Annotated in this window: 113 protein-coding genes and 2 pseudogenes (1 of these 115 cut by a window edge); 29 read left to right on the top strand and 86 right to left on the bottom strand. The window is 57.2% G+C overall.

Annotated features, from left to right (window positions below):
- The 5 genes from rplE to rpmC all read right to left on the bottom strand — a co-directional run.
- Positions 1–377, bottom strand: the 5' portion of a protein-coding gene (gene rplE, locus GKR98_00575) for a 50S ribosomal protein L5 (GenBank protein QMU56830.1). It extends 187 nt beyond the left edge of the window; only the first 377 of its 564 coding nucleotides appear in the window; it begins with the start codon at positions 375–377; its stop codon lies off the left edge, out of view.
- Positions 377–682, bottom strand: a complete 306-nt coding sequence (locus GKR98_00570) for a 50S ribosomal protein L24 (GenBank protein QMU56829.1) — start codon at positions 680–682, stop codon at positions 377–379. The genes rplE and GKR98_00570 overlap by 1 nt, the downstream gene beginning before the upstream one ends.
- Complete coding sequence (rplN, locus tag GKR98_00565) at positions 682–1,050, bottom strand: 50S ribosomal protein L14 (GenBank protein ID QMU56828.1); 369 nt, start codon at positions 1,048–1,050, stop codon at positions 682–684. Before rplN ends, GKR98_00570 begins: the two co-directional genes overlap by 1 nt.
- A gap of 77 nt (positions 1,051–1,127) precedes the next feature.
- Entirely contained in the window at positions 1,128–1,358 is a 231-nt protein-coding gene (gene rpsQ, locus GKR98_00560; GenBank protein QMU56827.1) for a 30S ribosomal protein S17, read from the bottom strand.
- Between the two features lie 3 nt (positions 1,359–1,361).
- On the bottom strand, positions 1,362–1,568 hold the full coding sequence (gene rpmC, locus GKR98_00555; protein QMU56826.1) for a 50S ribosomal protein L29: 207 nt from the start codon (positions 1,566–1,568) through the stop codon (positions 1,362–1,364).
- 234 nt (positions 1,569–1,802) lie between these two features.
- Between rpmC and GKR98_00550 the strand changes: the two genes are divergently transcribed.
- Both GKR98_00550 and GKR98_00545 read left to right on the top strand, forming a co-directional pair.
- Complete coding sequence (locus GKR98_00550) at positions 1,803–2,348, top strand: peptidoglycan-binding protein (GenBank protein ID QMU56825.1); 546 nt, start codon at positions 1,803–1,805, stop codon at positions 2,346–2,348.
- 155 nt (positions 2,349–2,503) lie between these two features.
- Positions 2,504–3,085 (top strand): MAPEG family protein, encoded by a 582-nt coding sequence (locus tag GKR98_00545; protein QMU56824.1) that lies wholly within the window; start codon positions 2,504–2,506, stop codon positions 3,083–3,085.
- A gap of 43 nt (positions 3,086–3,128) precedes the next feature.
- Here the strand turns inward: GKR98_00545 and GKR98_00540 are convergent, their stop codons facing one another.
- Positions 3,129–3,749: a hypothetical protein gene (locus tag GKR98_00540; GenBank protein ID QMU56823.1), complete on the bottom strand. Its 621-nt coding sequence runs from the start codon at positions 3,747–3,749 to the stop codon at positions 3,129–3,131.
- 50 nt (positions 3,750–3,799) lie between these two features.
- Positions 3,800–4,240 (bottom strand): universal stress protein, encoded by a 441-nt coding sequence (locus tag GKR98_00535; GenBank protein QMU56822.1) that lies wholly within the window; start codon positions 4,238–4,240, stop codon positions 3,800–3,802.
- A gap of 213 nt (positions 4,241–4,453) precedes the next feature.
- Between GKR98_00535 and GKR98_00530 the strand changes: the two genes are divergently transcribed.
- On the top strand, positions 4,454–5,050 hold the full coding sequence (locus GKR98_00530; protein QMU56821.1) for a hypothetical protein: 597 nt from the start codon (positions 4,454–4,456) through the stop codon (positions 5,048–5,050).
- Positions 5,051–5,998: 948 nt separating this feature from the next.
- Positions 5,999–6,085, top strand: a pseudogene (locus GKR98_00525) (nuclease).
- A gap of 371 nt (positions 6,086–6,456) precedes the next feature.
- On the opposite strand, the gene GKR98_00520 reads toward GKR98_00525, so the two are convergent.
- From GKR98_00520 to GKR98_00495, 6 genes are all read right to left on the bottom strand, one after another.
- On the bottom strand, positions 6,457–7,380 hold the full coding sequence (locus GKR98_00520) for an aminotransferase class IV (GenBank protein ID QMU56820.1): 924 nt from the start codon (positions 7,378–7,380) through the stop codon (positions 6,457–6,459).
- Between the two features lie 140 nt (positions 7,381–7,520).
- Positions 7,521–8,858 (bottom strand): FAD-dependent oxidoreductase, encoded by a 1,338-nt coding sequence (locus GKR98_00515; GenBank protein QMU56819.1) that lies wholly within the window; start codon positions 8,856–8,858, stop codon positions 7,521–7,523.
- Between the two features lie 2 nt (positions 8,859–8,860).
- Positions 8,861–10,411: a trimethylamine methyltransferase gene (locus GKR98_00510; GenBank protein ID QMU56818.1), complete on the bottom strand. Its 1,551-nt coding sequence runs from the start codon at positions 10,409–10,411 to the stop codon at positions 8,861–8,863.
- Positions 10,408–11,898, bottom strand: a complete 1,491-nt coding sequence (locus tag GKR98_00505; GenBank protein QMU56817.1) for an aldehyde dehydrogenase family protein — start codon at positions 11,896–11,898, stop codon at positions 10,408–10,410. The genes GKR98_00510 and GKR98_00505 overlap by 4 nt, the downstream gene beginning before the upstream one ends.
- Positions 11,895–12,803 (bottom strand): dihydrodipicolinate synthase family protein, encoded by a 909-nt coding sequence (locus GKR98_00500; protein QMU56816.1) that lies wholly within the window; start codon positions 12,801–12,803, stop codon positions 11,895–11,897. Before GKR98_00500 ends, GKR98_00505 begins: the two co-directional genes overlap by 4 nt.
- Positions 12,793–13,497, bottom strand: coding sequence for an FCD domain-containing protein (locus tag GKR98_00495; GenBank protein QMU56815.1), 705 nt, complete (start codon positions 13,495–13,497; stop codon positions 12,793–12,795). Before GKR98_00495 ends, GKR98_00500 begins: the two co-directional genes overlap by 11 nt.
- Positions 13,498–13,801: 304 nt before the next feature.
- On the opposite strand from GKR98_00495, the gene GKR98_00490 reads away from it, so the two are divergent.
- The 4 genes from GKR98_00490 (at position 13,802) to GKR98_00475 (ending at position 18,325) form a co-directional block, all read left to right on the top strand.
- Positions 13,802–14,260: a hypothetical protein gene (locus GKR98_00490; protein QMU56814.1), complete on the top strand. Its 459-nt coding sequence runs from the start codon at positions 13,802–13,804 to the stop codon at positions 14,258–14,260.
- Positions 14,261–14,571: 311 nt separating this feature from the next.
- A complete protein-coding gene (locus GKR98_00485; GenBank protein ID QMU59917.1) occupies positions 14,572–14,940 on the top strand; it encodes an EthD family reductase in 369 nt (122 codons plus the stop codon).
- A gap of 562 nt (positions 14,941–15,502) precedes the next feature.
- Positions 15,503–17,125 (top strand): hypothetical protein, encoded by a 1,623-nt coding sequence (locus tag GKR98_00480; GenBank protein QMU56813.1) that lies wholly within the window; start codon positions 15,503–15,505, stop codon positions 17,123–17,125.
- Positions 17,126–17,446: 321 nt separating this feature from the next.
- Positions 17,447–18,325: an EamA family transporter gene (locus GKR98_00475; GenBank protein QMU59916.1), complete on the top strand. Its 879-nt coding sequence runs from the start codon at positions 17,447–17,449 to the stop codon at positions 18,323–18,325.
- Between the two features lie 129 nt (positions 18,326–18,454).
- Here GKR98_00475 and rplP read toward each other — a convergent pair whose 3' ends face one another.
- The 10 genes from rplP to GKR98_00425 form a co-directional block, all read right to left on the bottom strand.
- A complete protein-coding gene (rplP, locus tag GKR98_00470) occupies positions 18,455–18,868 on the bottom strand; it encodes a 50S ribosomal protein L16 (protein ID QMU56812.1) in 414 nt (137 codons plus the stop codon).
- Positions 18,869–18,880: 12 nt separating this feature from the next.
- Positions 18,881–19,591 (bottom strand): 30S ribosomal protein S3, encoded by a 711-nt coding sequence (rpsC, locus tag GKR98_00465; GenBank protein QMU56811.1) that lies wholly within the window; start codon positions 19,589–19,591, stop codon positions 18,881–18,883.
- Positions 19,591–19,971, bottom strand: coding sequence for a 50S ribosomal protein L22 (gene rplV, locus GKR98_00460; GenBank protein ID QMU56810.1), 381 nt, complete (start codon positions 19,969–19,971; stop codon positions 19,591–19,593). The genes rpsC and rplV overlap by 1 nt, the downstream gene beginning before the upstream one ends.
- A 3-nt stretch (positions 19,972–19,974) precedes the next feature.
- Positions 19,975–20,253 (bottom strand): 30S ribosomal protein S19, encoded by a 279-nt coding sequence (gene rpsS, locus GKR98_00455; GenBank protein QMU56809.1) that lies wholly within the window; start codon positions 20,251–20,253, stop codon positions 19,975–19,977.
- Position 20,254: 1 nt separating this feature from the next.
- Positions 20,255–21,097, bottom strand: a complete 843-nt coding sequence (gene rplB, locus GKR98_00450) for a 50S ribosomal protein L2 (GenBank protein QMU56808.1) — start codon at positions 21,095–21,097, stop codon at positions 20,255–20,257.
- Positions 21,098–21,425: 328 nt separating this feature from the next.
- Positions 21,426–21,917 carry a hypothetical protein gene (locus GKR98_00445; GenBank protein QMU56807.1) on the bottom strand — a complete coding sequence of 164 codons (492 nt, stop codon included), beginning with the start codon at positions 21,915–21,917 and terminating at the stop codon, positions 21,426–21,428.
- A 58-nt stretch (positions 21,918–21,975) separates the two neighbouring features.
- The gene (locus GKR98_00440; GenBank protein QMU56806.1) at positions 21,976–23,193 is read right to left on the bottom strand and encodes an oxidoreductase; all 1,218 of its coding nucleotides are present in this window, start codon (positions 23,191–23,193) and stop codon (positions 21,976–21,978) included.
- A 78-nt stretch (positions 23,194–23,271) separates the two neighbouring features.
- The gene (locus tag GKR98_00435; GenBank protein ID QMU56805.1) at positions 23,272–23,580 is read right to left on the bottom strand and encodes a helix-turn-helix domain-containing protein; all 309 of its coding nucleotides are present in this window, start codon (positions 23,578–23,580) and stop codon (positions 23,272–23,274) included.
- Between the two features lie 460 nt (positions 23,581–24,040).
- Positions 24,041–24,391 (bottom strand): TonB-dependent receptor, encoded by a 351-nt coding sequence (locus GKR98_00430; protein ID QMU56804.1) that lies wholly within the window; start codon positions 24,389–24,391, stop codon positions 24,041–24,043.
- Positions 24,392–24,442: 51 nt separating this feature from the next.
- A complete protein-coding gene (locus tag GKR98_00425; protein ID QMU56803.1) occupies positions 24,443–24,955 on the bottom strand; it encodes a cupin domain-containing protein in 513 nt (170 codons plus the stop codon).
- Positions 24,956–24,984: 29 nt separating this feature from the next.
- Between GKR98_00425 and GKR98_00420 the strand changes: the two genes are divergently transcribed.
- The 4 genes from GKR98_00420 (at position 24,985) to GKR98_00405 (ending at position 27,645) form a co-directional block, all read left to right on the top strand.
- Positions 24,985–25,587 carry a TetR family transcriptional regulator gene (locus GKR98_00420; GenBank protein ID QMU56802.1) on the top strand — a complete coding sequence of 201 codons (603 nt, stop codon included), beginning with the start codon at positions 24,985–24,987 and terminating at the stop codon, positions 25,585–25,587.
- A 139-nt stretch (positions 25,588–25,726) separates the two neighbouring features.
- Positions 25,727–26,491, top strand: coding sequence for a cupin domain-containing protein (locus tag GKR98_00415; protein QMU56801.1), 765 nt, complete (start codon positions 25,727–25,729; stop codon positions 26,489–26,491).
- Between the two features lie 292 nt (positions 26,492–26,783).
- Positions 26,784–27,041, top strand: coding sequence for a hypothetical protein (locus GKR98_00410; protein QMU56800.1), 258 nt, complete (start codon positions 26,784–26,786; stop codon positions 27,039–27,041).
- Positions 27,042–27,189: 148 nt separating this feature from the next.
- Positions 27,190–27,645: a hypothetical protein gene (locus tag GKR98_00405; GenBank protein ID QMU56799.1), complete on the top strand. Its 456-nt coding sequence runs from the start codon at positions 27,190–27,192 to the stop codon at positions 27,643–27,645.
- Between the two features lie 994 nt (positions 27,646–28,639).
- Here the strand turns inward: GKR98_00405 and GKR98_00400 are convergent.
- On the bottom strand, positions 28,640–28,963 hold the full coding sequence (locus GKR98_00400) for a hypothetical protein (protein ID QMU56798.1): 324 nt from the start codon (positions 28,961–28,963) through the stop codon (positions 28,640–28,642).
- A 284-nt stretch (positions 28,964–29,247) separates the two neighbouring features.
- On the opposite strand from GKR98_00400, the gene GKR98_00395 reads away from it, so the two are divergent.
- Positions 29,248–29,730 (top strand): AsnC family transcriptional regulator, encoded by a 483-nt coding sequence (locus tag GKR98_00395; GenBank protein ID QMU56797.1) that lies wholly within the window; start codon positions 29,248–29,250, stop codon positions 29,728–29,730.
- 99 nt (positions 29,731–29,829) lie between these two features.
- Here the strand turns inward: GKR98_00395 and GKR98_00390 are convergent, their stop codons facing one another.
- The 8 genes from GKR98_00390 to GKR98_00355 form a co-directional block, all read right to left on the bottom strand.
- The gene (locus GKR98_00390; protein ID QMU56796.1) at positions 29,830–30,126 is read right to left on the bottom strand and encodes a 50S ribosomal protein L23; all 297 of its coding nucleotides are present in this window, start codon (positions 30,124–30,126) and stop codon (positions 29,830–29,832) included.
- A complete protein-coding gene (gene rplD, locus GKR98_00385; GenBank protein ID QMU56795.1) occupies positions 30,123–30,743 on the bottom strand; it encodes a 50S ribosomal protein L4 in 621 nt (206 codons plus the stop codon). Before rplD ends, GKR98_00390 begins: the two co-directional genes overlap by 4 nt.
- A complete protein-coding gene (gene rplC / locus GKR98_00380; GenBank protein QMU56794.1) occupies positions 30,740–31,600 on the bottom strand; it encodes a 50S ribosomal protein L3 in 861 nt (286 codons plus the stop codon). Before rplC ends, rplD begins: the two co-directional genes overlap by 4 nt.
- Positions 31,601–31,614: 14 nt before the next feature.
- On the bottom strand, positions 31,615–31,929 hold the full coding sequence (gene rpsJ, locus GKR98_00375; protein QMU56793.1) for a 30S ribosomal protein S10: 315 nt from the start codon (positions 31,927–31,929) through the stop codon (positions 31,615–31,617).
- A 60-nt stretch (positions 31,930–31,989) separates the two neighbouring features.
- Complete coding sequence (tuf, locus tag GKR98_00370; GenBank protein ID QMU56792.1) at positions 31,990–33,165, bottom strand: elongation factor Tu; 1,176 nt, start codon at positions 33,163–33,165, stop codon at positions 31,990–31,992.
- Positions 33,166–33,248: 83 nt separating this feature from the next.
- The gene (gene fusA / locus GKR98_00365; GenBank protein ID QMU56791.1) at positions 33,249–35,366 is read right to left on the bottom strand and encodes an elongation factor G; all 2,118 of its coding nucleotides are present in this window, start codon (positions 35,364–35,366) and stop codon (positions 33,249–33,251) included.
- A gap of 24 nt (positions 35,367–35,390) precedes the next feature.
- On the bottom strand, positions 35,391–35,861 hold the full coding sequence (rpsG, locus tag GKR98_00360) for a 30S ribosomal protein S7 (GenBank protein QMU56790.1): 471 nt from the start codon (positions 35,859–35,861) through the stop codon (positions 35,391–35,393).
- Positions 35,862–35,873: 12 nt separating this feature from the next.
- Positions 35,874–36,245, bottom strand: a complete 372-nt coding sequence (locus tag GKR98_00355) for a 30S ribosomal protein S12 (protein ID QMU56789.1) — start codon at positions 36,243–36,245, stop codon at positions 35,874–35,876.
- A gap of 30 nt (positions 36,246–36,275) precedes the next feature.
- Here GKR98_00355 and GKR98_00350 point away from each other — a divergent pair, with 30 nt between their 5' ends.
- Positions 36,276–36,467, top strand: a complete 192-nt coding sequence (locus GKR98_00350; protein ID QMU56788.1) for a hypothetical protein — start codon at positions 36,276–36,278, stop codon at positions 36,465–36,467.
- 88 nt (positions 36,468–36,555) lie between these two features.
- Here GKR98_00350 and GKR98_00345 read toward each other — a convergent pair whose 3' ends face one another.
- Complete coding sequence (locus GKR98_00345) at positions 36,556–37,452, bottom strand: EamA family transporter (protein QMU56787.1); 897 nt, start codon at positions 37,450–37,452, stop codon at positions 36,556–36,558.
- Between the two features lie 116 nt (positions 37,453–37,568).
- On the opposite strand from GKR98_00345, the gene GKR98_00340 reads away from it, so the two are divergent.
- Genes GKR98_00340 through GKR98_00325 form a run of 4 tightly spaced genes read left to right on the top strand, consistent with a single transcriptional unit; the run spans position 37,569 to position 39,229 of the window.
- Positions 37,569–38,147, top strand: coding sequence for a hypothetical protein (locus GKR98_00340; GenBank protein QMU56786.1), 579 nt, complete (start codon positions 37,569–37,571; stop codon positions 38,145–38,147).
- A gap of 28 nt (positions 38,148–38,175) precedes the next feature.
- The gene (locus GKR98_00335; protein QMU56785.1) at positions 38,176–38,439 is read left to right on the top strand and encodes a hypothetical protein; all 264 of its coding nucleotides are present in this window, start codon (positions 38,176–38,178) and stop codon (positions 38,437–38,439) included.
- Positions 38,412–38,816, top strand: coding sequence for a metalloregulator ArsR/SmtB family transcription factor (locus tag GKR98_00330; GenBank protein QMU56784.1), 405 nt, complete (start codon positions 38,412–38,414; stop codon positions 38,814–38,816). The genes GKR98_00335 and GKR98_00330 overlap by 28 nt, the downstream gene beginning before the upstream one ends.
- A complete protein-coding gene (locus GKR98_00325; GenBank protein QMU56783.1) occupies positions 38,813–39,229 on the top strand; it encodes a hypothetical protein in 417 nt (138 codons plus the stop codon). Before GKR98_00330 ends, GKR98_00325 begins: the two co-directional genes overlap by 4 nt.
- 43 nt (positions 39,230–39,272) lie before the next feature.
- On the opposite strand, the gene GKR98_00320 is transcribed toward GKR98_00325, so the two are convergent.
- Positions 39,273–40,265, bottom strand: coding sequence for a hypothetical protein (locus tag GKR98_00320; protein QMU56782.1), 993 nt, complete (start codon positions 40,263–40,265; stop codon positions 39,273–39,275).
- Positions 40,091–40,513 (bottom strand): NAD(P)-binding protein, encoded by a 423-nt coding sequence (locus tag GKR98_00315; GenBank protein ID QMU56781.1) that lies wholly within the window; start codon positions 40,511–40,513, stop codon positions 40,091–40,093. The genes GKR98_00320 and GKR98_00315 overlap by 175 nt, the downstream gene beginning before the upstream one ends.
- A gap of 62 nt (positions 40,514–40,575) precedes the next feature.
- Between GKR98_00315 and GKR98_00310 the strand changes: the two genes are divergently transcribed.
- A complete protein-coding gene (locus tag GKR98_00310; protein QMU56780.1) occupies positions 40,576–41,205 on the top strand; it encodes a TetR family transcriptional regulator in 630 nt (209 codons plus the stop codon).
- Positions 41,206–41,318: 113 nt separating this feature from the next.
- On the opposite strand, the gene GKR98_00305 is transcribed toward GKR98_00310, so the two are convergent.
- A complete protein-coding gene (locus tag GKR98_00305; protein ID QMU56779.1) occupies positions 41,319–42,221 on the bottom strand; it encodes a LysR family transcriptional regulator in 903 nt (300 codons plus the stop codon).
- 71 nt (positions 42,222–42,292) lie between these two features.
- On the opposite strand from GKR98_00305, the gene GKR98_00300 reads away from it, so the two are divergent.
- Positions 42,293–42,586 (top strand): DUF1330 domain-containing protein, encoded by a 294-nt coding sequence (locus tag GKR98_00300; protein QMU56778.1) that lies wholly within the window; start codon positions 42,293–42,295, stop codon positions 42,584–42,586.
- Positions 42,587–42,753: 167 nt separating this feature from the next.
- Here GKR98_00300 and rpoC read toward each other — a convergent pair whose 3' ends face one another.
- The 6 genes from rpoC to GKR98_00270 form a co-directional block, all read right to left on the bottom strand.
- Positions 42,754–46,995, bottom strand: coding sequence for a DNA-directed RNA polymerase subunit beta' (gene rpoC, locus GKR98_00295; protein QMU56777.1), 4,242 nt, complete (start codon positions 46,993–46,995; stop codon positions 42,754–42,756).
- Entirely contained in the window at positions 46,992–47,285 is a 294-nt protein-coding gene (locus tag GKR98_00290; GenBank protein ID QMU56776.1) for a hypothetical protein, read from the bottom strand. The genes rpoC and GKR98_00290 overlap by 4 nt, the downstream gene beginning before the upstream one ends.
- Complete coding sequence (rpoB, locus tag GKR98_00285; GenBank protein QMU56775.1) at positions 47,282–51,445, bottom strand: DNA-directed RNA polymerase subunit beta; 4,164 nt, start codon at positions 51,443–51,445, stop codon at positions 47,282–47,284. Before rpoB ends, GKR98_00290 begins: the two co-directional genes overlap by 4 nt.
- Positions 51,446–51,714: 269 nt before the next feature.
- Positions 51,715–52,092, bottom strand: a complete 378-nt coding sequence (gene rplL / locus GKR98_00280; protein QMU56774.1) for a 50S ribosomal protein L7/L12 — start codon at positions 52,090–52,092, stop codon at positions 51,715–51,717.
- Between the two features lie 66 nt (positions 52,093–52,158).
- A complete protein-coding gene (rplJ, locus tag GKR98_00275) occupies positions 52,159–52,677 on the bottom strand; it encodes a 50S ribosomal protein L10 (GenBank protein QMU56773.1) in 519 nt (172 codons plus the stop codon).
- A 523-nt stretch (positions 52,678–53,200) separates the two neighbouring features.
- Positions 53,201–54,814 carry a hypothetical protein gene (locus GKR98_00270; protein QMU56772.1) on the bottom strand — a complete coding sequence of 538 codons (1,614 nt, stop codon included), beginning with the start codon at positions 54,812–54,814 and terminating at the stop codon, positions 53,201–53,203.
- A gap of 360 nt (positions 54,815–55,174) precedes the next feature.
- Between GKR98_00270 and GKR98_00265 the strand changes: the two genes are divergently transcribed.
- Positions 55,175–56,983, top strand: a complete 1,809-nt coding sequence (locus GKR98_00265) for a DEAD/DEAH box helicase (GenBank protein QMU56771.1) — start codon at positions 55,175–55,177, stop codon at positions 56,981–56,983.
- Positions 56,984–57,432: 449 nt separating this feature from the next.
- On the opposite strand, the gene GKR98_00260 is transcribed toward GKR98_00265, so the two are convergent.
- The 6 genes from GKR98_00260 to GKR98_00235 form a co-directional block, all read right to left on the bottom strand.
- Positions 57,433–57,810, bottom strand: coding sequence for an antibiotic biosynthesis monooxygenase (locus GKR98_00260; protein QMU56770.1), 378 nt, complete (start codon positions 57,808–57,810; stop codon positions 57,433–57,435).
- Between the two features lie 167 nt (positions 57,811–57,977).
- Entirely contained in the window at positions 57,978–59,561 is a 1,584-nt protein-coding gene (locus GKR98_00255; protein ID QMU56769.1) for an HD domain-containing protein, read from the bottom strand.
- A 567-nt stretch (positions 59,562–60,128) separates the two neighbouring features.
- Positions 60,129–61,667: a BCCT family transporter gene (locus GKR98_00250; GenBank protein ID QMU59915.1), complete on the bottom strand. Its 1,539-nt coding sequence runs from the start codon at positions 61,665–61,667 to the stop codon at positions 60,129–60,131.
- Between the two features lie 93 nt (positions 61,668–61,760).
- Complete coding sequence (locus tag GKR98_00245) at positions 61,761–63,116, bottom strand: extracellular solute-binding protein (GenBank protein ID QMU56768.1); 1,356 nt, start codon at positions 63,114–63,116, stop codon at positions 61,761–61,763.
- A 285-nt stretch (positions 63,117–63,401) separates the two neighbouring features.
- Complete coding sequence (locus GKR98_00240) at positions 63,402–63,800, bottom strand: DUF1801 domain-containing protein (protein ID QMU56767.1); 399 nt, start codon at positions 63,798–63,800, stop codon at positions 63,402–63,404.
- Positions 63,801–63,817: 17 nt separating this feature from the next.
- Positions 63,818–64,702 (bottom strand): helix-turn-helix domain-containing protein, encoded by an 885-nt coding sequence (locus tag GKR98_00235; GenBank protein ID QMU56766.1) that lies wholly within the window; start codon positions 64,700–64,702, stop codon positions 63,818–63,820.
- 164 nt (positions 64,703–64,866) lie between these two features.
- On the opposite strand from GKR98_00235, the gene GKR98_00230 reads away from it, so the two are divergent.
- Both GKR98_00230 and GKR98_00225 read left to right on the top strand, forming a co-directional pair.
- Positions 64,867–65,775, top strand: coding sequence for an aldo/keto reductase (locus GKR98_00230; GenBank protein ID QMU56765.1), 909 nt, complete (start codon positions 64,867–64,869; stop codon positions 65,773–65,775).
- A gap of 118 nt (positions 65,776–65,893) precedes the next feature.
- Entirely contained in the window at positions 65,894–66,268 is a 375-nt protein-coding gene (locus tag GKR98_00225) for a rhodanese-like domain-containing protein (protein QMU56764.1), read from the top strand.
- Between the two features lie 91 nt (positions 66,269–66,359).
- Here GKR98_00225 and GKR98_00220 read toward each other — a convergent pair whose 3' ends face one another.
- The 5 genes from GKR98_00220 to GKR98_00200 are packed head-to-tail and all read right to left on the bottom strand — an operon-like array spanning position 66,360 to position 70,159.
- A complete protein-coding gene (locus GKR98_00220; GenBank protein QMU56763.1) occupies positions 66,360–67,622 on the bottom strand; it encodes a molybdopterin molybdenumtransferase MoeA in 1,263 nt (420 codons plus the stop codon).
- Positions 67,623–67,666: 44 nt separating this feature from the next.
- Positions 67,667–68,161: a molybdopterin-guanine dinucleotide biosynthesis protein B gene (gene mobB, locus GKR98_00215; protein ID QMU56762.1), complete on the bottom strand. Its 495-nt coding sequence runs from the start codon at positions 68,159–68,161 to the stop codon at positions 67,667–67,669.
- Entirely contained in the window at positions 68,158–68,763 is a 606-nt protein-coding gene (gene mobA / locus GKR98_00210) for a molybdenum cofactor guanylyltransferase MobA (GenBank protein ID QMU56761.1), read from the bottom strand. Before mobA ends, mobB begins: the two co-directional genes overlap by 4 nt.
- Entirely contained in the window at positions 68,760–69,281 is a 522-nt protein-coding gene (locus tag GKR98_00205) for a hypothetical protein (GenBank protein ID QMU56760.1), read from the bottom strand. Before GKR98_00205 ends, mobA begins: the two co-directional genes overlap by 4 nt.
- On the bottom strand, positions 69,278–70,159 hold the full coding sequence (locus tag GKR98_00200) for a sulfurtransferase FdhD (GenBank protein QMU56759.1): 882 nt from the start codon (positions 70,157–70,159) through the stop codon (positions 69,278–69,280). The genes GKR98_00205 and GKR98_00200 overlap by 4 nt, the downstream gene beginning before the upstream one ends.
- A gap of 56 nt (positions 70,160–70,215) precedes the next feature.
- Between GKR98_00200 and GKR98_00195 the strand changes: the two genes are divergently transcribed.
- Together GKR98_00195 and GKR98_00190 are read left to right on the top strand one after the other, a co-directional pair.
- Entirely contained in the window at positions 70,216–70,917 is a 702-nt protein-coding gene (locus GKR98_00195) for a branched-chain amino acid ABC transporter permease (GenBank protein QMU56758.1), read from the top strand.
- A complete protein-coding gene (locus GKR98_00190) occupies positions 70,914–71,240 on the top strand; it encodes an AzlD domain-containing protein (protein QMU56757.1) in 327 nt (108 codons plus the stop codon). Before GKR98_00195 ends, GKR98_00190 begins: the two co-directional genes overlap by 4 nt.
- Here GKR98_00190 and GKR98_00185 read toward each other — a convergent pair.
- The 5 genes and pseudogenes from GKR98_00185 to GKR98_00165 form a co-directional block, all read right to left on the bottom strand.
- Complete coding sequence (locus GKR98_00185) at positions 71,237–71,848, bottom strand: hypothetical protein (protein QMU59914.1); 612 nt, start codon at positions 71,846–71,848, stop codon at positions 71,237–71,239. The genes GKR98_00190 and GKR98_00185 overlap by 4 nt on opposite strands.
- A gap of 20 nt (positions 71,849–71,868) precedes the next feature.
- On the bottom strand, positions 71,869–72,003 hold the full coding sequence (locus GKR98_00180) for an aa3-type cytochrome c oxidase subunit IV (protein ID QMU56756.1): 135 nt from the start codon (positions 72,001–72,003) through the stop codon (positions 71,869–71,871).
- An 87-nt stretch (positions 72,004–72,090) separates the two neighbouring features.
- Positions 72,091–72,555: a hypothetical protein gene (locus GKR98_00175; protein ID QMU56755.1), complete on the bottom strand. Its 465-nt coding sequence runs from the start codon at positions 72,553–72,555 to the stop codon at positions 72,091–72,093.
- A 3-nt stretch (positions 72,556–72,558) separates the two neighbouring features.
- On the bottom strand, positions 72,559–73,593 hold the full coding sequence (locus GKR98_00170) for an MBL fold metallo-hydrolase (GenBank protein QMU56754.1): 1,035 nt from the start codon (positions 73,591–73,593) through the stop codon (positions 72,559–72,561).
- Positions 73,594–73,601: 8 nt separating this feature from the next.
- Positions 73,602–75,309, bottom strand: a pseudogene (locus GKR98_00165) (acyl-CoA dehydrogenase).
- Positions 75,310–75,498: 189 nt separating this feature from the next.
- Here GKR98_00165 and GKR98_00160 point away from each other — a divergent pair.
- Positions 75,499–76,383, top strand: coding sequence for a threonylcarbamoyl-AMP synthase (locus tag GKR98_00160; protein ID QMU59913.1), 885 nt, complete (start codon positions 75,499–75,501; stop codon positions 76,381–76,383).
- Between the two features lie 255 nt (positions 76,384–76,638).
- On the opposite strand, the gene GKR98_00155 is transcribed toward GKR98_00160, so the two are convergent.
- From GKR98_00155 to GKR98_00145, 3 genes are all read right to left on the bottom strand, one after another.
- Positions 76,639–77,427 (bottom strand): SDR family oxidoreductase, encoded by a 789-nt coding sequence (locus tag GKR98_00155; GenBank protein QMU56753.1) that lies wholly within the window; start codon positions 77,425–77,427, stop codon positions 76,639–76,641.
- A 4-nt stretch (positions 77,428–77,431) separates the two neighbouring features.
- Complete coding sequence (gene fabB, locus GKR98_00150; GenBank protein ID QMU56752.1) at positions 77,432–78,652, bottom strand: beta-ketoacyl-ACP synthase I; 1,221 nt, start codon at positions 78,650–78,652, stop codon at positions 77,432–77,434.
- Positions 78,653–78,834: 182 nt separating this feature from the next.
- Entirely contained in the window at positions 78,835–79,161 is a 327-nt protein-coding gene (locus tag GKR98_00145) for a DUF1330 domain-containing protein (GenBank protein QMU56751.1), read from the bottom strand.
- A gap of 173 nt (positions 79,162–79,334) precedes the next feature.
- Between GKR98_00145 and GKR98_00140 the strand changes: the two genes are divergently transcribed.
- On the top strand, positions 79,335–80,027 hold the full coding sequence (locus GKR98_00140) for a transcriptional regulator (GenBank protein QMU56750.1): 693 nt from the start codon (positions 79,335–79,337) through the stop codon (positions 80,025–80,027).
- 233 nt (positions 80,028–80,260) lie between these two features.
- Here GKR98_00140 and GKR98_00135 read toward each other — a convergent pair whose 3' ends face one another.
- Both GKR98_00135 and GKR98_00130 read right to left on the bottom strand, forming a co-directional pair.
- Positions 80,261–80,629: a hypothetical protein gene (locus tag GKR98_00135; protein ID QMU56749.1), complete on the bottom strand. Its 369-nt coding sequence runs from the start codon at positions 80,627–80,629 to the stop codon at positions 80,261–80,263.
- 37 nt (positions 80,630–80,666) lie between these two features.
- Positions 80,667–80,918 carry a hypothetical protein gene (locus tag GKR98_00130; protein ID QMU56748.1) on the bottom strand — a complete coding sequence of 84 codons (252 nt, stop codon included), beginning with the start codon at positions 80,916–80,918 and terminating at the stop codon, positions 80,667–80,669.
- Between the two features lie 202 nt (positions 80,919–81,120).
- Here GKR98_00130 and GKR98_00125 point away from each other — a divergent pair.
- A protein-coding gene (locus tag GKR98_00125; GenBank protein ID QMU56747.1) for an IS3 family transposase occupies positions 81,121–82,472 on the top strand; the annotation gives its coding sequence in 2 pieces (ribosomal slippage) (positions 81,121–81,456 and positions 81,459–82,472; 1,350 coding nt in all).
- 27 nt (positions 82,473–82,499) lie between these two features.
- Here the strand turns inward: GKR98_00125 and GKR98_00120 are convergent.
- The 16 genes from GKR98_00120 to GKR98_00045 all read right to left on the bottom strand — a co-directional run bounded on the left by GKR98_00120 (position 82,500) and on the right by GKR98_00045 (position 107,360).
- Positions 82,500–83,351 (bottom strand): hypothetical protein, encoded by an 852-nt coding sequence (locus tag GKR98_00120; protein ID QMU56746.1) that lies wholly within the window; start codon positions 83,349–83,351, stop codon positions 82,500–82,502.
- A 10-nt stretch (positions 83,352–83,361) separates the two neighbouring features.
- On the bottom strand, positions 83,362–85,371 hold the full coding sequence (locus tag GKR98_00115) for a hypothetical protein (protein QMU56745.1): 2,010 nt from the start codon (positions 85,369–85,371) through the stop codon (positions 83,362–83,364).
- A gap of 1,402 nt (positions 85,372–86,773) precedes the next feature.
- Entirely contained in the window at positions 86,774–92,848 is a 6,075-nt protein-coding gene (locus GKR98_00110; GenBank protein QMU56744.1) for a hypothetical protein, read from the bottom strand.
- A complete protein-coding gene (locus GKR98_00105; GenBank protein QMU56743.1) occupies positions 92,848–95,091 on the bottom strand; it encodes a PASTA domain-containing protein in 2,244 nt (747 codons plus the stop codon). Before GKR98_00105 ends, GKR98_00110 begins: the two co-directional genes overlap by 1 nt.
- 177 nt (positions 95,092–95,268) lie before the next feature.
- Entirely contained in the window at positions 95,269–95,511 is a 243-nt protein-coding gene (locus GKR98_00100; GenBank protein QMU56742.1) for a hypothetical protein, read from the bottom strand.
- Between the two features lie 72 nt (positions 95,512–95,583).
- The gene (locus tag GKR98_00095) at positions 95,584–95,874 is read right to left on the bottom strand and encodes a hypothetical protein (protein ID QMU56741.1); all 291 of its coding nucleotides are present in this window, start codon (positions 95,872–95,874) and stop codon (positions 95,584–95,586) included.
- A 19-nt stretch (positions 95,875–95,893) separates the two neighbouring features.
- Positions 95,894–96,970 carry a DUF2793 domain-containing protein gene (locus GKR98_00090; protein ID QMU56740.1) on the bottom strand — a complete coding sequence of 359 codons (1,077 nt, stop codon included), beginning with the start codon at positions 96,968–96,970 and terminating at the stop codon, positions 95,894–95,896.
- Between the two features lie 8 nt (positions 96,971–96,978).
- Complete coding sequence (locus tag GKR98_00085; protein QMU56739.1) at positions 96,979–100,947, bottom strand: hypothetical protein; 3,969 nt, start codon at positions 100,945–100,947, stop codon at positions 96,979–96,981.
- Positions 100,948–100,956: 9 nt separating this feature from the next.
- Positions 100,957–101,403 (bottom strand): peptidase, encoded by a 447-nt coding sequence (locus GKR98_00080; protein QMU56738.1) that lies wholly within the window; start codon positions 101,401–101,403, stop codon positions 100,957–100,959.
- A complete protein-coding gene (locus tag GKR98_00075) occupies positions 101,400–102,284 on the bottom strand; it encodes a DUF2163 domain-containing protein (GenBank protein ID QMU56737.1) in 885 nt (294 codons plus the stop codon). The genes GKR98_00080 and GKR98_00075 overlap by 4 nt, the downstream gene beginning before the upstream one ends.
- Complete coding sequence (locus tag GKR98_00070) at positions 102,281–102,907, bottom strand: TIGR02217 family protein (protein ID QMU56736.1); 627 nt, start codon at positions 102,905–102,907, stop codon at positions 102,281–102,283. The genes GKR98_00075 and GKR98_00070 overlap by 4 nt, the downstream gene beginning before the upstream one ends.
- Positions 102,907–105,324, bottom strand: coding sequence for a phage tail tape measure protein (locus GKR98_00065; GenBank protein QMU56735.1), 2,418 nt, complete (start codon positions 105,322–105,324; stop codon positions 102,907–102,909). The genes GKR98_00070 and GKR98_00065 overlap by 1 nt, the downstream gene beginning before the upstream one ends.
- The gene (locus GKR98_00060) at positions 105,317–105,505 is read right to left on the bottom strand and encodes a hypothetical protein (GenBank protein QMU56734.1); all 189 of its coding nucleotides are present in this window, start codon (positions 105,503–105,505) and stop codon (positions 105,317–105,319) included. The genes GKR98_00065 and GKR98_00060 overlap by 8 nt, the downstream gene beginning before the upstream one ends.
- 38 nt (positions 105,506–105,543) lie before the next feature.
- Positions 105,544–105,981, bottom strand: coding sequence for a hypothetical protein (locus GKR98_00055; GenBank protein QMU56733.1), 438 nt, complete (start codon positions 105,979–105,981; stop codon positions 105,544–105,546).
- Positions 105,981–106,919 carry a hypothetical protein gene (locus tag GKR98_00050; GenBank protein ID QMU56732.1) on the bottom strand — a complete coding sequence of 313 codons (939 nt, stop codon included), beginning with the start codon at positions 106,917–106,919 and terminating at the stop codon, positions 105,981–105,983. Before GKR98_00050 ends, GKR98_00055 begins: the two co-directional genes overlap by 1 nt.
- A 24-nt stretch (positions 106,920–106,943) precedes the next feature.
- Positions 106,944–107,360 carry an acyl-CoA transferase gene (locus GKR98_00045; GenBank protein ID QMU56731.1) on the bottom strand — a complete coding sequence of 139 codons (417 nt, stop codon included), beginning with the start codon at positions 107,358–107,360 and terminating at the stop codon, positions 106,944–106,946.
- A 135-nt stretch (positions 107,361–107,495) separates the two neighbouring features.
- Here GKR98_00045 and GKR98_00040 point away from each other — a divergent pair, with 135 nt between their 5' ends.
- On the top strand, positions 107,496–108,200 hold the full coding sequence (locus tag GKR98_00040) for a hypothetical protein (protein QMU56730.1): 705 nt from the start codon (positions 107,496–107,498) through the stop codon (positions 108,198–108,200).
- 39 nt (positions 108,201–108,239) lie between these two features.
- Here the strand turns inward: GKR98_00040 and GKR98_00035 are convergent, their stop codons facing one another.
- The 7 genes from GKR98_00035 to GKR98_00005 all read right to left on the bottom strand — a co-directional run.
- Entirely contained in the window at positions 108,240–108,866 is a 627-nt protein-coding gene (locus tag GKR98_00035) for a hypothetical protein (GenBank protein QMU56729.1), read from the bottom strand.
- A complete protein-coding gene (locus tag GKR98_00030; protein ID QMU56728.1) occupies positions 108,863–109,174 on the bottom strand; it encodes a hypothetical protein in 312 nt (103 codons plus the stop codon). The genes GKR98_00035 and GKR98_00030 overlap by 4 nt, the downstream gene beginning before the upstream one ends.
- Entirely contained in the window at positions 109,174–109,509 is a 336-nt protein-coding gene (locus GKR98_00025) for a DUF2190 family protein (protein ID QMU56727.1), read from the bottom strand. The genes GKR98_00030 and GKR98_00025 overlap by 1 nt, the downstream gene beginning before the upstream one ends.
- A gap of 78 nt (positions 109,510–109,587) precedes the next feature.
- Positions 109,588–111,642 (bottom strand): peptidase U37, encoded by a 2,055-nt coding sequence (locus GKR98_00020; GenBank protein QMU56726.1) that lies wholly within the window; start codon positions 111,640–111,642, stop codon positions 109,588–109,590.
- A gap of 5 nt (positions 111,643–111,647) precedes the next feature.
- Positions 111,648–113,204 carry a phage portal protein gene (locus GKR98_00015; protein QMU56725.1) on the bottom strand — a complete coding sequence of 519 codons (1,557 nt, stop codon included), beginning with the start codon at positions 113,202–113,204 and terminating at the stop codon, positions 111,648–111,650.
- On the bottom strand, positions 113,204–113,413 hold the full coding sequence (locus tag GKR98_00010; protein QMU56724.1) for a hypothetical protein: 210 nt from the start codon (positions 113,411–113,413) through the stop codon (positions 113,204–113,206). Before GKR98_00010 ends, GKR98_00015 begins: the two co-directional genes overlap by 1 nt.
- Positions 113,413–113,791, bottom strand: a 379-nt coding sequence (locus GKR98_00005; GenBank protein ID QMU56723.1) for a phage terminase large subunit family protein, incomplete at its 5' end; no start/stop codon positions are given. The genes GKR98_00010 and GKR98_00005, both read right to left, overlap by 1 nt.

Below are 113,791 nucleotides of genomic sequence, written 5' to 3'. Positions count from 1 at the left end.
TTCACACCGCGGAAGTCGCGAACGCGTGGCAGAGCGACCGTGATCAGACGATCAAGGAAGTCATACATGCGGTCGCCACGAAGTGTGACCTTGGCACCCAAAGGCATATCCTCACGAACCCGGAAACCCGCAATGGACTTCTTGGCGCGTGTGATCAAAGCTTGCTGACCGGCAATCGCCGTCAGGTCAGCCTGTGCCGATTTGGCTTTCTTCGAGTCTTTGACCGATTCCAGACCTGCGCCAATGTTCAGGACGATTTTGTCCAGACGCGGGATCTGCATGTCATTCTTGTAGCCGAACTCTTCTTTCAGAGCGGCGCGAATGCTATCGGCATAGTGCGTTTTTAGGCGCGGGGTATAGTTTGCTGTGTCCAACATCAGATCACGTCCCCCGTGGTTTTCGCAAAGCGCACTTTCTTGCCGTCTTCAACTTTGAAGCCGACGCGGGTTGCTTTGCCGTTACCGTCTAGAAGGGCCAGGTTCGAAAGATCGATTGGCATCGCCTTTGGCTGACGGCCACCTTGTTCGGTTTGCGACTGGCGCACGTGACGAACAGAGATGTTGACCCCATCAACCACAGCCTTACCAGCCGATGGATTCACAGATGAAATCTCGCCCTCTTTGCCCTTGTCCTTACCGGCAAGAACAACGACCTTGTCGCCTTTTTTGAGTTTCGCAGCCATCAGAGCACCTCCGGAGCCAGCGAGATAATCTTCATGAAGCTTTTCCCGCGCAGCTCACGAACAACTGGCCCGAAGATACGGGTGCCTACAGGCTCGTTGTTGTTGTTGAGGATCACGGCGGCGTTGCGATCAAAACGGATCGCGGTGCCATCTTCACGGCGAACTTCTTTAGCAGTGCGTACGACGACGGCCTTACGGACGTCACCTTTCTTTACGCGACCGCGTGGAATGGCTTCTTTAACCGAGACGACAATCACATCGCCTACGGAAGCGTATTTACGCTTCGAGCCACCCAGGACCTTAATGCACTGAACACGGCGTGCGCCGCTGTTGTCAGCAACATCCAGGTTGGTCTGCATCTGGATCATTTGGTTTCTCCCGACCTGTGGGACCGCCTTGCAGTCATTGGCCCCAGGGTTTCGCTAAAATTAAGAAAAGTGACCGCTTATTCGGCGATCACTTCCCAACGTTTCGTCTTCGACTTGGGCGCACATTCCTGAATGCGAACCTGGTCGCCTGTCTTGAATGTGTTAGCCTCATCGTGAGCCCGGTATTTCTTGGACTTACGAATTGTCTTTTTCATAACCGGATGCGTAAAGCGGCGTTCGACCGAGACGGTAACGGTTTGTGCGTTTGCGTCGCTGGTGACAGTGCCTGCCAGGATTCTCTTTGGCATATCTTACGCCTCCTGAGCGGCTTCAGCCGCTTTTTGGTTCAAAATTGTCTTTGCACGGGCTGCGTCACGGCGAACCGAGCGCATGCGAGCAGTGTTTTCAAACTGGCCTGTGGCCTGTTGAAAACGGAGGTTGAAGGCCTCTTTCTTAAGTGCGGTCAACTCATCACGGAGCTGATCGGGAGTTTTCTCCCGCAGTTCATTGGCGTCCATCGCCGGTCTTCCTTTTTCAACATCACCGGAGAGCCGTTAGAAAACGTCACTCTGATTCCAGTGGAGTGGACAATAGAGGGGGCTTTTAGGCGGCAAACCCCCACTTGGCAAGCCTTGTTTTTAACAATCTTCCGGGCCGATTTGGTTGGGGGGAAAGTTGGCGCAACCTTCCCATACCCGGTGCCCCACCACACCTGTTAAAATGGGCAGATAGCAAACAATGTGGGATACGATATGTCGATTTTGAAAAAGGGCTTAAAGGGAGCGCCAGTCAAGCGGTTGCAGGAACGTCTCGGCATCACCGCTGATGGTGATTTTGGCCCAGGCACCGAACGCGCGCTGCGCGAGTATCAGTCCGCCAACGGCCTTGCCGTCGATGGTATCGCAGGCCCAGACACATTCTCCGCCATGGGACTGCACGAACTGGTCCTCTTGCGCAAAGGGTCGCGCGGCGCAGCCGTAAAACGCCTTCAAGAAGGCCTGGGCACAGAAACCGACGGCATCTTCGGCGCTGGCACCGAAAAAGTCGTCCGGGAATTTCAGGCATCACGCGGTCTGGACAGCGACGGCATCGCAGGCCCGGAAACTCTGGCCATGCTGGACACCTTCGAGGAAATGACCCCCGAGGTCGCTCAAAAAGCAACGGTTCAACCTGATGAAGAACACTTCGAAAGCGAACCCCTGCCCGAACTGAAGGGCGTTGATGTGGTCGCCGGGGCAGTCGTCGAGGTGCCCGAGAAAAAATCTGTCTGGGGCAAAGTCAAAGGCTGGTTCGGCTAATCAGTCCATTTCCGCCAAAAAAATCAGCCGGAATCGCAACCGCGGTTCCGGCTTTTTTGCATAGGCCTCAAACGTATTTCCTCAGGTCCACATCCGCGCAATCCCAGCTACTATGCCGGCAACACACCAGAATCGCGCCTTCAGGAGACCTGCACATGGACGTCACTGCCAAAAGCCTTAGCCCAGATCGCAAAAAGCGGTTCACCCTGATCATTCTGGCCTATCCCTTTGCAATGCTTCTGATCGGCCTCGCCGCCAACCTCCTGTTTTTCGGGATCAGCCAAGTTACCATCACCCTGCCCGCACCCATGGTGGTAAACGCCTTGATCGCCGCCGCGATCTTGCTGGTGATCAACCACGCCTGGCTGATGACTTCGACCGAACTGACCCGCCTGAACCACAACCTCCACGCCACACCCGAAGAATGGGCCGCCAGCGGAACCACCAAGGACAGCGCCACCAAAGAGGCTTTGGCTGAACTTGAACGCCGCCACAACGCCCACCGCAACACCACCGAAAACACTATCTACTTCGTGCTGCTTGCCGCAATCTTCTGCATCGTGTCCCCACCAGCAGCAGCCGCCATCACTTGGCTCACCGGCTTCGCCGTCGCGCGTCTCGGCTATACTTACAGCTATCTGCGCGGCCACGACGACGCCCGCGGCATCTTCATGAGCGCCAGTCTAATCGCAATGTTCGGCATGGCCAGTTATCTCGCCATCGCTGCGATGATCTAAGTCAAACCGGTCCCGGGAACCTCGGTCGCGCGACCCAATTGGATTAGCCCCAGGCGTAGTTAAAACTGACACTGATCCGATCATCTTCCGACATGTTCATCGGCACCTCGTGGCGCAGCCAGCTTTCCCAAAACAGCACGTCACCCACTTTCGGCGACACATAGACAAAGTTCTGCAACCCTTCGCGTGCGCTTTTATTGCGCGGCGGCGCAGCCATCATCATCGCGTGGCGCGGGTCTTCGAACTTGATCGCACTGGCATCTTCCGGCATCGCCACATAGGTGGTTCCGCTGATCACGGAATGCGGGTGGATGTGCGCCGTGTGAATGCCACCTTCGGGCAGAATGTTGATCCACAGGTCTTCCAGCTTCAGCGCCTTGTCCCCCAGATCGAAACCCAGTTCTTTTGCGAAAACCGTGACATGTGCGTCCAAGGCTTTCGTTACCGCCTCAAAAACTGGAAACCGCCACGCCAGATCGGTCAACGAGGCATAACTGGTGTAGCCCGGAAAGTCGTTGGCTTCGCACCAGTTCTGCCCAGCCTCGTCGTCTTCGGCAATCGACAAACAAGAGGCTTCCAATTCGGCGGCATCGACGGGGTCACCGTGATCCACCAATCGGGCGTGATAAAGCGGCGTGACAAAGAGATCGCGAATGTTGCTCATGTCCGCGGTCTTACCCCATCAACCACAACACCGACAATGCGTGAATGTCGCTAAACCACGGTCAGACAGGCGCATTTTGACCTATGAGCAACGGCCTGACTGACTGACCCGAATGCCAGCGCACGTACCGACCCGATGCCGCGCCTCCCCATAACGATAAGGTCTGCCTCGATTTCGTCGGCGACGGCTAACGTATCGACAGCGGGACTTGTGTCGCCAATATGGATTGCCGCAAAGGACCCACCCGACGATTTCAAGTTGTCTTCGGCTTCCTGCGTCACCTTTTGGCCGGCTTCGGCGATTTGTTCGGGGGTTGGCGGAACCTCAACGTGGCTCACAAAAGGGCCGACAACAACCATAGGCGTATCAACCTGGGGCGTATGACTTAGATGCAGCACCGCCCCATATTTCCTGGCAACATTCGCAGCCGTCGCCAATGCATTCTTCGAATGATCCGAACCGTCATAAGAAACAAGTATTGTCCTGAACATCTCAACACCCTCTCTCTGCTCCAAGTTTCTTAATTATAATGAAGTTGCCAAATCACTGCCTTGATGCGGATCAAAGTTGCCCGCCTGTTTTGGGGCCGATCACGGATCGGTTTCCAAAGGAGAATGCCCTTATTTGCCACAACTTTGACAAATACACGCGCGATTGCGCTTGTAAGGTCGTCATGGGGGTCGAGCGATCAAACGTGAAGGGCCATGCGCAAAACGAGCCAGTTTTCACGCTTTCTGCCCGCCAGCTTCAAGTTGGCGTGCCTGTTGTTGTGCCTGACAGGGGCAAAATCCGCCCAATCACAGGCGCTCTTGGAAAATGTTGAATTGGTTGGGATCGGCGTTAGCAGCACGTCCTCGCTGGCCGACAGATTTAGAACCGGAACCGGAGGATTGTCCGACGGATCAAGATACTCTTTTCAACGATACTACAGCACCGACTTTCAGGATATGCGCATAACGCTACTGTCGCCAGTCAATGCAAACTTTGGCGTAATCTGGGGCTTGGGCACAGGCGAGGGCGGTGAGAAATACCACATTGAGCCTAGCCTAAAAATCGGGTTTCTGGCCACCGAACCCATGGGCGACAACGGATTGTTGTCGCTTGCGGTCACGACTGTCCTGGGCGGCTATTTTCGCGAGGGTTCTTGCACCGCTGACTATGGTCCCATTGGCGGCGTACAGTCTGTGAACTGCCGCATGGCAGATTCGACATTGCCGCCAGCCGAAACGTTGAATTACCTTTTAAACCAGCGACCCAGCGACCAATTGGGTGTTTCACTCAGGTATCAATTGCGGTTTTAACGAAAAACGGCCGGGAAAGCCCGGCCGTTTTTTTGGGATATCCAACGCAATCACTTCGGGATGGAAATCGCTGATAGCGCGCATGCCAGACAGGCTTCGCCCTGACCATGCACCGAAACATCATAGTTTCGGATGGTATCTTCGCGCGCAGTCGCCAAAAGCTGATCTACAACTTGGGTCGGCGAGGCCGCTTCGAACTTGTCGCCCAAAATGGCAGCGTAACCGGACACGATTGGCGCGGCAAAAGACGTGCCTTCCAGGCCGCCATTCTCGCCCGACTTCACACCGACAACGAGAAAATTCGCCTGAACCAACGGATCATCACCGGCGATCGTCGAATAGCGCGCCATTGACGCCTGCTTCTTGGTGCCGCCGTCTTTGCTAAGCGCTCCGACAAACAATGTGCTCGGTGTATCGATCAAGCCAAGATTAAGCTCGTCATAGACGGTCAGAATGCTGCCACCAATGATTGCGGCAAATGACTCATCCACGGCGCCGCCATTGGAATTGCCTGCCGCTTTGACGAACACGGCACTGCCAGCTTTGGCTTGGGTAATAATCGAGTTACCCAGCGCACCAAGGTTAACCGTGCCACCGACCGGTTCCGCCAGTGCAAAGCTTAAGTTTACCACGTTCAGATCCGTGCCTGTCGCGCTGTAGTAGCGGGTAACGTCGAAAAGCACGTTTTCATTATAGTCTACGCCCGCCATCAGAACGCCATCTGACGCCAGAGCCGCTCCCGGTGCCACAAGCGAAGCTTGAAGCGTGGTCCAGGCACCATGCGATTGACTTTGCGACGTCCCATCAAGGTTGCCCGACAATGGGGTGCCATAGAAACTGTCGATAACGATCAGGTGCGATCCAACACCGGTAAAACTGCCGCCAAGCTGGGTTTCATCGAATGCAAGCGCCACATCGGTGTGCATCCATGAGTAATACCCATCCACCGTGCTGCCGCCGCCGTTGCCGCCATTTCCGCCGCCGCCACCTGGGCCACCGCCGCCGCCGCCGCGTCCCTGCGCATCAGCCGCCCCCGGCGCCATCGCCACCAGCGCAATTGCGACTAGCGGGATGAAGGATTTCTTGAGCAATGTCATCTGTGCTTCCTTCCCGTAAAGCAGGCGAGAAAAGTAACACGGACGTGAAGACGTTCAAAAAAATCTCTTAAAAAACGTCGTTTCGGACATTTCTTGCCGGATTTTGTCTGGTTTCTGGAAACAATAGGCAAAATCGCTCGCGATTATACCGGCAACGGGATTCCAAACCATTCGCGAGTCATTTCTTGCTTGAATAGCCAACAACCCCGCAATTTCACAAGACCTAGGCGTCCGCCGAACATTCAGACCGGGGCCAGCTTTCGGAAAATCTTGCAGGTTTAGAACGCTCGTTGCCGTTCCTCGTCGTTTTTACCTCTCAGCCACATTCGCTTGAACCATACTTTTGTAGAGTTCACGAATCCTCTGTGTCACTGGTCTTGCTCCAGTTCCGATCGGTTTTCTGTCGATCTCGGCAACGGGTGTTTGCGCTCCGAACGTGCCGGTCAAAAACGCTTCGTCAGCACCATAGGCTTCGTAGAGCGAATAGTTTTTCTCCCGCACGACAATGTCATTGTCACGGCAAAGGTCGATGACCTTCTGACGGGTCACCCCGTTCATGCAATAATCCCCGGTCGAGGTCCAAACCTCGCCCTTGCGCACAATGAAGAAGTTGCAGGCGTTGGTGGTATTCACAAACCCATGCGGGTCCAGCATCAATGCCTCGTCCGCCCCGGCTTGCTCGGCCTGCAAACAGGCGATCACACAATTCAGCTTGGAATGGCTGTTGTATTTGGCATCCTGGCTCATGGGCAGACCGCGCACCTGCGGAACAGTGGCAAGACGAATACCCTTGGATTGCAAAGTCTCAACTGGCTTGGAATGCTCCATGATGATCACCAACGTCGGCCCCGACCGGCTGAGCGAGGGATGCTGAAACGGCTTCACCTTAACGCCGCGGGTTAACATCAATCGGCAATGCACATCCGAATGCATGTCATTCGCCGCCGCGGTGCGTGTAAGAGCATCCAGAATACCTGCGCGGTCCATGCCCACATCCAGCGACACCGATTTGCACGATGCAAAAAACCGATCCATGTGTTCGTCGAAGAAGGCCCATTTGCCGTCATACAGGCGCATTCCCTCCCACATGCCATCGCCCAGCATAAACCCGCTGTCGTAAACCGAGACTTTGGCTTCGTCGCGATGGACGATGTCGCCGTTCACATAGATCCTGATATCCCGGTTGCGCAGATCTTCATCAGCATCATGGGTGGTCGGCTTTGCTTCAATCATGTTCACATCAGCCTTGTCGGCAGGATTAAGTCACTGGGGGCAATGCTGCCCTCCGCATCAAGGATTTGCAATTCCTGTGTTCGACAATTACCGCGACCGGATCTGCAAGCGCCATGGCTCGCAATGCCGGAGCGCCAAAATCAAAGCTCTTTATCGGCGCGGTTTTCTCGCCATCGAAGCCGTAGGTTTGCACCGATTCTGGCAATGGGTTCTGGTGGAAGCCGCTTTGGAGCCTTTGACGCAATCACGCGATCAAGCGTTGGAGATTGCACATTCATCGCCATATCAGCAGCCAACATGCCTGCCAATGTGCCCTTAGTCGTACCCAACCCATTCTGGACACAGGCAGTGTAAAGCCGCTCATCAATTTCTCCAACGACTTGCACGTTATTCAGGCTCAGGCACAGCCTCCCGCCCCATCTGAACTCCATGCCAACGTTCCGCAGTTTCGGGAACCTTGCATTGAAGGCGCGGTCATGGTCGCGGGCAACATCGTCAATGCGGCCGGACGACACTTCCATTGATGGGTCGAATGTGAACCGGTTCCTGACCACAATCCGATCACCACCTTGACCCGAAATGCGACGAACGGTGGTACCCACTGGATCTGCTGGTGTTACACCCCAAATGAGTTCACCACCAAGCCGAGAAACTTCATCGGGCGAAAGTTGGCGCGTCATCGACGCATAAGTGAAGACGTGCATCAGACGTCCAGGCAAGAAGCCAAAGCTGTTCAAATGCCCGTTGACGGCTAGTATAACCCGTGACGCGGTGATCTGGCCTTTCGGAGTTTTCGCGATCCAATCGCCATCGCGTTCCAAACTCACAACGGGGCTTTGCTCGTGAATGACCACACCGCTTTGCCCAAGCCCTTCGGCCAAGCCTCTTACAAAAAGGGCGGGCTGGATTATTGCGGTGCCGGGCGTGAACAATCCACTTCGATAATAGTCCGTTCCGGTGATCTGGCGCATTTTACTGGCATCGTAGATTTCGAAGTCTTCACCAAGTGCACTCAGATGGTGCGCATAATTCTGGTTGTGATCCTCGCCCTTTGATGTTGCAGCCGCATTGATTTTGCCCGACCGCGAAAATGCCTCGTTCGAAAGATTGAAATCCGTCGCCATCTGACCGGCAAAATCTATACCCACCCGGTTGTCGACGATCTGCTCGAGGTCGGCCTTATGTGAGCCGCCGTAATCTTCTGACGACAAATCATGCGGCAGATCGATCATGAAGCCCGAGTTGCGCCCTGATGGACCATCGCCCACGCGCGTGGCATCAAGCACGACGATCCGGTCGCCCGGACAGTTTTGCGACAGCCTGCGCGCCGCGGCCAGCCCGGCAAACCCGGCTCCGATAATCAGCCAGTCAGCGGTTTGCGTGCCTTCCAGCGGGGTTGGCGCCGGGGGCTCGGGCAAAAGCCGGTTCCATCCTGCGGGCCCCGGATCTTTCGGAAGCCTTTTTACGTTGATCGTCATGTTCAGTGAACTTGATTGAGGGCTTCTGCCGCCGGAATCTCGCGTTCGCGACGGGCGATATAGTCCCGCAACGCTTCGTCCGTTGCCTGCTCAAGCTTTGGTTCCTGATATTCCGACAACAGATCGCGCGCCCGCTTCAAGGCGCGTTCGGTTATCTCGACCGAGCCATCGGCTTGCCACTGCTCAATGGAATTGTTGTCAAACATCTCGGGCATGAAGAACGCGCGCTGAAAGTTCTCCAATGTATGCGGATGGCCCAGATAGTGACCGCCCGGCCCGACATCCCCGACCGCCGCCAGGGCCTCGTCGAAGTCATCCCATCGGATGCCTTCTGCCATGCGATACCCCATGGCGCACATCTCGGCATCCACCACGAACTTGGCCATCGAACAATGCATTCCAGCTTCGTTCCAACCCGCCGAATGCCAGATGTAGTTGGCCCCAGCCATCAACACCGCATTCAAAGTCATTGCACTTTCGTATCCGGCCTGGGCGTCGAATGTCTTGGCACCGCCAAGCGTGTTGGACGTGCGCCAGGGCACACCATAATACCGCGCCATCTGACCGATCATGAAGTTCATCAGGCTGATTTCCGGCGTGCCGGCCATTGGCGCACCTGACTTCATCGATACCGTCGAAAGGTAATGCCCATAAATTGCCGGGCAGCCCTTTCTGATCACTTGCGTATACGCCAACGCCGAAAGCGCTTCGGCATTTAGCTGGGCAACAGTTGGTGCCACAGACGCGGGTGTATTTGCACCACCAAGCACAAACGGTGAGCATAATACGGGTTGGTTCTTGCGGCAAAAGGCCCGCATGGCCCCCAGCATGGTTTCGTCCCAGACTAGCGGCGAGTTTCCGTTGCAATTGCCGGTGACAACGGGGTGGGTTTCCATAAAATCTTCGCCGAACAGAATGGCGCACATGTCAATGACGTCTTCAGCGTTTTTGGGGCTGGTGATCATGCCCATGAACGTTTTGTCGGAATGCTTCATCGACGAATAGGTGATGCGCAAGTGGCGCTGGCTTATCGGGTGATCATAAGGTTCGACGATATGGTGCGCCGACGAATGGATCGCGGGCAACATGTGGCTAAGCTTGTGAAAGTTCGCCAGGTCGTCCAGCGTCGGATTTCGCCTCACATCGTCAAGGTCACGCAAATATGGCGCACCAGTCATCGGCACGAATATCGAGTGATCGGCACCGAACGGTAGGTTATTTACCGGGTTTCTGGCGTGATAGGTAAAGGTCTCCGGAATTGTTGCGATCAGCTCGCGCACCAGCCCGCGGTCCAGATAGACCATCTCACCATCGACTTTCGCGCCGGCTTTGCGCCAGTCCTCCAGGGCAATGGGGTCTCGGAACTGAACCCCGACGTTTTCAAGAATGTGCATCGAGGCTGCATCGATACGTTCGACTTGCCCCTGGTCCATTGGCTCGGTCAGCGGCAGGCGGCGCTTGAGCGCTGGCAGCATCGACACATCGCGGGTCTGGCGCTGTGCCTTTCGATTGCCGCGCCCCCGACGGGCTGTTCCCACAGCTGCAACACTCATCCCACATTATCCCCGTCACGTGGATCAGTCAGATTGATCCATATTGTTTTCAACTCGGTGTATTGGTCGTGGGCGTGGATGCCATTGTCGCGGCCACCAAACCCGGATTGCTTGTATCCACCAAAAGGCGTCGAAGCGTCGCCCTCTCCGTAGCAGTTCACAGTGACGGTTCCCGCCCTTATGTCGCGCGCAGCCCTCATCGCGGTTCGCACATTGGACGTAAAGACGCTGGCGGCCAGTCCATAGGCCGTATCGTTGGCAACCTGAATTGCCTGATCCGTCGATGCAACTTCGATAACGCTCAGGATCGGGCCAAAGATTTCATCCACGGCGCGATTATCGTCCTGCCTGACTTCATAAACTGTTGGCGGCACGAACGGACCATCGACCTTACCACCAGCAAGCGCGTCGCCTTTCAGGTAAGTGGAAACCTTCGTCACATGTTCTGCATCAATCAACGCGCCCAAGTGATTTGCCGGATCAAGCGGGTCTCCAGTTTTCCAGTCCCGCAAACGGGCCTGTATGCGTTCCAACAATGGTCCCTTAACCGACTTGTGGACAATCAGGCGAGACGCGGCAGAGCAATTCTCGCCCATGTTCCAAAAGGCAGCATTGACCACATGCTCGGCCACATGATCCAAATTTTCCGCATCTTCCAGAACGACCGCCGGGTTCTTGCCACCGCATTCCAGAACGACTTCCTTGAGGTTGGAATCCGCAGCATAGTGCAGGAACCGGCGTCCAGTGTCCGTTGACCCGGTGAACGTCACCATGTCGACATCCATGTGACGGCCAAGTGGTTCGCCGACTGATGGCCCATCCCCCGGAAGAACCTGCAAAACACCGCGAGGCACACCAGCCATATGCGCAAGTTCGGCCACCCGCAGAGCAGTCATCGACGTCTGCTCGGCTGGCTTCACAATCACCGAACACCCTGCCGCCAGGGCAGGAGCAATCTTCCACGCAAGCATGAGAAGCGGAAAGTTCCATGGCAATATTGCAGCCACAACCCCGATAGGTTCGCGGACTATTAAACTGATTGCGTCGTCCCCGGCCGGGCCGGTCTGATCATATATTTTGTCGATCATTTCGGCGTGCCATTTGATGCAATGCATCGCCTCTGGGATGTCAACAGTTACGCAATCGCGGATTGGCTTGCCGCTTTCCAGACTTTCCAGCACCGCCAATTCGCGTTGGCGACGGGTCATAAATTTTACGAGCTTGATCAACACGTCCTTGCGGTGTGACGGATGTGCTTTTGACCAGTGACCCTGATCAAACGCCTCGCGCGCTTTTTGAACAGCAACGTTAACATCATCGGCACTGGCAGTGGCAATTGTCGCCAACGTCACTCCGGTCGCCGGATTTACAGTCGGCATTTTGGTGCCGCTGCTGGGCCGAAACTTCCCGTCAATATATGGGCTTGCCGGGAAATCCATGTCAGCGGCAATTGCTGCGTATTCCGCGCGTGTGAGAAGTTCTGTCATGACGGCGCTCCCTCGATAGCCGCGATTGCGGTATTCATTGTTCGAATGACCTCTTCCAGTTCGCGCCGCTGATCCTTGTTCAATGGCTGCAGGGGCTTGCGAGGAGGTCCGGCATCAATACCACGCATGGTCAGCCCGTGCTTGATGCATTGAATAAAGGCACCGCCCTGTTCAAGAACCCGCATCAGCGGCAACATCGCTGACATGATCGCCCGCCCCTTCGTAAAGTCGCCTTCAACGGCACAGGCGCGATACAGCGCAATATGCGCCTCGGGCGCAAAATTCGAACCCGCACAAACCCACGAGCGTGCACCCCAGGCAAAGAACTCCAGCGCCTGGTCGTCCATGCCGCAGGACAAGGCGATATGTGGGTAATCTCGTGCCAGCATGTGCAGCCGATTAGGATCGCCCGAGCTTTCTTTGATGGCACAAAAATTTGGGGATCGGCCCAATCGATCCAGACATTCTTCATCCATGTTGACCGACATCCGGCCGGGGTAATTGTAAAACATCACAGGCAGGTTGGCCGCGCGGTCAACAGCAAGCGCGTGCAGCGCAATCTCGCGTCCGGTTGGATAAGCGTATGGGGGCGTCGCGATTAGCAACGCGTCGGCACCAGCCTCTTTCGCGGCTTGCGCAAACATCACGCTGTCTTCGGTACGCATAGCTCCAGTACCAACAATCATCGGCACGCGCCCATCGATCAGATCACGGGCGCGGCTCATCAACTCGATCCGTTCTTCGGTGGACTGCGCATAATATTCACCCGTTGTCCCGGCAACGATCAGGCCATGGACTCCCGCATCGATCAGATGATCAATGACCGCCGCCAGTGCCTCATCATTCAGCGAAAAGTCTGAATGATATGGCGTAACCAAAGGTGTGTAGATACCTTCAAACTGCATTTTGCAGCTCCTCCAGAGAAACAACATTTGCGGGCAGCGGATCCGGACGCACAAAACGCTCCATTCGGTCGCGGGAAAGATCCCAATGCTGCAAGGTCAACTCCATCGCCAGGGCAGACTCGCGCGCTTCAATCGCAGTGATCAAGGCATCGTGTTGCTCGACGGCTTTTCCTATCAAAGCCTCTTCGGCAGACTCAGCGGGACGATAAAACGTCTGGCTTAGACGTGTGTGGTCGATCAACAGCCGATCCATGCAGGCCATCAGATACGAATTATGGGCCATTTGGCCGATTAGTTCGTGAAACAGAAAGTTCGTGATCGCGGATTTATTCGGATCCAGGTGTTTTGTTGCCTGTGCAAACTTGACCTGAAGCTCTTTCAGCATGTCCAGCTGCTCTGATGTCCGGTTTTCCGCTGCCAGATAGGAAATATTGGAATAAACCAGCGGCGCTGTCTGAAAAAATACCCGCATGGTCGGCAGATCCATGGACGCCACTTTTGCCCCCCGGTTGGCTTGTAGTCGAATGTATCCCTCGCCCGATAAGCGTTGCAGGACTTCCCGAAAAGGCGTGCGCGAAATGCCGTATTGGGCCGACAGCTTTGCTTCATCCAGGTCAGACCCCGGCTGCAAATCCATTGAAAGAATGCGCCTTTTTAGGTCCTCAAGACATTTCGATTTTGCATCTTTGGACATGTGATTCCTTTCGTATACATTTTGTATACAAAATCACATGGAGTTCAAGAGAACTTTCAGGCAGCCAATTTCGACTTTCACCGGATGCAGCCGGATGTCGCCCTTTAGTAAAACGCTCGCGACAACGAGCCGAACACTGGCACCATCAGCCCTGAAAGGGATAGGTCCGAAACCGGCGGGCTTACTTTCAACGACCGGTTGACCGGCTTGCGTCCAAATCGAATGTTGCTTGCATCGGTGTTTCGGGTTTTGCCCTGAAAAGCTGGCCAGATTACCATCACCGACAACCAACGGGAAAAACGATATGCGCTTAGGTGTTATTGGATGTGGAACAATTGCACGGCCCGCGGTTGAAGGCATTGCCTGCGACGTGCACCAGATTACAGTCTCCGAACAAAGTTCAAGTCACTCCAAAGCGCTGGCAGCGGCCTATGACAATATCAGTGTCGCCGACAATCAAGGCGTCGTAGACGCAAGCGATTTGATATTCTTGGGGTTGATCGCCGAGGATGCTCCCAAAGTCCTCCGGGAGGCTAAATTTCGTGATGACCAGAAAATAGTTTCTTTCATAGCAGCGGCCACTTTGGAACAGGCTGGTGCAATGACTCGGCCTGCGCCTGCCGTGGCGATCATGATGCCGTTTCCCAGCATAACTAGGGGCGGAACTCCGATAATGGTACAGGGTGATACCGCTCTGGTCGGTGAGATAGTTGGAGATCACAACAGCGTTTTCTCCTTGAAAGACGCCAAAGAGATGGCCTGAACCCACTTCGACTCTCTGCCCCTAACGACGCAAGCCCGCCGCCAATTTCCTGGCGGGACCTTTCTCTCAATCTGGGTAATATCGCTTGGGCGACAAACCAAACCCGGCAACGTCGTCGCTGCCTGCCCCTGCACTCCGAAGTGAAACGACCATCAAAGCCGACCTCGCCGCGTTTCATCCGCCCAAATTAGGGGCAATCGATCACTCGCTGTGCAATATTAAGTTGCCGTTGGAGACTAAAAACTCAACCGCAGCTTTGCAGTGGCGGCAGCCGTTTTGAGTCTTTGACCTTGATCTCACCACTCAATTAGATTGGCCGAAACAAGACATCGCCAAGGACCGAACTGATAATCAAAATAAGCCTGCGATGTCCCTTCGACGACAACAGGCGGTTCGATATTGATTACTATGTGAACACTCACGCCCCCATGGCTCGGGATCTGATGGGCTCCGCACTGAAAGGGTTTGAAATTGAACACGGGATCAGCGGTCGAGAGCCAGACACAAAGCCAACATATGTCGCAATTGCCCACTTGTACTTTAACTCTGTAGATGCCTATAAATCATCCTATGGACCACACGCTGCCGAGATCCAAAACGACATACCCAACTACACAGACATCCAACCAATTATGCAAATCAGCCGTGTGGAATGCTCGGATGCGCCAAAGGTAAGTTAGCACCGCGCTTCACCCAGCGAGAATTACAGTTCTCGTCTTCAGGCTCTGCCCAGTCGTTCGCTGCAAATGTCACCAATGACTGCACCGCGGACTTAGTTGCCACACGGTGTGAATATTCCAACGTTTGCTTTGATCGAACAGCTGAAGACCAGACTTTGGCAAACTGAATGCTATGGGCTGTGAAAATTTTAAGACCCCAATGGGACGTACAAGCATTTGACCTCGATCACGTCTTGATTGCTCTGCAACTCAATTCCAGGCACTTCCAGACTGCACAGATGGTAATCCCCGTCGTGGGATTGAAATAGTCGCTTGTCATCAAATCGGATGACATCGCGGACACCTTGGACTTTAAATCCATCTGCGGTTGCTGTGATCAGGCGCGGTTCTGCTCTCTGGCAATTGATGTCTGGACAGCAAGCCGGGTGAATCCACGGCTTTGCTGAAACTTCCGTTGCCGAAAGGGTGGCGATACAGATTATCGCTATGGGCTTCACTATGCTAAACACTATTTGATGGCCTTGTTTCGCGTCAGCCTTTTAAGAGCTTGGGTTCGGTTGGAATGTCCCGAAATGACTCTGAAATTGTTCTGAAATCTTCCGAACACGCGCATCAGGCCCGTGTGTTCTCGGTTCACGAACTGACACTTCGGACAGGAGAAGGCGTAGTTGTTCCCCTTCGCCGACAGTCCGCACAAGTCCTGACCGCCTTGATCGCAGCTGACGGGAAGATACTTTCAAAAGACGCATTGATAGCTGAAGTTTGGGGAAAATCTGCGGTCACGGATGACAGCCTGACCCAGTGTATTTCAGACATCAGGAAAGCGCTGGATGACGATGATCATCTTCTCCTGCAGACACATGCACGAAAAGGCTATGCACTTATGCGCGCAGATGGTGCAGCGTCACGTAATATCTGGTTCAGCAAGCGGGGCCTGGCCTCGGTCTTTGGCGTGGCAGGGGTTGCTTTGTTGTTAGCCGTTTCGTTGTGGCCGGATCGCGACTCATCCGAAAAACCAGCGATCGCGGTCCTAGCTTTCGAAGATTTCAGTCCGGCGCCCGACCAGGGATATCTAAGCGACGCGGTCGCTGAGGGGATAATCACCGAGCTTGCCCGGTTTGCGCCCTTTTCAACCATTGCCCGAAATTCCAGCTTTTCCTTTCGGGGCAAGGCTTTGAGCATTGAAGAAATTGGTGAGGCGCTGAAAGCCGACTATGTGCTGGAAGGAAGTCAGCAGAAGCTAAACGAGAAACTGATCATAACCGTTCAGTTGATCGACGCCAGCAACGGCCGGCACATCTGGGCTGAATCCTATGATGGTTCAGTGAGCCAGTTGTTTGAATTTCAGGCTGAGATCATTCGCCGCGTGGCTTCGACGGTGGGAGGACAACTGGCAGTATATCCGAACCCAACAGGAACTCGGGAAACCATCACGGCGATGCATCTTGCTGCGAAAGGCCTACAACATCAGCGCAAGTCGGGACCGGAGAACAATAGGAAATCCCAGTCATATTTTGAAGCTGCAATAAAGGCGGACGCAAATTCCTCTAAGGGCTATCTAGGAATGGGCTTTTACTACAGAAACATGGCTTGGTATGCAGAAACTGAAACTGAGCGAAACGCCATGCGGGGGAACGCGGTGGCAATGCTTGAGAGAGCTCTGGAACTCGATCCCGAGAACTATCTGACTCACTACTTGATGGGTCATTTGCACGCGGATGCAGGTGATCTTGATCTGGCCCGTGCGCGCTATGACAAGACCAAGCTGCTCAACCCCAGTTTTTCCAACGCATTTGTCGGCAGCTCACCACCATTGATTTATCGTGGCGATCTGGATGCGGCGATCGCCGATATTCAGCATGGTATGGCGATTGACCCGCTCCATCCGGAATGGTTTCACCGCTATCTTGCTTGGGCATACTGGTCTGCCGGAGACTGCGGGGCCGCGAAATCTGCGCTCGATCAATTGTCGAGACCAAGTCCTAACGCTTTGAAAACCAAAGCGGCGGTTCAAGTCTGTTTAGGCGAAACAGCAGACTCGCGAGTGACGGCGCAAGCGCTTCTTGAGCGCGAACCCAACCTTACGATCTCGATGGAGCGTGACAACTTTGATGGCCTTTGGACCGATCCGGGCAAGCTGGAGGCGTGGTTGGACGCGTTGCGTCTAGCAGGTTTACCAGAATGATCTGAGCGGTCGAGAAGCTGCCATTCATGCGCGGTGCAGCATTTGGAACTTTGGGCTCGAAGTTGCCCCTCGCTGCGCCAACCACCAACGACAGCTGAGCGGACATTCCCGCTGTTGACTAAATTATTCCAAACAGGGATTTTCCGTCTGCTGCCTATCTAGTTTAGGTGAAGTTGAATGCTAGTTTACTCCAATCCTATCCGCACGAAACGGGTCGTTTCCCTTGGGTCGGACATGGTACCAGAGTAGGGCAACTGGAAACTGGATCTTTCAACAATGACCAAAGCCGCCGCCCTAACCTTGGATCTGAACTCCACTATTATGTTGGTGTTGCTTGCCGCGGTTTGGGGAGGGTCATTTTCCTTCGGTGAAATTGCGCTGCGCGAAGTTCCTCCACTCACCATTACACTGCATAGAGTAATCTGGGCCGTACCGTTTTTGGCGCTGATTGTGCTTTTCAAAGGCATTACGGTTCCTCGATCCCTCCGAGTTTGGGGTGCTTATTTGGTGATGGGCGCGCTGAATAATGCCGTTCCCTTTTCACTGATTTTCTGGGGGCAAACGCAGATTGAAAGTGGGCTTGCTTCCATTCTGAATGGAACGACCGCCATGTTCGCGGCCGTTGTTGCAGGTCTTTTGCTTCCGGATGAACCATTGACCCCAAAGAAAATCATCGGTGCTGCTTTGGGTATTGCGGGTGTGGCTTTCATTATGGGGCCGAGTGCATTGACCGAGTTTAATCCCAGCAATCTTGCTCAGCTCGCCATCCTTGGAGCTACGTTGTCTTATGCATTTGCGGGTGTCTGGGGTAAGACAGCTCTAGCAGGCCAGCCTCCGCTCATGAACGCACTCGGAATGTTGATCGGCAGTACAGTATTGATGATACCAATCGTGTTCATGTTCGATGGGCCACCAAACCTTTCTCTCTCTGCAAGCGTGTGGGGCGCTCTTGTCGGCATGGCAGTTCTGTCGACGGCACTGGCATATTTTCTCTATTTTGCCATTCTGGCACGCGCTGGAGCCGCCAACCTGTTGCTGGTCACTTTGCTCATTCCGCCATTCGCCATCGGGCTCGGAGTGATGTTCCTTGGGGAGCAAATGGGGCTGGAAGCGTGGATTGGGTTCGCCATTATCGCATTGGGGTTTGCAGTAACTGACGGACGCTTGTTTTCGTTCCTATCTCGAAAATTTTCGACCTGAAGCGGTCGTCCGTGGAAGTTACTGCATTGGCCGATATGATCTCAAACAAAACATACCCAAAATCAAAAACCCCCGCCAGTTTCCCGGCGGGGGCTTAATTCTCAATCACGGTAAAGTCGTTCGACCGACTTACCAGTCCTCGCGAACAATCGTCCGTGTCTTGACCGGCAGTTTCATCGCAGCAAGGCGCAGGGCCTCGCGGGCGATGGCGTCGTTGACGCCGTCGATCTCGAACATCACGCGGCCAGGCTTAACCTTGCAAGCCCAGAAATCGACCGAGCCTTTACCTTTACCCATACGAACTTCGACAGGCTTCGAGGTCACCGGGGTGTCTGGGAAGATACGGATCCAGACACGGCCCTGACGTTTCATGTGACGCGTCATAGCACGACGAGCCGCTTCGATCTGGCGCGCAGTCACACGCTCAGGTTCGACCGCTTTCAGACCATAGGTGCCAAAGTTCAGGTCCGAGCCGCCTTTGGCTTCGCCCTTGATCCGGCCTTTATGCATCTTGCGGAATTTGGTGCGCTTTGGTTGCAGCATCTTATCAGCTCCTTAGTTCCGACGTCCGCCGGCACCACGAGGGGCCGGGCCGTCCTGAAGCTCTTGCTGACGACGATCGCGTGCCGCAGGGTCGTGCTCCATGATCTCGCCTTTGAAGATCCAGACCTTGATGCCGATGATGCCGTAAGGCGTCATGGCTTCGGCCAGCGCATAGTCGATGTCAGCACACAGGGTGTGAAGCGGCACGCGACCTTCGCGATACCATTCCGTCCGTGCAATTTCCGCGCCGCCAAGACGGCCCGCAACGTTCACACGAATTCCCAGTGAGCCCATGCGCATTGCGTTCTGAACGCTGCGCTTCATGGCGCGGCGGAAAGACACACGGCGCTCAAGCTGCTGTGCAATCGATTCAGCGACAAGCGCCGCATCAAGTTCTGGTTTGCGAACTTCAACAATGTTCAGGTGCAAATCACTGTCAGTCATTGTCGCGATCTTGCGACGCAGACCTTCGATGTCAGCACCTTTTTTGCCGATGATCACACCCGGACGAGCCGTGTGGATTGTCACGCGGCATTTCTTGTGCGGACGTTCGATAATGACACGGCTGATGCCGGCCTGCTTGCACTCATCCTTGATGAATGCACGGATTTTGATGTCTTCCAGCAGAAGATCACCATAGTCTTTCGTGTCGGCATACCAACGGCTATCCCAGGTCCGGTTGACCTGAAGCCGCATACCAACGGGGTTTACTTTATGACCCATTATGCTTGCTCCTCAATCTGGCGGACCTTGATAGTCAGTTCCGAGAACGGCTTGATGATTTTGCCAAAACGACCACGCGCCCGTGGACGGCCACGCTTCATCGTCAGGTTCTTGCCAACATAGGCTTCCGCCACGATCAGCTCATCAACATCAAGGTTGTGATTGTTTTCCGCATTGGCGATGGCCGACTGAAGACATTTCTTCACATCGTCCGAAATGCGCCGCTTCGAGAAAGTCAGGTCCGAAAGGGCCTTTTCAACTTTCTTGCCACGGATCATGGCTGCCAACAGGTTCAACTTCTGCGGTGACGTGCGCAACATGCGCGTCTTTGCCATCGCTTCGTTGTCCGCCACGCGGCGAGGATTCTTTTCCTTGCTCATGGCTTACTTCCTTTTCGCTTTTTTGTCGGCAGCGTGACCGTAGTAGGTGCGTGTCGGCGAATACTCACCGAACTTCTGACCGATCATATCCTCGGAAACGTTTACCGGGATGTGCTTACGGCCGTTGTAGACACCAAAGGTCAAACCAACGAATTGCGGCAGGATTGTCGAACGACGCGACCAGATCTTGATGACCTCGTTGCGGCCCGACTCGCGGGATGCTTCGGCCTTTTTGAGGACATAAGAGTCAACAAAAGGACCTTTCCATACTGAACGGCTCATCTTAGCGGCCCTTCTTCTTGGCGTGACGCGAACGCAGGATCAGCTTCGACGACGCCTTGTTCTTGTTCCGGGTGCGTGCACCCTTTGTCGGCTTGCCCCATGGCGAAACCGGATGACGGCCACCAGAGGTCCGGCCTTCACCACCGCCGTGCGGGTGATCAACCGGGTTCATCACAACACCACGCACAGAGGGGCGGATGCCCTTGTGACGGTTGCGACCGGCTTTACCGAAGTTCTGGTTCGAGTTGTCGGGGTTCGAAACCGCACCAACCGTTGCCATGCATTTCTGACGCACCAGACGAAGCTCGCCCGACGACAACCTGATCTGCGCGTAACCACCGTCACGACCAACAAACTGAGCATATGTGCCAGCCGCACGCGCGATCTGCCCGCCCTTGCCTGGCTTCATCTCAATGTTGTGGACGATCGTGCCGATTGGCATGCCCGCGAAAGGCATCGCGTTGCCCGGCTTTACGTCGACTTTCTTGCCAGCAATGATCTTGTCGCCAACAGCCAAACGCTGTGGGGCAAGAACGTATGCCTGCTCGCCGTCTTCGTATTTAACCAGCGCGATAAACGCAGTCCGGTTAGGGTCATATTCGATCCGCTCGACCGTGGCCGAAACATCGAACTTATTCCGTTTAAAATCTACAATCCGGTAAAGGCGTTTTGCCCCACCACCACGACGACGCATCGTGATCCGTCCGGTATTGTTCCGGCCCGCCTTCTTGCTCAGTCCCTCAGTGAGGGCCTTAACAGGGCGACCTTTCCAAAGCTCCGAACGGTCAATCAGCACCAGCCCGCGCTGGCCCGGCGTCGTCGGCTTATACGACTTGAGTGCCATGCTTTCTGTCTTCCGTTTGCTTGGCCGACGGGAATTTGCCCGCCGGTTGGTTTATAGGCCCCCGTAGGTGCCCGAATTCTGTTGGGTTTACCCCAAAAGCACACCACCCCGGACGAATCCGAGGTGAGCGTTCGGGCGGCTTGTAGCGGGGTTGGGTGGGGGTGGCAAGAGTTGCTTCGCGAATTCTGTGGGCCGGCGTCAAACGCAGCCAATTGCCGGCGGGCAACTGCGGCGAACGGCTGACATGAGCCCATACTACCGAACGCTGTACTATGTTCGAACGGCATCATTTAAAAGCGACACTTTGGCCAGACGGGCTCGGATCAAATCAACTGCCGCTTGTCATAACGGCATCTTCAACGAATTTAACGAACTTCGGGTCGTAGATTTTCTTCCCGTATGGGCTCTTCTCCCAGCAATTCGACATAGGGGGTCCTGAGTAGAACGCAGCCACCAATCGCTTCAGGTCGTTTAGGTCTTCTGGAACGGTGATGGATTGAAACTGCCCCCAATGCAGCCTCATCCAAATCTGACAGATCGTATCGACTTGCAGTGTGGCATCGACGCTTAAGTCCAGCTCAGAGCCTAACTCTTCGTATATTGGTTCCAGATTGGATGACTTGACCCAGTTCTCGCGCAGCTGCTGATTGTTCACCATCGCAAGATCGATTTCTCTGGCGCCCTCACCTCTCGCCGTTCGAGAGGTATCTGCCGCTGAAAGCCGCGCGAACCTGATCTGAACGGCGATGTAGATCAGGGAAATGACCAGTGCACACGCACCGACGATCTGTGTGACTTCCGATATTGTTTCCCAAGGCATGTTTGGTTCTCCTCTTCCGACCTTTCTCGGTGTTCCTCTCTGACTCCGATTCCGGTTATCAAAGCGGCTTAGCTAAAGGCGAAAACCGTTCGCGCCAAACGACGCAACGCTTCGCATCTCGGTGTTCGTAAGCGTCCATTGCGGCCTTCGGGTCCATAGTGAACGCATTCTCGGCGTCTTCACCCAGTGCTGTCAGGCGCATCGAATACCACGCCGTGACACCTCCGCGCGGCGGCGCGACGAACATTGGAAATTCCGGATCGCCGCCTGCATCACTGAGCCAAGCATTTGCCAGCGACGGGTTCAAAACCATCGCGCGGGCAAGGCTGATGCCATCGGCAGAGCCATCCTGAATGGCTTTGGCTGCCTGCTCACGGGTTTCAAACCCGCCGGTCAGAATAATGGGGATAGATGTGATGGACTTGGCGCGTTTGGCAAAGTCGATGAAATAGGGCCCGGACGAGGAGACTCCATCAGAGCTTGATTCAGCTCCGGGAAAATACGTTCCGCCGCTCACGTCGATTAGGTCCGCCGATGTTGCATCAAGCAGTCGCACAACCTCCAGCGCTTCGTCCTGCGTCAAACCACCCTCGAGCATGTCGGTAGAGTTGATCTTGATGCCAATTGGGTAGGCTGGCCCGACAGCGTTCCGCACTGCGTCAATCACTTCGCCGATGATACGGAAACGCCCGTCGATCGCGCCGCCGTAGTAATCTGTCCTGCGGTTGAATAGCGGGGACAGAAACTGGCTGAAGAGAAACCCGTGTCCAGCATGGATTAGGACGCCACCGAAACCGGCCTCCTGTGCAAGTGCAGCAGCTTGAGCGTAAGATCGAGGCAGGTCTTGGATTTCATCCAAAGACATGCCGTCGCATTTCAAACCCTCTACATCCAGCGGTGACGGCCCTTTGGGAGTGCTAATTGGTCCATGCGCCAAGGCACCAGCATGACCAAGCTGCGGCCAGATTTGCGCACCTTTCGCTGAGCCGCGTTTCGCCAATTCATGCAAGGCTGCCAAGTCTGCGTCCGGCACCAAGACGAGGTTGCTTGGTTTCTCGGCGTAATGCGGGGTGGTCTGCACCTCACCAATCAGCGACAGCGCCGCACCTCCCTCCGCCCATCTTTCATACAGGCGTATCTGAGCTTTGGTCGAGTTTCCGGCACCATCGCCAAGGGAGTCAGACATCGCCGATTTGATAAGGCGGTTCTTCAAGCGAACGCCACAGGGCAGGTCCAGCGGTTGTGCCAGAAGGTCGATTGCGTCCTGGGTTTCCATGTCATCCCTCCATCGGAATATTTCGATTTGCCATTTTAATGGCGCACAATTCAGAGCAGGTGCGCTCATTCGTTTGTCTTACGGTTTTAGAAGTTCGTTTTGGACGGCGGTCAGAAACGCCTGAATGCTTTCTTCGTCTCGGCGATAAAACGTCCATTGTCCGTGGCGTTCAGCCTTCACAAAGCCTGCTTGTTTCAGCAATCCCATGTAGTTCGAGATCGTGGATTGCGATAGCTTCGCCTTTTCCTGAATGTAAGCGACACAGACACCTTCCAAGTCTTCGTGTCCCGGTAAGGCAGACGGAAAGTTCGAGCGGTCCTTCAGCCACTCAAGAATCTGGCGGCGCGTCGGGTTGTTCAGAGCTGATATTGATTGATCGATGTCCATAAATCGAAATATCTCGATATTTATCTTGTTGTCAAGCTAGCCTGCGTTGCCAAAGCAGCCTTTGGCGCAGTTGCAGCGAAATGGCGCTCCGTCCCGCGGAGCGGGCATTAATCTCTCCACCTTCACCCATTAACTACCCCTTAACCTTCCTTACCCTCAACCCCACATCTGGGGGCGTTGCCGATTTCGGACCCTACGTGCACCGACGCGATACCGACGTCATACCGACACGATACAGACACCTCGTTTCCACCCATATCCCTTAAAACAAAGGCGTTAACCATTTGGGATGTTGCCTGCGCACGCAGCCCCCACCGAACGTTGCGCAAAACGAAAAAGCCCCGCCATACCCGGCGGGGCTTTCAGCTTTCCAAGAGGTCCCGGATCGGGTCCGGGACGGGTCGGCTAATGGTCCGAATTCACGCCAATCAAGTTGTCGTTCTCGGACATCACACGCCGTTTAATGGGCGTGTTTCAGTACATTCCAGCCAAAGATCAGCACGCCGATCAGCACCAGCAGCTCGGATATCGGTGCCAGCGGCACCATCGCCGCCTCGCTGATACTGTCGCTCAACAGCAGGAACAGCATCACATTCAGCACCACGGCACCCGCCGCATGTGCCCAGAAATGAATGCTCGCCAACCGGCCTTCCGCCATTGCCGGGAAGCTCTTGTAAGTTAACGCAAAAACCACCGACAAAACAAACCCTAAAAGGTTGATATGCGCGTGCGACGCCGCCAGCGAATGATCCCCTGACCCGCCCATATACATGCCAATAAACAGGCCGATCACCAGAAACACGGTGCCCAACAACAAAAAATTTCGAGATACGTTCATGACTTTGCCCTTTTGATGTGTTCGTTATTTGCCTGCTTGCGTGACTATGCTTAATCCAACCTCGTTCGCTTTGGCCATAACCATCGCGATGTCCGGCTCCTTCGGCTCTGGAAGCTCGGTCTGATCATCCGGCAGCGGGCTGCCGATTCCGGTGAAAAAGGCGTCATGCATGTGCCCCGGCGCGTTCACGATCAACAGGCGCGCAGGCGTGTCGCCAACCGCCTCAAAGGCATGTACCGCCCCATCCGGTATCACAATGAAATCGCCCTGCCCTGCCAACAACTCCCTGCCATCAACCAAAAATCCGACCTGCCCTTCAAGGATGTAGTAGCTCTCGGTTTCCCCGGCGTGATAGTTCGGCGGCGCTCCTGCGCCCGGCGGCACCAAACATTCTACGAAACAATATTTTCCCATAGTCTCGGACGGAAACGCATGAAACCGCAGCAAGGAATTCAGAACATTGTAAGTGCGCGGTCTATCAGACATTTCAAACTCCTTGACGACTCGGTTCGGTGACCTATGATAACTATGTCTCATAACGAGACAAGTGTCTTATTAGGTGGCATATGTCCGGACCCCATGAACGCACCGCCCAGAAGCACCGAACCAGAGAAGCCATCCTGGAAGGCGCGCGCGAATTGCTTTCCGAGGGCACAGCCATCACGGTTTCTGAGGCGGCAAAGCGAAAAGGCATATCGCGGGCAACCGCTTACCGATACTTCAAGAAACCTGCCGCCCTGGCAGCAGAAGCTGGCCTCGCGGTCGAAGTGGCCAGTTACGAAGATATAACCGAAGGCGCGACCACCGTCCGGGAAAAGTTGCTGGCGATCAACCTATACATGTTTGACCTGACACTTGAAAACGAGGTGGGATTTCGCCAATTCCTCGCGCGCTCTTTGGACACACATGCAAGCGGCAACGAACCAAGCGCCGGACGCCGTGGGGCAAGACGCATCAATATGTACCACCAAGCATTGGAACCGATCCGCGACAAAATTGACAGCAGCGTCGTTCAAAAACTGACCAGCGCATTGGCGGCCATCACAGGGATTGAGGCAATGATCGGATTACTGGATGTTGCCGCATTGGACAAATCCACAGTTCGACCCATCGTTGCTGAAATGGCCGAGGCTATAATCGACAAGTATCTTGTCGACATAACCGAATGACGCGCCCCAAGCCGCACACATTAGTGATTAAATATGTCTTAATAAATTAGTAAGGAAATTTAGTTTGCCTTAACTACCTGTGCCGTGGTCGAGTGCGATTGCACGCCAAAGGCGAACGCCTCGGATCGTGCCGCCTAAAATGCTCTTAGGTATTTCGAACGTCGAAACAGCGAGGGAAACAATGAAAATATTTACAGCTATGATTGCCGCTGCCGCAATCTTCGGTGCCACCACTGCATCCGCGGAAGTGCTGGACCCCAAAGGTATCAAAACAACCGGTGAATATAATGAGCACGGCACAAAGTATCCGGTAACAGGATTTCGCGGCCTGCCGTGGTCCATGCACTGGGAAGACATGAAAGATCAGGGCACCACTCAGTCCAACCGTTACAAAAGACTTCTGACTTGGGCAGAAGATAACGGCGTTGAAATAGATGCCGTCCCAAACACCGAGTATTCCTACACGACTGTTGTCGGCCCCGGCGCACCGCTGGAAGCTAAGAATATGTGGGCGGGAACATTCAGCTTTGAACCGGGTGCGGTTTATGGCGTCGGCCAACATGCGTCGTGGGAAATTTACCTTGTCGTCAAGGGTCAGGCGGACTTTTACAACTACGACAAAGTCACACATGCCAAAGAAGGCACATGGATCATCACACGGCCTTTCGATCCCCATGGCATCAAGAACACCTCCGAAACAGAGGATCTGGAAATCGCGTGGTTCTGGTGGAACGAAGATCCAAATCGTCCGAATTGGGCAACCGGTGGCTTGCCATTCCAGCCTGCACAATTGTGGATCGGTCGCGGATTGGACCCAGAATTGAAACCGTCTGACTTGCCAGCAGAACCAACCGGCGATGATCGCTTCAAATATATGTATGCCAGCGAAGACGAAGTTCAGTAACGCTGCACTTTAGGTCCATAAAGGCCCTTAAATCTGGCAGAGCGCGGCGCATATATCACCGCGCTCTGTTGTCTGTTTTCAATTGATATTTCGCACCCTGCCGCTCCCCAAAAGCCATTCCAATCTCTTAAAAACTGCCTCAACTGAAGGCGCTAACCCAGCAGAGAAGCGCCCTTTTCGATATTTGAAAAAATGCCAAACCTCCGGCAAACTCCCACCACATTTTCGCTCTAACAGGGTAGTCAGTTTATTCGTTTAGGAGAATTTTATGCTCAGGGGATCCATTTGCTCCATGGCGGCCGCTCTTGCACTATCGGGATGCTTTGCTGCGGAAAACTACTACGTTGAAACTAGGAACGGCTCAGACATCTACACTTTCCAAGTCAATGCACCCGCTTCAACCGCCTACAACCATTTTCTAAAGATGCAGGCCGAAAGTATCTGCCCACATGGATATCGCGTCGTCGATTCTAAGCTGTTGCGCCAAGGCTTCAGCCGTATGAACCCAGGCAGCATCTATCAAGTCACCATCGCCTGCCCCGCGCGGTAGGGCAGACAATCACCACGGCCATAAATGCGGCACCGCCGCACCTGAGCTGGATGAAACTCCGGCTTGGGCTATTCTCCCGATGGATCGCCACAATTTCGTCCGACACAGAGCCTAAAAGCGCTACCAAGTAACGAGGGAGAACGCCGCGATGTCAGACACGGCTAATGATGACCGGGCAAAATTCGGCTTGGCGGGCTTCCTTCTGGGGGCCGTTGCCGTGCTTGTCATACTCATCCAACTTTCTGCCTTCTTCGCTCCGAAAGAAGAGAAAAGCACCGGCCAGGTCATCGGAGAAATCGCCGCCGATATCCGCCAATCTGCTCAACGCGCCCTGTCAGGGGAACCTGCTCCGCCGCCTCCACCGCCCCAACAGGATTACTCCCAGATCATTACTATCGGCGCACTTTGCCTTGCTGGTCTGGCCATAGCGCTTGGCGGCATCGGCCTATTCAAACACGAACCCCGACCCCTGTCATTCATGGCCGTCGGGTTCGGAGCCTCAGCCTTTGTGATGCACTATGTATTCTGGCTGGCGATCTTGATCTGCGGCATCGCGCTCTTGATTAGCATCATCAATAATCTTGACGGCATACTTGGCGGCTGACCAAGACTCAACCGCAAGGAAGCTGGCCCAACCGGTCGGGGAATTGCCTTCAAAACGCTTCGGCCGGCTTGACCCTGAATTCCGACCGCCACCCTTATCTGCGCTCCGTCCAGCATTCGGCCATTCAAGACGTACCAGTGGTCCGGTGTGTTCCAGCACCAGTCAACCGGACTCGGCGTGCGGTGCCATTTACACAGTCCATAGAATTGCGGGCATTGCCGCCCCCTTTTCAAATTGAAATGCGACTCCGCTGTCTTGCCAACTCCAGATCGCAACCTTGCAGATTGGTCCGTGGCAAATCTCCTCCGAAACCGAAATCATGCGTTTCCAGATGTTGATTTACGACGAACGCCCCCCAAGGCATCCTGGACAAACTGCACCGGGGCGACTGTATCGTCGAAACGATTGGCGAGGACGGAACGCGCGCGCAACATCGAGAGACGACGGAGGGGACGAATGAAACACTCCCTTTGGGCATGAGTGAGAGATGCCCTATCACCGGCCTTTTTGATACCAGTGGAGAGGTCTCGTCACCCCTTAGTATCGGCAACTGCAGCGGTTGAGCGGGCGCAATCTCGACCAGAGATAACGGCGGCGGGTCAACCGGCAGCGGCTGTAACAGGTGATCCTCATCATTGATCACGAGACAACGGGGCGCCATCTTCGGATGGGCCCTTTTTGCGCGAGTTCCAATGTCCAAGCTCTTTGAAAGCCACGAGCCTCAGCACCCATCGCCCGCCCTGTTAACACCCAAACAACTTTTCTTAACCCCAATCCCACATCTAGCGGCGTTGCCGATTTTCGACCCTACGTGCACCGACGCGATACCGACGTGATACCGAAACCCCATTTAGCCCCATTCCCCTTAAAATACGGGCGTCAACGATTTCAGGTGTTGCCTGCGCACGCTTCCCCCACCGAACGTTGCGCAAAACAAAATAGCCCCGCCGTTTCCGGCGGGGCTATTTCGAACATTGCGCCCGATCGCACTGTTTTACATTGGTCGCCTCCCGCGCCTCGATGCGATAATCGGAACCGCGCAATTTGGACAATAACCAGGCACATCGAACGCACTGCGCTTTAGCTTGAAACGATCAATGTCAACGCGAGTCACACCGACATCCTGCAAAAAACGATCCGACAAAGTTTCCAAGCTATCATGCCCGCGCCGAGGATTGTTCAGCCTTACAAACAACCGTCGCAGCTTCTGGGCAATCGTTGGCGCAGGGCGCGGCGTTGGTTCGGCTGTTACTTTTGTGTCTGGAATAAAGTTTGGAATCACAACAGCTTCGGCATCTTCAATCTTCTCGAAATACATGGGTTGTTCCTTTCATAATTTCCTTGTTCGCTTCCCGCACCGGCGCAAAGCGGCCCCGAATGCCATCCGGGATTTGATTGGTTCATTTTCTGGTCCCGACATCCGACCGCCACACGTTGGAGGCTTTGGACTTAATCAGGCTTCAACGGCGGCGGGACACTTTGTTTTCCTTGAACTTCATCTCGCCATCGTGTTCTGACGACCACTTTTCTAAAGGGTCTACAGACTAGTTTTTCGCGAAGATTGCGCATCTCGTAAGAAATTCTCGCAATATTCATCCGATTATGCGAGAATTCCGCAAATCATTTGGTGGGCCAATGGACACGCTCGACGATTTCGACCAACGCATCCTCGACCTGCTACGGATGAACAGCCGCCGGACGGGTGAACAGTTGTCTGACCTGATTGGTTTGTCCCCTGCCGCCTGTCTGAGACGCGTTCAACGCCTGCGAAAGATCGGAGCAATCGATCGAGAGGTCGCCATCGCCTCTGCCCGGTTTCGGGATAAAGGCACGAAGATCATCGTTCTCATCACCATCGATCGGCAGAATCCCCGCTTGATGGATGAATACTGCAATAACCTACGCAGGCAGGACGAAGTTGTTAGTTTGAATTGGGTCACTGGCGACGACGACATTGTGATGATCGCTGAATGCAAGTCGATGGCAGACTTCGCCGATTTCAGCGCGCTTTATCTGAATGAAACGCCGGTCATAGGTTATAAGACGCTGGTTTCGCTGAAAGAATACGACACTATTTGTGACTAAGAAAAATGCCCCGCCGTTTCCGGCGGGGCTTCTTCAATCTCAAACCAGCGGGGTCAAATTCCACCCTGAGGTAGGCCGGGGTTCACCCCGGCACACGCCTCAAAGTCCGGTTGTTACGTCGATTGTGTTGCCGTCTTCCAGCGTAACATACGCCTTCTTAACGTCTTTCCGCTTGCCCAACTGCCCGCGAAACCGCTTGACCTTACCCTTGGTGATGGTCGTGTTCACGGCCTTCACCTTCACACCAAACAGGCCTTCAACAGCCTCTTTGATCTGTGGTTTGTTCGCGTCGATTGACACTTCAAAGACAACCGCACCGGCCTCAGAGGCCATGGTCGACTTTTCCGTGATGATCGGCTTGCGGATCACATCGTAATGCTCTGTTTTCGCACTCATTTTAAACGAGCCTCCAACGCTTCGACCCCTGCTTTTGTGATCACCAGGGTGTCACTCTTCAGGATGTCATAGACATTTGCACCCATCGTCGGCAGCACATCCACACCTTGGATGTTCTGTGCAGCGCGGGCGAAGTTTTCGTCCACAGCGGCCCCGTCGATCACCAATGCGCGCTTCCAGCCGAGGCTCGCAACCTGCTTGGCCAGTGCACCTGTTTTCACGTCCTTGGCAGACGCTTCATCCAGGATCACCAGATTGCCGGTTGCCGCTTTTGACGACAGCGCATGCTTCAGACCCAGTTTGCGGAACTTCTTGGTCAACTCGTGACCATGGCTCCGGGGCGTTGGACCCTTATAGATGCCACCACCGCGGAAGATCGGAGCGTTCCGGGACCCGTGGCGTGCGCCGCCGGTGCCCTTCTGGCGATAGATCTTCTTAGTGGAATAGCTTGTTTCGGAACGGGTTTTCACCTTGTGGGTCCCAGCTTGCGCATTGCTACGCTGCCAGCGAACCACGCGGTGCAGGATGTCGGCGCGCGGCTCGAGACCGTAGATCTCGTCGCCGAGATCGACCGACCCGGCTTTCTTGCCGTCCAGTTTGATCACGTCGAGTTTCATTCCTCACCGTCCTTCTTTTCAGCTTCAGCCGCTTGGGCTTCAGCAACTACATCTGTCTTCGCTTCTTCAGCCTCAGCAGCTTCCATCGCGGCCTGCTCTGCTGCAGCAGCTTCCGCTGCGGCGGCTTCGGCTTCGGCGGCAGCAGCAGCTTCTTCAGCAGCCTTTTCAGCAGCAGCAGCGGCAGATTTCAACGCAGCAGGCAGGATCACATTCTCAGGAACCGGCTTCTTAACCGCATCCTTGATCGTTACCCAGCCACCTTTGGAACCCGGAACAGCACCTTTGACCATGATCAGACAGCGGTCGGCGTCCGTGCGGACAACCTGAAGGTTTTGCGTCGTCACCCGGGCAGCACCCATGTGACCAGCCATCTTTTTGCCTTTGAAAACGCGACCAGGATCCTGACACTGACCCGTTGAACCGTGACTACGGTGCGAGATCGACACACCGTGGGTGGCCCGAAGACCACTAAAGTTCCAACGTTTCATAGCGCCTTGGAAGCCTTTACCGATGGACGTGCCAGACACGTCTACGAATTGGCCTTCAAAGTAATGGTTCGCGGTAATCTCTTCGCCCACGTCGATCAGGTTTTCCGCATCAACGCGAAATTCCGCAATCTTCCGCTTCGGCTCAACCTTGGCGGCGGAGAAGTGTCCGCGCATAGCTTGCGAGGTCCGCTTGGCCTTTGCAGTGCCCGCACCAAGCTGAACAGCCGAATAGCCGTCCGTCTCAGCCGTGCGTTTTGCAACAACCTGAAGTTTGTCCAGTTGGAGAACGGTCACAGGGATCTGCTTTCCGTCGTCCATGAAAAGCCGGGTCATGCCGACTTTTTTAGCGATCACACCAGAGCGCAACATAATCTATGCCCCCCTTAGACCGAAATCTGAACGTCCACACCAGCAGCAAGATCGAGCTTCATCAGCGCGTCAACTGTCTGGGGTGTTGGATCAACGATGTCGAGAAGACGCTTGTGCGTCCGGATTTCGAACTGATCACGGGATTTCTTGTCAACGTGTGGACCACGAAGAACCGTGAACTTCTCAATCTTGTTTGGCATCGGGATTGGCCCACGGACAGTTGCGCCAGTGCGCTTTGCCGTGTTGACGATTTCCTGAGTGCTGGCATCCAACACACGGTAATCAAAGGCTTTTAGCCGGATGCGGATGTTCTGACTGGCGACTGCCATTGTCTTATCCTTTCGTTGAGAGGTGGAGGCCGTCAGACCTCCACATCGAACTAGTTTCGTTTACTCGACGATTTTCGACACGACGCCGGCGCCGACGGTGCGGCCGCTTTCGCGGATCGCAAAGCGCAGGCCCTGTTCCATCGCAATCGGCGCGATCAGCTCAACGCCGAACGACACGTTGTCGCCGGGCATGACCATCTCGGTGCCAGCGGCCAGTTCAACTGTGCCGGTGACGTCCGTCGTGCGGAAGTAGAACTGCGGGCGATAGTTCGCGAAGAACGGCGTGTGGCGGCCACCTTCGTCCTTGGTCAGGATATAGGCCTCGGCCTCGAACTTGGTGTGCGGCTTGACCGAACCCGGCTTACACAGAACCTGACCGCGCTCAACGCCGTCACGATCAACACCACGCAAAAGTGCGCCGATGTTGTCGCCTGCTTCACCACGATCCAACAGCTTGCGGAACATTTCAACGCCTGTGCAGGTCGTCTTCTTGTTGTCGCGGATGCCGACGATTTCGATCTCGTCGCCCACGTTGATCACGCCACGCTCAACACGCCCCGTCGCAACCGTGCCGCGACCCGAGATCGAGAACACGTCCTCGACTGGCATCAGGAACGGCTGGTCAATCGCGCGCTCTGGGGTTGGGATCCATTCGTCAACAGCCGCCATCAGCGCCTTGATCGACTCTTCGCCGATCTCGGGCGAGTTGCCTTCCATTGCCGCCAGAGCCGAGCCCTTGATGATCGGAATATCGTCGCCAGGGTAATCGTAGCTGCTCAGCAGTTCACGGATTTCCATTTCGACCAGTTCCAGAAGCTCTTCGTCGTCAACCTGGTCAACCTTGTTCATGTAAACGACCATAGTCGGGATGCCGACCTGGCGACCCAAGAGGATGTGCTCGCGGGTCTGAGGCATCGGGCCGTCAGCTGCGTTCACAACCAGGATCGCGCCGTCCATCTGTGCGGCACCAGTGATCATGTTCTTCACATAGTCAGCGTGGCCAGGGCAGTCGACGTGCGCATAGTGGCGCGCTTCGGTTTCATATTCGACGTGCGCCGTCGAGATCGTGATCCCGCGCGCTTTTTCCTCAGGCGCGCCATCAATCTGGTCATACGCTTTGAAGTCGCCAAAATACTTCGTGATCGCCGCCGTCAGCGTCGTCTTGCCGTGGTCAACGTGACCAATCGTGCCAATGTTAACGTGCGGTTTATTACGTTCAAACTTTGCCTTTGCCATGATGGCCTCCTTATCGTCTCGGGTGGCGGGGAAACCCCGCCCTACGGGTTGTGGGTAGGCCGGGGTTCACCCCGGCATCCCGGTTATGCGTATTTCGCTTGGATCTCTTCCGAAATGTTATTCGGAACCGGATCGTAGTGATCGAACTGCATTGTGAAGTTCGCACGACCCGATGACATCGAGCGCAGGTTGTTGATGTAACCAAACATGTTGGCCAGCGGCACGAAGGCGTCGATTGCGATGGCGTTGCCGCGCGAATCCTGACCCTGCACCTGACCTCGACGGGATGTCAGATCACCGATGATGCCGCCGGTGTATTCATCCGGCGTTACAACTTCGACTTTCATGATCGGCTCAAGCAGTTTCGCACCGGCTTTTCTCATGCCTTCGCGCATACACATGCGTCCGGCGATTTCAAAAGCCAGAACGCTGGAGTCAACGTCGTGGTATTTACCGTCGATCAAAGCCACCTTGAAGTCGATCACAGGGAAACCAGCCAGAGGCCCGCTGTCCATGACCGAATTGATGCCTTTTTCAACACCCGGGATGTATTCCTTGGGCACCGAACCACCAACGACACGGCTTTCGAAGGAATAGCCTTCGCCAGCTTCTGTCGGAGAAATGATCATCTTCACTTCGCCGAACTGACCAGAACCACCCGACTGTTTCTTGTGGGTATAGGTGTGCTCGACTTCGCGGCTGATAGTCTCACGATACGCAACCTGTGGCGCACCGATGTTGGCCTCAACTTTGAATTCGCGCTTCAGACGGTCGATCAGGATGTCCAGGTGAAGTTCGCCCATGCCCTTCATGATCGTCTGACCGCTTTCCAGGTCAGTCTCAACACGGAAGGATGGATCCTCAGCAGCTAGACGCTGCAAACCGAGAGACATCTTTTCTTGATCAGCCTTCGTCTTCGGCTCCACCGCAATCTCGATAACCGGATCAGGGAACGTCATCGTTTCCAGAACAACCGGATCGTGGACCGAAGACAGCGTATCGCCTGTGGTCGTGTCCTTCAGACCGGCCAGCGCGATGATGTCGCCCGCAAATGCTTCGGTGATCTCGTCCTGCTTGTTCGAGTGCATCATGACCATACGGCCAATGCGCTCTTTCTTGCCTTTGGTCGAGTTGATCAGGTTGTCACCCTTGGCCATCTTACCCGAGTAAATACGGGTGAAGGTCAGCGTGCCCATGTAAGGGTCGTTCATGATTTTGAACGCCAGACCCGAAAAAGGCATGTCGTCGTCCGCACGGCGGGCGATGTCACGTGTTTCTGTCTCGTCACCGGGTTTGAAGCCCATGTAATCAACAACATCCAGCGGGCTGGGTAAGAAGTCGATCACGGCGTTGAGCAAAGGCTGAACGCCTTTGTTCTTAAACGCAGAACCAGCCAGAACCGGAATGAACTTAATCTCAAGCGTGCCTTTACGGATCAGCGCGCGCAGCGTGTCCACGTCAGGCTCTTCGCCTTCCAGGTACGCCATCATCGCGTCGTCGTCCATTTCGACGGCGGTTTCAATCAGCTTGCCGCGCCATTCGTTGGCCAGCTCTTTCAGACTGTCGCGAATAGGGCGTTTTTCCCAGGACGCGCCCAGGTCTTCGCCAGCCCAAACCCACTCTTCCATGGTGATCAGATCAACAATGCCTTCAAGCTCAGTCTCGGCGCCGATTGGGATCTGAACGGGTGCCGGAATAGCACCTGTGCGATCCTGGATCATGTGCACGCAGTTGAAGAAGTCAGCGCCGATCTTGTCCATCTTGTTGACGAACACAATGCGCGGAACTTTATACCGGTCTGCCTGACGCCAAACCGTTTCAGTCTGTGGCTCGACACCGGCGTTGGCGTCCAGAACGGCAACTGCGCCATCCAGAACTGCCAGCGAACGCTCAACTTCAATGGTGAAGTCAACGTGGCCGGGTGTGTCGATGATGTTCAGACGATGCTTTTCGGTATCGGCTGTTTCACCGTCTTCGGTCCGCTCCCAGAAAGTGGTCGTGGCAGCCGATGTGATCGTGATGCCGCGTTCCTGCTCCTGCTCCATCCAGTCCATGGTGGCAGCGCCATCATGCACTTCGCCGATGTTGTGGGATTTGCCGGTGTAATACAGGATGCGCTCGGAACAGGTGGTTTTGCCTGCATCGATATGCGCCATAATCCCGAAGTTACGGTAGCGGTTTAGTGGATATTCGCGTGCCATTGGGGCTGCTCCTAGGGACGTCTGTTACCAGCGGTAGTGGCTGAACGCTTTGTTGGCGTCGGCCATCTTGTGGGTGTCTTCACGCTTTTTCACGGCCGAACCACGACCATTCACAGCATCGGACAATTCACCAGCAAGACGCTCTTCCATGGTATTTTCGTTGCGGCTTTTGGCGGCTGCGATCAGCCAGCGAATTGCCAGCGCTTCGCGACGCTCGGGGCGCACTTCGACAGGAACCTGATACGTCGCACCACCAACCCGGCGCGAGCGAACCTCGACCGACGGTTTGATCAGCTCAAGACCCTCGTGGAACACTTCCAACGGGGACTTCTTCAGGCGATCTTCAACACGATCAAACGCATTGTAAACGATGCGCTCGGCGACGGATTTCTTGCCGTCAACCATCAGGTTGTTCATGAATTTGGTCAGAACCCGGTCACCATATTTGGCATCAGGCAGAACTTCGCGCTTTTCGGCGGCGTGACGACGAGACATCTCAGATTCCTCTTACTTCGGACGCTTGGCGCCGTATTTCGAACGACGCTGCTTACGGTCTTTGACGCCCTGGGTATCCAGAACACCGCGCAGAATGTGGTAACGCACACCCGGAAGGTCTTTTACCCGGCCACCACGGATCAGAACCACAGAGTGCTCCTGAAGGTTATGGCTTTCGCCCGGGATATAGCTGATGACCTCGAAACCATTGGTCAGGCGCACTTTTGCAACCTTCCGCATGGCCGAGTTCGGCTTCTTTGGCGTCGTTGTATAGACGCGGGTGCAAACGCCGCGCTTTTGCGGGCAGCTCTCGAGGTGCTGGGACTTCGAGCGTTTTACTTTTGGCTGCCGGGGTTTCCGGATCAGCTGTTGGATCGTGGGCATTGGGTTAATCTTCCCCGTGTTGCAACACTTATGTCTTCTCCCGCATCAGATGCGGGCATTTCGGTTCATGGGATACGCGCGTATCCCGGCTTCGTCGTCGCGCAGTCGTGCGACCACGAAAACGCATTCAACCGCAGCGCTCCCAATCTGTCGGGAACACGCGGTGGGTATCCAGAGGATCGGAGCAATTTTGCCCGGATCATGACCACTTACATCTGTTAAAGCCTTGTCGAGCGATCAACCCGAGAGGCCAAGTGCGCGCCGTATAGAAGGAGTCGCAGACCCTGTCAACAGCACCCAAGCCCTGAAATCAGGCACTTTCCTCACCTGTTGCAGCCGTCTGCGTCGCACGCTCGCGCCAAAGTGTATAAACCCCAGTCGCAACAACGATCACAGCCCCGATCATCGTCAAGGAATCGGGCCATTCGTCAAAGACAATCAGGCCCAGAAACAGCGCCGCCAGCAGACTGGTATAGCGAAACGGCGCAACAAAACCGATGTCTCCCACACGCATCGCCATGACCGCAAAAAGATACGCGGCGATCACTGAAACCACCGCACCAGCAAGAAAGGCAATGTCCAAAGTCGTCATGGGAACCCAATCGGTGAACGTCGCCCCGACGCTGGCGAACACCAAAATGCCAACGGCTGCCGAAATCGCCACGGTCATTGACGGCACTTCGCTAGATAGGCGCCGCGCCGCCAGATCGCGGATTGTCACACATACAACCGCCGCCAATGCGTAGACCGAATATATCGAAAAAACATCTCCGCCAGGCTGCACAATCAGCATGACGCCAGCAAACCCAACGCCAATGGCAACAAACCGGCGCCATCCCACGTTCTCACCAAAAATCAGCATTGCCCCTAAGGAAACCGTCAGCGGCAGGGCCTGAAGAATAGCCGTGACATTGGCAATTGGCATCTTGAACAGCGCCGTCAAAAAGAAATAGGCCGCCGCCGTTTCCGAAGCTGAGCGGATCAGGATCAATTTCCTGTCCTTCTTCGGAATTGGCATCGAAAACGCCCCTGCTCTCCAGGCCATCACCGCCATGATCGCCACAACGGCCAAACCACGCACGAACAAAAGCTGAAAGAACGGGATATGGTCGCCAAGCAATTTGACGAAAGCATCGTTGATGGTGAACGTTGTCATGGACCCTGCCATGAACAAAGCACCAGCCAGATTGGGAGAAAGAGACTTCATTCCGTGCAGATAAGCCGGAATGCGCAGCGCGGCCAAGAGTTGAATTCAACGATCAGGCTTGACATGTAATCTGTAGATTACACAAATGGAGCACCCGAGATTCGAAAGGAACTTTGATGCTGCGTCCCGTGATGACTGCCCTGGCCTGCGTTGCAGCCTTGCCTGCCCTTGCCGCCAACCTGTCCCAAACCGCCCACTACCCCGGTGCCGGTGCCGATGCCCTGTTCAATCTCTACGCCTCGTCGGCAGGCCATCAGCAGATTACCGGCCTGCCCGCATCCTATCGCAACGCCAATGGCGAAGACGTCGATCAGGCCGTTGTTGGCGGCGATCTGATGGCGTTTTGTTTTCAACCCGGCCAATGCGGCCTGAACGCGCGCGTCCTCGACATCAGCAATGCGCCAGGCCAGCACACCATGACCATGTCGTGGTGGAACTTCGGCTGGGTCTCAGCAGTTGATCCCGCCGATCTCGCAATCGAGGGCCGCGGCTCTCCAGACAGCATCCTGGTGGTCACCTTCAGCGACACTCACACCGGAGCCCAGATCGAATTGGTTCAGGTCAACGTGCCCGACTACAAGGTCAACATCCCCAACCCCGACGGCTCTGTCGAAACTGGCCCTTTAAGCCAGATCGTCAACACCCACTGGAACACACTCTACTGGGACGGCTTCCGCCGCCTTGTTTCCCAATGACATCGCAAACCCCAAGGAAAGCACTGATATGAGCACCGGAAACGCAAATCCCGAATTTAGCGGCAATTGTGCCCTGGCGGCGTCGATCAAAAAGGGCGCAACCGACGGCGTCCCCGTCGGCAAACCCGATGTCGCAGTTGAAATGGGCGGCAAGACCTATCTGTTTTCCAACGGCGTCGCCCGCATGATCTGGCGGCTGACCTATGCACCGTCCGGCAAATTGATGCGCTGGGTCGTCCTTTTAGCCGTCGTCGCCGGATTGCTATGGCTCGTCCGCAGGCTTTTGGCCTAGGCTGGTCCCCGCAATCAAAGCCGGGGGCCCCATTGACCTATAAAAATGACGGAATTTACAGCGCCATCGCTGACCCGCACCGCCGCCGCATGCTGGATATCCTTGCCGGCGGCGACAAAAGCGCCGGCGAGATTGCCGCCGAATTCGACATCTCGCGCCCCGCCGTTGTGAACCACCTGCGCATACTGGAAGAAAACCGCCTGATTTCCATCCACCAACACGGCCGCCAACGCATCCATCACCTCACGCCTGCACCCCTGCGCGAGATACAGGATTGGGTCGACAGCTATGACCGGTTCTGGAAGTCCAAACTGAGCGACCTGAAGACACTGGTCGAAAAGCGCGCCGCAAAAAAACCTCCGAAGGGAAGCATATGACTCATATTCACCAGTCGGTCACAATCGACGCCCCGCTTGAGATGGTCTGGGAGTATTTCACCGACAGCGCAAAGATTGCCGAATGGCTGATGCCCAACACCTTCCGTTCAGAACTCGGCGCGGGCTTTACAATGGATTGCCCGCCCGGCATCGGCTCGGGCGCGCCGGTAGAATGCGAAATCCGGGACATCACAGCGCCCAACGACGGCGAAGCCCGGCTGGTCTATACCTGGATCATCGACCAACCCCACACCGAAACCCTGCTGGAAGTCTCATTTCGCCAGATCCGCGACACAACCCATGTGGACGTTGTGCATTCCGGCTGGGAAGACGGCGAAAGCGATCTCAGAACACGCCACGCCATGGGTTGGCAACATCTGCTGGGGGTGCGTTTGCGCGCGTGTATCGAGTAAAGCCAACGCAGCCGCTCCGCATCTTGACGCTAACCCCAAAAGCTTATTTGGCGTTTTCGCCATAAAAGTAGAGCTTTTCTCCGGAGAGGGTCTGTTGAATCCAATCCTCAAAATCGGCGGGCTTCATTGCTGCCCAATCGGGCGTGTCCAAAACCTGGGCCTGCCCAATGCGGCGGCCGATCCCACTAATGGACTTGGCCGTTGCGCAACGTTCGGCGTCATACCGAGCCAAGAGTTCGGGGACATCAAGGGCATCAGCGGCAATGGCTTCCAGTGCCATAGCATCCTCTAACGCCTTGGTTGCACCACTAGCAGTATGGGGTCGAGGAACTGTTCCAGCGTCGCCAATTAACAGCAACCGGTCCGATACATAGGTGTCGACGACACTGTCATAGATCGGCTGTATCGAAATGTCTTCACGACGCGAATGGGCGATAAGGTCCCTGCTTGACGGCGGAAAATGTACCTCCAGAAGGTTCTGGAGTTCAGTGAAAACCTTCTCAGTTACCGAACCAGGCGAGACCGACTCTACCCCATTTAGGCGCAGAGCCTCGGGGCAGCGACCATAAATAGCCCAGTTTACCCGCCGTCCGCCCGGGGTATTGGTGCCATCAAAGTCAGGGATCATGTACAAAACGCCATGCCCGCCTGGGTATGGCATGGTCAACCAGGCCATATCCTTGTCGATTATTTCGATTAGCTTGCGATCCTGCACTTCAGATTCGTGGAAATTTCCGCGCCACAAGATGTATCCAGCATACTCAGGCTTGGTGTCTGGGTGCAATTCGCGCCTCACTTCCGAATTGTAGCCATCCGCGCCAATCAGCAGATCAAAATAAGAGGTGGTCCTGTCGGTAAACTCTACACGCACATCGTCAGGTCCCTGCTCAAAATGGGCAAGTTGTTTGCCCTCGTGATAGATTTCATCAGGTACAAGATTGCGCAATGCACTCCATAGGTTGCCCCAATTATTGGCAAACGCGGGCGTGGTTTGCGTCCAAAGATTTCGCCCGTCGCGTGTCCCATCGGGAAACATCCAAACCGCTTTTTCAGTTCACAATTTGGAAATTCCTTTGGCAGATACGCTCTTTCCATCAACTTTGCTCGCAATGGACCAGGGATGGCTATGCCTGACCCACGATCCCTGAGACCATGAGAAGAGCGTTCAAATACTTCGACATCGCAACCGGCTCTTGTCAGCGCTGCAGCCGCTGCGCAGCCCGCAATGCTACCGCCGATGATTCCTACTTTCGCTCCTTCAATTGACATATCGTTCCTCATCATGCCTTGTAACAGAATTCTTAACTTTATCTTGTATAGTTAATTTTATCTTGTAAAGTAAAAAGATGAAAACACAAAGAAAAACCAGGCAGCGTCGTGATTTAACAGTGGAAAAAATCATCGAAGCTGCATTGGATGTTTTGAAATCCAGCGATCCATCCGCACTGACGATGCGTCGCGTCGCCGAAAACTGTGGCGTGTCTGCAATGGCGATCTACCATCACGTCGACGACAAGGATCAGCTTGCGAACATGGCGGCGGACAGCATTTTTCTGGCCGCCGCTAAAGCAGAACGGAATGGAGCGAATTGGCGCGAAAAATGTATCGACCTCTGGTCCACAATCCGCGCAGGACTTCTGGAAACTCCAGGGGCGGGCATGATTTGGGTGCGACAGGCCGTGCTTGGGCCCGGCACAGCTTCAGCCACTGAACAGATGTTTCAGCTTTTGAAAGAGGGTGGACTCTCGGGGTCAAAAATTGCCGAAGCAAATGACGCAATGACCATGCTTACAATTGGGTCCGTTGCAAATGACCTCACACGGCCAGCCAAAATACGCGAGAAACTGGGCGAGCAACTGGCGGGTGAAGATACGCCGCTGTTGAATGAGAATATGAAAACCTACGCGCACAGAAATGGTGAAGAAAGATATCGGCTTGCACTGAATTGGATTCTAGATGGAGTCGTAGGACGTTGAATTGATCACCCGTTGAACTCACAGCTCGAAGCTGCCATTCGCCGCACCAAGTAAGAATGACCGAGTTGCGGGACAAATCTACCGTCGGGTGAAGCGCCAAAATATCACGAGCTTCACTCTTTGAGGACATTCAAGCCTGAAAACGTATCTCGGTTCTTAATAAATTTCTGAGAAATAAATTCTATAAAAGCACGAACTCTAGGAAGTTGCTTCCTGTCTGGGTGATAAAGTATCCAAATACCCAAATCAGGATATGACACCGGTTCAGGAACGACGCGACACATCGCTTGGTCGGCGTCCGCCCAATAGCAGGGAAGAACAGCAATACCCATCCCTGAACGCACCATCGCATTCATAACCAAAAAGCTGTCCGCATAATGCACAACTTCTAATGCTCGCAAATGATCGGGTATCATTGCTTCGATATGACGCTCGTCCACCCATCCAATCCATCCGTTGGATTTGCCCTCATCACTCGAGTCTCTGGCCTTGTAAATACCAAGGCCAAATTGGCACAAACGCTTTCCCGTCAACCTTTGATCTGGGCCCCGGCTGACGCGCAAGGCTATGTCTGCTTTACCACGAATGAGATCTACGGCGTCCAATCCAGCCAAAACGGAAATTTCAATTTTTGGATGCTCAGTTTGGAACTGGGCGAGATGCGGAGCCAGAAAGCGATCAACCATCATATCGACGCAAGCAATCGAAAGAGGCCCTGAAATGTTTTCCTTGGTGTCGGCCAGGCTACCAACGGTCAAGTGCAGATCAGCTTCAGTTTTTTCGGCCAATGTACAAAACTCTTGACCGGCTTCAGTCAGAACAGCCCCTTCAGGCCTTCGTTCGACTAGTTTGGTTTTTAGTTTGGCTTCAAATGCAATGAGTCGGCGTGAAATGGTAGACTGATTGACACCCAGAATTCTTGCGGCTCCCGACAGAGACCCAGACCGATGCACGGCAAGGAGAAGGCGAAGGTCATCCCAATTCATGCCATGCACTAACGCATGGTAGCAATGCATTGATCAAGATTTATATGTTCTGGCGCATAGGTTAGATTGGTTTCATCCTCGTTACCGAATGGGACATCGTCATGTCAGCATACTTCATCGCGCAGATAGATATTCACGATCCAGACGAATATCGAAACTACCTCGAAGGTTTCATGCCTATTTTCGAGCGATATAGTGGGCGTTTGCTGGTTTCCTCATCGAAGAAACCAAAAGTGGTGGAGGGAAGTTGGAGTTTATCGCGTATAGTGCTGATGGAGTTTCCAGACCAAGAGCATGCTCAAAACTGGTTGAACGACGCCGAATATCAAAGGCTGGCGCATTACCGCCATCAATCGGCGCAAACAAATCTAGTTCTAGTCGATGGCATCGTCTGATTAATCGACGGTATACGCCAATACTACCACTACTACTTCGTCAGCTTTGTCCGGTGCCCTCAACCAGCACGACCAACTTCCCTCAAAGAACCCTCCTCAACTCTTCACCCCATAAATACGAAAAGCCCCGCCGAAGCGGGGCTTTCCAATCATAATATTGCCGTTGTTCAGTCGCGGCTTTCCGGTGTTTCCACCAGATCGGCGTCGATCTCGGTCGCATCGGCGAAGTCGTCCATCGGCGCGGCCAGCGCAGCGGCGGCTTCTGCCTCGGCGCGGGCTTCGTCGATGACCTTCTGGTCGCGACGACCGGCTTCCAGACGCACAGTCTGGGTCGCGCCGCCGGTGCCTGCCGGGATCAACCGGCCGACGATGACGTTCTCTTTCAGACCGACCAGCGTGTCGCGCTTGCCCTGAACCGAAGCTTCGGTCAGAACCCGCGTCGTTTCCTGGAACGATGCTGCCGAGATGAACGAACGTGTCTGCAAGGACGCCTTGGTGATCCCCAGAAGGATCGGCTCGCCCTGTGCCAGACGACGGCCTTCGTTTGCTGCCTTTTCGTTGGCGGCATCAAACTCGGCCTTGTCGACATGTTCGCCCTTCAGAAGTGTGGTTTCACCAGAATCCTGGATTTCCCACTTCTGCAGCATTTGCCGGACGATGACTTCGATGTGCTTGTCGTTAATCTTCACACCCTGAAGGCGATAAACGTCCTGCACTTCGTCGATCATATAGTCCGCCAGCGCTTCGACACCCATAATCGACAGGATGTCATGCGGCGCCGGGTTACCGTCCATGATGTAGTCACCCTTCTGAACGAAGTCGCCTTCGGCCACAGGGATGTGCTTGCCTTTCGGCACCATGTATTCGACCTGCTCCTGCGCTTCATCCGCAGGTTCAATCGCAATCCGGCGCTTGTTCTTATAGTCGCGTCCGAATTTCACATAGCCATCAATTTCAGCAATGATCGCGTGGTCTTTAGGACGGCGCGCTTCGAACAGTTCGGCAACACGTGGCAGACCACCGGTGATGTCCTTCGTCTTCGCACCTTCCCGCGGAATACGCGCAATCACGTCACCCGCTTTGACGTCCTCGCCTTCTTCGATCGACAAAATTGCGTCCACCGACATCGGATAGGTGATCGGGTTGCCCTGATCGTTACGAACCGGCTCGCCGTCGCTGCCCACAAGGATCAGCTCGGGCTTCAGATCGCTGCCTTTTGGCGCGGAACGCCAGTCGGTCACGATCTTCTGGCTCATACCTGTCGCATCGTCGGTCTCGTCGCGCACCGAAATGCCCGAAACAAGGTCGACAAACCGCACCGTCCCCGCCTTGTCGGCGATGATCGGCAACGTATACGGATCCCATTCGAACAACTTGTCGCCACGGACAACTTTGTCGCCCTCTTTCGGGAAGACTTTGGTGCCGTAGGTCAGCTTGTGGCTGGCCCGTTCGATATCGTTCTCGTCGATGATGACAAGCTGCATGTTGCGACCCATCACGATCATATCTTTGGCTTCGTTCTTCAACAAATTGGCGTTGCGGAACTCGATCCGGCCATCCTGAGACGCTTCCAGGAACGACTGCTGACCACCCTGGGCAATACCGCCGATGTGGAACGTCCGCATCGTCAGCTGTGTGCCGGGTTCACCAATGGACTGGGCCGCGATGATACCGACAGCCTCGCCCTGGTTGACCAACGTGCCGCGTGCAAGGTCACGACCATAACACATGGCGCAAACGCCTTCCTCGGCCTCACAGGTCAGAGGTGAACGCATACGAACCGTTGGCAGATCGGCCTGTTCGATTGCGTCTGCTTTCCGCTCGTCGATCAACTCACCCTTGGTGACGATCACTTCGTCGGTGCCCGGCTTGATCACGTCTTCGGCCGCAACGCGGCCAAGCAGGCGTTCACCAAGCGAAGCAACGATTTCACCGTCGTTCACCGCAGGTTCCGCCGTAATGGCGTTTTCAGTGCCACAATCATGCATACGAACGATGCAATCCTGCGCCACGTCCACCAGACGACGGGTCAGATAGCCCGAGTTCGCAGTCTTCAACGCCGTATCCGCAAGACCTTTTCGGGCCCCGTGGGTCGAGTTGAAGTATTCAAGAACGGTCAGACCTTCCTTAAAGTTCGAGATGATCGGCGTTTCGATGATCTCGCCCGAAGGCTTGGCCATCAGACCGCGCATCCCGCCCAACTGCTTCATCTGCGCAGGCGAACCACGCGCACCAGAGTGCGACATCATATAGACGCTGTTCGGTTCCATTTCGGCACCGGCATCGTCCTTCTTCATGGACGAAATATCGTCCATCATCGCACCAGCAACGTCATCCGAACACTTCGACCAGGCGTCGACAACTTTGTTATATTTCTCGCCCTGAGTGATCAGGCCGTCCATATACTGCTGTTCGAATTCTTTGACCTGACTGCGCACCGTATCAACGATTTTCCACTTGGCATCAGGGATCACCATGTCGTCCTTACCGAACGAAATGCCTGCCTTGAACGCTTCGCGGAAACCCATCGTCATGATGTGGTCACAGAAGATCACACTCTCTTTCTGACCACAGTAACGATAGACGTTATCGATGACCTGCTGCACTTCCTTCTTGCGAAGAAGACGGTTCACCAGCTCAAACGGAGCCTTTGCATTCAGCGGCAACAATGCGCCCAGCTTTACGCGGCCCGGCGTGGTTTCAAACCGCTGCCAGACAACATTGCCTTCGTCGTCAACCTGTTGAATACGCGCCTGAATTTTGGCGTGCAGTTGAACTTCACCGGCATCCAGCGCGTGCTGAACTTCGTCCGGGTCCGAGAAGATCATCCCCTCGCCCTTCATGCCTTCGCGCTCCATCGAGATGTAATAGAGACCAAGGATCATATCCTGCGAAGGAACAATGATCGGCGCACCGTTGGCAGGCGACAGAACGTTGTTCGTCGACATCATCAACACGCGGGCTTCCAACTGGGCTTCCAGCGAAAGGGGTACGTGAACAGCCATCTGGTCGCCGTCAAAGTCGGCGTTAAAGGCCGAACAAACCAGCGGGTGAAGCTGAATGGCTTTACCTTCGATCAGAACCGGCTCAAATGCCTGGATACCAAGACGGTGCAGCGTCGGCGCACGGTTCAACAGAACCGGATGCTCGCGAATAACCTCGTCCAGAATATCCCAAACTTCGGGACGCTCTTTCTCGACCAGCTTTTTCGCCTGCTTCACGGTCGAAGACAGACCTTTGGCTTCAAGACGCGAATAGATGAACGGCTTGAACAGCTCCAACGCCATCTTCTTGGGCAAACCACACTGGTGCAGCTTCAATTCCGGGCCGGTCACAATGACCGAACGACCCGAGAAGTCGACGCGCTTACCCAAAAGGTTCTGACGGAAACGACCCTGCTTACCTTTCAGCATGTCCGACAGCGACTTCAGCGGGCGCTTGTTGGCACCCGTGATGACGCGACCGCGACGGCCGTTGTCAAACAGCGCATCCACAGATTCCTGCAGCATCCGCTTTTCGTTCCGCACAATGATATCCGGCGCACGAAGCTCGATCAGGCGCTTCAGGCGGTTGTTCCGGTTGATCACGCGGCGATAAAGGTCGTTCAGATCCGAGGTCGCAAAGCGACCACCATCCAGCGGCACCAGTGGGCGCAACTCGGGTGGGATCACAGGGATCACGGTCAGAACCATCCACTCCGGGCGGTTGCCGGACTCGATGAAGTTCTCGACGATCTTCAGACGCTTGATGATCTTCTTTGGCTTCAGCTCACCTGTCGCTTCGGAAAGATCAACGCGCAGCTGCTCGGCCTCGGCTTCAAGGTCGATGTTCTGCAACATCTCACGGATCGCTTCGGCACCGATGTTCGCCGTGAAGGCGTCCATGCCATAAGCGTCCTGCGCATCCATGTATTCTTCTTCCGACATCAACTGACCGTATTGCAGGTCAGTCAGGCCGGGTTCGATCACCACATAGTTCTCGAAGTAAAGAATGCGTTCCAGATCGCGCAGCGTCATGTCCAGCATCAGGCCGATACGGGATGGCAGCGATTTCAGGAACCAGATGTGCGCAACCGGAGCGGCCAGTTCAATATGGCCCATCCGCTCGCGACGCACCTTCTGAAGCGTCACTTCCACACCGCATTTCTCGCAGACAACGCCGCGATACTTCATGCGCTTATATTTACCGCACAGACATTCGTAATCTTTGATCGGGCCAAAGATACGAGCACAGAACAGACCATCACGCTCGGGCTTGAACGTCCGATAGTTGATGGTTTCCGGCTTTTTAATCTCGCCATACGACCACGACAGGATCCGCTCAGGCGACGCCAGCGAGATCTTGATCTCGTCGAACGTCTTAACCGGAGCAAGCGGGTTAAACGGGTTTGTTGTCAGTTCCTGGTTCATTGAATGACCTCCAGGTCAAAATCATGTTCAATAACGGACATGCCGTGTGTCGTTACCGGCGGAAGCAGCGTGTGCTCGCCGGCATCATTCGCGACAGCTTGAAGCTGAATGTTCGCCTCCTCGACTTTGCAGCCGATTACGCCAACGAGATGATTTCCCGCATTCACCGCATCGTGGTCACCAACCCAGGCAAAAGATGTGAGAGGGTTCATCATTGAAACGTCCACTGAGTGTTTTTCACCAGAGGAAAGCTGAACTACAGCCTTCCCCTTGAATTTTAGTTGGCTCATTCCGCTGCCACCCCGGACACATCATCATCGTCCTCAATCGCATCCAGAAGTTCCATATTGAGGCCGAGGCCCCGGACTTCTTTCACAAGCACATTGAAGCTTTCAGGCACGCCCGCTTCGAAGTTGTCCTCGCCCTTGACGATCGACTCATAGACCTTGGTGCGGCCTGCAACGTCGTCCGACTTGACGGTGAGCATCTCCTGCAGCGTATACGCCGCGCCATAAGCTTCCAGCGCCCAGACTTCCATTTCCCCGAAACGCTGACCGCCGAACTGGGCTTTACCACCCAGAGGCTGCTGCGTGACAAGGCTGTAAGGCCCGGTAGACCGCGCGTGGATTTTGTCGTCCACAAGGTGGTGTAGTTTCAGCAGATACTTGATCCCAACGGTGACTTTACGCGCGAATTGCTCGCCCGTGCGGCCATCAAACAGATCAGATTGTCCGCTTTCGCTGGCCCCGGCACGCTCCAACGCATTATTAACGTCAGCTTCTTTGGCACCATCGAAGACCGGCGTTGCGATCGGAACACCACGGGTCACATTGCCCGCAGCTTCGACCAGCTGGTCCTCTTTCATGCCCTTCAGGCCTTCTTCGTAAACATCGTCACCGTAGGCGATCTTCATCGCGTCCCGCACCGGGGTCATGTCACCGGAACGGCGATACTCACCCAAAGCTTCGTCAATCTGGATACCCAGACCGCGCGATGCCCAACCCATGTGGGTTTCAAGGATTTGCCCGACGTTCATACGCGATGGAACACCCAGCGGGTTCAGAACGAAATCAACCGGTGTGCCATCCCCAAGGAACGGCATGTCCTCCATTGGAACCACCTTCGAAATCACACCTTTGTTGCCGTGACGTCCGGCCATCTTGTCGCCCGGCTGCAGCTTGCGCTTCACCGCAACGAAGACTTTGACCATCTTCATCACACCCGGTGGCAGATCATCGCCCCGGCGCACCTTCTCGACTTTGTCTTCGAAACGGTAATCCAACGCACGCTTCTGCGCCTCATACTGGGCGTTCAGCGCTTCGATCTGCTGGGCTTCGTCTTCTTCGCCGATGGCAAGCTGCCACCACTGGCCACGGCTCAGCGTTTCCAGCAGTTCCTCGTCAATCTTTGACTTTGGCTTGACGCCCTTCGGTCCTTTGACGGCAACTTTGCCCATCAACATACCCGACAGACGCGCATAGATGTTGCGCTCAAGGATGACCAATTCGTCGTCCCGGTCACGTGCCAGACGTTCGACTTCTTCACGCTCGATCTGAAGCGCACGTTCGTCTTTTTCCACACCGTGGCGGTTAAAGACGCGCACTTCCACGACCGTTCCATAGTCACCCGGCGGCAGACGCAGCGACGTGTCACGCACGTCAGATGCTTTCTCACCAAAGATGGCGCGCAGAAGCTTTTCTTCCGGCGTCATCGGGCTTTCGCCCTTCGGTGTGATCTTGCCAACCAGAATATCCGCAGGCCCAACCTCGGCACCGATGTAAACGATGCCTGTTTCGTCGAGGTTGCGCAGGGCTTCCTCGCCGACGTTCGGGATATCACGGGTAATCTCTTCCGGCCCAAGCTTGGTATCACGGGCCGCGACTTCGAATTCCTCAATATGGATCGAGGTGAAGACGTCGTCGCGCACGATACGCTCGGAAATCAGGATCGAGTCCTCGTAGTTGTAACCATTCCACGGCATGAACGCGACAACCACGTTCTTGCCCAGCGCCAGTTCACCCAGATCGGTCGATGGACCATCTGCGATCACTTCGGCTTTGCCAACCGTGTCACCCACCTTCACCAGCGGACGCTGGTTGATGCAGGTGTTCTGGTTCGACCGCTGGAACTTGCGCAGACGATAGATGTCCACACCAGGGTCGCCCGGCTCAAGATCAGCCGTCGCGCGCACAACGATACGCTGCGCATCCACCTGGTCGATGATACCAGCGCGTTTGGCCATGATGGCCGCGCCGGAATCCCGTGCCACAACTTCTTCGATCCCGGTGCCGACAAGCGGAGCTTCCGCCTGCAACAAAGGAACCGCCTGACGTTGCATGTTCGAACCCATCAGGGCCCGGTTCGCATCGTCATTTTCAAGGAACGGAATAAGCGAAGCCGCAACCGACACCAGCTGTTTTGGAGAAACGTCAATCAAATCAACACTTTCACGGGTCGACATTGTATAGTCACCCGAACGACGTGTGTTCACCAGATCATTGATGAACTTGCCGTCCTCATCCAGCGTCGCGTTGGCCTGTGCCACCGTGTGCCGCATTTCTTCGGTGGCCGACATATAGTGAACCTCGTCGGTCACTTTCGTGTCGATCACTTTGCGATACGGTGTTTCGATAAAGCCATACTTGTTGACGCGGGCAAACGTAGCCAGCGAGTTAATCAGACCAATGTTCGGCCCTTCCGGTGTCTCAATCGGGCACATCCGACCATAGTGGGTCGGGTGCACGTCGCGCACCTCAAAGCCTGCACGTTCGCGGGTCAGACCACCGGGCCCAAGCGCAGAAAGACGACGCTTATGCGTGACTTCCGACAATGGGTTGGTTTGGTCCATAAACTGCGAAAGCTGGGACGAGCCAAAAAACTCGCGCACAGCCGCCGCAGCAGGCTTGGCATTGATCAGATCCTGCGGCATGACCGTGTCGATCTCGACCGAAGACATACGCTCTTTGATCGCGCGTTCCATGCGCAGAAGACCAACGCGATACTGGTTCTCCATCAGTTCCCCGACCGAGCGCACCCGGCGGTTCCCAAGGTGGTCAATATCGTCGATGTCGCCGCGCCCGTCGCGCAGTTCAACCAGCGCCTTGATACAGGACACAATGTCGTCCTTGCGCAAAGTGCGCACTGTATCTTCGGCATCCAGCGCCAGACGCATGTTCATCTTCACGCGGCCAACAGCCGAAAGGTCATAACGCTCGCCATCAAAGAACAATGTGTCGAACAGGGCAGACGCCGCATCAACGGTGGGCGGCTCGCCCGGACGCATCACGCGGTAGATGTCCATCAGTGCCGTGTCGCGACCCATGTTCTTATCAACCGCCATCGTGTTGCGCATGTAAGGCCCAACAGTGATGTTATCGATGTCCAGAACAGGGATTTCGGTAACACCGGCATCCACAAGTTCTTTCAGCGTGCCGCCAGAGACTTCACCGGCCTTGTCCAGTTCCCATGTCAACTCGTCCCCGGCTTCGACGTAAATCGCACCGGTTTCTTCGTTGATGATGTCACGTGACGCAAACCGACCGACAATATTGTCGAACGGTACCAACAGATCAGTGACCTTGCCTTCGTCGATCAGCTTCTTGACCGCGCGTGGCGTCACTTTCTTACCGGCCTCAGCAATCACCTTGCCAGACTTCGCATCCACCAGATCATGCAACGGACGGGTTCCGCGCACGCGATCAGGGAAGAACTTGGTGACCCAGCCCTTGTTCTTCTTAAGCTTGAAGTTAACGGTGTCGTAATACGCATCCATGATCGCTTCTTGATCCAGACCAAGCGCATACAACAGCGTCGTTACAGGCAATTTCCGGCGACGGTCGATACGGGCAAAAACGACGTCTTTCGCGTCGAATTCGAAATCCAACCAGGACCCGCGATAAGGAATGATCCGGCATGCAAACAGCAATTTGCCGCTGGCATGGGTCTTGCCCTTGTCGTGGTCAAAGAACACACCGGGCGACCGATGCATCTGGCTGACGATAACCCGCTCGGTGCCGTTCACGATGAACGTCCCGTTTGGTGTCATCAAAGGCATATCGCCCATGAACACGTCTTGCTCTTTGATGTCTTTAACCGATTTCGCACCGGTATCTTCGTCCACATCAAACACGATCAACCGCAGCGTCACCTTCAAAGGCGCGCTATAGGTCATGTCACGTTGCTGACATTCCTCGACATCATACTTCGGATGCTCAAGCTCGTATTTCACGAACTCCAGAACAGCCGTCTCGTTGAAATCCTTGATCGGGAATACCGACTGGAAAACACCCATGATGCCTTCGCCGTCCATCGGCTCGGGCTGATCGCCGGAACCCAGGAACAGGTCATAAGATGACTTCTGAACCTCGATCAGGTTTGGCATCTCCAATACTTCGCGGATTTTGCCGTAATATTTGCGTAAACGTTTTTGGCCAAGATAGGTCGTCGCCATGCTAAAAAGCACCTTTCTTCGTTCCAGAACGCGTCAGCCGTCGGGGCCCGGCGACACACCCAAGAAACCAGTGGGATTCCGACCATACCAGGGCACCTTCCCAAGGGTGCCCACCCGTCGAAATCCGCACCTTAGGAAACGCAGTCACGGACTGCCCTTCCTGAGACGCGGAAAGCCGGACCCGGTATTGACCGGATCCAGCTCTGTTTTTTGTCCCTCTGGCGCGCTCCGGATCAAGTCCGGGATGACCGCCGCCTTGAGGGCGTCGATTACTTCAGCTCGACTTCGGCACCAGCCGCTTCAAGCTTGCCTTTGATCTCTTCAGCTTCAGCCTTGTCGACGCCTTCTTTAACGGCTTTGCCGCCAGCTTCGACCAGGTCTTTCGCTTCTTTCAGACCAAGACCTGTGATCGAACGAACCTCTTTGATGACGTTGATCTTCGAAGCGCCAGCGGCCTTCAAGATTACGTCAAATTCGGTTTGCTCTTCAGCTTCCGCACCAGCGTCGCCAGCAGGACCAGCCATCATTACCGCGCCACCAGCGGCGGGCTCGATGCCGTATTCGTCTTTCAGGATTGTTTTCAGTTCCTGAGCTTCGAGAAGGGTCAGACCCACAATCTCTTCAGCAAGTTTCTTCAGATCAGCCATTTCTGTCTTCCGTTTCCTAAGATGTGTTCCAACGTGCAGTTTTCAACCCCACGCAGGTCCCAAGTCTCACGCCGCTTCGGCGCGCTCCTCGATGGTTGAGAGTATGCTCGCGATGTTCGAAGCAGGTGCGCCAATTGCGCCAGCGATGTTCGAAGCAGGTGCGCCGATGCAACCAACGATCGAAGCGATAAGCTCGTCACGCGATGGCATGTCTGCAACTGCCTTGACGCCAGCAGCATCAAGAGCGTTCTCACCCATTGCACCGCCAAGGATTTGCAATTTCTTGTTATCTTTGGCGTATTTTTCGATGACCCGTGCCGCAGCAGTCGGATCCTCGGAATAGGCTAGAACGGTCATTCCCGTCAGAAGGTCAGCAATAGATTCACATGACTTTCCCTGAAGGGCGATTTTGGCGAGCCTGTTCTTGGCGACACGAACGGACCCACCTTCTTCACGCATCTGCGCGCGTAGGTCCTGCATCTCGGCAACCGTAAGACCTGCGTAGTGGGCTACGACCACAACGCCAGAGCTTTCAAAGATCTGGCCGAGCTCGTCGACCAACTTCTCTTTCTGGGCTCTATCCACAGTTTCACTCCAATTTTGGAGGTTTTACCCTCCGGCTCAACATAAGGTGACACATGCCACCCCACGGGTCCTTACGGGTCCTCGCAATCGCGCTTCAGGTCAGACCTGAATACGTAATTCTTTGTTCCCGTCTCAGGCAGGAATTATGAGCTTTGCTTTTGGCGTGGCTCACCCACCGTCTCGGACGAATCGTAAGAGGGAAGCGCACGCACTTCCCCCAGACGCGCGCTCTCTAGAGCAGTTCTAAACAGATGTGAAGGGGAAAATGCGGTTTTCGACAGGAAATCTTGGGGTTTCGAGGCTGTTCAGCGGAATTGGTGCCGGTATGGGGAACATGGTGGGGGATTGGGGCGCTGAAGACTTGGATCTCTTCAAACATCGATTGCAATTGTCATTTAGAAAATTGGCCGTCGGTTTGCTTTAACATGTCGCCACTCTGAAGAGATGTACGTCCCTTCTCGCAAGAATAGCATGTTTCTGATGGGAATCTTTAATATCTTACAAGCCCTGCAATCTAAGATTATTAAGACATGCCAGTTTTGCGATGCGCGGGTAAAGCATCTATAACGGTTTGCTGCAACTCTGGCTCCCAAAAATAGTAGATACGAAGGCATCGTTTAGGGTCGCGAACATTGCCACCATTCTTGACGTGCCAATCGACTTCGTAGCTCCGCCCCTTCCAATCAGCGGCGTATTTGTCGCCACCGCAGGGTGCATTGAGTATTCCTCCTTCGATTTGCACATCTCCTCGCAGGCTGCCTCCACCATTGATACGCCTGTCGTGCTGCTCGTTGGCCAGCCATTCGATAGATCGAGCAACTAAAGCGACATCTTCGAACTCAGGAGAACGCACCATCCTACGAGCAGCAGGAGTGAGAAGGACTCTATCAGGGAAGCATTTATCCAGCCAATCGGTAAATTCAGACCACTTTTGTGGAAAAGGCGGTTCGGAGGTAGGAACATCATCTTCAGCGCCTAAAGCGGATTGCAGCTGCCTAATTCTGAACAAAAGCGCGCGATTTTCATACTCCGCTGACTGAGCTCTGGCCTCGGTACTCTCAACTTCAGCAACATAGCCATCGATCTCTTTCTCTTTTTCGTCAATTTGCTTTTCTAAACTGCTCACCAACTCTTCGGCGACTTTTAGAACATCTTCATTAGGGGCTGCGCGGTCAGTCAATTCATTCCTTTTGACTTGGCGGCTAACTGTTCGAACAGAGGCGAAGTCAAGTACGTCCTTTCCCAATCGGGTTTCAGAAATACTTGTCCCCGCAGCCATAGTGCGAAGGATTCTCACACATGCTTCCGCCCCACCAGTTTCTTGCAAATTCGAGGATAGAAATAGTCGGTGCCGGAAAGGATCATCGCCGCCTGAAAAACCTGGCATATATGCGCGAACACCACCGTTAAAAACCGACAAAAACTTTCCGAACCGTTCCGAAATTATCCAAGCCTGTGCTGCGGGAACACAGTATACACGCGCCATGCCAGCCGTAGATTTTGCGAGCAGTTCTGAGTCGATGTTCACACCACCGTAGTCGGCGCTTGGCATAGCGCAAACGAACACCGGCAATTTGCGACCTGGATCCTCAAGATAATCACATAGGTCGTGAACATCGTTTTCTCCGCCAATAATCACGGGCGCGAAGGAAAGTCGACGGGACCCTCTGATCAGACCCGGCTCGTCAATCATTTGGAGCACGGGGCCTGGCACATGTGGCTCTATGCTGAAGTCATGCTCTGTCAAGTTAACAATAAGCCGAAGGCTAACAAACGGACGAGCACCGAGATCGCCACCCACCACGATTTCGGTAGACCATACTCGACCGGCAACATTTTTGTCAGGGTCCTCGGCCCTTAGCGCCCAAAGGTCCAGTGTTTCATTCGAGATACGCACAGCTGAACTGTTTCGGCCACCTGTAAGAAGTTCAAAATCCTGACAGTCCCAGGCCTCTTTGGGTAGAGCACGGCCGGCGCGTTTTTTTGCCCAAGTCAACGCCGCTTGCCTAGCGGCATCTGATGACAGCGCGAAGTCTTTTCCATCAAGTTGAGCGGAAACACGCAAGATCTCCACGTCTCTTGCCGACGGGCTTGAATGTTTCGGTAGTGGCGCGAGGGCTTCAGAAAAAGCTGTCATAGTTGGTCTTTCACAATACCCTTAGCAATGAAATCAGAATCCGCTGCACTAGAAAAAATCGTAGTTCAAAATACTATGAAAAAATCTCGGTGCGTAAAAGTTCTAGAAATGGATGTCGAAAGCAATGCTATTCTTCAAGAGCGTTTGAGTCACTAGCAAGTTCAAAGTCCGCAAGAAATTCAACTCATACCCCCAAAAAAGCCGAGCTCTTGCAACTACGAACTCCGGCCACTTTTTGCCCTTGCGCTTGTCGCTGTGCAGCCAAATGCGGCCTATACATCAATTCCTCAAGACGTTAAGGGCGGCCTTCTGGTGTCCGGGTGTTAAACTTCGGCGCGTTTTTATTGAAAGCTTACTTCCGTGAAACAGGCATTGGCACAGGCTCTCGAGGCCAAAGGGTATACATCGCTGACGGCGGTACAAGAGGCCGTAACAGCGCCCGAAGTGCTGGGCAAAGACTTGTTGGTGTCGGCGCAGACCGGATCGGGAAAAACACTCGGATTCGGGTTGGCCATTGCGCATGGACTGCTTGGCCAAGACGAGGCTCTACCGCCAGCCGAGGCGCCTTTGGCGCTGATCATTGCGCCAACGCGCGAATTGGCTCTTCAGGTCAAACGCGAGCTGGCTTGGCTTTTTGCCGGAGCACATGCAACCTTGGCATCGACCGTTGGCGGCATGGACATGCGCGACGAGCGCCGGGCCCTGGCACGTGGGGCTCATATTGTCGTCGCCACACCGGGGCGATTGCGCGATCACATCATGCGCGGCTCGATTGATCTCAGTGGTCTGAAAGCGATCGTGTTAGACGAAGCGGACGAAATGCTGGATTTGGGCTTTCGAGAGGACCTGGAATTCATTCTTGAGCAATCCCCAACCGAACGGCAAACGCTGCTGTTTTCGGCGACGGTGCCCGCTTCAATTGCCCGACTTGCCAAGAACTATCAAAAGGATGCTGTACGCGTCGCGACCACCAGCGGTGCCAGCCAGCACGCGGATATTGAATACCGGGCGCTGAATGTTTCGGCCCGCGATAGCGAGAACGCTATCATCAACGTGCTGCGATACTACGAAGCCCCCAATGCCATCGTCTTTTGCAATACACGTGCGATGGTGAACCGGCTGACCACACGTCTATCTAACCGCGGATTTTCAGTTGTGGCTTTGTCGGGCGAGCTGTCGCAAAACGAGCGAACCCACGCGCTGCAGGCGATGCGCGATGGTCGTGCGCGGGTCTGCGTGGCGACGGATGTGGCCGCGCGCGGTATTGATTTGCCGAACCTTGAACTTGTCATCCATGCCGAGCTGCCGACGAACCAAGATACGCTTTTGCACCGCTCGGGTCGCACCGGGCGCGCGGGGCGCAAAGGGATCAGCGCGCTGATCGTGCCGCCTGCTGCGCAAAAAAAAGCACAGCGATTATTGGGGTGGGCCAAGCTGAAAGCTGAATGGGACACAGCCCCTTCGGCCGAGGAGGTTAGTGCAAAAGATGACGCACGTATGCTGGCCAGTTCTGATTGGACCGATCCAGTCGAGCCCTCCAATGCAGCGACCGTGAACGACGTTGTGGAGCGGTTTTCGCCCGAACAAATTGCCGCAGCCTACGTGCGACTTTACCGCGAAAGGCGTTCAGCGCCGGAAGAACTTGTTGACCCATCAACACCCGCCAAACCACGCCAGGCGTTTGGCCCAAGCGTTTGGTTTTCACTGGAAGGCGGCCACAACGCAAATGCCGAGCCGCGCCGACTGCTGCCGATGCTTTGCAAGATGGGCAACATTTCCCGTGAAGATGTCGGGGCAATTCGCATCCAAAAAGACGCGTCATTTATCGAACTCCGTCAAAGCGCGGTCAAAGGTTTTTTGAGCGCTGTCGGGCCGGGAATGGCGTTGGAAAACGGTGCCAAGATAATCCAGATGAAAGATGCGCCAAATCTTGAACGCGGAACTGGCAAGGCAAAGCGCACATCGGCGCCCAGGGAAAACGCCAGTCCAGACAAAGAATTAGACGACCACAAATCCGCCAGAGCTGCGAAACCTGCGGCCTCGAACCCCCAAAGTGGAACCCCACCGATTGATTGGAACGACGCCCCAGTCCCGCGGAAGAAAAAGCCCAAACCCGGTGCGAAACCGTCGGGCTCGTCAAAACCCAAATCCACGCGCACAGAGACCTAACCCCCAAAGGCCGAAAAGTGGAAACCGCGCAAGGCAAAGGGAGGATCGCAAGCGTCTGACCGATCGTCCGAGAAACCACGCGGGCCGAAACCACCTGCTGGCAAACCGTCCAGCAAAAAGAACCGCGCCCGTAAATTTGCCAAATCAACCACAGGCGGCAACGCGACGCCTGTTAGGAAAAAGAATAGTAAATCGGGCAAGCCCCGTAACAAGAGTTAATCTCTGGCACAGTGTCCGCATGCGCTCAGCATGAAGACACCTGGGACTGGGGTGGTGTCTTTCGGGCCGACAAAGAGAACATCCTTGGTATCTGCGCGAAGGCGACGAAGTCATCTTTCGCTTCCCCGTCCCCCTTTTTAACAGGCTCCAAACAAGTGAGCGACACGGGTATGAAATGAAAAACGGAGCCCCGTTTGAGGCTCCGTTTTCTAACGATTTCGGAAAGCTATTTATTGACGCTCAAACCCGCCGATTTGATCGTAGAAAGTTGCTCCAAAACCGGCCAAACCTTCGCGCACGCCGCCTTCAGCCGGCCCATAGACCTGAAGGCCAGTCGGAGACAATATTGCCAGGAAACGCTCGGCGAAATTTTCACCGAAATTGCCAAGGTGAATACCCGCATCGGCGTTGGTTTCATAGCGTTCGTTGATGTGGATCATATTTCCGGAACGATGCCATTCGTAGGATTTTGCACCCGCTTCAGCCATGGTTGCTTTAACCATTTCTGCCATAAGCGCATTGAACGCATTATCCTGTCCTTCGGCCAATTCAGCAGAAAGTGTCCAAGCGATGTCGTCGGTGGCTTCAGCCATTGCAGTGGTCGTCATAAGTCCTCCAATCAGCATTACTGCTGTCGTTGCTGTTTTGATTGATTTGATAATCATTTCGTTTCCCTTCACTCATCCGGCGGTGTGTTTGTCGCCGCTAAGTTCAGGGTGCAGCAAAGGAGGCTCCCTACATATCGGGAGAATTCCCTATTTTGTCGCGAAAACTCTCAATCCATTACAATTCCGTGCTCAAGTGCAAACAGCGCCAGCGCTGGACGGGCACGGATATTAGTCTTGTTATAGATATTCTGGATGTGATGATCGGCAGTTTTCGGCGAAATTCCAAGGGCTTCTGCAATTTCAGCAGTAGTCTCGCTTTTGGCAAGCCGGGAAAGAACCTGTGCTTCGCGTCGGGTAAGACCAAAAGGAATTGAGCCCAAAGATTCACTAACCATATGGCCTGCAGCTTGTAGAACGGCTGATACCGCTGACGACAGGAACCTCTTTTCGCGGCCCGCTGCGTTCAATTTTGCCGCGGCCTCTGTCGCCGAAATTGGGGCGCGGTTTGGCATTCCGTGGGTAAGTTCATCATACTCGTTTGCGACCGCCAGGATATTCGCAGCCAGATCGGTCAATGGGATACCTCTGTGATAACCAGATCCATCGGCTCTTTCCTGAACCGAGGCAGCGACCTTCACCCATTGAGAAAACGGATTGCCGTGAGACAGGTAAAACTGTGTTTGAAAGGCGTGCCGTTCCATTTCCAATCGCTCAGAGCCCTCAAGATCGGTTTCCTTGTACCAAATGCGATTATTGATTGCGCATTTACCAAGGTCGTGAACCAAAGCGGACAGCCTTAGATTTTCGATGTCGCCTTTGGACATCTTGGCGTTTTGCCCGGCCCGAGCAGACAAGGCCGCGACCCGGCGGGAATGGCTAAAAAAACATAATGCTTTGTTGTCTGTCACGTCGGCCGCAATTTCAGCCAAGGTCACCCGGCATTTCGGGGTCAAAAGTGTTCGTTCTCCAGGTTCCGCAGCGATGAAATTTTCGAACTCTGGGGACCTGCTGGCAACTTTGAAGATGTCGTCCGCGTGTTCCAGGAATTTTTCGCCCAGATTGGGGTCAACTTCACGTCCAAGCTTTGCTGCAATAACCTCTTTGGCCCGTGTCGCATTTTCTAGCCGTCGGACAAGTTCTGCCATCTCGGTGATGCGGTGCAGTCGCTGTAAATAGGGCAGGCTTTCTCCACCATACGGCAACACCTTGCCGTCCCAACGACCATAGTAGTACGGAACGCTTTCAAGAACGGCTTGCGAAATGGGCAGACGCTTGGCCAAAAGGTAGGATTGCTTGCAGTGGGCGGCGGTGAAATCTGGGGCAGCCGTGGGCAACATATCGCAAATGCCATCGAACGCGGCGTGACGTTCTTCTTCAGGCGCTTCAAGGGCAACGAAGCGATCCAGATGCAATTTCAGATCTTCTCGATCCGCCCAATCCCCCAGCATGGTCGCGACGGCAAATCCTTGGTCGTCTCCGACCCCCATCATCCCCGTTTCATGGCCTGTAACCGTGCATCCTATGAATCGCACAAGGGCAATATGATAGGCGTCTTTTTGCGTCGCTACTTCGTCGCCAAGCCTACGAGAAAACTCTGCGGCAACGACCGCCGCGGTTAGCCCTGCGCCCTGTGGGCGTCCAGTTGCGGCGTCTGCCGCCAATGCAAGGACACCAAGACCTTCTGCAATTCCGGTTTTGGTTCCAACGCCAAAGAGGGCGGCCCCAATATCTCCAATTCTTGCAATCGACATCCAATATCCTTTGGAATTTCTTATTATCAGTTAGCAACGTTCTATGGATATGTACAGAAAGTCTAGCGTTGTTCGTGTTCTGCGGGGCAACGAGCAAACTCTTGGCCAAGGGCTCTGAAAGTTGCCGTTTATACATCGCGCAGCGTCGGCCAATTTGGGCTCCAAGCAGCGATTTTCAACGCCTCATTTGTACTCGGCGATCCGAAGTCAGAATTTTAACATCTGCACCAAAAACCATTCTCCAAACATTAACCCACCCTTAACCTTCCTTACCGCGCGCACCAAATCTGGTGTGCGAACGCGCAACACCGGATAAGGGCACCGACGTAATACCGACGTAATGCCGACGCGATACAGACAGGGCCAAATCACCCGATCCCCTGTGTTTTATGGCGTTAATCATTTGGGAGGCCGGACGCAACGCCCCGCGACCGACCGTTGCCATAAGGCCTCGTTAACCGATCACCCGTGGTCCCACTGAGTGAAAATCAGGAAACTTGCCGCTGCCACAAAAAAAGAGGAGCAGTTTCCTGCTCCTCTTCATGATTTCTGTCTTAGTTTCCCGACTTAGCGGTTCAGGAACTCAAGGTCATACTTGTCTTCGACGTCTGGAACCGGATGATCTTCATGCAGCGATTTGACGATGCCGTAGATCATGAACAACAGGATCACAGCAATCGGCAAACCGGCCACAATTGATGCCGTCTGAAGCGCGCTCAGACCGCCCGCAAGCATCAAGACACCCGCAACCACACCCGAGGTTAGACCCCAGAAAATCCGGAACTTTACCGGTGGGTGCTCGTCGCCCATCGACAACATCGTGCACATAACCAATGTGCCCGAATCCGATGACGTTACGAACCACGAAATCAGCAGAACCGTGATCAGCACCGTGATCGGATAGACCAATGCGCTATAGCCAAATCCCTCGACAGTTTTGAACACGCCGGTCGCATAATCCGCATTCACGGCATCGACCACACCAGTTCCATAGAACAGATCCACACCAGCGGCAGCACCACCAAAGACGCCCATCCACAGCATGACGACGGATGTCGGGATCAACAGAACACAGAAGCAGAACTGTCGTATCGTGCGCCCCTTAGAGACGCGCGCGATGAACAGACCCACAAATGGGCACCAAGCGATCCACCAACCCCAATAGAAGATGGTCCACCAGCTCTGCCATTGGTTATCAGGCTCACCGTTGATCCAGAAACCCATAGGAATAACGTTCCACAGATAGTCTCCGAAGCCAGAGATTGTGATGCCCAGCAAGAAGGCCGTTGGCCCAAGGATGATGAACAAGATCAGCAACCCAACCGAAGCCATAACGTTGCACTCGGACAAGATACGCACGCCTTTACCCACACCCGACGCCGCCGAGGCAGTTCCGAGACAAGTGATAATGGCCACCAGAATAAGCTGGTTTGTCTGGGTGTTGGTCATCCATCCAAGGTTTTCCAGACCCGCAGCAATCGGCGTCACACCAAGACCCAGCGACGTTGCCAGGCCGAAGATGGTGCCGAAGACACCGATCAGATCCACCAGATGGCCCCAAGGACCGTAAATGCGCTCTTTCAGAACCGGATACAGCGCTGTGCGAAGCGTCAGCGGAAGGTCACGGCGATACGAGAAATACGCAAGGCTTAGACCTACCAGCACATAAAGACCCCAACCATGGAAACCCCAGTGGAAATTGGTCACTGTGACAGCCGAGATCGCTGCATCAACCGAGCCAGGCTCGATCCCGCCCTTGGTCAGAAATGGGCTGCCCTGGATGTGATACATCGGCTCGGCAACACCCCAATAGATCAGACCGGAACCAAGACCGGCGCTGAACAGCATACAAATCCACGAGAACGTGGAAAAGTCCGGCTCATCGTCATCCTTGCCCAGCTTTACATTGCCAAACCTGCTGACCATTAGCCAGAATACAAAGAACAGCGCGATGTTTACGACGACGACATAAAACCAATCCATCGTGCCGATAATAAAGTTCTTACCGGCAGCAAAGACTTCGCTGGAAGCCTCGACGTCACTGATCGTGTAGATCACAAATCCGAGGATCATGACCATCGAGGCCACGCCCATCAGAACGTTCATCCCTTTGAAAGGGCCAGACTCTGCAACCATGTTGCGAGGAGTCTCTGTTGTTTCGTTACTCATTTTTATCCCTCTTTATCCTGTTGGCCTGGATCAACGCGTTGAACCAGCTGCACCTTGACGTGCCGCAACGGTCAACCATGCTTGGAAAGCTTCCTCCAGACGACCGTGGTTCTTCGACCACCAATCGGCGTCTGACAGGATGTGAACCTTGTCATCGAAAGCCGGACCATTTGGAATTCGCGACAAAACATCATCCGACAGCATTGCGAGCGATGATTTCCGGGTTGGACCATTGGGCAAATGCGTCACCATATTAGCCAACGATTCACTGCTGCTTGCGAAGCGGATAAAGTCGATCGCTTCTTGTTTGTAACGGGTTCCTTTTGGGATGCCGAACAGGTCAAGTTCAATCACTCGACCATCAAAAATCATGGTGAACTCCGCACCTTCTTCTCGCGACGCAACAGCACCAGTCGTTGCCCAGACGGACGACATTGCAGCCTCGCCTGCGTTCAGCATTCTAATAGGTTCACGCCCGGTACTCCAAAGCTGAAGGTCTGGACGAATTGACTCCATCCTCGCAAAGGCGCGAACAACGCCCGCGTCGGTTTCCAGTGTCGAATAGACATCGTCCCGTGCAACTCCGTCGGCCATCAACGCCCATTCCATGATGACTGTTGGATCATTGCGAATTGCTCTGGGGCCCGGGAAATTTTCGGTATCGAAGAAATCCGCAATTGTCGCAGGTGGGCTGTCGCCAAAAGCATTGTTGTCATAGGCAAATGCCGTGCCCCAAACGATGACGCCGACGCCGCATTCGTTCAGCGCGCCCTCAACAAAATCATCGCTAGCCGGAGTTCCGTCTGCACCAGCCGGCAAGGAAATTCCGGATAAATCTTCCAATAGTCCTTCTTCACAGGCTCTAAGTGAATCGGCCTGCGTCAGATCAACCACATCCCAAATTACGTTGGCACTTTCGACTTGGTCACGGATTTCCGAAATGCCGCCGTTGTAGTGTGCAACATTAACACTAACATCATTTGCATTCTCGAAAGGCCGCACAAACCCCAGCATCTGGCTGCGCATATATGGGCCGGTCCATGACGTAAATGTAATCTCTGGACTCGGTTTCGCCATAGCTGCTGAATCCTGCGCCTGGCTGGCTCCTCCCGACAGTGTCATGAACATCACTGCACACGCAGTTAGCAATGCCCCACCTGAGCGGTCTCGATAACGACTCATGTGAATCCCCCGTTTGTTTGTTTTTGGAATGGAATATTTGCGCCGCGGCAGGAGCAGCAAAGCGCGCGATAATCTGGCCAAGCACGACGAAACTGTTGTTTCGCTCGGAACTGCATGATGTTGATCATATGAGTACAGACGATTGCTCGTGAAGGTGCCGTGAAAGCCATGCCACATGATTGTCACAAAGACGGGTCGCCGCATACAAAAAGCGACATCGGAATGTTAACAAACGACCAAATTTACACTCACGTCGAATAAATTGCGATAATATAAGCCCGTTTCATAGCGGAAAGCCCAATGTGTTTGTAACATTCATTGTCAGTAGCGCCCGCGATTGTAGAAATCGAATCTGTTTCACTGCAATCACTTTGAAATTGTGCCGACATTCAGCACATCAAAGCTGCTTTAAACAGTTGATTCTAAGGAACGTTATTCCATAGCTGAAATGTCGGATACTTTGTGAGAGTTCGCTTTACTCACAATGGCTCAGCGCAAATGATAAGTCAGTGCCGACTGCATCAGAAAAGCCAGCTTTTCAAGTTTCGCATCACCTAAATCGCCTAATAGCACCGCACGAGTACCATCATACTCGAAAGCTTCCGGAAAAATCTGCCGAAATTCCGAAACAACGCTGGTTTGGCAATGCGTGAAAATGGCTGCGCGACCGTCCCTCGCTTGCCCAAGCCGGACCGTTGTCCCAGATTTGGTCTCGGACGTCAGATACGCGGGCTGCCCCCACTCTTCTACCCTGCCCACTTCAGGGCATTCTATTGCAACTTGGTAAATAAGACGCCGAAGAGCCAATAGAACAGAATGACAGTCCGCCGGGATGGCATCAAACGCCTTCGCAACGTCAGCACTGGCAAACATATCACCCTGCGCCATCGCGATTCCTCTTCGATTCATGCCACCTGCAAACTGACCCTACCGGTATCCCGACTGGGTGGAATTCCAAATTTTCGGGTGTATTCCCGGCTGAACTGCGCGGGACTTTCGTATCCGACTTCAAAACTCGCAGCAGATACAGACCAATTCCCGCCCTGCAAAAGCCCGCGCGCTTCGATCATTCTCAAGTCCTTTTGATACTGAAGCGGCGTCGTTCCAGTTACCGCCTTGAAGTGCTCGTGAAATGAAGAAGCGCTCATTCCCACCAATTGCGCAAGGTCTGGAACAGCTAGCGGTTGACGGAAATCCGCACGGATTCTTGAGATTGCGCGTGCCACGCGGCTGGCGTGGCTATCAACTGCCAGCAAATTGCGCAGCATCCCCCCAAGCGACGACATCAATAGGCGGAAATGTAACTCGCGCAGAATGAGTGGCCCCAGAACATCAGCCTCAAGTGGCGTTTCGACCGCTACCAGATAACGTTCCAACGCATCGGCCCAAATCGGATCGGCAGCGCCCGCGCTCAGCGAACGTGCAACAGAGTCCGAGGGCACGTCCGCCCCAACTTGCTCGTATAGGCTGCGCACCACAGTCAGATCCAATGACAAGACAATTGCGAGATAGGGTGCTGCAGAACTTGCCTGGGTTATTTTTGAAACAACAGGTAGCTCGTGGCTGACAACTAGAGCATCGCCAGCACTCAATGCGACCGACATACGACCAATAGCCGTTTCTTTCGCCCCTCGTAAGATCAGACAAACGACCGGATTGTAAACAACTGCCTCAATCGCGCTGGGGCGATCTTTGCGCAGCACAATAAGCCCGGGATGCAAACTAGCGTTATTTGTCTGAAATTTAGCTTCATATCGCTCTGCGCGCTCTATTAAAGTTGCCAGTGTCAAATGCCGCTCCTTTCATTGCCATCTTTAGAGTCTACGGTCGAAAAATTCACCTAAAAATTCTAAACCTCGTAGGAATAGGCAGAAAATTCACAGGATGATGCAAGCCAGATTAACGGCAAGTCTCTAAGTTCATCACAGATCAACAGAACTCAGGACGAATTGAAATGACCATGCAAACACTCGAGCTAAATGAAACGACAGTCATGCCAATGGTTGGTTTCGGCACTTATCTGATCTCTGACGAAATGGTACCGATGGCCGTGTCCACAGCTATACAAAACGGGTATCGCCACATTGACACTGCAGCCGGATACCAAAACGAAACCGGGGTCGGAGCGGGAATTCGTGAGGCTCTTTCGGCAAACGGACTTCAACGCGATGACGTTTTCATTACCACCAAACTTTGGCCCGGCAATGCCGCCTGGGGGGATGCGCCAAAAACCTACGACCAGACTGTCGAAGCGTTCGAAGAAAGCCTCGCCAAACTCGATACTGATTTTGTCGACCTCTATCTGATCCACGCGCCGTCGGGCGGTGACGAACGCCTGGACCAATGGCGCGCCCTCTTAGATCTTAAATCTGCGGGCAAGGCACGCGCGGTTGGCGTCAGCAACTTCACAACTGCCCATTTGGACGAAATCAACGATGCCGGCCTGCCAGAGCCCGACGCTAATCAGATCGAGCTACATCCCTGGTCTCAGAAGCCCGAGTTGATCGCGCATATGAACGCGCATGGCATCGCACCTATAGCGTATTCCAGTCTTGCACCACTTTCGACATGGCGCACGGAACCTGGCCAAGACAGTGCCAAAACCGAGGACATGAAAGGCCAAAGCGCACCATTCAAGGCGTTGGCTCAGAAATACAATACCACCGAAGCGCAGTTACTTTTGCGCTGGGGCGTCCAGAACGGTTACGCGGTTTTGCCGAAGAGTCTGAATTCCGGACGCATGCAACAGAACATCGATCTCTTTTCTTTCCGTATCGAAGACAGTGACATGGCGGACATTCAGGCGATGGATCGCGGCGAAGCCCTGGCTTGGGCAACTGGTGATCCAAGCATGATGGGGTGATAGTTTAACGCTAAACAATAATTGCGAAATGGACACCTGTAAAAAGACATGTTCGACAGTTGTGTATACCGCGGATCGGTCTATTTAAGATGAGACAATGCCAACAGGAGTTAAACGTATGAAGACCGCCGAAAACTATCTGGCCGAAGCCAACGCCGTCGTTCCCAAAATATCAGCCGAAGACGGCATCGCCAAACATGCCGCAGGTGGCAGCGTTTTTGTCGATGTTCGCGACAGCGGCGAAATTGCTGCCTCGGGCACAATTGCGGGCGCGCTGCGTATCTCGCGTGGCATGATGGAGTTTCGCGGTGACGACACCCACGCCCTGCATCATCCAGGCCTGAGCAAGGATGCCGATATCGTTTTGATCTGCGGTGCCGGTGGACAGGCCGCGTTGACCGGCAAGACCATGAAGGACATGGGGTATCAGAACGTCTCTAATGTTGGCGGGTTTTCGTCCTGGAAAGAGGCTGGCGGTCCGGTCGAAGACTAAATTGCGCCGGGCCTTCCGGCCCCGTCGCGACGGGCGGGGGACGCTGTCCCCCGCACCCCCTGGGATATTTCCGGGCCAATAATGTGCTAGATCAGCGAAAGCTGGCAAAAGGTATATAGCGCACGAGATCACCCGCAGCGATCTTTTGACCACCATCGCCCAACTCGACCAGGCCATCGGCCCAGGCCAACCCGGAAATACGCCCAGATCCTTCTGAAGCAAAGACCTCTGCGCGGCCGTCCGCCGTCATTCTGGCGCGCAGGTATTCCCGGCGTCCAGGTTTTTTGGTCTTTGCAAAGGCGGCGGGAACCTTAAACGACTGCGGCGTTTTCCAGGGCTCGCCGGCCATGACCCCAAGCGCGGGACGCGCAAATATCATTGCGCAGACCAGCGCAGCAACCGGATTGCCGGGCAAGCCGAAAATTGGGCACCCGTTCCAAAGTCCCAGAGCCAGAGGCCGCCCAGGCTTCAAGGCGATGCGCCAATCCTGCCGAAAACCCTCTTCGCCAAGAATGGCCGCCAGATGATCTTCGTCGCCAGCAGAGGCTCCACCGGAAGTCAAAATTGCATCGACCTTTCTGGCAGATGCATCCAGCACGCCGCGCAGCTTCTCGCGATCGTCGCCAACATGTTCGAGATCAACGGCTTCGAAACCCCATTCCGCCAACAAGCTCAACAACATGGGCCGGTTGGCGTCAAATGTGCGCGCCAGATCAAAGGTGCTGCCAGGTGCTGCCAGTTCGTCCCCGGTTGATAGCACGCCAACCTTTAGTGGGCGCCGCACCTGCACTTCGGTCACACCAGTTGCTGCCAATATGGCGCGCTCCGGTGGCCCAAGCCTCTTTCCTGCGGTTGCCACGACTTGTCCGGCATCAACATCTTCGCCCGCGCGGCGGCAGTTCGCACCGAGTTTGACAGGACCATTAAACGCGATGTGTGTTTCGTCGTGGGCCACATCTTCTTCCAGAATAACGGTGTCGACTCCGCCCGGCAGCAGTGCTCCGGTCAAGATGCGGACGGCTTTTCCAGCTGGCACATTGCCGGAATACGGCTGCCCTGCAGCTGCACGCCCCGACACCAACGGCAATTTCTGGTCTCCGCCCCCTGTTGCGGCATGGGCAAACCCATAGCCGTCCACCGCAGAATTAGCGGCAGGGGGATTGGCGCGCTGCGCTAAAACATCTTCGGCAAGGATCAGACCGGCAGCTTCAACTGCCGGCTTGGTTTCGACCGCCGTCACGCAAACCATGCCCGCCTCAAGGCGCTCCAATGCCTGATCTACCGGCGTCCAATCGACGCCCGGCGGCAATGCAAAACAGTCGTTATTCAGCCTTGGTGGCTTTAGATCGGACATTTGCTCCCCGTGGGATCAGATCGACACAACCCCTTCAAAAGACATCATAACTGAAGCTCGGATTGAATGAAATCCGCGATGGCGTTGGTATCATCAAGCTGAAAAGCTGGGCGACCGGTCAGTATCTTGCCGCAGTCCGATGCAATGGCACGTACATTGTCGTCTCCTTCGCCAAGGATATCGGCCTTGCTGACAGCGCGATGAACCTCGATTTTAGGGAAATTCTCTAACTTGTATCCCTCGACCAGCACCAAATCCACGGGTGAAAGCCTTTGCCGAAGATCATCAAACCCAGGCTCGGGCGCATCACGCAACTCATGCATCAGGGCCCAGCGGGCACCGCTGGTCAGCATAACTTCACTGGCTCCGGCGGCACGATGGCGAAAACTGTCGGTGCCCTCATGATCCACATCAAAGGCGTGGTGGGCATGCTTGATAGTCGAAACCATAAAGCCGCGCGCCACAAACTCGGCCACCAACCGTGTTACAAGCCCTGTTTTGCCTGAGTTTTTCCATCCGACAACTCCGTAAACCTTCATGTTGATGCCTCCAGTAGGGTTTGGGCACGCTCAAGATCTTCCGGCGTGTTGACGTTGAAAAATGGATCAAACGGCTGGTCGTCGAAGTCAGCCATCGCAGTCCCGTGCTCGTCTGTCCAGGCAACGACCTTGCGCACGCCATCCATCAATGCCGCGCGCAGATCGTTGCGTAAATCTACCGGCCAATATCCAAATGTTGGATGTCGTCCGTTTTCGGTGCGCGCAAGCGCGATGGGTTTACCCGCAACATCAGCAGCGAGCATGAGCTGGGGCACCAGATCACAAGGGAAAAAGGGCGTGTCAGCTGCAGCCGTTACAATGTGGGTAGCCCCTTTTTCGGCAGCCCAGTCGAGACCAGCCAGAACCCCCGCCAGTGGTCCGGCGAACCCGTCGACAGAATCCGGAATTACCGGCAGTCCCAGGTCATCAAACCGGCTGGCGTCGCCGTTTGCATTTAACGCCAGATCTGCAACTTGTGGCTGCAACCGTGCCACCACTTGGCTCATGATCGTGCCGCCGCCCAGGGGCAACAAACCCTTGTCGCCGCCGCCCATCCGAGTCGCCAAACCACCTGCCAAAATGACACCTAAGGGTTGCTTCACGATGTTCGCCAATCTGTCAGCTGTGCGCGAAAATCTTTTGCCGTCATGCCACCTGGCAAAGCCGCATCCGGCACAACCAACATCGATACAGCGGACCGAAACACCGTTCCGCCCTTCACAGTTTTGATTGCATCGATCGCTGACCACTTCAGGCGACGTTCTGAGACGCCATCACGGATCCGTACGCCCATCTGATTGAAATCCACTTGCGTTTCACCAGCGCGATCCCAATGGCTGCCGACTTCGTCCCAGAAACGGCTCATGCGCGTGCGCTGTAAATAGGAAAATGCCGCGACCATAACACCGGCTCCGGCCAATCCAGCCACGGTGAAATACGGCGTTAGGCCATAGGCGGTAATGGCAAAAGTGACCAACAACAAGCCAAACCATATACCTGCCCAGATGATGGCGCGCTTCAAAAAGGGCTCGGGCGGCACGATGCTTTGCCACCATCCTGTCATTGCGCGGCGCGTCAGCGCCCGGTCATATGCAAAGCGCACGCTAATGTTGTCGCTCATTCCTTCGCCCCCTTGCGTCTGTTTCGACGCTCGTCGTCGCTGACAGATTTGGGATCTGCATCCCGAACCAGGCGATCTTCACCGGCCAGGCAAATGAACCTGCGCCCCCTCATTCTGCCAATCAACGTCAAGCCAACCTCGCGCGCAATATCGACGCCCCATGCTGTAAACCCAGACCGCGACGCAAGCGCCGGGATGCCCATCATCGCGCATTTAATGACCATTTCCGATGTTAGCCGTCCGGTGGTGTAAAGTATCTTGTCGTCGCCTGTTACGCCCTCCGACAGCATCCAGCCTGCAATTTTGTCGACCGCATTATGGCGTCCGACGTCTTCCATATAGACCAAAGGGCGGTCGCCCTGACACAGCACCGTGCCATGAATGGCGCCCGCCGCCAGATAAAGCGACGGCGTGCGGTTGATCTGGTCCGCCAGCGCATAAAGCCAAGATGTGCGCACTTCGGTGCTCGGCAGGCTGATACCTTCCAGCCCCTCCATCATGTCGCCAAACACAGTCCCAACTGCGCAACCACTGGTGCGGGTTTTCTTTTTCAGCTTCTCTTCGTAATCCGTCTCGCCGTCGGTGCGCACCACGACAGTTTCCAAATCTCTGTCGAAATCGACACCCAGAACCACTTCGCCTTCCTGCAGCATGCCCTGGTTCTTCAAGAACCCAAGCGCAAGATACTTTGGATAGTCCCCGATGGTCATTGCCGTCACAATCTCCTGCCCGTTCAGGAAGATCGTCAAAGGCCGCTCTTCAACCACAGCAATTTCGCTGGGGCGGCCATGCTCGTCCAGCCCACTGACGGCTCGGGTCAGACCGTCATCCAACGGATCTGGCCTGATCAGGAATTGATCCGCATTGTCACCCTGCATGAATTGTAGAACTCTCCTACCTGCGGTATTCGCAATAGGAACACTAGGACGACCCGATGGCATCGACCACCACAAAATCGGCGTTTCGCGCAGGCTTTATTGCCGGCCTTCCCTTTGTCGTGATCGGCATTCCGTTTGCGATGCTTTTTGGCGTGGTTGCAACCGAGGCTGGATTAACTGTTCCACAGACAATGGGTTTTTCGGTTTTAGTAATTGCTGGTGCGTCGCAATTCACAGCCGTCCAACTGATGACCGAGGCCGTACCAGTATGGGTTGTTCTGGCCGCGTCTCTGGCAGTTAATTTGCGGATGGCCATGTATTCGGCCAGCCTGCAACCCCACTTGCGCGAAGCAACGTTCTGGCAGCGGGTTCTGGTTGCCTATCTAAATGTCGACGCCAGCTATGCCGTCTCGATCAGCCGCTATGAAGACCCACCAGAGCTTACAACACACGAAAAAGTCACGTTTTTCATGGGCACAATGATCCTGACGTTCCCTTTGTGGTTCATCTTCACCTATGTGGGCGCCGTCGCCGGTTCCGCCATCCCCGAGGGCATCGCGCTCGATTTTGCCATGCCAATCCTATTCTTCTCGCTGGTTGGCCCAATGCTGAAAACACTGGCGCACCTGGCTGCCGCCGTAAGCTCTGTCGTGCTGGCACTGATCTTCACGATCCTGCCCTCGGGCATCGGCATTCTGATTGCCGGGGTAATCGCCATGGCCGTTGGGGCCGAGGTGGAAAGGCGACGCGGACGATGAGCTATTCAACCTTTGAAATCTGGACCATCATCGTCCTACTCGGGATAGGCACATACTTCAGCCGCTTCTCGTTTTTTGGCCTGGTCGGCGATCGGAAGATGCCCGATTGGGTACTGCGACACCTCCGTTATACCCCTGTGGCTGTGCTTCCGGGTCTGGTTGCTCCGCTGGCAATCTGGCCCGTCGCAACCGATGGTGATCCCGACCCAGCGCGACTGGCAGCAGCTTTTGCGGCTCTGGCGCTCAGCTATCTGACGAAGAATATGCTTTGGGGAGTTATCGCTGGCGGTGCGACTTTGATAGTTCTGCAGAACCTGCTCTAACCGCCAACCAAAGACGCTTCTATCAGTACATTGTGGTTCTTATCGGCATCGTCATCGGTTACCAACCGATCCGTCGCTCCTGGAAAAGCCGCGATGTCGGCCGCAAGAGCTTTCGGAAAATACGTTACCCCCACGCCTTCAAAACCTGGAACCTGCGCCAATATTCGCGTGATCGACAAGGCGCACTGAGCTTGTGGCACTGCACCATAGCTTTTTGCCAACTGCGCCGCCGCCCGCGCCTGCGCCAAAGTCACTTCGACTTCCTGTATGCGCACATCCCACGTCTGGCGGGCGTGGTAATCGATATAGACGGCAAGCGCACGCTCACTCATCCCAAACAAAACGTCATTGCGCTCTGGCACGAACGACACAGCAAATGACCCCGCCGGATCGAACAAAATCCGTTCTTCACCACTGATCATCAACGCCGAATGTCCGCCGGATCCGCTTTGACGGTTAATGACAGTGAACAGCGTAAGCATCGGTGGTCCACCGGACTTATAAGCGGCCGACTTCACGACTTCGTCCGGGGCCCAGACCGGCTGGGCCGGACCACCGCAAGCAGCAAGCAATATCGGAAGCAGCCCCAGCAGCGCGACACGTCGCATCCGCCAAAGGGCCAGAGGCATCAGGTGTTAAAGATCGCCAGGAAAATCAGAATGCCAATCGAAAAGATCGCAACGTTCTTCGACCAGCGTATAAAGCCAACAAACGTCCGCTCGTGGTCTTCGATCTTCATTTCGCCATGCTTGTGATCGGACATTTTTAACTCTCCGGAATCTCTTTCATTGTTCCCTAGCGCAAAGCCCATTCGCTGTCACGCAGGAAGGCCGGGGCAGTGTGCCGCAGGTCAGGCTTCGTTCAACGATTCAGCCAGCTCAAAGCCAATTCTCCGAGGCGGTTCGGCAGCCACGGCCTTGGGGTTCGCACGCAGCACAACGTTCAGTTGGCTGACATGCTGAACCAATTGAATGCGCGCGCCGCCCATATCGCTACCGTAAAAGGTCACGATGTCAGGATCGAAATACCCCAAACCTTCGATACGCAGAACGCCCGCCCCTGTATCCGTTAAACCCATCGCAACTTCATGTTCATTATCAAGTGTTTGCTCAAAATTCTTGATGTAAAGAATCAAGCGCTCATAGGCCCATTCTGCCGGGCTTTTCTGGTCAACGGGCTTCCTCGCAATGGCGTCCGGCAATGGCTCTTGTTCCGCTGTCGGCGGGCATCCTTCCGGGTTTGTATGCACAGCGCGCCCGATCCGCATCGCGCTCGCTTCGGCCACCTCAGCGGTGGTGTTGATCTCATCAGCCATCGGTTACCCCTTTGTCTGCCACATATAAGCGCCATCATCCCGCACTACGCGCGAAACGCGCCCAAGGTGCCACAGATGCAAACAATGCGCCATCGCCTCGACCATCGCCAAGCCATACTCACCATCGCCAATCTGGCGTTTGAATAGAGGAAGGAAACACTCGACTGCCGTGCGAGGCTCGCTCAGATGTTCATCCAGGCGGCGCAATGCGCTTTCATGGTTTTCGATCAATTGATCCAACCGCGTGGGCAGTCCGACAAACGGCAATTTGTGACCCGGCAGAATCATTTGGTTAGGAAGCGCAAAAATCTTGAATCGCTCGCAACTTTCCATCCATTCCGCCACCGGATCAGCCGTGGGCTCAGTCGCATAGACCCCAAGATTAGGCGAGATTGAAGGCAACAACTGATCCCCGCCAAGAACGATAGATGAATCGCTGGACCAGAGCGTTGCATGCTCGGGCGCATGTCCGTTGCCGGTCAAAACCATCCAGGACCGCCCGCCCAATTCCAGATATTGCTCGTCCTGCAACCGGGTGTATCCCAGTGGCAATGGCGCAACCACGTCGGCAAAATTGAACGGTCGCGCGACTAAACGTTCGGCCAGAATATCCGGCGCCATTCCGGCGGCCTTCCAGAATTCCACAGTCTCCGGTGCCGGACGGTCCTGAACATCCAGCGTCAACATCCGTTCCATCAGCCAGGCGGTGCGAGTTGTCAGCAACTCTGCACCATGTTCTGCCTGAAACCATCCCGCCAACCCAATGTGGTCCGGATGATGATGGGTGACCACGACTCGTTTCACGGGCTTCCCGGCAAGTGGGCCATCCAGGACCTTTTGCCAGATACTCCGCGCGCGCTTGGTATCGAACCCCGTGTCCACAATAGTCCAGCCATCGCCTTCATCCAGTGCATAGACATTCACATGGTCCAGCGCCATCGGCAGCGGAAACCGCAACCACAAGATACCTTCGGCCACCTCAATGGCTTCGCCCGGACCGGGCGGCGATTCATAGGGATATCGAAGTGACCTTTGCATGTCCGGCATTAGGCGTAAAGATCATCAATACTAAGGTCGAACAACCCCTCTGCCCCTACCGAAACCTGCCGCAAAAGCGACGCGTGTTCGGGCAGCAAACGCGCCACATAAAACCGCGCCAAAGCCGATCTTGGTCCGGCACCGCCTTCCGCCATTGCCGCCCGCGCATGATAATGGGCGCCGAGAACGCGGGCAAAAGCCCGCAGATAGGGCACCGCCACCGCAAACCGATCTTCCATCGGCTGATCGACCAACGATTCCGTCGCCTCGCGCAATGTCTCGGCCGCACTCCAAATCGCATCACCCAGTTCCGGCAAAGAGCGGCGCGCTTTTTCTGCCCCAGCTTCGATCTCATCCAGCAAGGCAAAAGCTGCCTCGCCCCCATCCATCAACTTGCGCCCGACCAGATCCATGGCCTGTATGCCGTTGGTGCCTTCATAGATCGAAGTAATTCGCACATCCCGCAGAAACTGCGCCGCACCAGTTTCCTCGATAAACCCCATACCGCCGTGAACCTGGACCCCGGCGCTGGCCACGGCCTCGCCCACATCGGTGCCGAACGCCTTGGCAATCGGCGTCAGAAACGCCGCCCGCGCCGACCATGCCGCGCTGCCAGTCGCCTTCTCCATGTCCAAGGCCACCGAACATGCCAGCCCAATCGAGCGCGCCGCAAAGATGTCGGCTTTCATCGCCATCAGCATTCGACGCACATCGGCGTGTTCGATGATCGCGCCCGAACCGCCGACACGCCCCTGCTTGCGATCCTTCGCATAGTCCAGAGCATGTTGATACGCCGCCTCAGCCACGCCCACACCCTGCATCCCGACCCCCAGCCGCGCGTTGTTCATCATCGTAAACATCGGCTGCCATGCCGCCGTTTTCTTCACCAACCAGCCAGCCTGTCGCGCCGTCGTATTGCATGACACAAGTGGGTGAGCCGTGAATGCCCAACTTATGCTCCAGTGAAACCACCTTCAGCGCGTTCGCGACCCCCAACGCCCCACCATCATCCGGCAATATCTTCGGCACCAAAAACAGGCTGATCCCCTTAGTCCCTGACACCGCCTCCGGCAGTCGCGCCAGAACCAGATGCACCACATTCTCGGTCAAATCCCCATCACCCCAGGTGATGAAAATCTTCTGCCCAGTCACCGCATAGGAACCATCGCCATTCGGCTCGGCCTTACTTCGGATCGCCCCGACATCGCTGCCCGCCTGCGGTTCCGTCAGGTTCATCGTCCCTGACCATTCGCCTGAGATCAGTTTCGGCAGATACAGCGCCTTCAACGCATCGCTCGCGTGATGCTCCAACGCTTCGATCTGCCCCAAAGTCAAAAGCGGATTCAATGCCAATGACAAACAGGCCCCCGACATCATGTCATTCAGAGCCGTGGTCACCGTAAACGGCAAACCCATACCGCCGAACTCCGGCGCAGCAGAGGTGCCAACCCAGCCCCCGTCAGCTATGGCCCGATACGCCTCAATGAACCCAAGCGAAGACCGCACAACACCGTTCTCCAGCCGCGCGGGCTCCAGATCGCTGCCTCGGTTCAACGGAGCGATCACATCATCGCAAAGTTTCGCCGCCTCTCCCAGAACTGCCGTCACGACATCAGGCGTGGCATCGCTGAAACGATCCGTCGCAACGACGTCTGAAAACCCCACAACATGCTCAAGCGAAAAGCGAATATCGGACTCTGCTGATCTGTAGGTCATCCCCAATCCCCAAACCGCGACTTGGCAATTCCTGCCTGCGCGGATAATTCCTGTCAAAGCACCGGGGAAGCATGCGTGGCGACGCATCATGCTGCAACCCGGACGCAATGTCATGGAAGGCCGATTGTGCAGCCGAAGACCACTGTAATTCTGGGTTCAGACCCCACCGACATCGCCCGCGCCGCCGACATGTTGCGACGCGGCGACCTTGTGGCGTTCCCCACTGAAACCGTCTACGGGCTTGGAGCCGATGCCACCAATGATCAGGCCGTGGCCAGTATCTTCGCCGCCAAAGACCGCCCCAGCTTAAATCCGCTAATCGCTCACGTCCCCGATGTCGCAGCCGTGGCCGCCCTTTGCGATATTCCACCCCAGGCCGCCGCCCTCGCGTCGGCCTTCTGGCCCGGTGCGTTGACATTGGTGCTACCACTGCGCGCAAACAGCGGTATTTCCCAACTGGTCACCGCAGGTGGTAACCTTCTGGCAGTCCGCGTGCCCGACGCCCCCATCGCGCAGTCCATTTTGCACGCCGCAGGCCGACCGATTGCTGCGCCCTCGGCAAATCCGTCAGGCCGCATCTCTCCCACATCAGCCGAGCATGTCATGGCAGGGTTATCCGGGCGCATTGATGCCGTTATCGACGGCGGCCCCTGCCCGATTGGCGTGGAGTCGACCATTATCGGATTTGCAGACGGCCCCCAATTGCTACGGGCCGGAGGCGTGCCCGCTGAGGCCATCGAAGCCTGTCTTGGCGAAACGCTCGCCCCGGCCCCGACAACTGAAACACCCATCGCCCCCGGCCAACTGGCCTCTCATTACGCGCCAGGTGCGGCGGTTAGACTGAACGCGGTCGAGGCCGACAACGAGGAATTCCACATCGGCTTTGGTGAGGTTGAGGGCAAGATATCGCTGTCATCGACAGGCGATATGGTCGAGGCCGCCGCAAACCTCTTCAGACTTCTGCATCAGGCTGACCAAAGCGGCAAACCGATTGCCGTTACCCCAATACCAAACCGGGGCCTCGGCCGCGCGATCAATGATCGGTTGCGCCGCGCTGCCGCGCCGCGCGGTTAAGGGGGCTTTGCCCCCGCCGTCCTGCGGACGACTCCCCCAGAGTTTTTTCGATCAGAAGAAGGAAAATTTTAATCAAATTGTATCAGCATTAGAGGGCGGTACAGGTGGGAGCACCGATGACCGCATCAGGAGAAGCACCCCGGTGATCGACAAGGTCATCGGGGTGTCATTTCGTTCTTCTTCTGATGGAAAATACTCCGGGGTTAGGGGCAGAGCCCCTACCGCGATCCGGGCGCAGCCCGGGGCGCGATCAACTTACAGGTTTTCGACCTGCATCATCCCAAGAATATGATAACCGCCATCAACGCAAATAATCTCGCCTGTCGTGAAAGCGCCCTGATCCGACGCCAAATAAACTGCTGTGCCACCGACCGCATCTAAAGTCGCGTTGGACCGCATCGGCGCGTTCATCTCAGTCGTTTTGTAAGTCTTGCGCGCGCCACCAATCGCAGCCCCAGCCAGCGTCTTCATGGGCCCAGGCGAAATCGCATTCACCCGGATGCCTTCGGGGCCCAGATCGTTCGCCAGATACCGCACCGCCGATTCCAGCGCCGCCTTCGCCACACCCATCACATTGTAATTCGGCTGCACCCGGTTTGACCCCATATAGGTCAGCGTCATCATCGAACCGCCTTTGCTCATCAAAGGCCGCGCCCGCCGAGCAACGTCGACAAAGGAATAACACGAGATATCCAGCGAATTCTTGAAGTTATCGCGACTCGTATCAATGAACCGCCCTGTCAGCTCGTTCTTGTCGGAATAGGCAATCGAGTGCACGAGAAAGTCCAGCGACCCCCAGCGATCCCCGATCATCTTGAACGCGGCATCCATCGACGCGTCATTCGTCACGTCGACGTCCACCAGCATATCCGAGCCAACGCTTTCCGCCAAAGGCTCCAACCGCTTGCCAAACGCCTCGCCCTGATACGAAAACGCCAGTTCCGCGCCTTCATCCGCCAGCGCTTTCGCGATGCCCCAGGCGATGGACCGCTCGTTGGCCACGCCCATTACCAGCCCGCGTTTTCCTGTCATCAGTCCCGGCATTTTATCACCCGTGATATTTGCTCATCGCCAGCGTGGCATTCGTGCCGCCAAAGCCAAAGCTGTTGGACAGAACTGTATCAAGGTCGGCATTGCGCGTCTCGGTCACAATCTCTTCGGGGCGCAGCGCCGGGTCCAACTCGTTGACGTTGATCGACGGCGCCATATAGCCGCCTTCCATCATCAGCAGCGAATAGATCGCCTCATGCACGCCGGTCGCGCCCAGCGAATGGCCCGTCATCGACTTGGTTGAGGAAATCGGCGCGTGATCTTCGCCCAACACCCGACGCACCGCTTCAACCTCGGTGATATCACCAACCGGGGTCGAGGTGCCGTGGGCGTTGATGTAATCCACCGTCCGGTCGCCAATCGTCGCCACCGCCTGACGCATCGACCGCTCGCCACCCTCACCCGAGGGGGCCACCATGTCATAGCCATCCGAGGTTGCGCCGTAGCCCGTAACCTCGGCGTAAATCTTCGCGCCGCGCGCCTTGGCATGCTCCAGCTCTTCCAGCACAACCATGCCACCGCCACCACCGATCACGAAGCCGTCCCGTGTCGCATCAAACGCCCGCGCAGCCTTTTCAGGCGTGTCGTTATACTTCGATGACATCGCGCCCATGGCATCGAACAGACAGGACAGCGTCCAGTCCAATTCCTCGCCACCACCAGCAAACACAACGTCCTGCTTGCCCATCTGGATCAGCTCGGCCCCATTGCCGATGCAATGCGCCGAGGTCGAACAGGCCGAGGTAATCGAGTAATTCACGCCCTTGATCTTGAACGGCGTCGCCAGACAGGCCGAAACAGTCGACGACATGCACCGCGTCACCATGAACGGCCCCATGCGCTTTGGCGCACCCTTGTTGATCACCGTGTCGAACGCCGTGAAAAAATTCGATGTTGATGGCCCGCCCGAGCCTGCAACCAACCCGGTGCGCTCGTTCGAAATCTCATCCTCGCTCAGCCCGCTATCGGCAATCGCCTGCTCCATCGAAAGATAGGCATAAGCCGCCGTCGGCCCCATGAACCGCAACTGGCGCTTGTCGATATGATCCGCCAGCACAATCTGCGGCATCCCGTGGATCTGACTGCGAAACCCGTGCTCGGCATATTCAGGCGAGGCTACCACCCCAGATTTCCCGGCCCGAAGACTGGCATCCACCTCAGCGGCACTGTTCCCGATGGGCGAGATTATCCCCAGCCCAGTAATTACGACACGACGCATGTGCTCTCCTGCTCTTACCTTCCTGCCTATCTAGGACAGGGGGGTGCGGGGGGGCAAGTAGATAGGGAGGGAGACTGGATTCGGGTGAATGTCCGCTTCGAGCCCAGACCAGTCATTATGAATCCTGGCATTTGGCAGAAGTGGACCGGACAAAATAGCGCCCGATCCAAGAAGAAATGTGTTTATCCTGCCTTGAGGTAAGGGATTGCACCCGCAATATCTGTGTCGTCGATTACGTGGAAGTTTGAGACGCTGCCCGCCTGACGTGCTTGGCCATAAGGAGCATATTCTGGGTCCGCAGCAAATCCGTCGAGGGCTGAACGGGTTGGGAATTCAAGAATGGCGATCAATGTGCTGTCCTTGGTGTCACCTTCAAGTGTATCGATATTGCCGCTGCGTGATAGGTATTTGCCACCGTGCTTTTCGACCAGCTTGTGGACGTTGGTGGCATATTCAGGGACCCAGCCGTCGTCGGTGATCTTGATGTCTGTAATTAGATAAACGCTCATGGTGATTCTCCATTGTTGGGCGATGCAGAGATTGAATCGCCAGATGGAGCAACCCTGCCCGAAAGCCGCAACTCGCCTCTAGTCACGAAACTGGATCGGGTAATACAGTTTCTGGACTAGGCAAGCGCGATACACCGGCTAGGCTGTCCAAAAGAAACGCCGTTGGAGGCCCCATGTCACAAGCCAGTTACAAACAATTCTGTCCGCTTTCGATGGCCGCAGAGGTGCTTTGCACCCGATGGACCATGGTTCTAATGCGTGAACTGATTGCGGGTTCAACAAGGTTTAACGACCTTCGTCGTGGAGTGCCCAAAATGTCTCCAACGCTTCTCTCACAGAGGCTCAAGGATTTGGAGGCGGCAGGAATCGTTGAAAGAAGACCTGTGCCGACCGAGCGGGGCGTGTTCGAATACCATCTGTCCGAGTCCGGCCGAGACCTTCGCGAGGTGGTCATTGCAATGGGCATGTGGGGCCAGAAATGGGTTGAATCTTCCCTGTCGCTCAAGAACCTCGATCCATCGCTTCTGATGTGGGACATGCGCCGAAACCTAAATCCGGAACCGCTACCGAAAGTTAGGACCGTAATACAGTTTCTGTATCATGATCTGCCTCCGAGCAAACGTGATTGGTGGTTGGTCATTGAGCCCGCTGGAGACGTTGATCTTTGCTGGGCTGATCCCGGGTTTGAGGTCGACTTATACGTTTCGACTGACCTTCGGACGATGACGGCAATCTGGATGGGCGTAACTGACGTAACTGCCGAGAAAGATAGCTTTGAGTTCACTGGTTCGCGCAAAATCGCCAGTACGATGCAAACGTGGCTTGGGCTTAGCCCATTTGCCGTTCAGAAAAAACTAGTGGCATAGGCGCATGTTGCGAACGGCGGCTCCGTCCGCTTTGCCGCTGTTCAGGCAAGGCGCAGCGAATGACCGCAATGAGCCCACTTCGACCGATGCTGCAACATGCTCAAATGTCCGCTATCCATAAATCCGTCGAAAATAAAAGTTGGCCTTGCTTTCTCATTGGAAAACCTAACTTGGTTGTGGGAGAGTTTCTGGATCCCGACAGGTTTGTGGCACCTCAAAGACACCATGCGCTTTCAGTACAAAATAATAGTCATAAGCAACATGACGACGCCTGTTAGTGCGAGCACCGCTGACACCACGTATTCTCGAACGCCTGGCCCTCGCAGTATCTCCGGTTTTTTGGGGTCGACAAACATCGTACGGTTGGTCCCTACAGGAGGGCTTTGCCGCAGCAAGGAGGATTGTCGCACAAGAATGATGCGTCCATCCGAGGTAGAATATTCATAGTGAAGCCAATATGATATGAGGCCGTCTTCACGAATGTGACCATATTCTTCTGCGTTGATAAGCAACGCATCCACTGGTTGGGCCATTCTCCTAAACCGAAACGTCTTTAGGAACATCGTGCCGCCCAGCAGAATGAATGCTGCGGCGGCGCCCATAATTAGGTCAAATGGAGAAAGATTCACCATATCGACGCTAGGCTGCGACTTCACGTAGTACGTAGATCGGACTGGACCAAGCCTGTGTTCCGTCTTCCAAGGTCACGCGCACGAAGAACGGGTTGTCCCTTCCTGACCGGGGTTTCAGCGTGCGCTCTATCTGAACCGAAGTATGGGGGTTATCGTCGGGCAGACGAAACAGGCGGATGCCGCGTGGCAGGATATCGGAGGCATCCAGCACGGTGTCCTCATACCCGATGTCGGCCAATGCGACGCTCTCGTTGATCAATGCAGTACTGAGCGTGATGTCACCCGATGTGCCGTCTTTGAGATCAGCGATAAAGCCTGCGAAGTTCCCCGTTGTGACCGATTGCCAAGATAATTCTCTGCCGTCTTTGAGGTCGATGTCTGAAGTCAGCGCCTATGGGTCCAATTAGGTTAATTTGATAAGAGAGAGTTGTTGGCTCATCGTAACCACTGAGGAGTGGGACATGAGACAGACAACTGGAACTCGCAGGAGCCCTGGCGAGCAGATCGTCAAAGACATCAAACGGGCGACGCGCAAACAGTATTCGTCAGAAGAGAAGATCCGGATCGTGCTGGATGGCTTGCGTGGCGAAGACAGCATTGCTGAGTTGTGCCGTCGTGAGGGAATATCTCAAGGTATCTACTACAAATGGTCCAAGGACTTCATGGAAGCTGGCAAACGGCGGCTTGCTGGAGATACGGCGCGTGCGGCTACGACCGACGAAGTCAAGGACCTGCGCCGCGAAGCCCGAGACCTGAAGGAGGTCGTTGCCGAGCAAACACTGGAACTGCGTCTTCTCAAAAAAAGCATGACCGGCGGTGGGGGCGACCAAGAATGAGGTATGCTGCATCTGAGAAGTTGGAGATCATCCGGCTTGTTGAGGGGTCGCATTTGTCTGCTCGTCGAACATTGGCAAAGCTGGGCATCCCCCGCACCACATTTTACCGTTGGTATGATCGGTATCGGCAGCGCGGCGACGCTGGCCTTGTGGATCAAGCGCCTAAGCCCAGACATGTCTGGAACCGCATCCCCGACGAAGTCCGGCGCAAGGTCGTCAAGCTGGCGCTGCAGGAGACGGAGCTGTCGCCGCGCGAACTGGCAGTGACGTTCACGGATCGGGAGCGCTACTTCGTCTCGGAATCTTCAGTCTATCGGGCCCTGAAGGCCCACGATCTGATCACCAGCCCGGCCTTTATCGTGCTCAAGGCGGCAAACGAGTTCAAAGACAAGACCACTGCGATCAACCAGCTTTGGCAAACCGACTTCACCTATCTCAAAGTGCTTGGCTGGGGCTGGTTCTATCTCAGCACAATCCTGGACGACTACAGCCGCTACATCATCTCGTGGAAACTCTGCACGAACATGCGGGCAGAGGACGTGACGGACACCCTGGATTTGGCGCTACAAGCATCAGGGTGCGATCAGGTTCACGTCATCCACAAACCCCGCCTCCTCAGCGACAACGGGTCCAGTTACGTCTCTGGCGATCTGGCTGAATGGCTGCAGGACAAAGGCATGAAGCATTCTCGGGGCGCACCATATCATCCCCAGACACAGGGCAAGATCGAGAGGTGGCATCAAACCCTGAAGAACCGCATCCTATTGGAGAACTACTTCCTTCCGGGAGACCTCGAAACCCAGATCGAAGCCTTCGTCGATCACTACAATCACAAGCGCTACCACGAGAGCCTGAACAACGTCACACCCGCCGACGTCTACTTCGGGCGTGACAAAGCCATTCTAAGACAACGGGAAAGGATCAAACGAAAGACGCTCGAAGCGCGGCGCTTGCATCACAGACAGCGCGCCGCATAATAACATCAACCAGACGAGCCAAACTCTTTACTTGTTTAAGCAACTCTTGGTTCCCAAAACCCTGACGACGGACAGATCGGCTTGTGAAAGCAAGCTTTTGGACAAGTCCACCTTGGTGGCCAGCGCTGACCTATCGAAGATTTGTTCATGCCGGTCCGGCGTGACGTGCTTGTAGGCGTCAAACCGTCCGAACACTTCGATCTGCAAACCGCGCTCACCCACTGCCGTAAGGGCATCGAAAGTGATCGCGATTGCACTGCCAAGTAAATGGAACTCGGCGTGACGGCCATTGTCGGTAATAGTGCCGTTGATCGTCATGCGCTCGATTTCGCCGGCGACGTTGTGTGTGATGTGCATCCTGCACTCTTCGGGGATAATCTCGATATCACGTGTTGTGACATGCTCGCCGCTGCTCAAAGCTTCCGACTGCGCGAGCTGGTGGGCGTTTTCGTCTGGAACTCTTTCTATCGGTATGCTCAGCACAGCGGAAAACACGGAGTTTCCTTGCTCGTCCAGCCCCTCGGAAAGAACGCGAAAGGCATCTGGGTCGTCTGCTGAGAGTGGACGCGTCCGGATAGTTGGAACAATCCAGTGCAATGCCGGGTCGACAGCATCTTTCAGGATCGTTTCATCTCCCGTTTCAAGAACCGGCAGTGACGAATTTGTTTGGGTTTGGCTGTTGGTCGCCAGTTCGATCGAGCTAAGAATAGGATGCTCGATCCGGGTGACACTCAAACCGTTGATGTTCGAACGTACTTCAGACGCGAGCTTGCCGAAATGTCCGACGGTCTTTAGACGGGCTGGAGACAGATTAAACCGAGCAGACGGCACAAGGCGGCCATTGACCACCTTGTCAGCAACACTTGGAAATTGTCCCAAGGGCATGGATTCAGGCCGGAGCGAGGTATGCGTCCAGTTTTTCCACAAGATCTTCGGGCACTTCTGGGATTTTGGCAAGCAATTCGCCGCTTGCGCCACTCGAAGCTTGCCAATCGCCTTCCCAACGAAGAGGGCGCTGACCGAACCGGCGTCCTTTCACGGTCACTTCGGTCTTATACTCGTAAGACTCGATCTCATCGGGAGAGGCGTACCAAACCCTATATTGACGCATGTCTCTTTCAGTTTCCCCGGTGATGGTATAGGTTTTTTCGCCGAATCTCGGGGTCCGTACGCGGATCAGCACAGAGACCTGTTTGTCTTCCGAGCCGATAGGCATGTCGATCTTGATCGGACTGATTATTAGTTCACCACTCGACTTCGCGCGCACCTCGATCATGTGATCATCGGTTGTATATTCCTCGGTCACTTCATTGGTTGCGATGTCGGGGCTTTCCTTAAACTGGATCGTCTTTCGAACATGGATCGTTTCCGCCTCATCATCACTCTGATCGTGGCGGGTGAAATCGAAGGCGTAGATCTTGTCCTTTGCGGCCTTGTTCCAGATCGCGCCTTCCGCCATGTCAGACCATGTGTCGTCATTGAGGTCATCTTTAGCGCGTGCCGTAGGATGCCAGTCGAGCGACCCCTGGCTATTCGGATAGCCCACCTGAACCTTCAATTGATTGATGGGGTCACCGGTGCCGTCGTCGGCTTGCCAATTGGCATTGGCGGTGGCAATAACGTGGATTTTTGTGAAGGCTTCTTCCATGAAAACCTCGGAGAAGTAGCGGTCGAACGCGTCCTGGTTGCTTGATGTTTCATCGAAGAGGCCTTCCATTTGACTGGAAAGCATTTCCGACCGAGTCACTTGCTCGTTGATTTCTTTTTCGTAAGTGAAAGTGCCTTCAAAGATATCTTTACGAGAGTTGATGCCGACGCTGAGTCCGACCCAGAAGTTCTTTCTAAACGCCCTCACCATTTTGCCAGCGACATCGGGCGCTTTGGCCGATTCTGCTTCTATCGATGAGCCTGCCTCCTTGAGTTTGGCCTCTACCAGCGCATAAATTTTGTCTGCCACAGCGTCGGCCGCCTTTTCAATGTCTGCCTTGCGCTCGGCATTGGTCATCCCAGCACCGAAGTCGATCTTTACAGTAACGGCACCCGACTCGATCAAGCTGTTGACTTCGCGCTGCGTGTCGAAGCGGAACCATGACACCCCGCCCTCGGCACCAGCGCTGAAATGATCTCGGACTTTTTCCCAATCACCTTCGATCTTGATCTTTGTCACTAACTGCCACACGTCGTAATGGATGCTATTTTCCATCGCAATCTGCGACGTACCGCTCTGTGCGGATGCCCACAACAACGTCGCCGGACGACGGCCCATCATCGTCGTAAAGGCATTCGCACCTAGAACATTTAGCGCTCCACTACCGGCGCCTTGAACTTCGAAGGCCCAAGCGTCGGGATTGTCACTGCTCGTCCCTTCCGGACTTTCTGGCGAATTCTCGAAGGAAATGCTGTGCAGAACGGTGTTGTTGGCTTTCAGCGGCACAGGTCCCACAAGAACGGGAGGTCGCGCGCCGCCGCCTGGGCGCCACATATAATGGTCAATAGATTGCGCTGGCAGCATCTCCTTTAGTGCTTCAAAGGCTTTGTCAACGACCCCGTCAGGCGGAGCCAATGTGGCAGTGAAACTCAATGCGCCTCCAGCCAACTCTGAGAAACCGCTTTCACCGATATTCATGCTGGGGTCCATGATTCCAGAGAATTTCTGGAGGTGAAAAATGAAATGACCATCGCCTTCCCTCGCCAATCGAGGTCGCGAAGGGAGAAAATAGAAATGCATGGGTCGGCCTGCGGCGCGTAATTCGGGATTGTTCTTGTCAGGTAAAAATACGATCGAATGGCGACCACCACGTTCGTCCTCAACAACCGGTGCCAGGACTTGACCAACGTAAACCGGCCCCACGGCGCGAACTTTCTGATCAAGTTTCTTGTGAAGCAATGTGAATGCCATTCGGGCTACCTCCTATACGTGGTCGCCGGCGGCTAGGCCGGACAATAAAATCTACTTTGAATACGAGCAACAATGCAAAGCCTCGTAGCCGATTGCAACAGATCTGTAGAGATCCGAAAAAAATTTGAAAGCGGATGCTCGCGACTGTCCGTCGTCAGAGTTTTCCGGAAAGAGCGGGCTGTTTGATAGGGGGGGGCTCTGGTTCGGTTTCTGTTTGAGTTTAGGCGGCAGCGGATTGGTGCAGCAAGCGACGTTTCTGGATTGTCTGTTTCTTGATCTCCTCTCTCATTTTTAGGGTTTTCGTTCCCCGGCCGTGATAGACATCGGTGGGTGTTAGCTTGTTCAAGCTTTCGTGATAGCGGTTGTGGCACGTGCCTGCACGTCAAAGTGACAACCAGCTCCAATGGCCGCTTACGCGTGACATCATCGGAGCACTCGCGCCTGTAGCGAATGACCGGATTCCGCCCATATCCGCAAACGTTGAACGTTAGTGTAACAGCATCATGGGACTCCAAACGGTTCTGCACCAATTAGGGCGTCGGGGTTCCAAATGTCCGGCTTCATCACTTGTGATCTTGCGGAGATATTGGCATCTCGCTTGACGCCGAAACACCCATGAAATAAGCGCTAATTCGCAGAGCGGGCGTTTTGTGCTGGTACGACCCTGCCTTCCAAGCTGATGTCAAACAACTAAAGATCTCATCTGGAACGAAATGTTCAGAAACTCCAAAATACCTGCAGAATATTGGTCTGGCTTGAGTTAGTTTTGGCATAAAAGCATATAACGAATATATCGAAACGGGTTCTCAGCAAGACGTGAAACACGTAGTGAGACTTAGTTGGTAGGCATTTTGGTGGGTGTTTCGAAAAGTATCACTTTTTAGTGTTAAATTTCAGATAGTTAAACAATTTAGTGGCGGAGCGGAAGGGACTGGGGTCTAACCTTCTCTGCCTAACTCATTGAAATCACTTACTCTAGAAATGGCTCTCGCAGCCATTCTACCTTGCCGTACGATTCACTCTCGCGATATGAGCTTCGCCGGTCTCCTTCTATTCACTATAGTGGTCTAGAGACGAAGTGAATCATGATCCGACGCTGAGAGCGACGTTTCCGGAAGCGTCCATCTTCGGATAGCTGGGGCGTGTCGATCACTTCGGCTTCTTGCTGCGCTTGATTGTGGCGCATTGATGGGCATCAAGCGCGGCGGATAGCCTTGCCCTCGGGCACGCGTTGTTGAGACGCCCAAAACCGGCGCCCTGCGGGCCAAAGGCGATGCCGCGCGTGATGGCCCAGCACGATTCCTGCAGTCGCTTGGCACTTGCCGGTTTCTCTTGCTATGCTGCACATCGGCCCAAAGCACAGCCGGGAGGCCACGGGATCACCGGAACGTCGGCTTGTGACTTACGGCTTCCCCCCGAGCTTTCGCGCGGGAAACTGGCGGCGACCGATGATCTCGAAGCCATAGGCACTAGTGCCAGCTTCGGGGAGGACGATGTCGGGCAGGCCATGTTCCTGCATCAGGCGATCCTTTGATCTCGCCGCATTGCGACGGCCGCCGATTGCGCGGAATGCTGCTTCGAAATTCAGCGCCGCGCCCTGCGGCCCCCTGATCGTCAAGAGCTCGGCAGGTCCCCTGGCCCTAAGGTGGTAGAGGTTGTAGAGCGCATATGCGCGGCTTGAAGAGGTCGAGATGAAAGGACTGCTCTGCCCACCCGCCTGCGCATTTTCGAGATATTTCACGACCCGCTCGTTCGGCGTTCTTGGATCAAAGATCTTACCCTCGAGGCGTCGGACGTTTCTTAGGGCCTTGGCCATGCTATACCCGTCTTCCAGCGTCCGGAGATAGGCGCCTCCCCTCACGGCCCCAGGGGTTGCCGGCTGAACCCTGTAGAGCACGATGGGGTGCGACGGTCCGCCCGTAAGAGGCGGTGCATCCGCCGCGGATGCTGGCGGATGCGCACTCATCCGGGGCGTACCCCGCGCACCGCGGATCAGGCGTGCCGCAGGAATGACGGAGGTTCCCGTGACAAAGACTGAGCTGAGGATATCCCGAGTCGAACTCTGCACGTCTCCCGATGCGACACTTCTTTTCGCCTGCTTGGCCGCTTCGAATATCTGAACCGGAGGGGTGAGCCACAATCCCGTGGCCACGGCACCGCGCGCACCACCGCCCCGGGTGCGATAGACGCGCTGCATAGCGCCTCCCAGTCTCTCGATCGTGGTCTGGGGGTCAAAAAACCCTCGGCCAAGAATGTTCCCGAATTCCGCGATTCCCCGCAAGATCGACTTGACGGTCCCCAGAGCCGTCTTTGGTCGGTCATCGTCGCCCTCGGGATCGATCCAGGTCAAGGGGTTGTTGCTGGCATAGATGTAATCGTGCACCTGCATTCGCTCGCCGCCGCAGTCCCGTTGAAGGAAAGTGCCGCAATCCGGCGCGTATTGGCGTGCCCTGAAGTCGTAGGTTCCAAGCGTTGCGTCGAACCGGCGTCCGGCAAACAGGTAGGGCTGGACGAGTTCGGGAACCGGGAGGACCAATTCGCCGAAGGGAGAGTAGCGGTATCGCAACTCCTGCCCGGCGCTATCCTGCGCCACTTCGCCCGTCGGATCGGTGAGCGCGCGGCAGGAGCCGATCAGGTCGCTGTGGTACCAGTATTCCGTGCCCCCGACGGCCACGTGAAGGCGGCTGTCGATCCCCGGTTCGCTAGCGATCTGCATGGCCAATCGCGGCGGCTGACCGTGCGCGACAAGCCACTCCTCTATCAGGTTCTCGTCATCGTAGATGCAGACGCTTGCCGCGCCGCCGTTCTCGTGCCGTGCATTGCGACCAAGAGCATCGCGGCCGAAAACGGCAAGGTCGGCGGCCTCGGTGACGCGCGCCAGCCCGCCGCGATGGTCGTAGGCATAATGCCGTGGCGCGGTCCCGCCAGTTTCTCGGTCCCGATTGCCACTAGGAGTGTATTGAAATTGCCGTACGCCACGGCTCGTGACTTGGTTAAGCTGGTTGGTCGTGAAAAGTATGGGCGGCTGGGGTAGCCGGCGCTCTTCCCTGCGGTTGCCGAGCCGATCGTAGCTGAACGTGAATTGCACTTGCGGCTGGGCCAACGCGCCCAGCAGCGGATCGATCAGCTTGACCTGCGAATCCAGCTGGGCTTCGGGCAGCGGCGCGCCCGACGGCGTCAGCGTGGCGAGTGGAAGCCGGTCGGCGTCGATGGGCGAGGGCTGCGACGTGATGGCAACTGTCAGCTGCCCCATCGAATCGTAGCGGTAGATCTCGCCACGGTTTCCTCCGGGCATGTACTCGCTCTGCCGACGCATATTTCCGGTAGCGTCGTAGAGGTATTCGATCGTGAAGATATCGTCGCCATGCGCGTCACGGTGACGGGCGTGGATCAGGCGGCCCGCGGAGTCATGGGAAAAGGAAGCGGTCGAACCGTTGCCGTGACGGCGACCCCCGAGCCGGAGCCCCCGATACTGGTTCTTCCACAGAACACGGTGAGGCGTCCCACCGGGCGGGCCCGGAAAGGACGACCCCTGGATAACATCTTCGACGCTGAGAACGCGGTTGAGCGCGTCGGCAGAATAGGCGACGCGCCGGCCATCCGGATAGGTCAGACCCGCTAGGAAATCGAAATCGTCACAGTCGCGCCGGATCGTGAATGGCGCCGGCAAGCCGGCGCATCGAAAGGTCTCGCTGGTCGCGCGCCCGAGGCCGTCGACCGTTGTCTTGATGTCGCAGCCGTCGCTCTGTGCCCGCGTGCGCCGCCCGAGGCCATCATATTCGAACGCCTCGAACGTTGTTCCCTCGACAGCGAGTCCGGGCGAAAGCTGACTGGTGTCGATGTCCACCCGCAGCAGCTCGTCCATTCGCCCGTAGTGCAGATCCCTGACCAAGCCGTCGGGATCCTTGTGCCAGACGACGTTTTCGTTGCCATCATAGCGAAACTCCGCCTGACTGGCATCAGGGTATTGCAGGGCCTTCACCCGGTCGAGCGCGTCGAAGATCTGGCGCGTGGTGTTGCCGTGGGCGTCGACAAGGCCCACGAGGTTGCCGTTGGCGTCATAGTCGAACCGGGTCACGATGTCGGAATTCGGGGCGCGCGCCCCGCCTCCCAGTCCATTGTCGGTCATTTCCACCCGTTCACCGGCTCGCTGGCCGAACACGTCCTGCTCGAAATGGGTGACGTTGCCCAGCGCGTCGACCTGCCGGATGATGTCGTCGCGGCCGTCATATTCGTAGGTGCTTCGGTTCCCGAGACCATCGGTCACGCGGCACAGCCGGTCGAGGTCGTCATAGCCAAATAGTACGGAGAAGACTTCTTTGCCTGTCGGCGATGCGGCACCGACATCCTCGTGTATGTCGGTGCGGGTGACGAGACCGTGCTTGTCGTAATGCGTGACGGTACGGTTGTTCAGGGGATCGGTTTCCGAGACCGGCCAGCCAGCGGCATTGTAGCCAAAGCGCCAGGTGAGCACCGTATCCGCAGTGAGAGCGTTGCCTGCGCTGTCCAGCCGGCGGCCGATTTTCTGCAGACGGGTGACGCGCCCTGACGCATCGTGTGTCACGAGAGTGCGCACCGCCTCCGCCAATGGCACCACTTCGTTCCGGCGGTCGACAGTGGCCCGGGTACAGGGCAGAGGGCTCGCCAATCGCCGCACCCGGGTTTCTATCCGCTGGCTGAGCTCATTGTATGCGTGCGAGACATGCTGGATGAGCGTGTATCCCGTCGCGCCGCCGGGAACGAACAGGCGCTCGACCGTCAGGTTGCCGGCCTTGTCATGGTCGTACCGGATCAGGCGGGTGAAGCGTCCGTTCTCATCCAGTTCGCGCAGTGCGGTATTCCGCCCGAACGCATCGTGGATCAGTTCCGTCTTCTGGCCGCGACCGTCGGTCTGCACGCTGACAAGTCCGTCCGCATCGTACGTCAGCCCTACGATGCTTTCATCGGCCGAACCCGCACCGCGCAGCATTCTGACGGGCAGACGCCTCTCGTCGTAGGATATGCGGATCGCGTTTCCGCGCGGCAGCACGGTGCGCACGCGCAGGTCGCCATCGTCGTATTCATGTCCGGTGACACGACGCGTGGCAGGGTCGGCGCCACCATGCTGACGCTGGACGACGTTGTCGTTGGCATCGTACTTGAAGACCTGCACCTCGGTGCCGCCTGCGAGCGGCCGGCCTCCATCGTCCTGGATGTCGCGCTCGATCTGGTCGACCAGCATGTTGCGGCAATAGGCAAAGCGCGTCTCGTAGACTGCAGCCGGCTTGGTCACGGTCAGTCCGCTGGCGGGGTCGACGACTTGGCGCTTTGGCAGCCGGCGGATTGCGCGGGTGACGCGGTTGAAGGGATCGACGTCAAAGTTGACCGCCTGCCCCTTCGGCAGGAGGATCTTCGTCGCAACGTCGACCTCGTTCACCACCTGCGCGGTCGTCAGGTCCAGCCCCTGCGGATTATCCGCGACCGGGTCTATCGTGTGAGACCGCAGGTAACCTTCGCGGGCACCGTCCGCCGCGGTGAAATAAGCAAATTGCCAGTGGACACCGGACAGGTCCCGGTGACTCAGCAATCGGCCCTTCGCGTCGTAGGCCTCGAACCGTTCCTCGATGCCGCTCGCGTCCGGCATACCGTCGCGTGTGGTGTCAGGATACACGATCCTGTCCAGTAGGCGATCGTCGTTGCGGTATTCGAAGCGGGTCAGATTTCGCTGGTATTCAGCGGTATTGTCTGACGGCGAATTGTCTAACGGGCTGCGCGTGTGCCTGGGATCGGACACGGATTCGAGTTGGCCGTAGCGGGGCCGGTAGCGCATCTTGACGATTATGTCGTCGCCGCCCGCACTGGCCAGGCCGCCCAGAGGATCGGGATACTGGAAGCCCGCAAAGACCGCGCGACGGTCGCGCTGGACGACTGACAGGCGGCGACCAAAGCCAAGCCGCGTCAGCCAGGTCATGTCCTGGTGCTGGCGCAGGTCGCTGCCGGTGCCGAGGTTTTCCGCCCGATGGTCGATCAGAAACTGGTCCCGGCCGGTGAGTGTCAGCGTCTCCCGTCCCGCAGGAGACATCTCACCCGTCGGCACCCCGTCGCGATTGTAACGGAAATGCGCCACGAGGCGCCGCCGCCCCTGGCCGCCCCAGACATCCTCCTCGCGGCCAATCAGATTGCCGAAACCGTTGTAGATGTGATGCACGGGATGGCCGTTGCGTTGCACCATCGTCGTCTGGTGCCTTGGCCAGGTTTCCTCAAGCGCGGCCAGCCCCGCGGGCACGCCTGTGGGAGAGATATCTTCGTACTCGAAACTGCGCTCGCCATGTCCTTCACGTTGGCGCACGACCCGGTTGAAGCTGAGCAGGCCGCGATCTGTTCCGTATTCGTTCTCGAGATATAGTCGCTGGGCGGTGTCGTAGACCTGCAGCAGGTTGTGTCGCAGCGCGCCGGTCCGGTCAGCGGTGCTGTAGAAGTAGCGTTCGGTCAGCCCAGCCTTGTAGCGGTCGTCGGGCGGAGTGGTGAAGCTGACGAGGTCCCCCAATCCGTCGTAGCCGTAGCTCCATCTTCGTCCGGTGTGATCCAAAAGGCCGGTGATGCGGTCCTCGGAATCATAGGCGAAGGATACCCATCGCCGGTCACAGTTCACCGTGACCCTGCGGATCCTCTCCGTTCCGGTCACGCCCGGCTCGTAATCGAAGTCCAGGCTGCAGCCGAAACGATCGGCGATGCGGGCGACCCGGAAGACGAGCGGGTCGTTCGCCTCGCGCCGGTAAAGGCGGATCGTGCCGCCCGGTTGCCGCAGGAGAAAGCGATGTTCGGCGGTATCCGGCGGCAGGGCAAGATGGGTGACACCGGCAGGAAGATTGCTGGTGCGATCGAAGATGACGCTGTGATCTCCGGGCGGGCCGATCCAGTAGCTATGTCTAGCCTGCCACTGGTAGGCGCTTTCCTGAAAACCGCCAGTCAGGCGGACCAGCTTTTGTTCGCCGGGCAGCAGACGCAGCGCGTGGTTCAGGTTGTGGTCCCAGTTGATCCCCAGCGGCCCGTGGTGAAAGCCCTGGTTCTTGTAGATCCGTCGAAAGACGAAATTCATGCCGGCGCCGTCCATGAAGACGTCGGCGGCATCGTAGACGAACTGGCCGCTGTGCATCGCCACGCTGTTGGCGGCGTGGTGCACGCCCATCCGCATCGTGTCCACGCTCGCCTGCGCCTGACCGCGCAGGAGGGCACGCACATGGTCGGGGATAATCGACACGGCCCCCAGATTTGAAGCGGGCGCGAGGCCAAGTTCGGCACGGATCCCGGCAACCAGTTCGCTGACGACGTTCTCGTTGCGCCCGTGCACGCCCTCCGGGTTCTCGCTCAGGTAGCGGTTGATGAAGGCGCGAATGTCATCTGGCCGCTGGAAGCCGTCGCTCATAAGGCGATCGCGCAGGGCGTCGAGCTTGCCCCCGGCTGAAAAGACCGTCCCGTCCAGCGGCTGCGTGACCATCAGCCTTCATCCGACACCGGGCGCGGCTGGCTGGCGACCTGCAGCACAACCTGCGTTCCACGGGCGACCTTGCTGCCCTGCTCGGGCAGCACGGCGACGACCGTGCCCGGTTCAAAATCGGCCGCGTTGACAGGGCTTTGCAGCCCGGCCAGTGCATGACGGGCCAGTTCCTTGTCGGCGGCATCGACGTTCATCCCGGCGACATCCGGCACCAGTACCGGACCGCTGGAGGTGACGACGCTGAGCGATTCGCCGCGCTTGATGACGCTGCCAGCAGCCGGGTACTGCCTCAGCACGCTGTCCGCCGGTTCGAGCGAATCCTCGCAGACGATTTCGGGGCGAAGCGCGAGCATCTGTTCCGCCAGCATCCGTCGCGCTGCGTCGATGCCGAGACCGGCTAGGTCGGGGGTGACGACAGGCACTTCGCCGGCGGCCAGATCGGCCCTCGGCCCCTCGCCCATGAGCGTCGTGCGCAGCCGTCGCGCCGCAGCCTCCGTAATCTCGAGCGCCGTGCTGATCTGGTAGGGGTCGAGGGCGAGCGCATCCTTGCGCCGCGCGACGCCGAAGGTCTCTGCTAGACGGGCGGCCATTGCCCGGTCCAGCCCGTCAATCTCGGTCAGCGGGATATTGTAGGGATCGCCATCCGGCATGAGCCGCAGCGCCTCAACCAGCGGCTCCTGGATGAAAAGCGCCTCGTCCAGCGTGGCATCGCCGTAGGCAAGGCGTTCGGGCGCGGCAAGGCTGGCCATCAGGTCGCCGCCGATCGTGTTCGCGACAGCATTGGCGGCAGCCCAGTCCAGCGGTAGATGCGGCAACGTGTACTCCTCGCCGATGCGGGTCACGTTGTCGAGCGGGATGCGTTTCTCGTAGACAAGGCCCTCGGGCGGCAGTTTCATCATGCGCGCCTCCTTGACACAGTAACCGACGGACCGGCCAAAGACGAAGAGGACGCCGCTGTCGGACTGCGCCTTTTCGTAAATGACGACGGCGGTCTGCGAAGGGTCGTAGCTCTCCTTGCCCATTTCATCGCGCAACGACTTGAAGCTGTCCCATTCCTTCTGACTGAAGAGGTCTACGCCCTCGCTTTTTCGATGGTCGTTCACGGCTTGAAGAGTCCAGCCGGCTCCAACATCGAACAGAAGCTCGAGGACACGACGCTTCTCGGCGGAAATCTGGTTCCAGGCCGCGACGAGCGCTTCCTTCTCGGCATCCTCCTCTGCTGGTGTCAAACCCAGTGCCGCGGCCGTCTTCTGCAGGTTGGACCCCTGCTGAAGCTGACTCTTCATGATGATGCGCCCCTTATAGGCGCGCTCGATCTGAAAATGCGCGGTCTCCAGGGTCGCTTCGACGCAGAGGCCCTTCACGTCCTTTGGGCGGGCAATGACGAGGAAGTATTCCTGAATGCCCTCAAGCTTGCGCAAACCGTTGACGAAGGAGAATTCGCTTTGCGCGATGTAGGGCCGGGGTTGGAGGAAGAACATCGCCCGGTTGGTGCCCAAGTGGTAGGAATTCAGGAGGTGATACATATGCGAGAGTTCGGAAACGTAGGAATAGCTTTCCCGCCTTTCCCGCGACAGATCCGCCGTCACCATGTTAACGTTCTGAACCGAAGAGGTCGTCTTGCTGCTATATCCGCCGCCGAAACTCGCGCTCCCGGAATCGCTACCCAGACTGGCGCCACCACCGATGTTCCACCCGGTTTCCTGGCTGACGGTGGAGGTGGTGCCCTTCTTAACCTCGATGCTGGACCGCGAGCTTGAAAGGATGTCGTTCTTCTCGGTGTGCGAATAGTACATTTCGCGTTTCTTCGGTTCGAAATCCATCACGATGGGAAATTTGCTGACGGGCGTCTGAGCAATCTCGTCATTGGGAAAGACCGCGACCTGAAGCAGCGCGCCGTGGCAGGGATAGTAATCGACGATCCTAGAATTGCGCGTCTTCCAGTACTTCATTGCCCAGGGATTTTGGGCCAGGTATTTCGCGGGCACGGATACGCGTGCGCTCTTGCTGTCCAGCGGGTTCTCCAAGCCGGTAATCGTGCAGCTGACCTTGAGGAAAGTGATGATACGATCGTCGAGTTGTTGTTCCTCTTTGGGCGGCTCGTAGCAGAAGACTGTGATTGACGGCCGCCACCGAGCGGGAAACTTCCTGTCGCCGAATCCGGTGTCGATCATGTCGTTGCTGGTGGCGATCCGCCGCCAGGGAATGTCGACCGGCATTGACATCAAGTTCGACGTAGTCATCACATCACCTTTCAATCTGCTTGGGCCAATTTCGACGCGACCGCCCGCCAGAGTGCCGGTTGCGCAAGGGGACCGCTGCCAGTCGGTCTTGGGCACGATACGGACGGACCAGTTATCCCAGAAGTCGCTTGTTCAGATTAGGCGTCAGTCGCAGCACCGTCTTTGCGCGAGATCAACTCAGGGTGGACGACCGGGTCCGGCCTCCGCGCGCTCGCCCCGGTTGGCGGAGCTGCGGTAGGCAGAGCGGACGACCAGCGGCTTGCCGAGCCGGTCGCGCAGCGCCTGCAGCTTGTCGAGCGCGGGCTCGTTGATCAGCAGTTTGCCGGTGCCGCGGCAGGCGATTTCGGCGGGGGAGAAGTTGGGCCAGCGCCAAGTGCCCTCGGGTACATCGCGCCAGTGGTCATAAAAGGTCGTGGTCATGGTGTCCTCCAGAAACGAAAAACCCGCCACATAGGCGGGTCGGTTGGGCTGATGGTTTTGGATTGGGCGCAGCTACGGAGCACCGCCGAAGATTTTCAGCTTGATGGCGATGCCCGCGAGCAGCGCCAGCATCACGCCGGTGGTGATCATGCGGACGGCGGTCTGCATCGCCGTTCGCCGCACCAGACGAATGCAGTCCACCAGGGAGCGCAGATCCCGGATGTCGAGCGCGGCCTCATCGCCGTCGAGGCCGACGTCGGCGAGCGCGCGCTTGGCGCCTTTCTCGGCAGCGCGTGCCAGCATGGCCTCGAACTCAGCGTCGGGCATGCGCACAAAACCCTGGTCGGATCGAGGTGGTGTCATGGGCTATTCCTCCCGCCGCTCAGCCGACCTTGCAGCCCCAGAAGGACGTGTGGTCGGCCGCGAAATACCCGTCTTGAGCGCGGAAATACCCCTGCAGTTCTACAGTGTCGCCTGCAGTCAGCGGCACCATGGTTTGCAGCCAGATGGCGGTGGCCAGCGAGACATGGGTGGCGGAGCTCTCGCCGAAGGAACCGCGAATCTCCGTTGTCCCGTTTAGCACCAGCCGCCCGCGCATCCGGGCCGAGGTGCTGGAATTGACCTTGTAGAGCAGCGTCGCGCCGAAGAGGTACGTGCCGTCCACAGGTGCTGTGAAGAGGCCGGTTCCGGCATCGAAACAACCTTGATCGTTGTAGTCGGTGTTGTTGAGGCCGATCTTTGTCCAGGCTCCAACGCCCACGTAGTTGTCGTAGTTCGTGTAAGCCTTGAAGCGCGGCAGTTGCGGCTGCTCGACGATGCCAGTGGCGTTGTCGACGCTCAGCCCGTCGAAGAAAGTGCTGCCGTCGGCGGACACAGCGAGGCGAAAGCGGTCGGAGCCGAAGAGGCCGACCAACGCCTTTGTCACGAAGTTAGTCTGGAGGGTCAGGCCGAGATCGTCACCCGCCGCCTCCTTGTTCATGGTGTAGAAAAGATCGCCGGTCCCGCCCTCGGCTACTGTCTTCGCCGTCCAGAGCGCAGCGTTGAGCTTGGCTGAGAATGGGTTCGAGGTGTCGGCGGTGGTGCCCAGCCCTAACAGCGCGAGGTTCTGCAGCGCATTGGGCGTGGTTCCGATCCAGGTCGCACCGTCGTAGACCAGCAGCAGCGCCTCGTCTTCGACCCATACCCGCCAGCCGGTCCGGGGTGGCAAGCGCATCCATAGACCGTCGGTGAACAGCGCTACGTTCAGGTCCCATCCCGCCCAGTCGCCCGTTGCGCCCGAGCCGACGATGTAGCGGTCGCCATCAGCCGGGCTGCCTGGCGGCGCGGCCAGATCACGGTCGAGAACAGAAAGCTGTACGAGCCCATCGAGCAGTCGCAGGGCCTCGTTGTGGGTGACATACTTCTGGGCCTGCGCGGCCAGAATGTAAGGGAGCAGCAGGTTGGTCGTGGTGTCGGACATAGCGGTCCTCAGAGTTGGAGCGTGACGGTTTTGGCGGCACCCCGCCCGATCAGGGCGGAGAGCTGGAAGATGCGGATTGTCAGCGTGTCGCCGGGCGTGACCAGCGCGCCCCAATCGGCAGTTTGTTGGGCGGCCGTGTAGATCGCGCTGGTCGTGGTCGCGCTCAGCACCCGCTTGACCGTTGCACCATCGAGGGTCTCGACCTCATAGGCTTCAACCTCCTCGACCAGGGGCACCTCCACCGCGCCCCAGCTGTCGGCCGAGAGCGCTCGGGATCGGCGCGTCCAGCGGATTGTCAGATCGCTGGGAACGCGTGGCGTGCGCCACGGCTGCTCGACATGGGCGACGGAGAACGGCCGCAGTCCGGCGCCCTCGGGCGTGAAGCTGGCCGCAACATAGGTCTCGTCGCTGACAGATCGGCTTGCCGGACCGATGCGCCAGTTCCAGGGAAGGCCGAGATCGCCCTCGGAAATCGGCAGCGACGCGAGCGTGCTGTCCAACACGACGGCCCGTGCACCCGCAGGTGCCGGGTCGGCCATGGCCGCTTCCGTGCCGCGCTGGCCTCGCAGGAGCTGCGTCAGGCGATAGCGGTCCGGCGCAATCAGGTCCGCCACGCCCGCTTGCACGATTTCCCAAGTGCCAGGTGCGCTCTCGATGGCCAGCGCATTGGCCCCACCGAACAGCGTCAGGTCCGTGACACTTTCCAGCGTACTAGAGAGCAGATCAACTACGAGCGCATTGCCGAGATCGAAGCGCGAAGTCGGTCCTCCATAGAAATCCGACACCAGCGTCCCGATCTGGGCACGGCCGCCAAAACTGGTCAGCAGCTCAAACCCATCCGTCGATGGGCTGCGGAACACTGCCATCTCGCCCGGCCAAGGAACGGCATGGGCCACGACAAACGGGCGATGGGCGGGCTGATCCTCGGTCAGCTGTGGCAGGTCCATCAGCATCACCTCAGGCGCGCCGAACACCACGGCCTTTGACAAGGACGACGGTCGTGGTGATCCGGGCGGCAGGTCGTGGGCCTCGCGATCCTGGCGGACCGCTTCAATACCTCGCGCCTCGGCATCCGCTATCGAGACCAACCGCAGCGGAATGTGTCGCCCGTCATGTTCCAGCGTCACGACGTCCGCCGGATCCAATGCCAGCCGCGAGGGTGGCAAGCGAAACGCGGCTGTCTCCCGCCCGGTCCAGGCTTCCATCAGCGCCCGGCGGCAGCGCCGTTCGGCTTCCTCAGGCGGGACTGCCATGGGGAAGGACTCCGAGGCAATGCGGGTCGTGTCCACGGTGATGCGCCGCGCCTCGACGAGGGCGGCGTCATAATCCTCGTCGGCACGCGCGACCTGCCATTTCAGGGCCTGTGGCAGTTCCGTCTCCTGCGCGCGGGTCAGTTCCAGCACATCGCCTTCGCGGGCCGCCACCAGGTCTTCGTGCGTCACGCTTGCTGCGGCGGCGCGCCCGCGCATCACAAACCGGATCATGCCCTCGGTCTCGACCGCGTCGAAGCCGAAATGCCGCGACAGCGTGGTGATCGAGGCGCGCGGGCTTTCGAGCGCGCCAATTGCATATCCCTCGACCGCGCCCCAGAGACCGGTGACGTCGATCCGGGCTTCCGGCATTCCGGCTCGCAGGCAGAGATGCCGGACCAGCGCAGCCAGCGACACCGCGCCGAGCCGCCCCGTCAGCCAGTGCCCCAGCCGCCAGTTCGCGCCGTCTGTCCAGACGTCGGTCAGTGCCGGGAAGAACGGATAGGGCCGCGCGTCCCAAGTCCAGGCGGCGCATTCAGGTACATGCACCATCCGGCCGCCGTAGATGCCGGAGATCGGGTTGTTCGAAGCTTCGCCCCACCAGAGATATGTCGCCTCGAGATAGGTGCGCTGGATGGCGTCGTCGCGCCAACCCCGCGAGAAATGCGGCGTGAAGCTCTCCGACGACTTCGGATCGAAGAACACATTGGGCTGGTTCGTGCCGCGGTCGATGGCCGGGCAACCCAGCTCAGTGAACCAGACGGGCTTGGATTGCGGCACCCACGCGGTCGGCGTCCCGCTCTCCATTCCGCCCGGACGGTTGTAATGCGCACTCGACCACCAGGCGCGCAGATCCTTGTAGCGGAAGACCCACGGCTTGGCCGCCACACCATCGGTGATCGGGGTACGGACCTGCGCAGTGCGGTCAGCAGCCGATGCATAGAACCAATCGAAGCCTTCCCCGCCCGCGATGTTTCCCTGCAGGTAGGCGCGGTCGTAGATCGCGGGCCAGCCCTCGGCCGCGTCGAGATGCTCGAACCCGTCGCGCCAGTCCGACAGCGGCATGTAGTTGTCGATCCCGACGAAATCGATTTCCGGATCGGCCCAGAGCGAGTCGAGGTGGAAGAACACGTCGCCCGAGCCATCGCCCGGCTGGTGCCCGAAATACTCCGACCAGTCGGCGGCGTAGCCGATCTTCGTCCCGGACCCGAGGATCGAGCGCACATCCGCAAGGAGATCTTGATAAGCCTGCACCGCAGGATAGGTGGCCGCACCCGAGCGGATCGTGGTCAGCCCCGGCATCTCGGTGCCGATCAGGAATGCGTCGACCCCGCCCGCCGCCGCGCAGAGATGCGCGTAATGCAAGACCATGCGCCGCAATCCCCAGTCGCCGGAAGGCCCGGTCCACGAAACCGACTGACCCGCCACGCTGAAGCTGGCGGGCATTGCCTCGCCGAACAGCGCCGACACCTGCGTGGCGGCCGTGGCGGTCTTGTCCACTGTCCCAGCATACCCCGCCGCAGGCGAACAGGTGATCCGACCCCGCCAGGGAAAAGCGGGCTGGCCCGTCTCGGCGGCATTGTCGGAATACGGGTTGGGAAGGCTGTTGCCGGGTGGCACATCCATCAGGATGAACGGATAGAAGGTGACGCGCAGGCCGCGCGCCTTGATCTCCTGAATTGCCTGCACGACAGCGAAATCGGCGGGCGTGCCACCATAGACCGGCCGATCCTGATCGTCGCGGCTGACCAGAAAGGCATTGGCCCGGCTGACACCATTCACAGACCAGGTCGACGGTGTGGTGGTCTTGGCGGTGACCTCGACACCCGGCCGCACCTTGCAATTGCGTGCCCGCAGATCGTCTCCGAACCAGGCAACCACCAGTGACACACTCTCGACCTTCGGTGCCATCGCCTGCAGCCGATCCAACGCCACCACCATGTCGGCGGTATCGGTCAGCGCATTGAGGTTTTCGGGCTCGGACGATCCGCCACTGCCTTTGCGGATGCCCTGCGTGGCATAGGCGAACTCACCTGAGGCCGGGATCATGGTGACCGCTTGCGTGAGACCCTCCGCCGTGTCCAGATCGGCCAGCGGGCGGAACACCTCGAAACTCAGCTGCGGGATGCGGTTGCCGTAATTCCCAAGCGGAAGGTCTTCGAAAACGACATAGGCCGTGCCGCGATAGGCCGGTGTGCTTAATGCCCCCATCTTGGCCGCGATGAACGGATCGACCGTCTGCGCTTCGTCTCCCGGATACCAGCGCCAGGTGATCCCGGTGGTATCCAGCAGCTTGCCGTCGGCCCAGATGCGGCCAATGCCGGTGATCTGCCCCTCGCAAAGCGCGACGGCGAAGCTCGCATAGTAGAAATACTCGGTGGTCTTGACCTTGCCGCCACCCCCGCCGCCCTTACCGCCACCCTGCGTGGTCGTCTTGGTCTCCTCGCGGAAATCCGTCGCCCAGACGATATTGCCGCCGATCCGCATGCGGCCGTAAAGGCGCGGGATCACCGCCCCTTCGGTGGCCGAGGTGATGCGCAGATTGTCCATCCGCGCGCCTTCGATGCGCTGGGTCGGCGCGAGCGAAGAGATGATCCAGCTGTCGACAACCGATCCGATGGTGGAGCCGATGAAGCCGCCAATGGTGGCGGCGCTGACGCCGAGGATCGCGCCGCCAATACTGCCGCCAATGGCAGCGCCAGCGGCGCCGAGAACGAGGGTGGCCATGTCGGGGTCTCAGCGTTGGGGGAACAGGAAGGCGAAGGCGATGCGCCGCCGCCAGGATGGAGTGAGCGGTTCCTCGATGACGCCGAGGCGCTCATAGGCGTGGAGGAAGGTGCCAGGCCCGGTGAGGATCCCGACATGTTTGGCAATGGCGCGGGGCTTCATGCGAAAGAGGACCAGCGCGCCGGGACCGGCTGCGGAGGGAGCAATCTCCGGCATCATGCGCCGAGCGCCCTCGGCCAGCACTTCGCGCGGCCCGGTTTCACCCCAGTCCCGGCTGTAGGGCGGGATCGGGAACGGTTCAGGACCGACGACTTCGCGCCAGACCCCGCGTGCCAACCCGAGGCAGTCGCAACCGACACCCCGAAGGCTGGCCTGATCGTGGTATGGCGTGCCGAGCCAGGAGCGCGCGATGGCGATGACGCGCTGGGGGTCGGCCGATGCGAGGGGTTTTGTCAAAGCACGGACCCTTCGTGTCCACCATCCTTGGTGGCATAGCGGAGCACCGCGTCCTGGCCGGGAATATGCGGGAATCCACGAAAGTTTGCTGTGTTGGCGAACTTCGCCCCGCAGGTCTCGATCCGCTTGTCGCAGCCTGCACGGATGGTGAAGGCATCACCCTCGGCGATACCGCGCACCGGTGCTTCGAGCAGCGTCAGCACCGCGATGCCATCGGTCACGTCGTGACCGAGCACCTCGGTCCGACGCCCCACATTCGCGCCGCTGGTCCATTCCACGGTGCCGAAATTGAACCATCCGGCTGTGAAGACACCAAGGCCAGAGGCGGTGAAGGCCCGATCACGCAGGAGATCGATGACAGCGCCGGTACCCTTGTAGGTGGGGTCCTCCAGATCGAGCCCGCAGCGCGCATCCCCGAGCACGGCATCGCAGGTCGCCTGAAAGGTCCGCCCGACCGTCTGGCCCAGCACATGCGCCAGCGAGCGCACCTCCGCGACGAAGGCCAGCCGCCCGCGCCGGATCTGACCGATGGCACCGCGGCGCATCAGCACGCGCTGGCCCGTGTCCGCCCAGTTCACCCGCCAGACTTCGACCTCGGCGTTGTCCCAGCGGCCGTCGAGAATGTCGGTCTCGGTGATGCGGTCGGAGGTCAGCACGCCCTCGGCGTCCTGCGCATCGACCGACAGGTCCGATCCCGACCGCACCTCGGAGGCCGTGAGGCCGCTCTCGGGCTCGAAATCAGTGCCGTCGAAGCTGACCGTCCGGTCGTGGTCGGTGAAGCCGAAACTCGCGTCGTCAGCCCGCGAAATCCGCCAGCACCAGGCGAGCGTTGTTGTCCCGTCGTCCAGATGCGCTTGCAGATCGGGATTGATGTTTTTCATCGGCGGAGTTCCAGCAAGGGTATGGAGGTGATCGAGCCCAGCCGCTCGAGATCAAGCGTCACGTCGAGCACGTCGGTGTCGAAGCGGACGGGTACGTCGAACTGGAAGCCCGCTGTGACGGCGATGCCAGCGCCCGGGGCGGCGCTGAAGGTGACAACGCCGGTCGTGGTGTCGACCGACCAGCCCGAGGGCTGCTCGACCCCACCAAGCGCGATGCGCACGGTTCCGGTCACTGGTTTAGCGATGGCGCGCGTCCAGGATTGCACCCCGGAGGTGTAGCGCTTGATTAGTTGGAAGGCGGTCGTCGCGCCGTCGCCGGTGCCAATCGCCTGATTGTTCGGTGCCGGCGTTCCCGAGGGAACGCAGGACTTGTGGTCGCCCCAGTCCTTGAACCTAAAGCCATGCAGCCGACCGTTGCGGGCCTCGAAGAAGGCCACGACCGCCGCCAGATCGTCCGCGCGGCGGATGCCATAGGCGACATCGTAGCGGCGGCGGCTGTTCGCCCAGCTGGCGTTGCGCTCCTCGTCGCCGGAAGCGAGTTCGACGATCTGGGTCCGCCGCTCGGGCCCGCCGCGCGCACCCCGGCTGATATTGTCGGGAAACCGGACTTCGTGAAACGCCATCACATACCCCTTCGCCCGAGCGAGACGGCGCGGGCGATGTCCGCCGCAACCTGCGTCCGGGACTGCCGGAAGCTCTCGGCGTCGCGCGCCATGATGGTGACATTCACGCCACCGGCTGCGCCGTAGCTCTGAGCTTCGCGGCGAGACAGCACGCGCTCGCCGCGTTGCAAGATGGCCGGAACTTCATCGTGGCGGAGCCCTGCAACGCCGCCGGCATGCATGCGAGGCGCTGCCGCGAAAGCCATCGCCGGGACCATCCGGCTTGGCGAAGAGTCTCCGACCATGCCGCCCGCGTGCAGGATGTTGGCGAAGATCCCGCCCGCGCCCCCCAGCGCGCCAGAGAGCGCGTTGGCAATAGGCCCGAGGATGAACCGCCTCGCCGCCAGCTTGGAGAGATCGGCCAGCAGCGAGGTAACCAGATCGCGGAAATCCAGCTTGCCGATTTTCACGAATTCGCCGACCGCATTCTCGGCCGACTGGAACGCGCTGACGAGGCTCTGGCCGATGTCCCCGCCAATCTCGCGCGCCTTGCTGGCATAGTCGCTGAGCGCTGCGGTGACCGCCTGCCAGCCGGAAACTGCGGCGTCGATGTCAGGTTCGGCTGCAGCGGCAGCAGTCTCGGCCGCTGCACCCGCACCCGTGGCCGCCTGTCCGGCATCGCCAAGGGCAGTTTCCAATCGCTCCGCCGCGTTGGTCGCCTCGGTCAGCGCGTTCGCGCCAGCTTCATCGCTGCCCCGCACCGCATCACGCAATGCCTGCCAACTGGCGAGTGGCGCGCGCGCGCCTTCGGCCAGATCGTGGGCCGCGCCACGATATGTGTTGGCCGTGGCAAGCGCAGTATTGGCCGCCGCAGTGAGCCCGAGATCGGGTGCGGAAAGCGGGTTATCCTCAAAAGCGCGGTCGAAGGCGGTCTGTGCGGCTGTGGTCGCGGCAGTTGCTGCGCCCTCAAACCGGTTCTCGATCTGACCAAGTTCGAGATCGGGAATGATCGAGATGCGACGCTCTGACCCGAGCGCTTCCAGCCCCTGGTTGATCCCCCCGATGAATGTGTTGATCCGCGAGACGACGCCGTTCAGCATCGCCTCAACGCCGTCGATCAGGCTGTTGGCCGCCTGAAACGCCAGATCGCCGATGGCGGCTGGCAGCAGTCCCCAGATCGCCTTGATCGCCTCGTAGGCCCCCTCGAAGGTGTTCGCGGCCGTGTTGCCGAAAGTCACGACGCTTTCGATGGCGCTCTGCATACCCGACGCCGCATCAGACTTCAGATCGAAAAACATTGCAGTGGCCGCAGCGCCCGCCGCAGCTGCCCCCATCTTGATGCGGTCCCACACCTCGACGGCGAGGTCCTTCAGAAGCGACATCGCCTCTCCAAATCCGCCCGCGCCAGTAACAAGGCGGGTGAACTGGTAGACGAGCTCGCCCGCGCCAACGATCAACGCGCCGATGCCGGTGCGGATCAGTGCCCCACGAAGGAGCACCAGCGCGGTGGCGAGGCCACGGACCGAGAGAGCTGCGACGGCAATCCCGGCGACCCAACGCCCTGCAAGAAAAGCCACAAACGTAGCGGCATAGGTGGTCAGACGGCCGATGTTGTCGAAGACACTGCGGATCGCGATGCCGAGCGGGCCTGTGCGGCTCGCAACCGCCGCCATGGCATTCGCGACCGCTTCCAGCGCGGGTGCCGCAGCGACCGTCAGCTGGTTCGACAGCCCGCGCCAGATCAGCCCCAACCTTGAGATGGCGTCGTTCGTCTGCTCGATCTGGTCGGCATCCTGCTCCGACACGACGACGCCGAAGGCCAGAACATCCTCTTTCGCCTGGCGCAGCGTCGCGGTGTCGATCCGCGACATGGCGATGGAGCCTTCCTCGCCAAAGAGCTGACCGGCGACGGCCGCGCGTTCGGCTGCGGGCACAAATTCCTCGATGGCCGCGTTGATCGCGCCCACACGCTGATCCAGCGGCAGGGAAATTAGGTCGGCAGCCGAAAGCCCCAGCCGATCCAGCGCGTCGGCGGCAGGTCCGGTCCCGGCGGCCGCCTGGCTGAGACGGCGCGTCAGATCCTTGGTGGCCTGCTCGATGCCGGACATCGACACGCCCGCCAGCTCGCCCGCGCGCTCCAGCGTCTGGATCGAGGCGACGGTGGTCCCCAGCGACTGCGCGAGCTTGGCCTGCGCATCGACGGTTTGCAGCCCGGATCGGACCATCGCCACGCCAGCAGCAGCGGCGGCGGCCACGGCGGCAGCGGCAGCCACTGCAACACGACGGGAGAACGCCGCAAGTCGGGCGTTGGCCGCCTCCATCTCGCGGCTGAGCCGCCCGAACCCTCGCACCCCGGCCTCACCGACACCTTCCAGTTCGGCGCGCACCTGTCGGCCACCGACCGCGGCAAGGCGGACAGAAACGCGCTTTTCAGCCATTGGAATGATCCATCTGTTCGTTGAGCTTCGCAACCATCACGGATTCAATGACGGGCAGCAGTTCGGCCATGGCCAGGGGTGGGATGCCGAGCGCGTCACCGAGAGCGAGCGCAGCGGTCAGGTCCCAGCCGATCACCGCACCCGGCAGAACGCGGAGCTGGCCGCCGAGACGGTCGACCAAGTCCCAGACCTGCCAACCCTCGTAAGTCAGCGGCCGGTTCAGCCACGCCGGGCAGTCTTCGCACGCCGTTTGGCAGGCGTCGCAGTAGCGTTCGCCCCCGCCGAAGGACCACTCGGCAAGGACGCGGAGACGTTTTTTTCCTGTTCCAGCAGCAGGCCTTTGGAGACGTAGGTCAGCTGGAAGGCCTCGAAGATAGGCCAGACATCGAGCAGCGCGTCGATGGCCTCGGGGCTGGGATCGATCGGCTCGCCGTCCGCGTCGCCGATGCCGTCCCAGGCGAGCACCGCCCTCCGTGCGAGAGCTTTGGCGAAGGCCACGGCGCGCTCCTCGTCGGAGGCCTCTTTGGGGACCGCTTCGACGGCGGGATCGCTGCGGGTGGCCACCATCAGCGCGGTAGTCAGCGGTCGCAGTTGCGCCCGCACGCCGGGGGCAAGACTATGCCAGCGCGGCGCGTTCGTTAGGTCGAGCGTGAGCATCAATATGTCTCCACATCGTTCAGGAGGGTTGCGGTGCACATCCGGCCGACGACGCTGTCGCGGGCGGCTTGCCAGTCGAAAGTGGCCTGCACGCCCTGCGGCCCGGAAATCTCGATGCGCGGGCGTGGCAGGTAGACGGCGTGCACGGTGAAGGTGAAGCTTTCGCCCGAGGGCAGCAGATAGGCGAACTCAAGCTCGCAAGGATCGCCATTGATCGCCTGCGTCACCAGTGTCTGGTCAGCGAAGCGCACCTCGATGGAGCCGGTCAGCGCAGCGATGGACGGGTCCGCGCCGTCGATGCGGCCGTCCGAGCGGATGGTCTCGATGCGGTCGAGGTTGTTGGCGTAGGTAATGTCGGCCGAGACCACATTGCCGAGGGCAGATCCGTTGCGGGTGATCGCCCCATTGAAATGGCCGAAGCGCTGCAATTCCAGCGCGGCGGGCGTGCCTGCGCTGGTCGTTGTGCCCACCGTCTCGCCCTGCGCCACCAGCCGGGATGTCGCGGTCAGCAGCCCCGAGCGCTGCATCTGCCAGTTGATCTGGTCGAGTACACAGCCGGAATACATCGCGTAGCGCGGCACTTCGGGCATGCCGGTCTCGATGGACATGCTGGGCAGCATCCAAGACCCCGACTGAAACTCGTGCGTCCAGGGACCGGTGCCAGATGTGGTCGGGTCGCCAAAGGTCGCCTTCAGCCAGAAGCCGAAGGCCTCGGCGTCGAGCGGCACGACGACATCGCCGTCTGCCGTCACCGCATCCTTGATCGGTGCCAGCGGATCGCGGCCGTAGCCCAGCAGTTCCGAGTTCAGCAGCGGCTGCTCCGCGCCGAGCGAGGTGCTGGCGAAGGGCATCTTGGTGAAGCCGCCGACTGGCGGCGTGCCATAGGTCGTTTCGAACGCAAGCGCCATCTGCGCCCGCGCCCCTTGGGCTCGTGCCATCGTATTCTCCTTGAATTGTCAGGGTCAGCCGAGCGGATCGGCCGTTGAATAATGCAGCACCACCGGGATCACGGCCGCCTTCAGGCTCGCCGCGCCTTCGACCGGCAGATCGACCGGGCGTGGCGCTTCTGCTTCGACCCAGTCGCATAGGCCGCCGAGCGTGCGGTCGGCGGCAATTGCCGTGCCGATGCTGGCGGTCAGCGTGTCGAAGACGGCGTCACGGTCGGTGCCCTGCACGACCGCCTCAATCTCGGCACGGTGCTGGTAGTGGTAGCGCAGGGGCGACAGTGTTACCTCGGGATCGCCTGGCTCCCCATCCCGAAGGATCAACAGGCCATCGGCGGGTATGCGCTCGGGCAAGACCTCACCCCGCAGGGCGGTTGCGGCCAGCGTCAAAAGCCGCGCCTGCAGCGCGGTGAGAATGGTTTCACGAACAGTCATGGTGTCTTTCCGGGCTCGACAGTAGAAATTGCTGGCTCAATGCACCCATGAGCTCCGGAAAAAAGGCTGCGAACTGCGATGGAAGGAGCTCGGGAAAACTACTAAGTCTTGTGTGGGTTTTCACTAGGAAGTCAGATGATTACAGACAGATTCGAAGATTTTGCACAGTCGCTGCGAGTTTTCATTGAACAGAAATACAGATTCCAAGAACTATTCCTCATCGATTCAAGCGAGGCGATCGGCAATGTTGAGCTCGCCTGTAAGAGCATGCTCGACACATTCGCCAGCTTGTACGACGCAGTTCGAGAAACTCAGGAAGTCGATTTTGATTTTTATGCACACCCGCTTTGTTGCGCTGTTCTTGCATACAGAAATGCCAAGCATCACAATAAAGCGCACGGCATCCGCAGTGTGCACCGCCATGCGCAGCAGAACGAACGCCAAGACTACCTCCTTGTAGATTTTCCTGCTGGGGACGGCGAAGACGGCGGAGGGTTCATTGACCACTACGCTTCTTGGGGAGACTTTTGTGTGCTCCTCGACATGCCAAGGGATCAAAGCCGCTTGCGCGCAAATGCTCGGAACCTCGTCAGACACCGCATCGAGGCAGATGGATTTGAACGTTTCGCTGATCAGGACGGAGTTCCAATCCATCGGGTCTTTATAAACATGATTCCAATAATAATTGGCGCTGGATCAGAGTTTATTACCTATTTGAAGCCACATATTCGCGCTCAAAGTGTGGAGGCCGAGCATTTCGTTTCGCATTTCGAACATGTGGAGCAAGCCAACTTTTCTCGACCTAAATACTTGGAGTTAACGAGTTCGGTTTTTGGTTAGGGTTGCTTGGCACGAGGAAACGATAGCCAATTTCCGATCCTATCGCTGAACAACCCATTTCGCCACGATCAGCCCCGGGACGCTGTCAAGCGCCCGGTCTGCATCCCGCGCGAGGTCCAGCCGCTTCGGCAGTTTCACCTGCGGCACGAGCAGGAAGATCGGCGCGGTGACCTTTCCGCGCCCGGTCTTGGAGCGGGACACGACCGCCTGACCCTTCGTGTTCAGCCGTCCCTCTGCCACCAGCAAGCTCGGCCCCGTGCGACGATAGACGAAACGCAGGCGCAGCCCGCGTCGCCGTTCCCATTCGCCGGGGGTTATCCTGCCGCCGCGCAGCGACTTGCCTGCGGCGGGCAGCGGGATCGCCAGCCAGAACCCGTCTTTCGAGCGGATCAGCGGGCCGGTGTCATGCGCTCCCACGATGACCGGGGCCTTGGACCAGACCAGCGCGGCTGCATCCAAGCTCTCGCCCGACCTCGGGAAGTTCTGGTTGCGGATCGAGTTGGCAAGCCGTCGCCCCAATCCCGCGCCAGTGATCTGCGTGCGCCAGGCAGTCTTGAGCCCGGTCCCGGCCTCGCGCATGGCAGCTGTCACAGCACGTTCGCCCGCCGCGACCTCCGCTGCCATCATGGCGACGATGTCCGGATCGATGTCGAGCTTCAGCTTCACGCGGGCCTCAGATCAACAGTCCAGACCAGCCGCTCCCGGTCCCGGACGGGTTCGCCCTGAATGAGGAAGGCGTCGCCATCCATTTCCAATCGGTCGCCGGGACGCGGTGCCGGAACTTCCGCGACGCGAAGATCGATCCGGGTCGTTTCCGACCAGAGCCGCGCATCGCCGAATTCGGTGATGGCATCAGCCTGCCGGGAGACGACGCGCACCAGCACGGGCGCGCCGCCATCGGAGGTGTAGACCGCCTCACGCCCGATGTTGGGATCCGCGAACAGAGCATCCAGAATGGCGGCAAACGCCGTCATCAGAAACTGCCGTTCAGGCGCACCCGGCCGATCAGGTCACCCGCGCCGCCCGCAACAGACTCAACGGCCACACCGATCAGCGTGTTCGCGGTGGCGGTCTTGGTGGCTTCCTTGTTGGTGTTGTCCCAATAGACCTTGTCACCGGTGGACCAGGCTTGGCTCGCGACTTTCTTCAGGTCGAAGACTCCGATGAGGGCGGTCTCGACCGTCTCGGCATTGGCAGCATCCCCGGCGGCCACGCCGAAAATAGAGCCGACGAGCAGGCCATCGCCGGAGGTCACGGCGTAGGGCGCGGTCAGGGTGATGGTGTTGCCGGGCTGGACGTAGTTTTTCATTGCGGGATCCTTTGCAAAATGGAACGGGCGGCCCGATTGGACCGCCCGTTAGAGGTGAGATGTCAGGGACGGCCCGTTTTATGCGCCGGGGTTCTTGTAGAGGCCGCGCCAGTCGATGGCCTTTGCGCCGAAATCGAGGCGGCACTTGATCTCGACGCCGTCGACGTCGAAGCCGTTCCGGGTCTCAATGTACGCGCCCTGCTGACCCTCGAGATAGGCGTACTCGATGGTGTCGATCTGGTTCGGGCTGGCCGCGAGGTACCAGGCGGTTACGCTGGCGGCATCGAGGCGTGGCTCGCTGATCGGCGCGAGGGTGCGGATCGACTGCGGCACGACATTGGACGTCGCTGCGGGCACCAGGTTCTGGGCGACCATCTGCTCCGCCTTCAGTTCCAGCGAGGCGGGCACGATCAGGAAGGCGGGGCGGACGTTCAGCACCGTCTTCTTGTCGAGCCCGGTCTGCTTGGCCATCGCCGCGCGGGCCGCACCGACAGCATCGACCGCCAGCGCTGCGCCTGTTCCTGCGAGGTTCTTGTGGCTGGTGTGGAACAGGGCGTTGCCGTCCGCCATCGCCGGGTTGGCGGTGATGATGCCCCAGACGACGTCCGATTCCAGCTGGGCGATGGAGTTGCCGTACATCGCGGGGATCCGAGTGAAGGCGTCGAGATCGTCGTTGATCAGCGTCTGGCGGGTGATGGCGACCACCCGGCCATAGGTCTTGACCTTGTAGCTCTCCTTGCTCTCGCCGAGTGTCCCGCGTTTGAACTCGCCGCTTTCGCCCACCTCCAGCAGCTGCGGCGCTTCGCCGAGCTGGACCCGGTGCATCGCCTTGAAGTCGGTGGCCAGAACCTGGCGGCAGAACAGCATGAATGTGCGGGGATAGGCGTCATAGGCCTGCCGCAGGGTCTTGTTGGTGACCGCCGAGAGGATCTCCGGGAAGTCGGACGTCGAATGCAAGGCCCGCGTTGCCACCTCGTCGCGAGACAGGCCCCGCGTATTGACCCCAGCATTGCCAAGGCTCTCGCGGGCCAGTTCCATGAGCGTCATGCCACGATACTGGCGAGCGGCATCTTCCAGAGTGAACAGCGTTGGGCTGTAACGGTGCAGAAGCGCGTTCGCGACGGCATCGCGGCGGGTGATCTGCTCGTCGCGGCCGCCGAGTGGGATCGACACCTGGCTGAAGGTGCGGGTTTCTTCGGATTTGGAGGCGACCTGATCGAGGATCAAACGCCGGGCTTCGCCGATATCCGTGCCGCGCTTGACCAGATCCTCGGCAAAGCTGCGCTCGAGGTTCAGCCGCCCGGCCAGATCATAGATTGTGGACACCCGGTCACGCTCCGTCTCGCGGGCCCGGGTCGCAACAGCTTCAGTGTCAGGCACAACGGGGGCATCGGGCTTCTGCGGCTTTGGCTGCGCGCGGGTCTCAACGGCAGCAACCTTCGGCTCGGCCACAGGCGTCTTCGGTTCAGTCATGGTGGTGTCCTCGGCAGCATTGATGTCGCTGGGCTGATCTTTGGCCTCTGCGGCCAGGGCGTTGGGTTTTTCCGTCATCGGGATGGCTCCTGTTTGAGTGGGTGGGACGTCCCGGCGATGGAGGACGCAATCGTGAAGTTGGGATTGGGCGCGAAACCCTGCGGCGGGATCTGCCCCGACCGGCACGGCGGACACCTCGAAGGGCGTCCAGTCCACCGCGCGCCAAAGCTCGCGAGCCGCTTCGGGCTTGGACACTTCGAACCGGTGGACCTGGTAGCCGATGGACACCGCCCGGATATGGCCCGCCTGGATATCGCGCCAGATCGGTTCGACATCGGCGCGCTCAGAAATCCGGACCTGCGCAATGCCGCGACCGTTTTCGATCCGGGCAGACCCCGGGACGACCGAGCCGATCACGGCATCCAGCGTTTCGATCTCATGCACCTTCAGAAACGGCGCGCCGGCGTTCAGACGATCGAGCCGCACATGGTCTGGATCGAGGCTCAATTCCTCGTCGTAGGGTTCGCCGAACAGGGTCGATCGACGAACCCGAGCGCCCGCTGACCAGATCACCTCGACGGTGCGGGTGTCGGTGTCCGCTGAGTTCAGCGCAAGCTCCGCCATCCGGCGCAAGGCCGGGATTTCGATCATTGTGTCCATGTTGGTCAGTCCTGTTGGTCGGCCTGCGCCGGATCGGTTTCCGCGTCAGCGGTGGGCTCGTCGTCGGCCGGTTCGTCGGCATCCGGATCGGTGGCCGGGTCGCTGGTCTGCGCGCTCCCGGTCTTGGTGACTCGTCGCGGGTCGCTGTCGAGAACCAGCCCGAGGGCATCGAGCTTGGCGTTGGTCGCAGCGATCTCGGCCAGCACCGCGTCCGGATTGCGGCCCTGCCGGGCGATCACCTCGGCCAGCGTCATGGTGCCAGATCGGATCGACAGCAGGTTCGCCATCGCGTCCTTCTGCGGATCGACCGCCTCGAACTTCGGCGGCGACCATTCGACCGGTACGTCCGGCGATGGGATCTGGCCCGCCGCCCATGCGGCTTCCGTGAACCAGCGCCAGACCGGGGCGCAGAACATCGGGATGAACAGCTGCCACTGGACGGCATCGATCTGGCGGCGGAATTCAACCAGCCCCGCGCGGATCGAGGAATAGTTCACCTGGGAGAGATCGCCGGTCAGCAACTCATACGGCACGCGGAACCCGGCCGAGATCGTATGCAGGCTCGCCCGCTTGTATTCTGCATAGCCGCCCGTAGCCGAAGGCTGGTTAAATCGAATGTCCTTGCCGCCGCGCGCATAGGCAATGAGGCCAGGCTCGAACTGCTCGACGCGGTTTCCATCAGCATCGACCACGGAGGGAGCGATGCCCTGCTGCGCCTCGTCGTCGCCGAAGACGATGGCGGTGACGCAGGCCTCGGTCTTCTTGCGGACCAGTTCGGCCACCTCGTAGTCGTCGAGGTCGCGCAAACTGCGGATCACCGGCGCGCCCCAGGGAACGCCGCGCGCCTGCGTGCGCTGCTTCTCGTAAACATGGGCGATCTCGGTCGCCGGGACCGGGCGGCTCTGCAACCCGTTCTGCAACGTGCCATAGGCATCACCCGGATGTTCGGCATGCAGCCAATAGGCCCGGCGTTTGCCGACTGGATCGAACTCGATCCCCTGGACGAGGCGTCCCGCGCCGATGGTGCCGGATTTCGTGGTGTCGAGGAAGTCGGCCTCCAGCACCTGCACTTGCAGCGGGACAGGCAAGCCATCCGCTGCGCGGCGCAGACGTCGGCGCACCAGGACCTCACCTGCCTCGACCATCTCGCGGCAGATCAACGTCTGCAGCCCATAGAAGTCGAGCTGGCCGTCGGCGTCAGCGGCGTCCGACCACCTTGCGAAGAGCGCATCGACCTTCCGGTCCAGCTTGTCATTGCCGCTCGCCGCCCGAGGCATGATGCCCGCACCGACAATGTTGTTTACCAGCACCGCCACGGCCTTGGCCGCATGCGGGTTGTTGCGGACCAGATCGCGCATCCGGTCGCGCAGCAGCGCCCCGGCCACGCCAACCTCGGTATCGGCCGAGGTGCCCGGCGCACGCCAGCCGTCGGTCCGTCGCCCCTTCGAGGCACCATCATAGCCCCGCGTCAGGGTTTCGAATGCCTGCCGCGCCAGCACACGACGGGCCGCCGTGCGTGGTGCCACCGAGGCAATCGCATGGTCAAACCAGTTGGCCCACATCAGCGATCCCCGCGCGAGAAGCCCGCGAGCCCAGCGATTGGCACCGGTTGTGTGGTGCCCGCTATGGCCCGCTCGATGGTGCGGATGCGCACCAGCAGATCCTCGGCCGAGCCATAGTCGACCGACTTGCCGTCATAGCTGACCCGGGTCGTGCCGCTGGAATAGGCCCGGCGCAACGCGGACAGCTCGGTTTCGGTCCAGTCTGCCATCAAAACCATCCTCCGCGCCGTCCGAGCCAGTCGGATTGACGTTTGCCTTGCGACGTCTGCGCTTGCCTGTTGATCTGCCCCGCGGGATCCGCAGAGGCGTCGGCGACACCGAGTTGATCCTCGAGGTCACGCCATTTCTCGTCGGTCCAGCGATCCGCACCCGCGATCCAGGCGGCGGCGCGGGCATAGACCCGGCAATCCAGCGCCTCGTTGCGCTCGCGCAGCTTCTGCCATTCCAGTCGGGCAAAGCCACGCTTCGTGCGCACCGTGACCAGTTGCTCGGCCACGAACTGCTTCAGCCATTCGTTCTCGACCCAGTGCGGCAGATGCACCGTGCCGGGTGAGAATTCTGCGCCGTTAGCGCGTTCCTCCTCGGTT

This window comes from Boseongicola sp. (assembly GCA_014075275.1).
Taxonomy (GTDB): domain Bacteria; phylum Pseudomonadota; class Alphaproteobacteria; order Rhodobacterales; family Rhodobacteraceae.
The sequence above is the reverse complement of the archived record's forward strand: the minus strand, read 5'-3'. Positions and strand labels throughout refer to the sequence as shown.

Excerpts from the sequence above, each read along its gene's own strand:
- GKR98_00570 (QMU56829.1), bottom strand. The coding sequence starts at position 682 with ATGGCTGCGAAACTCAAAAAAGGCGACAAGGTCGTTGTTCTTGCCGGT.
- rplN (QMU56828.1), bottom strand. The coding sequence starts at position 1,050 with ATGATCCAGATGCAGACCAACCTGGATGTTGCTGACAACAGCGGCGCA.
- rpsQ (QMU56827.1), bottom strand. The coding sequence starts at position 1,358 with ATGCCAAAGAGAATCCTGGCAGGCACTGTCACCAGCGACGCAAACGCA.
- rpmC (QMU56826.1), bottom strand. The coding sequence starts at position 1,568 with ATGGACGCCAATGAACTGCGGGAGAAAACTCCCGATCAGCTCCGTGAT.
- GKR98_00550 (QMU56825.1), top strand. The coding sequence starts at position 1,803 with ATGTCGATTTTGAAAAAGGGCTTAAAGGGAGCGCCAGTCAAGCGGTTG.
- GKR98_00545 (QMU56824.1), top strand. The coding sequence starts at position 2,504 with ATGGACGTCACTGCCAAAAGCCTTAGCCCAGATCGCAAAAAGCGGTTC.
- GKR98_00540 (QMU56823.1), bottom strand. The coding sequence starts at position 3,749 with ATGAGCAACATTCGCGATCTCTTTGTCACGCCGCTTTATCACGCCCGA.
- GKR98_00535 (QMU56822.1), bottom strand. The coding sequence starts at position 4,240 with ATGTTCAGGACAATACTTGTTTCTTATGACGGTTCGGATCATTCGAAG.
- GKR98_00530 (QMU56821.1), top strand. The coding sequence starts at position 4,454 with ATGCGCAAAACGAGCCAGTTTTCACGCTTTCTGCCCGCCAGCTTCAAG.
- GKR98_00520 (QMU56820.1), bottom strand. The coding sequence starts at position 7,380 with ATGATTGAAGCAAAGCCGACCACCCATGATGCTGATGAAGATCTGCGC.
- GKR98_00515 (QMU56819.1), bottom strand. The coding sequence starts at position 8,858 with ATGACGATCAACGTAAAAAGGCTTCCGAAAGATCCGGGGCCCGCAGGA.
- GKR98_00510 (QMU56818.1), bottom strand. The coding sequence starts at position 10,411 with ATGAGTGTTGCAGCTGTGGGAACAGCCCGTCGGGGGCGCGGCAATCGA.
- GKR98_00505 (QMU56817.1), bottom strand. The coding sequence starts at position 11,898 with ATGACAGAACTTCTCACACGCGCGGAATACGCAGCAATTGCCGCTGAC.
- GKR98_00500 (QMU56816.1), bottom strand. The coding sequence starts at position 12,803 with ATGCAGTTTGAAGGTATCTACACACCTTTGGTTACGCCATATCATTCA.
- GKR98_00495 (QMU56815.1), bottom strand. The coding sequence starts at position 13,497 with ATGTCCAAAGATGCAAAATCGAAATGTCTTGAGGACCTAAAAAGGCGC.
- GKR98_00490 (QMU56814.1), top strand. The coding sequence starts at position 13,802 with ATGCGCTTAGGTGTTATTGGATGTGGAACAATTGCACGGCCCGCGGTT.
- GKR98_00480 (QMU56813.1), top strand. The coding sequence starts at position 15,503 with ATGTCCCGAAATGACTCTGAAATTGTTCTGAAATCTTCCGAACACGCG.
- GKR98_00475 (QMU59916.1), top strand. The coding sequence starts at position 17,447 with ATGTTGGTGTTGCTTGCCGCGGTTTGGGGAGGGTCATTTTCCTTCGGT.
- rplP (QMU56812.1), bottom strand. The coding sequence starts at position 18,868 with ATGCTGCAACCAAAGCGCACCAAATTCCGCAAGATGCATAAAGGCCGG.
- rpsC (QMU56811.1), bottom strand. The coding sequence starts at position 19,591 with ATGGGTCATAAAGTAAACCCCGTTGGTATGCGGCTTCAGGTCAACCGG.
- rplV (QMU56810.1), bottom strand. The coding sequence starts at position 19,971 with ATGAGCAAGGAAAAGAATCCTCGCCGCGTGGCGGACAACGAAGCGATG.
- rpsS (QMU56809.1), bottom strand. The coding sequence starts at position 20,253 with ATGAGCCGTTCAGTATGGAAAGGTCCTTTTGTTGACTCTTATGTCCTC.
- rplB (QMU56808.1), bottom strand. The coding sequence starts at position 21,097 with ATGGCACTCAAGTCGTATAAGCCGACGACGCCGGGCCAGCGCGGGCTG.
- GKR98_00445 (QMU56807.1), bottom strand. The coding sequence starts at position 21,917 with ATGCCTTGGGAAACAATATCGGAAGTCACACAGATCGTCGGTGCGTGT.
- GKR98_00440 (QMU56806.1), bottom strand. The coding sequence starts at position 23,193 with ATGGAAACCCAGGACGCAATCGACCTTCTGGCACAACCGCTGGACCTG.
- GKR98_00435 (QMU56805.1), bottom strand. The coding sequence starts at position 23,580 with ATGGACATCGATCAATCAATATCAGCTCTGAACAACCCGACGCGCCGC.
- GKR98_00425 (QMU56803.1), bottom strand. The coding sequence starts at position 24,955 with ATGAGACATAGTTATCATAGGTCACCGAACCGAGTCGTCAAGGAGTTT.
- GKR98_00420 (QMU56802.1), top strand. The coding sequence starts at position 24,985 with ATGTCCGGACCCCATGAACGCACCGCCCAGAAGCACCGAACCAGAGAA.
- GKR98_00415 (QMU56801.1), top strand. The coding sequence starts at position 25,727 with ATGCTCTTAGGTATTTCGAACGTCGAAACAGCGAGGGAAACAATGAAA.
- GKR98_00410 (QMU56800.1), top strand. The coding sequence starts at position 26,784 with ATGGCGGCCGCTCTTGCACTATCGGGATGCTTTGCTGCGGAAAACTAC.
- GKR98_00405 (QMU56799.1), top strand. The coding sequence starts at position 27,190 with ATGTCAGACACGGCTAATGATGACCGGGCAAAATTCGGCTTGGCGGGC.
- GKR98_00400 (QMU56798.1), bottom strand. The coding sequence starts at position 28,963 with ATGTATTTCGAGAAGATTGAAGATGCCGAAGCTGTTGTGATTCCAAAC.
- GKR98_00395 (QMU56797.1), top strand. The coding sequence starts at position 29,248 with ATGCGAGAATTCCGCAAATCATTTGGTGGGCCAATGGACACGCTCGAC.
- GKR98_00390 (QMU56796.1), bottom strand. The coding sequence starts at position 30,126 with ATGAGTGCGAAAACAGAGCATTACGATGTGATCCGCAAGCCGATCATC.
- rplD (QMU56795.1), bottom strand. The coding sequence starts at position 30,743 with ATGAAACTCGACGTGATCAAACTGGACGGCAAGAAAGCCGGGTCGGTC.
- rplC (QMU56794.1), bottom strand. The coding sequence starts at position 31,600 with ATGTTGCGCTCTGGTGTGATCGCTAAAAAAGTCGGCATGACCCGGCTT.
- rpsJ (QMU56793.1), bottom strand. The coding sequence starts at position 31,929 with ATGGCAGTCGCCAGTCAGAACATCCGCATCCGGCTAAAAGCCTTTGAT.
- tuf (QMU56792.1), bottom strand. The coding sequence starts at position 33,165 with ATGGCAAAGGCAAAGTTTGAACGTAATAAACCGCACGTTAACATTGGC.
- fusA (QMU56791.1), bottom strand. The coding sequence starts at position 35,366 with ATGGCACGCGAATATCCACTAAACCGCTACCGTAACTTCGGGATTATG.
- rpsG (QMU56790.1), bottom strand. The coding sequence starts at position 35,861 with ATGTCTCGTCGTCACGCCGCCGAAAAGCGCGAAGTTCTGCCTGATGCC.
- GKR98_00355 (QMU56789.1), bottom strand. The coding sequence starts at position 36,245 with ATGCCCACGATCCAACAGCTGATCCGGAAACCCCGGCAGCCAAAAGTA.
- GKR98_00350 (QMU56788.1), top strand. The coding sequence starts at position 36,276 with ATGTCTTCTCCCGCATCAGATGCGGGCATTTCGGTTCATGGGATACGC.
- GKR98_00345 (QMU56787.1), bottom strand. The coding sequence starts at position 37,452 with ATGAAGTCTCTTTCTCCCAATCTGGCTGGTGCTTTGTTCATGGCAGGG.
- GKR98_00340 (QMU56786.1), top strand. The coding sequence starts at position 37,569 with ATGCTGCGTCCCGTGATGACTGCCCTGGCCTGCGTTGCAGCCTTGCCT.
- GKR98_00335 (QMU56785.1), top strand. The coding sequence starts at position 38,176 with ATGAGCACCGGAAACGCAAATCCCGAATTTAGCGGCAATTGTGCCCTG.
- GKR98_00330 (QMU56784.1), top strand. The coding sequence starts at position 38,412 with ATGGCTCGTCCGCAGGCTTTTGGCCTAGGCTGGTCCCCGCAATCAAAG.
- GKR98_00325 (QMU56783.1), top strand. The coding sequence starts at position 38,813 with ATGACTCATATTCACCAGTCGGTCACAATCGACGCCCCGCTTGAGATG.
- GKR98_00320 (QMU56782.1), bottom strand. The coding sequence starts at position 40,265 with ATGTTTCCCGATGGGACACGCGACGGGCGAAATCTTTGGACGCAAACC.
- GKR98_00315 (QMU56781.1), bottom strand. The coding sequence starts at position 40,513 with ATGATGAGGAACGATATGTCAATTGAAGGAGCGAAAGTAGGAATCATC.
- GKR98_00310 (QMU56780.1), top strand. The coding sequence starts at position 40,576 with ATGAAAACACAAAGAAAAACCAGGCAGCGTCGTGATTTAACAGTGGAA.
- GKR98_00305 (QMU56779.1), bottom strand. The coding sequence starts at position 42,221 with ATGCATTGCTACCATGCGTTAGTGCATGGCATGAATTGGGATGACCTT.
- GKR98_00300 (QMU56778.1), top strand. The coding sequence starts at position 42,293 with ATGTCAGCATACTTCATCGCGCAGATAGATATTCACGATCCAGACGAA.
- rpoC (QMU56777.1), bottom strand. The coding sequence starts at position 46,995 with ATGAACCAGGAACTGACAACAAACCCGTTTAACCCGCTTGCTCCGGTT.
- GKR98_00290 (QMU56776.1), bottom strand. The coding sequence starts at position 47,285 with ATGAGCCAACTAAAATTCAAGGGGAAGGCTGTAGTTCAGCTTTCCTCT.
- rpoB (QMU56775.1), bottom strand. The coding sequence starts at position 51,445 with ATGGCGACGACCTATCTTGGCCAAAAACGTTTACGCAAATATTACGGC.
- rplL (QMU56774.1), bottom strand. The coding sequence starts at position 52,092 with ATGGCTGATCTGAAGAAACTTGCTGAAGAGATTGTGGGTCTGACCCTT.
- GKR98_00270 (QMU56772.1), bottom strand. The coding sequence starts at position 54,814 with ATGACAGCTTTTTCTGAAGCCCTCGCGCCACTACCGAAACATTCAAGC.
- GKR98_00260 (QMU56770.1), bottom strand. The coding sequence starts at position 57,810 with ATGACGACCACTGCAATGGCTGAAGCCACCGACGACATCGCTTGGACA.
- GKR98_00255 (QMU56769.1), bottom strand. The coding sequence starts at position 59,561 with ATGTCGATTGCAAGAATTGGAGATATTGGGGCCGCCCTCTTTGGCGTT.
- GKR98_00250 (QMU59915.1), bottom strand. The coding sequence starts at position 61,667 with ATGAACGTTCTGATGGGCGTGGCCTCGATGGTCATGATCCTCGGATTT.
- GKR98_00245 (QMU56768.1), bottom strand. The coding sequence starts at position 63,116 with ATGCGGCGACCCGTCTTTGTGACAATCATGTGGCATGGCTTTCACGGC.
- GKR98_00240 (QMU56767.1), bottom strand. The coding sequence starts at position 63,800 with ATGGCGCAGGGTGATATGTTTGCCAGTGCTGACGTTGCGAAGGCGTTT.
- GKR98_00230 (QMU56765.1), top strand. The coding sequence starts at position 64,867 with ATGACCATGCAAACACTCGAGCTAAATGAAACGACAGTCATGCCAATG.
- GKR98_00225 (QMU56764.1), top strand. The coding sequence starts at position 65,894 with ATGAAGACCGCCGAAAACTATCTGGCCGAAGCCAACGCCGTCGTTCCC.
- GKR98_00220 (QMU56763.1), bottom strand. The coding sequence starts at position 67,622 with ATGTCCGATCTAAAGCCACCAAGGCTGAATAACGACTGTTTTGCATTG.
- mobB (QMU56762.1), bottom strand. The coding sequence starts at position 68,161 with ATGAAGGTTTACGGAGTTGTCGGATGGAAAAACTCAGGCAAAACAGGG.
- GKR98_00205 (QMU56760.1), bottom strand. The coding sequence starts at position 69,281 with ATGAGCGACAACATTAGCGTGCGCTTTGCATATGACCGGGCGCTGACG.
- GKR98_00200 (QMU56759.1), bottom strand. The coding sequence starts at position 70,159 with ATGCAGGGTGACAATGCGGATCAATTCCTGATCAGGCCAGATCCGTTG.
- GKR98_00195 (QMU56758.1), top strand. The coding sequence starts at position 70,216 with ATGGCATCGACCACCACAAAATCGGCGTTTCGCGCAGGCTTTATTGCC.
- GKR98_00190 (QMU56757.1), top strand. The coding sequence starts at position 70,914 with ATGAGCTATTCAACCTTTGAAATCTGGACCATCATCGTCCTACTCGGG.
- GKR98_00185 (QMU59914.1), bottom strand. The coding sequence starts at position 71,848 with ATGCGACGTGTCGCGCTGCTGGGGCTGCTTCCGATATTGCTTGCTGCT.
- GKR98_00180 (QMU56756.1), bottom strand. The coding sequence starts at position 72,003 with ATGTCCGATCACAAGCATGGCGAAATGAAGATCGAAGACCACGAGCGG.
- GKR98_00175 (QMU56755.1), bottom strand. The coding sequence starts at position 72,555 with ATGGCTGATGAGATCAACACCACCGCTGAGGTGGCCGAAGCGAGCGCG.
- GKR98_00170 (QMU56754.1), bottom strand. The coding sequence starts at position 73,593 with ATGCAAAGGTCACTTCGATATCCCTATGAATCGCCGCCCGGTCCGGGC.
- GKR98_00160 (QMU59913.1), top strand. The coding sequence starts at position 75,499 with ATGTTGCGACGCGGCGACCTTGTGGCGTTCCCCACTGAAACCGTCTAC.
- GKR98_00155 (QMU56753.1), bottom strand. The coding sequence starts at position 77,427 with ATGCCGGGACTGATGACAGGAAAACGCGGGCTGGTAATGGGCGTGGCC.
- fabB (QMU56752.1), bottom strand. The coding sequence starts at position 78,652 with ATGCGTCGTGTCGTAATTACTGGGCTGGGGATAATCTCGCCCATCGGG.
- GKR98_00145 (QMU56751.1), bottom strand. The coding sequence starts at position 79,161 with ATGAGCGTTTATCTAATTACAGACATCAAGATCACCGACGACGGCTGG.
- GKR98_00140 (QMU56750.1), top strand. The coding sequence starts at position 79,335 with ATGTCACAAGCCAGTTACAAACAATTCTGTCCGCTTTCGATGGCCGCA.
- GKR98_00135 (QMU56749.1), bottom strand. The coding sequence starts at position 80,629 with ATGGGCGCCGCCGCAGCATTCATTCTGCTGGGCGGCACGATGTTCCTA.
- GKR98_00115 (QMU56745.1), bottom strand. The coding sequence starts at position 85,371 with ATGGCATTCACATTGCTTCACAAGAAACTTGATCAGAAAGTTCGCGCC.
- GKR98_00110 (QMU56744.1), bottom strand. The coding sequence starts at position 92,848 with ATGGTCACGCAGCCGCTGGACGGGACGGTCTTTTCAGCCGGGGGCAAG.
- GKR98_00105 (QMU56743.1), bottom strand. The coding sequence starts at position 95,091 with ATGACTACGTCGAACTTGATGTCAATGCCGGTCGACATTCCCTGGCGG.
- GKR98_00100 (QMU56742.1), bottom strand. The coding sequence starts at position 95,511 with ATGACCACGACCTTTTATGACCACTGGCGCGATGTACCCGAGGGCACT.
- GKR98_00095 (QMU56741.1), bottom strand. The coding sequence starts at position 95,874 with ATGACACCACCTCGATCCGACCAGGGTTTTGTGCGCATGCCCGACGCT.
- GKR98_00090 (QMU56740.1), bottom strand. The coding sequence starts at position 96,970 with ATGTCCGACACCACGACCAACCTGCTGCTCCCTTACATTCTGGCCGCG.
- GKR98_00085 (QMU56739.1), bottom strand. The coding sequence starts at position 100,947 with ATGGCCACCCTCGTTCTCGGCGCCGCTGGCGCTGCCATTGGCGGCAGT.
- GKR98_00075 (QMU56737.1), bottom strand. The coding sequence starts at position 102,284 with ATGAAAAACATCAATCCCGATCTGCAAGCGCATCTGGACGACGGGACA.
- GKR98_00070 (QMU56736.1), bottom strand. The coding sequence starts at position 102,907 with ATGGCGTTTCACGAAGTCCGGTTTCCCGACAATATCAGCCGGGGTGCG.
- GKR98_00065 (QMU56735.1), bottom strand. The coding sequence starts at position 105,324 with ATGGCTGAAAAGCGCGTTTCTGTCCGCCTTGCCGCGGTCGGTGGCCGA.
- GKR98_00055 (QMU56733.1), bottom strand. The coding sequence starts at position 105,981 with ATGCTCACGCTCGACCTAACGAACGCGCCGCGCTGGCATAGTCTTGCC.
- GKR98_00050 (QMU56732.1), bottom strand. The coding sequence starts at position 106,919 with ATGGCACGAGCCCAAGGGGCGCGGGCGCAGATGGCGCTTGCGTTCGAA.
- GKR98_00045 (QMU56731.1), bottom strand. The coding sequence starts at position 107,360 with ATGACTGTTCGTGAAACCATTCTCACCGCGCTGCAGGCGCGGCTTTTG.
- GKR98_00040 (QMU56730.1), top strand. The coding sequence starts at position 107,496 with ATGATTACAGACAGATTCGAAGATTTTGCACAGTCGCTGCGAGTTTTC.
- GKR98_00030 (QMU56728.1), bottom strand. The coding sequence starts at position 109,174 with ATGACGGCGTTTGCCGCCATTCTGGATGCTCTGTTCGCGGATCCCAAC.
- GKR98_00025 (QMU56727.1), bottom strand. The coding sequence starts at position 109,509 with ATGAAAAACTACGTCCAGCCCGGCAACACCATCACCCTGACCGCGCCC.
- GKR98_00020 (QMU56726.1), bottom strand. The coding sequence starts at position 111,642 with ATGGACACAATGATCGAAATCCCGGCCTTGCGCCGGATGGCGGAGCTT.
- GKR98_00015 (QMU56725.1), bottom strand. The coding sequence starts at position 113,204 with ATGTGGGCCAACTGGTTTGACCATGCGATTGCCTCGGTGGCACCACGC.
- GKR98_00010 (QMU56724.1), bottom strand. The coding sequence starts at position 113,413 with ATGGCAGACTGGACCGAAACCGAGCTGTCCGCGTTGCGCCGGGCCTAT.